112 protein-coding genes, 1 tRNA gene, 1 rRNA gene and 1 riboswitch (1 of these 115 running past the window's edge) are annotated in these 108,605 nt (G+C 73.1%); of the genes, 50 read left to right on the top strand and 64 right to left on the bottom strand.

Features of this window, described 5'->3' with window-relative positions; genetic code table 11:
• Window positions 1-126, bottom strand: partial view of a PQQ-binding-like beta-propeller repeat protein gene (locus tag AB0953_RS06460; RefSeq protein WP_366858287.1) — the 5' end (the start) only. The gene continues 1,269 nt to the left of window position 1, outside the view; 126 of the gene's 1,395 nt are visible here — the first part of the coding sequence; it begins with the start codon at window positions 124-126; its stop codon lies beyond the left edge, outside the window.
• Window positions 127-224: 98 nt separating this feature from the next.
• Here AB0953_RS06460 and cpt point away from each other — a divergent pair, with 98 nt between their 5' ends.
• Window positions 225-761 carry a chloramphenicol phosphotransferase CPT gene (gene cpt / locus AB0953_RS06455; RefSeq protein WP_366858286.1) on the top strand — a complete coding sequence of 179 codons (537 nt, stop codon included), beginning with the start codon at window positions 225-227 and terminating at the stop codon, window positions 759-761.
• Window positions 762-794: 33 nt separating this feature from the next.
• On the opposite strand, the gene AB0953_RS06450 is transcribed toward cpt, so the two are convergent.
• Window positions 795-1,394 (bottom strand): phosphoribosylanthranilate isomerase, encoded by a 600-nt coding sequence (locus tag AB0953_RS06450; RefSeq protein WP_366858285.1) that lies wholly within the window; start codon window positions 1,392-1,394, stop codon window positions 795-797.
• Between AB0953_RS06450 and AB0953_RS06445 the strand changes: the two genes are divergently transcribed.
• A complete protein-coding gene (locus AB0953_RS06445) occupies window positions 1,350-1,829 on the top strand; it encodes a Uma2 family endonuclease (protein WP_366858284.1) in 480 nt (159 codons plus the stop codon). The genes AB0953_RS06450 and AB0953_RS06445 overlap by 45 nt on opposite strands.
• A gap of 103 nt (window positions 1,830-1,932) precedes the next feature.
• On the opposite strand, the gene groL is transcribed toward AB0953_RS06445, so the two are convergent.
• From groL to thrC, 4 genes are all read right to left on the bottom strand, one after another.
• Window positions 1,933-3,552, bottom strand: a complete 1,620-nt coding sequence (gene groL / locus AB0953_RS06440; protein WP_362176449.1) for a chaperonin GroEL — start codon at window positions 3,550-3,552, stop codon at window positions 1,933-1,935.
• Window positions 3,553-3,957: 405 nt separating this feature from the next.
• A complete protein-coding gene (locus AB0953_RS06435) occupies window positions 3,958-4,161 on the bottom strand; it encodes a cold-shock protein (RefSeq protein ID WP_005315736.1) in 204 nt (67 codons plus the stop codon).
• 396 nt (window positions 4,162-4,557) lie between these two features.
• Window positions 4,558-4,836, bottom strand: a complete 279-nt coding sequence (locus tag AB0953_RS06430; RefSeq protein ID WP_366858283.1) for a MoaD/ThiS family protein — start codon at window positions 4,834-4,836, stop codon at window positions 4,558-4,560.
• A 36-nt stretch (window positions 4,837-4,872) separates the two neighbouring features.
• Window positions 4,873-6,189: a threonine synthase gene (thrC, locus tag AB0953_RS06425; protein WP_366858282.1), complete on the bottom strand. Its 1,317-nt coding sequence runs from the start codon at window positions 6,187-6,189 to the stop codon at window positions 4,873-4,875.
• Between the two features lie 17 nt (window positions 6,190-6,206).
• Window positions 6,207-6,360: riboswitch (SAM riboswitch) on the bottom strand.
• 197 nt (window positions 6,361-6,557) lie between these two features.
• Between thrC and AB0953_RS06420 the strand changes: the two genes are divergently transcribed.
• Entirely contained in the window at window positions 6,558-7,535 is a 978-nt protein-coding gene (locus tag AB0953_RS06420; protein ID WP_366858600.1) for a glucosyl-3-phosphoglycerate synthase, read from the top strand.
• 103 nt (window positions 7,536-7,638) lie between these two features.
• Window positions 7,639-9,162, top strand: a complete 1,524-nt coding sequence (locus AB0953_RS06415) for a trehalose-6-phosphate synthase (RefSeq protein ID WP_366858281.1) — start codon at window positions 7,639-7,641, stop codon at window positions 9,160-9,162.
• Window positions 9,163-9,468: 306 nt separating this feature from the next.
• Here the strand turns inward: AB0953_RS06415 and otsB are convergent, their stop codons facing one another.
• From otsB to AB0953_RS06400, 3 genes are all read right to left on the bottom strand, one after another.
• Window positions 9,469-10,317, bottom strand: coding sequence for a trehalose-phosphatase (gene otsB, locus AB0953_RS06410; RefSeq protein WP_366858280.1), 849 nt, complete (start codon window positions 10,315-10,317; stop codon window positions 9,469-9,471).
• A 76-nt stretch (window positions 10,318-10,393) separates the two neighbouring features.
• Window positions 10,394-10,654, bottom strand: a complete 261-nt coding sequence (locus tag AB0953_RS06405) for a DUF3263 domain-containing protein (protein WP_366858279.1) — start codon at window positions 10,652-10,654, stop codon at window positions 10,394-10,396.
• A gap of 61 nt (window positions 10,655-10,715) precedes the next feature.
• Window positions 10,716-12,008, bottom strand: a complete 1,293-nt coding sequence (locus tag AB0953_RS06400) for an extracellular solute-binding protein (protein WP_366858278.1) — start codon at window positions 12,006-12,008, stop codon at window positions 10,716-10,718.
• A gap of 188 nt (window positions 12,009-12,196) precedes the next feature.
• Here AB0953_RS06400 and AB0953_RS06395 point away from each other — a divergent pair, with 188 nt between their 5' ends.
• From AB0953_RS06395 to AB0953_RS06385, 3 genes are all read left to right on the top strand, one after another.
• The gene (locus tag AB0953_RS06395) at window positions 12,197-13,129 is read left to right on the top strand and encodes an ROK family protein (RefSeq protein WP_366858599.1); all 933 of its coding nucleotides are present in this window, start codon (window positions 12,197-12,199) and stop codon (window positions 13,127-13,129) included.
• Complete coding sequence (gene nagA / locus AB0953_RS06390; RefSeq protein WP_366858277.1) at window positions 13,129-14,280, top strand: N-acetylglucosamine-6-phosphate deacetylase; 1,152 nt, start codon at window positions 13,129-13,131, stop codon at window positions 14,278-14,280. Before AB0953_RS06395 ends, nagA begins: the two co-directional genes overlap by 1 nt.
• 162 nt (window positions 14,281-14,442) lie before the next feature.
• Entirely contained in the window at window positions 14,443-15,363 is a 921-nt protein-coding gene (locus AB0953_RS06385) for a 1-phosphofructokinase family hexose kinase (protein WP_366858276.1), read from the top strand.
• A gap of 74 nt (window positions 15,364-15,437) precedes the next feature.
• Here the strand turns inward: AB0953_RS06385 and AB0953_RS06380 are convergent, their stop codons facing one another.
• A complete protein-coding gene (locus AB0953_RS06380) occupies window positions 15,438-16,478 on the bottom strand; it encodes a carbohydrate-binding protein (RefSeq protein WP_366858275.1) in 1,041 nt (346 codons plus the stop codon).
• Between the two features lie 68 nt (window positions 16,479-16,546).
• Window positions 16,547-18,256: a diguanylate cyclase CdgB gene (gene cdgB / locus AB0953_RS06375; protein WP_366858274.1), complete on the bottom strand. Its 1,710-nt coding sequence runs from the start codon at window positions 18,254-18,256 to the stop codon at window positions 16,547-16,549.
• Window positions 18,257-18,523: 267 nt separating this feature from the next.
• Here cdgB and AB0953_RS06370 point away from each other — a divergent pair, with 267 nt between their 5' ends.
• Window positions 18,524-19,129, top strand: a complete 606-nt coding sequence (locus AB0953_RS06370; protein WP_366858273.1) for a flavin reductase family protein — start codon at window positions 18,524-18,526, stop codon at window positions 19,127-19,129.
• 93 nt (window positions 19,130-19,222) lie between these two features.
• Here the strand turns inward: AB0953_RS06370 and arfB are convergent, their stop codons facing one another.
• Entirely contained in the window at window positions 19,223-19,648 is a 426-nt protein-coding gene (gene arfB / locus AB0953_RS06365; protein WP_366858272.1) for an alternative ribosome rescue aminoacyl-tRNA hydrolase ArfB, read from the bottom strand.
• A 151-nt stretch (window positions 19,649-19,799) separates the two neighbouring features.
• On the opposite strand from arfB, the gene AB0953_RS06360 reads away from it, so the two are divergent.
• A complete protein-coding gene (locus tag AB0953_RS06360) occupies window positions 19,800-20,375 on the top strand; it encodes a TerD family protein (protein WP_366858271.1) in 576 nt (191 codons plus the stop codon).
• Window positions 20,376-20,607: 232 nt separating this feature from the next.
• On the opposite strand, the gene AB0953_RS06355 is transcribed toward AB0953_RS06360, so the two are convergent.
• On the bottom strand, window positions 20,608-22,101 hold the full coding sequence (locus AB0953_RS06355) for a M1 family metallopeptidase (protein WP_366858270.1): 1,494 nt from the start codon (window positions 22,099-22,101) through the stop codon (window positions 20,608-20,610).
• Between the two features lie 131 nt (window positions 22,102-22,232).
• On the bottom strand, window positions 22,233-22,790 hold the full coding sequence (locus AB0953_RS06350; RefSeq protein ID WP_366858269.1) for a heme-binding protein: 558 nt from the start codon (window positions 22,788-22,790) through the stop codon (window positions 22,233-22,235).
• A gap of 293 nt (window positions 22,791-23,083) precedes the next feature.
• Here AB0953_RS06350 and AB0953_RS06345 point away from each other — a divergent pair, with 293 nt between their 5' ends.
• From AB0953_RS06345 to AB0953_RS06335, 3 genes are all read left to right on the top strand, one after another.
• On the top strand, window positions 23,084-24,217 hold the full coding sequence (locus tag AB0953_RS06345) for a sensor histidine kinase (protein ID WP_366858598.1): 1,134 nt from the start codon (window positions 23,084-23,086) through the stop codon (window positions 24,215-24,217).
• Window positions 24,214-24,834, top strand: coding sequence for a response regulator transcription factor (locus AB0953_RS06340; RefSeq protein ID WP_366858268.1), 621 nt, complete (start codon window positions 24,214-24,216; stop codon window positions 24,832-24,834). The genes AB0953_RS06345 and AB0953_RS06340 overlap by 4 nt, the downstream gene beginning before the upstream one ends.
• Before the next feature lie 153 nt (window positions 24,835-24,987).
• On the top strand, window positions 24,988-25,491 hold the full coding sequence (locus tag AB0953_RS06335; RefSeq protein ID WP_366858267.1) for a hypothetical protein: 504 nt from the start codon (window positions 24,988-24,990) through the stop codon (window positions 25,489-25,491).
• Window positions 25,492-26,007: 516 nt separating this feature from the next.
• On the opposite strand, the gene AB0953_RS06330 is transcribed toward AB0953_RS06335, so the two are convergent.
• Both AB0953_RS06330 and AB0953_RS06325 read right to left on the bottom strand, forming a co-directional pair.
• Entirely contained in the window at window positions 26,008-26,697 is a 690-nt protein-coding gene (locus AB0953_RS06330) for a pentapeptide repeat-containing protein (RefSeq protein ID WP_366858266.1), read from the bottom strand.
• A 57-nt stretch (window positions 26,698-26,754) separates the two neighbouring features.
• A complete protein-coding gene (locus AB0953_RS06325) occupies window positions 26,755-27,228 on the bottom strand; it encodes a GNAT family N-acetyltransferase (protein ID WP_366858265.1) in 474 nt (157 codons plus the stop codon).
• 165 nt (window positions 27,229-27,393) lie between these two features.
• Between AB0953_RS06325 and AB0953_RS06320 the strand changes: the two genes are divergently transcribed.
• Window positions 27,394-28,776 (top strand): FAD-binding oxidoreductase, encoded by a 1,383-nt coding sequence (locus AB0953_RS06320; protein ID WP_366858264.1) that lies wholly within the window; start codon window positions 27,394-27,396, stop codon window positions 28,774-28,776.
• A 105-nt stretch (window positions 28,777-28,881) separates the two neighbouring features.
• Here AB0953_RS06320 and AB0953_RS06315 read toward each other — a convergent pair.
• Window positions 28,882-28,955: transfer RNA gene (locus AB0953_RS06315), tRNA-Thr, on the bottom strand.
• 225 nt (window positions 28,956-29,180) lie between these two features.
• Between AB0953_RS06315 and ugpC the strand changes: the two genes are divergently transcribed.
• The 3 genes from ugpC (at window position 29,181) to AB0953_RS06300 (ending at window position 31,742) form a co-directional block, all read left to right on the top strand.
• Window positions 29,181-30,269: a sn-glycerol-3-phosphate ABC transporter ATP-binding protein UgpC gene (gene ugpC, locus AB0953_RS06310; protein ID WP_366858263.1), complete on the top strand. Its 1,089-nt coding sequence runs from the start codon at window positions 29,181-29,183 to the stop codon at window positions 30,267-30,269.
• Between the two features lie 229 nt (window positions 30,270-30,498).
• Entirely contained in the window at window positions 30,499-30,912 is a 414-nt protein-coding gene (locus AB0953_RS06305; protein WP_366858262.1) for a hypothetical protein, read from the top strand.
• Window positions 30,913-31,022: 110 nt separating this feature from the next.
• The gene (locus tag AB0953_RS06300) at window positions 31,023-31,742 is read left to right on the top strand and encodes a nucleotidyltransferase family protein (protein ID WP_366858597.1); all 720 of its coding nucleotides are present in this window, start codon (window positions 31,023-31,025) and stop codon (window positions 31,740-31,742) included.
• A 115-nt stretch (window positions 31,743-31,857) separates the two neighbouring features.
• On the opposite strand, the gene AB0953_RS06295 is transcribed toward AB0953_RS06300, so the two are convergent.
• From AB0953_RS06295 to AB0953_RS06270, 6 genes are all read right to left on the bottom strand, one after another.
• Entirely contained in the window at window positions 31,858-33,465 is a 1,608-nt protein-coding gene (locus AB0953_RS06295; protein ID WP_366858261.1) for a DoxX family membrane protein, read from the bottom strand.
• A 161-nt stretch (window positions 33,466-33,626) separates the two neighbouring features.
• Window positions 33,627-34,583 carry a 23S rRNA (guanosine(2251)-2'-O)-methyltransferase RlmB gene (gene rlmB / locus AB0953_RS06290; RefSeq protein WP_366858260.1) on the bottom strand — a complete coding sequence of 319 codons (957 nt, stop codon included), beginning with the start codon at window positions 34,581-34,583 and terminating at the stop codon, window positions 33,627-33,629.
• Window positions 34,584-34,684: 101 nt separating this feature from the next.
• Entirely contained in the window at window positions 34,685-36,085 is a 1,401-nt protein-coding gene (gene cysS / locus AB0953_RS06285) for a cysteine--tRNA ligase (RefSeq protein WP_366858259.1), read from the bottom strand.
• Between the two features lie 104 nt (window positions 36,086-36,189).
• Window positions 36,190-36,738, bottom strand: coding sequence for a 2-C-methyl-D-erythritol 2,4-cyclodiphosphate synthase (ispF, locus tag AB0953_RS06280; RefSeq protein WP_366858258.1), 549 nt, complete (start codon window positions 36,736-36,738; stop codon window positions 36,190-36,192).
• Window positions 36,728-37,474, bottom strand: coding sequence for a 2-C-methyl-D-erythritol 4-phosphate cytidylyltransferase (ispD, locus tag AB0953_RS06275; protein ID WP_366858257.1), 747 nt, complete (start codon window positions 37,472-37,474; stop codon window positions 36,728-36,730). Before ispD ends, ispF begins: the two co-directional genes overlap by 11 nt.
• 289 nt (window positions 37,475-37,763) lie before the next feature.
• Window positions 37,764-38,246: a CarD family transcriptional regulator gene (locus AB0953_RS06270; RefSeq protein ID WP_003953493.1), complete on the bottom strand. Its 483-nt coding sequence runs from the start codon at window positions 38,244-38,246 to the stop codon at window positions 37,764-37,766.
• A gap of 602 nt (window positions 38,247-38,848) precedes the next feature.
• On the opposite strand from AB0953_RS06270, the gene AB0953_RS06265 reads away from it, so the two are divergent.
• Window positions 38,849-39,538, top strand: coding sequence for a DUF461 domain-containing protein (locus AB0953_RS06265; RefSeq protein WP_366858256.1), 690 nt, complete (start codon window positions 38,849-38,851; stop codon window positions 39,536-39,538).
• Window positions 39,539-39,650: 112 nt separating this feature from the next.
• Here the strand turns inward: AB0953_RS06265 and AB0953_RS06260 are convergent, their stop codons facing one another.
• Window positions 39,651-40,331: a response regulator transcription factor gene (locus AB0953_RS06260; RefSeq protein WP_366858255.1), complete on the bottom strand. Its 681-nt coding sequence runs from the start codon at window positions 40,329-40,331 to the stop codon at window positions 39,651-39,653.
• Window positions 40,332-40,367: 36 nt separating this feature from the next.
• Window positions 40,368-41,588: an ATP-binding protein gene (locus tag AB0953_RS06255; protein WP_366858254.1), complete on the bottom strand. Its 1,221-nt coding sequence runs from the start codon at window positions 41,586-41,588 to the stop codon at window positions 40,368-40,370.
• Window positions 41,589-41,800: 212 nt separating this feature from the next.
• Between AB0953_RS06255 and phoU the strand changes: the two genes are divergently transcribed.
• Together phoU and AB0953_RS06245 are read left to right on the top strand one after the other, a co-directional pair.
• The gene (phoU, locus tag AB0953_RS06250) at window positions 41,801-42,472 is read left to right on the top strand and encodes a phosphate signaling complex protein PhoU (RefSeq protein ID WP_366858253.1); all 672 of its coding nucleotides are present in this window, start codon (window positions 41,801-41,803) and stop codon (window positions 42,470-42,472) included.
• Window positions 42,473-42,573: 101 nt separating this feature from the next.
• Entirely contained in the window at window positions 42,574-42,723 is a 150-nt protein-coding gene (locus AB0953_RS06245; RefSeq protein WP_361916157.1) for a hypothetical protein, read from the top strand.
• Window positions 42,724-42,802: 79 nt separating this feature from the next.
• On the opposite strand, the gene AB0953_RS06240 is transcribed toward AB0953_RS06245, so the two are convergent.
• Window positions 42,803-43,564 carry a phosphoglyceromutase gene (locus tag AB0953_RS06240; RefSeq protein WP_366858252.1) on the bottom strand — a complete coding sequence of 254 codons (762 nt, stop codon included), beginning with the start codon at window positions 43,562-43,564 and terminating at the stop codon, window positions 42,803-42,805.
• Between the two features lie 153 nt (window positions 43,565-43,717).
• On the opposite strand from AB0953_RS06240, the gene AB0953_RS06235 reads away from it, so the two are divergent.
• Window positions 43,718-45,007, top strand: coding sequence for an MFS transporter (locus AB0953_RS06235; protein ID WP_366858251.1), 1,290 nt, complete (start codon window positions 43,718-43,720; stop codon window positions 45,005-45,007).
• 274 nt (window positions 45,008-45,281) lie between these two features.
• On the opposite strand, the gene AB0953_RS06230 is transcribed toward AB0953_RS06235, so the two are convergent.
• Together AB0953_RS06230 and mshA are read right to left on the bottom strand one after the other, a co-directional pair.
• Window positions 45,282-45,770 carry a YbjN domain-containing protein gene (locus tag AB0953_RS06230; RefSeq protein ID WP_366858250.1) on the bottom strand — a complete coding sequence of 163 codons (489 nt, stop codon included), beginning with the start codon at window positions 45,768-45,770 and terminating at the stop codon, window positions 45,282-45,284.
• Complete coding sequence (gene mshA, locus AB0953_RS06225; RefSeq protein WP_366858596.1) at window positions 45,763-47,061, bottom strand: D-inositol-3-phosphate glycosyltransferase; 1,299 nt, start codon at window positions 47,059-47,061, stop codon at window positions 45,763-45,765. Before mshA ends, AB0953_RS06230 begins: the two co-directional genes overlap by 8 nt.
• Before the next feature lie 420 nt (window positions 47,062-47,481).
• Here mshA and AB0953_RS06220 point away from each other — a divergent pair, with 420 nt between their 5' ends.
• From AB0953_RS06220 to AB0953_RS06210, 3 genes are all read left to right on the top strand, one after another.
• Window positions 47,482-48,207: a class I SAM-dependent methyltransferase gene (locus AB0953_RS06220; protein ID WP_366858595.1), complete on the top strand. Its 726-nt coding sequence runs from the start codon at window positions 47,482-47,484 to the stop codon at window positions 48,205-48,207.
• 194 nt (window positions 48,208-48,401) lie between these two features.
• Entirely contained in the window at window positions 48,402-49,466 is a 1,065-nt protein-coding gene (locus tag AB0953_RS06215) for an NlpC/P60 family protein (protein WP_366858249.1), read from the top strand.
• A gap of 298 nt (window positions 49,467-49,764) precedes the next feature.
• Window positions 49,765-51,075, top strand: coding sequence for a fused response regulator/phosphatase (locus tag AB0953_RS06210; RefSeq protein WP_366858248.1), 1,311 nt, complete (start codon window positions 49,765-49,767; stop codon window positions 51,073-51,075).
• 93 nt (window positions 51,076-51,168) lie between these two features.
• Here the strand turns inward: AB0953_RS06210 and AB0953_RS06205 are convergent, their stop codons facing one another.
• From AB0953_RS06205 to AB0953_RS06195, 3 genes are all read right to left on the bottom strand, one after another.
• Window positions 51,169-51,507, bottom strand: a complete 339-nt coding sequence (locus AB0953_RS06205) for a DUF2516 family protein (RefSeq protein WP_366858247.1) — start codon at window positions 51,505-51,507, stop codon at window positions 51,169-51,171.
• Window positions 51,508-51,646: 139 nt separating this feature from the next.
• The gene (locus AB0953_RS06200; protein WP_366858246.1) at window positions 51,647-52,207 is read right to left on the bottom strand and encodes a hypothetical protein; all 561 of its coding nucleotides are present in this window, start codon (window positions 52,205-52,207) and stop codon (window positions 51,647-51,649) included.
• Between the two features lie 23 nt (window positions 52,208-52,230).
• Complete coding sequence (locus AB0953_RS06195) at window positions 52,231-52,641, bottom strand: helix-turn-helix transcriptional regulator (RefSeq protein WP_366858245.1); 411 nt, start codon at window positions 52,639-52,641, stop codon at window positions 52,231-52,233.
• Window positions 52,642-52,763: 122 nt separating this feature from the next.
• Between AB0953_RS06195 and AB0953_RS06190 the strand changes: the two genes are divergently transcribed.
• Entirely contained in the window at window positions 52,764-53,258 is a 495-nt protein-coding gene (locus AB0953_RS06190) for a hypothetical protein (protein WP_366858244.1), read from the top strand.
• Window positions 53,259-53,269: 11 nt separating this feature from the next.
• Window positions 53,270-53,869 (top strand): hypothetical protein, encoded by a 600-nt coding sequence (locus AB0953_RS06185; RefSeq protein WP_366858243.1) that lies wholly within the window; start codon window positions 53,270-53,272, stop codon window positions 53,867-53,869.
• Here the strand turns inward: AB0953_RS06185 and AB0953_RS06180 are convergent.
• Window positions 53,800-54,540 carry a DUF4386 domain-containing protein gene (locus AB0953_RS06180; RefSeq protein ID WP_366858242.1) on the bottom strand — a complete coding sequence of 247 codons (741 nt, stop codon included), beginning with the start codon at window positions 54,538-54,540 and terminating at the stop codon, window positions 53,800-53,802. The genes AB0953_RS06185 and AB0953_RS06180 overlap by 70 nt on opposite strands.
• Before the next feature lie 102 nt (window positions 54,541-54,642).
• Between AB0953_RS06180 and AB0953_RS06175 the strand changes: the two genes are divergently transcribed.
• Window positions 54,643-55,362 carry a TetR/AcrR family transcriptional regulator C-terminal domain-containing protein gene (locus AB0953_RS06175; RefSeq protein WP_366858241.1) on the top strand — a complete coding sequence of 240 codons (720 nt, stop codon included), beginning with the start codon at window positions 54,643-54,645 and terminating at the stop codon, window positions 55,360-55,362.
• On the opposite strand, the gene AB0953_RS06170 is transcribed toward AB0953_RS06175, so the two are convergent.
• The 4 genes from AB0953_RS06170 to AB0953_RS06155 form a co-directional block, all read right to left on the bottom strand.
• Window positions 55,350-55,841 (bottom strand): hypothetical protein, encoded by a 492-nt coding sequence (locus tag AB0953_RS06170; RefSeq protein ID WP_366858240.1) that lies wholly within the window; start codon window positions 55,839-55,841, stop codon window positions 55,350-55,352. The genes AB0953_RS06175 and AB0953_RS06170 overlap by 13 nt on opposite strands.
• A 287-nt stretch (window positions 55,842-56,128) precedes the next feature.
• The gene (locus AB0953_RS06165; protein ID WP_366858239.1) at window positions 56,129-56,911 is read right to left on the bottom strand and encodes a putative protein N(5)-glutamine methyltransferase; all 783 of its coding nucleotides are present in this window, start codon (window positions 56,909-56,911) and stop codon (window positions 56,129-56,131) included.
• Between the two features lie 26 nt (window positions 56,912-56,937).
• A complete protein-coding gene (locus tag AB0953_RS06160) occupies window positions 56,938-58,182 on the bottom strand; it encodes a GNAT family N-acetyltransferase (protein WP_366858238.1) in 1,245 nt (414 codons plus the stop codon).
• An 88-nt stretch (window positions 58,183-58,270) separates the two neighbouring features.
• Window positions 58,271-58,873, bottom strand: a complete 603-nt coding sequence (locus AB0953_RS06155) for an AmfC protein (protein ID WP_366858237.1) — start codon at window positions 58,871-58,873, stop codon at window positions 58,271-58,273.
• Between the two features lie 160 nt (window positions 58,874-59,033).
• Here AB0953_RS06155 and dtd point away from each other — a divergent pair, with 160 nt between their 5' ends.
• Window positions 59,034-59,459, top strand: coding sequence for a D-aminoacyl-tRNA deacylase (gene dtd / locus AB0953_RS06150; RefSeq protein WP_366858236.1), 426 nt, complete (start codon window positions 59,034-59,036; stop codon window positions 59,457-59,459).
• A 45-nt stretch (window positions 59,460-59,504) separates the two neighbouring features.
• Here the strand turns inward: dtd and AB0953_RS06145 are convergent, their stop codons facing one another.
• From AB0953_RS06145 to AB0953_RS06085, 13 genes are all read right to left on the bottom strand, one after another.
• A complete protein-coding gene (locus AB0953_RS06145) occupies window positions 59,505-60,470 on the bottom strand; it encodes a folate-binding protein (protein ID WP_366858235.1) in 966 nt (321 codons plus the stop codon).
• 21 nt (window positions 60,471-60,491) lie between these two features.
• A complete protein-coding gene (locus tag AB0953_RS06140; protein WP_366858234.1) occupies window positions 60,492-60,956 on the bottom strand; it encodes a transcriptional repressor in 465 nt (154 codons plus the stop codon).
• A gap of 67 nt (window positions 60,957-61,023) precedes the next feature.
• A complete protein-coding gene (locus tag AB0953_RS06135) occupies window positions 61,024-61,596 on the bottom strand; it encodes an FABP family protein (RefSeq protein ID WP_366858233.1) in 573 nt (190 codons plus the stop codon).
• 289 nt (window positions 61,597-61,885) lie between these two features.
• Entirely contained in the window at window positions 61,886-62,737 is an 852-nt protein-coding gene (locus AB0953_RS06130) for a hypothetical protein (RefSeq protein WP_366858232.1), read from the bottom strand.
• Entirely contained in the window at window positions 62,734-63,507 is a 774-nt protein-coding gene (locus AB0953_RS06125) for a hypothetical protein (protein ID WP_366858231.1), read from the bottom strand. The genes AB0953_RS06130 and AB0953_RS06125 overlap by 4 nt, the downstream gene beginning before the upstream one ends.
• Window positions 63,504-64,313, bottom strand: a complete 810-nt coding sequence (locus AB0953_RS06120) for a hypothetical protein (protein ID WP_366858230.1) — start codon at window positions 64,311-64,313, stop codon at window positions 63,504-63,506. The genes AB0953_RS06125 and AB0953_RS06120 overlap by 4 nt, the downstream gene beginning before the upstream one ends.
• Window positions 64,314-64,424: 111 nt before the next feature.
• On the bottom strand, window positions 64,425-64,688 hold the full coding sequence (locus AB0953_RS06115) for a DUF3099 domain-containing protein (protein ID WP_366858229.1): 264 nt from the start codon (window positions 64,686-64,688) through the stop codon (window positions 64,425-64,427).
• A gap of 119 nt (window positions 64,689-64,807) precedes the next feature.
• The gene (locus AB0953_RS06110; RefSeq protein WP_366858228.1) at window positions 64,808-65,098 is read right to left on the bottom strand and encodes a DUF1416 domain-containing protein; all 291 of its coding nucleotides are present in this window, start codon (window positions 65,096-65,098) and stop codon (window positions 64,808-64,810) included.
• Window positions 65,099-65,155: 57 nt separating this feature from the next.
• Window positions 65,156-66,001, bottom strand: a complete 846-nt coding sequence (locus AB0953_RS06105; RefSeq protein ID WP_366858227.1) for a sulfurtransferase — start codon at window positions 65,999-66,001, stop codon at window positions 65,156-65,158.
• Window positions 66,002-66,205: 204 nt separating this feature from the next.
• Window positions 66,206-66,289, bottom strand: coding sequence for a putative leader peptide (locus AB0953_RS06100; RefSeq protein WP_350206375.1), 84 nt, complete (start codon window positions 66,287-66,289; stop codon window positions 66,206-66,208).
• 161 nt (window positions 66,290-66,450) lie between these two features.
• Complete coding sequence (locus AB0953_RS06095; protein WP_366858226.1) at window positions 66,451-67,170, bottom strand: DUF2993 domain-containing protein; 720 nt, start codon at window positions 67,168-67,170, stop codon at window positions 66,451-66,453.
• A gap of 142 nt (window positions 67,171-67,312) precedes the next feature.
• The gene (locus tag AB0953_RS06090) at window positions 67,313-69,034 is read right to left on the bottom strand and encodes a hypothetical protein (protein WP_366858225.1); all 1,722 of its coding nucleotides are present in this window, start codon (window positions 69,032-69,034) and stop codon (window positions 67,313-67,315) included.
• Window positions 69,035-69,044: 10 nt separating this feature from the next.
• Window positions 69,045-69,299: a MoaD/ThiS family protein gene (locus AB0953_RS06085; RefSeq protein WP_366858224.1), complete on the bottom strand. Its 255-nt coding sequence runs from the start codon at window positions 69,297-69,299 to the stop codon at window positions 69,045-69,047.
• A gap of 456 nt (window positions 69,300-69,755) precedes the next feature.
• On the opposite strand from AB0953_RS06085, the gene AB0953_RS06080 reads away from it, so the two are divergent.
• From AB0953_RS06080 to AB0953_RS06060, 5 genes are all read left to right on the top strand, one after another.
• The gene (locus tag AB0953_RS06080; protein WP_366858223.1) at window positions 69,756-70,562 is read left to right on the top strand and encodes a response regulator transcription factor; all 807 of its coding nucleotides are present in this window, start codon (window positions 69,756-69,758) and stop codon (window positions 70,560-70,562) included.
• Window positions 70,563-70,586: 24 nt separating this feature from the next.
• A complete protein-coding gene (locus AB0953_RS06075) occupies window positions 70,587-71,609 on the top strand; it encodes a LacI family DNA-binding transcriptional regulator (protein ID WP_366858222.1) in 1,023 nt (340 codons plus the stop codon).
• A 257-nt stretch (window positions 71,610-71,866) separates the two neighbouring features.
• Window positions 71,867-72,907 carry a trypsin-like peptidase domain-containing protein gene (locus AB0953_RS06070; protein WP_366858221.1) on the top strand — a complete coding sequence of 347 codons (1,041 nt, stop codon included), beginning with the start codon at window positions 71,867-71,869 and terminating at the stop codon, window positions 72,905-72,907.
• An 80-nt stretch (window positions 72,908-72,987) separates the two neighbouring features.
• Window positions 72,988-73,734, top strand: coding sequence for a response regulator transcription factor (locus AB0953_RS06065; RefSeq protein ID WP_366858220.1), 747 nt, complete (start codon window positions 72,988-72,990; stop codon window positions 73,732-73,734).
• Entirely contained in the window at window positions 73,731-75,227 is a 1,497-nt protein-coding gene (locus tag AB0953_RS06060) for a HAMP domain-containing sensor histidine kinase (protein WP_366858219.1), read from the top strand. The genes AB0953_RS06065 and AB0953_RS06060 overlap by 4 nt, the downstream gene beginning before the upstream one ends.
• Here AB0953_RS06060 and AB0953_RS06055 read toward each other — a convergent pair.
• Window positions 75,207-76,103: a phosphatidylinositol-specific phospholipase C gene (locus AB0953_RS06055; RefSeq protein ID WP_366858218.1), complete on the bottom strand. Its 897-nt coding sequence runs from the start codon at window positions 76,101-76,103 to the stop codon at window positions 75,207-75,209. The two genes, AB0953_RS06060 and AB0953_RS06055, sit on opposite strands and share 21 nt — an antisense overlap.
• A 60-nt stretch (window positions 76,104-76,163) precedes the next feature.
• On the bottom strand, window positions 76,164-76,751 hold the full coding sequence (locus AB0953_RS06050; RefSeq protein ID WP_366858217.1) for a TetR/AcrR family transcriptional regulator: 588 nt from the start codon (window positions 76,749-76,751) through the stop codon (window positions 76,164-76,166).
• Between the two features lie 165 nt (window positions 76,752-76,916).
• On the opposite strand from AB0953_RS06050, the gene AB0953_RS06045 reads away from it, so the two are divergent.
• Complete coding sequence (locus tag AB0953_RS06045; protein WP_366858216.1) at window positions 76,917-77,717, top strand: alpha/beta hydrolase; 801 nt, start codon at window positions 76,917-76,919, stop codon at window positions 77,715-77,717.
• Window positions 77,718-77,877: 160 nt separating this feature from the next.
• Here AB0953_RS06045 and AB0953_RS06040 read toward each other — a convergent pair whose 3' ends face one another.
• Window positions 77,878-79,692 (bottom strand): bifunctional metallophosphatase/5'-nucleotidase, encoded by a 1,815-nt coding sequence (locus AB0953_RS06040; protein ID WP_366858215.1) that lies wholly within the window; start codon window positions 79,690-79,692, stop codon window positions 77,878-77,880.
• Between the two features lie 219 nt (window positions 79,693-79,911).
• On the opposite strand from AB0953_RS06040, the gene mshD reads away from it, so the two are divergent.
• From mshD to pstB, 7 genes are all read left to right on the top strand, one after another.
• The gene (gene mshD / locus AB0953_RS06035) at window positions 79,912-80,844 is read left to right on the top strand and encodes a mycothiol synthase (RefSeq protein WP_366858214.1); all 933 of its coding nucleotides are present in this window, start codon (window positions 79,912-79,914) and stop codon (window positions 80,842-80,844) included.
• 238 nt (window positions 80,845-81,082) lie between these two features.
• Window positions 81,083-83,359 carry an RNA degradosome polyphosphate kinase gene (locus AB0953_RS06030; RefSeq protein WP_366858213.1) on the top strand — a complete coding sequence of 759 codons (2,277 nt, stop codon included), beginning with the start codon at window positions 81,083-81,085 and terminating at the stop codon, window positions 83,357-83,359.
• Window positions 83,340-84,326 (top strand): CHAD domain-containing protein, encoded by a 987-nt coding sequence (locus AB0953_RS06025; protein ID WP_366858212.1) that lies wholly within the window; start codon window positions 83,340-83,342, stop codon window positions 84,324-84,326. The genes AB0953_RS06030 and AB0953_RS06025 overlap by 20 nt, the downstream gene beginning before the upstream one ends.
• Window positions 84,327-85,033: 707 nt before the next feature.
• On the top strand, window positions 85,034-86,173 hold the full coding sequence (gene pstS, locus AB0953_RS06020) for a phosphate ABC transporter substrate-binding protein PstS (protein ID WP_366858211.1): 1,140 nt from the start codon (window positions 85,034-85,036) through the stop codon (window positions 86,171-86,173).
• A 131-nt stretch (window positions 86,174-86,304) separates the two neighbouring features.
• The gene (pstC, locus tag AB0953_RS06015) at window positions 86,305-87,297 is read left to right on the top strand and encodes a phosphate ABC transporter permease subunit PstC (protein WP_366858210.1); all 993 of its coding nucleotides are present in this window, start codon (window positions 86,305-86,307) and stop codon (window positions 87,295-87,297) included.
• Window positions 87,297-88,379, top strand: a complete 1,083-nt coding sequence (gene pstA, locus AB0953_RS06010; protein ID WP_366858209.1) for a phosphate ABC transporter permease PstA — start codon at window positions 87,297-87,299, stop codon at window positions 88,377-88,379. The genes pstC and pstA overlap by 1 nt, the downstream gene beginning before the upstream one ends.
• A 28-nt stretch (window positions 88,380-88,407) precedes the next feature.
• Window positions 88,408-89,184 (top strand): phosphate ABC transporter ATP-binding protein PstB, encoded by a 777-nt coding sequence (pstB, locus tag AB0953_RS06005; protein WP_366858208.1) that lies wholly within the window; start codon window positions 88,408-88,410, stop codon window positions 89,182-89,184.
• A 143-nt stretch (window positions 89,185-89,327) separates the two neighbouring features.
• Here the strand turns inward: pstB and AB0953_RS06000 are convergent, their stop codons facing one another.
• Together AB0953_RS06000 and AB0953_RS05995 are read right to left on the bottom strand one after the other, a co-directional pair.
• Window positions 89,328-90,326 carry an inorganic phosphate transporter gene (locus AB0953_RS06000; RefSeq protein ID WP_366858207.1) on the bottom strand — a complete coding sequence of 333 codons (999 nt, stop codon included), beginning with the start codon at window positions 90,324-90,326 and terminating at the stop codon, window positions 89,328-89,330.
• Between the two features lie 5 nt (window positions 90,327-90,331).
• Window positions 90,332-90,952, bottom strand: a complete 621-nt coding sequence (locus AB0953_RS05995) for a DUF47 family protein (protein WP_361916524.1) — start codon at window positions 90,950-90,952, stop codon at window positions 90,332-90,334.
• 205 nt (window positions 90,953-91,157) lie between these two features.
• Here AB0953_RS05995 and AB0953_RS05990 point away from each other — a divergent pair, with 205 nt between their 5' ends.
• The gene (locus AB0953_RS05990; protein WP_366858206.1) at window positions 91,158-91,505 is read left to right on the top strand and encodes a metal-sensitive transcriptional regulator; all 348 of its coding nucleotides are present in this window, start codon (window positions 91,158-91,160) and stop codon (window positions 91,503-91,505) included.
• 51 nt (window positions 91,506-91,556) lie between these two features.
• Here AB0953_RS05990 and AB0953_RS05985 read toward each other — a convergent pair whose 3' ends face one another.
• Window positions 91,557-91,709 carry a hypothetical protein gene (locus AB0953_RS05985; RefSeq protein ID WP_366858205.1) on the bottom strand — a complete coding sequence of 51 codons (153 nt, stop codon included), beginning with the start codon at window positions 91,707-91,709 and terminating at the stop codon, window positions 91,557-91,559.
• A gap of 147 nt (window positions 91,710-91,856) precedes the next feature.
• Entirely contained in the window at window positions 91,857-92,693 is an 837-nt protein-coding gene (locus AB0953_RS05980; RefSeq protein WP_366858204.1) for a hypothetical protein, read from the bottom strand.
• Between the two features lie 183 nt (window positions 92,694-92,876).
• On the opposite strand from AB0953_RS05980, the gene AB0953_RS05975 reads away from it, so the two are divergent.
• Together AB0953_RS05975 and AB0953_RS05970 are read left to right on the top strand one after the other, a co-directional pair.
• Complete coding sequence (locus AB0953_RS05975) at window positions 92,877-93,035, top strand: hypothetical protein (protein WP_366858626.1); 159 nt, start codon at window positions 92,877-92,879, stop codon at window positions 93,033-93,035.
• 90 nt (window positions 93,036-93,125) lie between these two features.
• Complete coding sequence (locus tag AB0953_RS05970; protein WP_366858203.1) at window positions 93,126-93,380, top strand: hypothetical protein; 255 nt, start codon at window positions 93,126-93,128, stop codon at window positions 93,378-93,380.
• 146 nt (window positions 93,381-93,526) lie between these two features.
• Here AB0953_RS05970 and AB0953_RS05965 read toward each other — a convergent pair whose 3' ends face one another.
• The 5 genes from AB0953_RS05965 to AB0953_RS05945 all read right to left on the bottom strand — a co-directional run bounded on the left by AB0953_RS05965 (window position 93,527) and on the right by AB0953_RS05945 (window position 98,793).
• Entirely contained in the window at window positions 93,527-94,243 is a 717-nt protein-coding gene (locus AB0953_RS05965) for a phosphatase PAP2 family protein (RefSeq protein ID WP_366858202.1), read from the bottom strand.
• A 217-nt stretch (window positions 94,244-94,460) separates the two neighbouring features.
• Window positions 94,461-95,477 carry a bifunctional lytic transglycosylase/C40 family peptidase gene (locus AB0953_RS05960; protein ID WP_366858201.1) on the bottom strand — a complete coding sequence of 339 codons (1,017 nt, stop codon included), beginning with the start codon at window positions 95,475-95,477 and terminating at the stop codon, window positions 94,461-94,463.
• Between the two features lie 67 nt (window positions 95,478-95,544).
• The gene (locus AB0953_RS05955; protein ID WP_366858200.1) at window positions 95,545-97,245 is read right to left on the bottom strand and encodes a serine/threonine-protein kinase; all 1,701 of its coding nucleotides are present in this window, start codon (window positions 97,243-97,245) and stop codon (window positions 95,545-95,547) included.
• A gap of 84 nt (window positions 97,246-97,329) precedes the next feature.
• Window positions 97,330-98,121, bottom strand: a complete 792-nt coding sequence (locus AB0953_RS05950) for a thioesterase family protein (protein WP_366858199.1) — start codon at window positions 98,119-98,121, stop codon at window positions 97,330-97,332.
• A 63-nt stretch (window positions 98,122-98,184) separates the two neighbouring features.
• Entirely contained in the window at window positions 98,185-98,793 is a 609-nt protein-coding gene (locus tag AB0953_RS05945) for a LysE family transporter (protein WP_366858198.1), read from the bottom strand.
• Window positions 98,794-98,860: 67 nt separating this feature from the next.
• Here AB0953_RS05945 and AB0953_RS05940 point away from each other — a divergent pair, with 67 nt between their 5' ends.
• A complete protein-coding gene (locus AB0953_RS05940; protein WP_366858197.1) occupies window positions 98,861-99,685 on the top strand; it encodes a pentapeptide repeat-containing protein in 825 nt (274 codons plus the stop codon).
• 76 nt (window positions 99,686-99,761) lie between these two features.
• On the opposite strand, the gene AB0953_RS05935 is transcribed toward AB0953_RS05940, so the two are convergent.
• Complete coding sequence (locus tag AB0953_RS05935) at window positions 99,762-100,199, bottom strand: hypothetical protein (protein WP_366858196.1); 438 nt, start codon at window positions 100,197-100,199, stop codon at window positions 99,762-99,764.
• Window positions 100,200-100,509: 310 nt separating this feature from the next.
• On the opposite strand from AB0953_RS05935, the gene AB0953_RS05930 reads away from it, so the two are divergent.
• From AB0953_RS05930 to AB0953_RS05905, 6 genes are all read left to right on the top strand, one after another.
• Entirely contained in the window at window positions 100,510-100,818 is a 309-nt protein-coding gene (locus tag AB0953_RS05930) for a hypothetical protein (RefSeq protein ID WP_042818271.1), read from the top strand.
• 102 nt (window positions 100,819-100,920) lie between these two features.
• A complete protein-coding gene (locus AB0953_RS05925; RefSeq protein WP_366858195.1) occupies window positions 100,921-101,748 on the top strand; it encodes a hypothetical protein in 828 nt (275 codons plus the stop codon).
• A 4-nt stretch (window positions 101,749-101,752) separates the two neighbouring features.
• Complete coding sequence (locus AB0953_RS05920) at window positions 101,753-103,087, top strand: hypothetical protein (RefSeq protein ID WP_366858594.1); 1,335 nt, start codon at window positions 101,753-101,755, stop codon at window positions 103,085-103,087.
• The gene (locus AB0953_RS05915; RefSeq protein ID WP_366858194.1) at window positions 103,084-104,646 is read left to right on the top strand and encodes an SCO6880 family protein; all 1,563 of its coding nucleotides are present in this window, start codon (window positions 103,084-103,086) and stop codon (window positions 104,644-104,646) included. Before AB0953_RS05920 ends, AB0953_RS05915 begins: the two co-directional genes overlap by 4 nt.
• Before the next feature lie 20 nt (window positions 104,647-104,666).
• The gene (locus AB0953_RS05910; RefSeq protein ID WP_366858193.1) at window positions 104,667-106,088 is read left to right on the top strand and encodes an ATP-binding protein; all 1,422 of its coding nucleotides are present in this window, start codon (window positions 104,667-104,669) and stop codon (window positions 106,086-106,088) included.
• 2 nt (window positions 106,089-106,090) lie between these two features.
• Window positions 106,091-107,698 carry a type VI secretion protein gene (locus AB0953_RS05905; protein ID WP_366858192.1) on the top strand — a complete coding sequence of 536 codons (1,608 nt, stop codon included), beginning with the start codon at window positions 106,091-106,093 and terminating at the stop codon, window positions 107,696-107,698.
• Here the strand turns inward: AB0953_RS05905 and AB0953_RS05900 are convergent.
• Window positions 107,695-108,258 carry a GNAT family N-acetyltransferase gene (locus AB0953_RS05900; protein ID WP_366858191.1) on the bottom strand — a complete coding sequence of 188 codons (564 nt, stop codon included), beginning with the start codon at window positions 108,256-108,258 and terminating at the stop codon, window positions 107,695-107,697. The two genes, AB0953_RS05905 and AB0953_RS05900, sit on opposite strands and share 4 nt — an antisense overlap.
• A 95-nt stretch (window positions 108,259-108,353) precedes the next feature.
• Window positions 108,354-108,470 (bottom strand): 5S ribosomal RNA (gene rrf / locus AB0953_RS05895).
• Window positions 108,471-108,605 lie beyond the last annotated feature (135 nt).

The raw sequence follows: 108,605 nt of genomic DNA, 5'->3' as shown, positions 1-108,605 counted from the left end.
GCCGCCGGCGCTGCACGCAGCCTCGGCGGACACGTCCACGGCGGCCAGCTTCACGCTCAGCACGGCGTACAGCACGGCAACGGCGCTCACCGCGCAGGCAGCGGCCACCTGCAGGTGTCTTCCCATGATCCGGATCCCCTCCCCCGTCGGCCCCGCAGCCTAGCGCCGCCCCGGGGGCGAAAAGGCCTTGCGGGACCCGCCAGGGGGGGTTCTACGGTGGGCCGATGACCACTCGGATGATCATCCTCAACGGCGGATCGAGCGCAGGGAAGTCGGGGATCGCCCGGTGCCTGCAGGCGGTCCTGCCCGACCCGTGGCTCGTCCTCGGCACCGACACCCTCGTCGACGCCATGCCGGCGGCGATGCAGACCTCGGACGGCGGGATCGACTTCGCCGAGGACGGCGTGGTGAGCGTCGGGCCGGAGTTCCGGGAGCTGGAGGCCGCCTGGATCCGCGGGGTCGTCGCGATGGCCCGGGCGGGGGCCCGGATCGTGGTCGACGAGGTCTTCCTCGGCGGCGCGGCATCCCAGCAGCGGTGGCTGGAGGTCCTCGGCGACCTGGACGTCCTGTGGGTCGGCGTCCGCTGCGAGAGCGGGGTCGCGGCCGGGCGGGAGCTCGCCCGCGGGGACCGGATCGCGGGGATGGCCGCGTCCCAGGCGGACCTGGTGCACCAGGGCGTGGCGTACGACCTGGAGGTCGACACCACCCGCGCCGAGGCCCTGGCCTGCGCCCGCGCCATCGCCGCCCGCGTCCGCCGCTGACCGGCAGGGGACGGGGGTCGCGGCGGCGCGCCGCTACCTCCGGGCCGCCTCCACGAAGGCACGGATCAGGGTCGGGGACTTGACGCCGCGTTCGCTCTCGACGCCGCTGGAGACGTCCACGCCCCAGGCGCCGGTGGTCTGCACGGCCTCGCGGACGTTGCCCGGGTTCAGGCCGCCGGCCAGCAGCCAGTGGCCCTCCGGGGCGGTGAACTCCTGCGCGGCCCAGTTCCACGGCTTGCCGGAGCCGGGGTCGGGGGCGTCGATCAGGAGCAGGTCCTCCCCGTACTCCCCGCACCGCTCGACGCGCTGCGCGGTGGCCCGCAGCAGGGTGCGGCCCTCGGCGCGCAGGGCCTCGTAGTACTCCGGGCCCTCGTCCCCGTGCAACTGCACGCCCCGGACGCCGCTCTCCTCGGTCAGCCGCCGGACCTCTTCGACCGTCTGCCCGCGGAACACGCCGACGGTGAGCACCCCGTCCGGCACCCGGGCGGCCAGCTCCCGCGCCGCGGCGGCGCCGACCGTACGGGGGCTGGCGGGCGCGAAGACGAACCCGACGGCATCGGCCCCGGCGGCCACGGCCACGTCGACGTCGTGCGCGGTCTTCAGGCCGCAGATCTTGACGAAAAGGTCGTTCATCCCCCCAGTGAACCAAAGTCACCCGATCGGCGCGGACCCCTTCCGGGGACCGGGCACGGCGGCCGTTCCGCCCCTGACATCGCGCCGTTCCTCTTCCGGTTTCCCCAGGCGGAGCGCGGCTATGGGCCCGACCTCTTCGTGGCGGACGAGAGCGCCTTCGAGGCAGATGGCCGGCACGCGGACGCCGCCGCCCTGTCCCTGGTGGCCGAGTTCACCTCCGTATCCGCCAAGGACGCGGACGGGGAGGAGAAGCTGGAGGTGTACGGCCAGATGGTCCCCGTCTGCCTGGTCGTCGACATGCAGGAGTCGGAGGTCACCTGCTTTTCCGACCCCTCCGAGCACGGCGACCGCTCCCGCAGGACCGTGTCCTTCGGGAAGCCGCTGGAGGTGCCCGAGCCGTTCGGGTTCGAGCTCGACACCGCCGGGCTGGTGTAGCGGCGGCCCTGGCGCCCGGCCCGTACGACGCCCGAGGGCGGCACCCCCGCGATGGGGGTGCCGCCCTCGGTTCGAGAACAGCCGATCAGCCGGAAGGGGCCGATCAGAAGTCCATGTCACCGCCCGGCATGCCGCCCGGAGCGGCCGCGGCCTTCTCCGGCTTGTCGGCGATGACGGCCTCGGTGGTCAGGAACAGGGCCGCGATGGAGGCGGCGTTCTGCAGCGCGGAGCGGGTGACCTTGGCCGGGTCGATGATGCCCTCGGCGAGCATGTCGACGTACTCGCCGGTCGCGGCGTTCAGGCCGTGGCCGACGGGGAGGTTGCGGACCTTCTCCACGACGACGCCGCCCTCGAGACCGCCGTTGACGGCGATCTGCTTCAGCGGGGCCTCCAGGGCCAGCTTGACGGCGTTGGCACCGGTGGCCTCGTCGCCCTCCAGCTCCAGCTTCTCGAAGACGGCGGAGGCCTGCAGCAGGGCCACGCCACCACCGGCGACGATGCCCTCCTCGACGGCGGCCTTCGCGTTGCGGACGGCGTCCTCGATGCGGTGCTTGCGCTCCTTGAGCTCGACCTCGGTCGCGGCACCGGCCTTGATGACCGCCACGCCGCCGGCGAGCTTCGCGAGGCGCTCCTGCAGCTTCTCGCGGTCGTAGTCCGAGTCGGAGTTCTCGATCTCGGCGCGGATCTGGTTGACGCGACCCTGGACCTGGTCGCTGTCACCGGCACCGTCGACGATCGTGGTCTCGTCCTTGGTGATGACGACCTTGCGGGCGCGGCCGAGCAGGTCCAGGCCCGCGTTCTCGAGCTTGAGGCCGACCTCCTCGGAGATGACCGTGCCGCCCGTGAGGATGGCGATGTCGCCGAGCATGGCCTTGCGGCGGTCGCCGAAGCCCGGGGCCTTGACCGCGACGGAGCGGAAGGTGCCGCGGATCTTGTTGACGACCAGGGTCGACAGGGCCTCGCCCTCGACGTCCTCGGCGATGATCAGCAGCGGCTTGCCGGACTGCATGACCTTCTCCAGCAGCGGAAGGAGGTCCTTCACGTTGCTGACCTTGGAGTTGACGATCAGGATGTACGGGTCCTCCAGCGAGGCCTCCATACGCTCCATGTCGGTGGCGAAGTACGCCGAGATGTAGCCCTTGTCGAAGCGCATGCCCTCGGTGAGCTCCAGCTCCAGACCGAAGGTCTGGGACTCCTCGACGGTGATGACGCCTTCCTTGCCGACCTTGTCCATGGCCTCGGCGATGAGCTCGCCGATCTGGGTGTCGGCGGCGGAGATGGAGGCGGTCGAGGCGATCTGCTCCTTGGTCTCGACCTCCTTCGCCTGGTCCAGCAGGGCGCCGGAGACGGCCTCGACGGCCTTCTCGATGCCGCGCTTGAGGGCCATCGGGTTGGCACCGGCAGCCACGTTGCGCAGGCCCTCGCGGACGAGCGCCTGGGCGAGAACGGTGGCGGTGGTCGTACCGTCGCCGGCGACGTCGTCCGTCTTCTTGGCGACTTCCTTGACCAGCTCGGCGCCGATCTTCTCGTACGGGTCCTCGAGCTCGATCTCCTTGGCGATGGAGACACCATCGTTGGTGATCGTGGGGGCGCCCCACTTCTTCTCAAGGACGACGTTGCGACCCTTGGGGCCAAGGGTGACCTTGACGGCGTCGGCGAGCTGGTTCATGCCGCGCTCGAGACCGCGCCGGGCCTCCTCGTCGAACGCAATGATCTTGGCCATCTGAAGTGGTCCTCCAGGACTGGGGTTCCCCCTGCGCCGCAAGGCGCGCGGGGAGGGTGGATTGCTCCGGACCGCGCCTGCGCCCGCGACGGACGGCCTGCGTGCCCGGCGGTTCCTTCCCGCCGGACCCTGCGGGCCTCACCGACCCGGTCCCGTGTAGTAGCACTCTCACTCGGAGAGTGCTAACGCCAATGATTAGCACTCGGCCTCCTCGAGTGCAAGCGGCTTCGCGCCATCACGGACCGGCGGGGCGCACGCCCGGCGTCCGCGGCGCGACCCGGCGCGCTCGTGACGCCCCGTCCGCGACACCTCGCCGCCGTGCCGCGCGGGCACGACGAAGGGCCCGCACCCCTCCTCCGGGATGCGGGCCCTTCGTGTATGCGTCGGTGGTCGACCGCGCCGGGCTTAGACGGCGAGCTTGACCATGTCCGCCTGCGGACCCTTCTGGCCCTGCGAGATCTCGAACTCGACCCGCTGACCCTCTTCAAGGGTGCGGTACCCGTCCATCTGGATGGCGCTGTAGTGGACGAACACATCCGCACCACCGTCGACCGCGATGAAGCCGTAGCCCTTCTCCGCGTTGAACCACTTGACGGTGCCCTGAGCCATGCCTAACTCCCCTATTACTGGCCCTTGCGCAGGACCGCACTTCGCGGTCCCGGGTCAGAACTTGCGCCGGAACGCCTCGACCGCGGCTGAATGTATCTGCACCGGTGCTGTCTGCAACAGGTCAATCCGACGAGAATTCTGGTCACACGGAAATCGCAAAATGAGATGAAAATTTGGCATTTACCCGGGCAACTCGGACCCGGCATATCACGCCAAAGCCCCATACCGCGCGCGCACATTGACTCAATGTCAACCCTCACGCGACCCGTTCATATGCGGCGGGCAAGAACAGCGGAGGGGACTTCCCCAACTCTACCGCGCCCAACCAAGCAGAATTGCCCCCTCCGCTTAATGCCGGAGGGGGCAATTCTGGGGTGCGCACTTCAGGCGCCGACCTCAGCAGCCGCCCGCGACCGCCGGGATGATCGAGACGCCCGCACCGTCCGGCGTCGCCGCCTCCAGGCCGCCTTCGAAGCGCACGTCGTCGTCGTTGACGTAGACGTTCACGAAGCGGCGCAGCTTGCCCTGGTCGTCCAGGACGCGGGCGGCGATGCCCGGGTGGTTCGCCTCCAGCGAGGCGATGACCTCGGCCAGCGTGGCGCCCTCGGCGGGCACCTCGGCCCGGCCGCCGGTGTAGGTGCGCAGGATGGTGGGGATGCGGACGTTGACGCTCATGGCGCTACTGCCTTTCCGGAAGTGCGGGGAGGGTGGTCAGGCCAGGCCGGCGGCGCGGAACGCGTCCAGGCTCGGGCGGATGGTGGCGGTCTGGCCGCTGTCGGCGGCCACCGCCTCCAGGGTCTTCAGGCCGTCGCCGGTGTTGAGGACCACGGTGGTCAGCGACGGGTCGAGGCGGCCGTCCTCGATGAGCTTCTTCGTCACGCCGACGGTCACGCCGCCCGCGGTCTCGGCGAAGATGCCCTCGGTCCGGGCGAGGATCTTGATGGCCTCGACGACCTGCTCGTCGGTCACGTCCTCGACGTAGCCGCCGGTGCGCCGGGCGATGTCCAGCACGTACGGGCCGTCGGCCGGGTTGCCGATCGCGAGGGACTTGGCGATGGTGTTCGGCTTCTGCGGGCGGACCACGTCGTGGCCGGCCTTGAAGGCCGTGGACACCGGGGAGCAGCCCTCGGCCTGGGCGCCGAAGATCTTGTACGGCTTGTCCTCGACCAGACCCAGCTTGATCAGCTCCTGGAGCCCCTTGTCGATCTTCGTGAGCTGGGAGCCGGAGGCGATCGGGATGACGATCTGGTCGGGCAGCTGCCAGCCGAGCTGCTCGCAGATCTCGTACGCCAGCGTCTTGGATCCCTCGCCGTAGTAGGGGCGCAGGTTCACGTTGACGAAGCCCCAGCCCTCGCCCAGCGGGTCGCCGATGAGCTCGGAGCAGAAGCGGTTCACGTCGTCGTAGTTGCCCTCGATGCCGACCAGGTCGCCGCCGTACACGCCGGCCATGACGACCTTGCCCTGCTCCAGGTCGTGCGGGATGAACACGCAGGAGCGGAATCCGGCCCGGGCGGCCGCGGCGCCGACGGCGCCGGCCAGGTTGCCGGTGGAGGAGCAGGACAGGGTGGTGAAGCCGAAGGCGCGGGCGGCCTCGACGGCGATCGCGACGACGCGGTCCTTGAAGGAGTGCGTCGGGTTGCCGGAGTCGTCCTTGACGTACAGCTTGCCGGTGACGCCGAGCTCCTTGGCGAGGTTCTCGGCGTCGACGAGCTTGGTGAAGCCGGGGTTCAGGCTCGGCTTGGCGGCCACGTCCGCGGGGACCGGCAGCAGCGGGGCGTAGCGCCAGATGTTGTTCGGGCCGGCCTCGATCGCGGCGCGCAGGGCCTCGACGTCCGCGGCGGAGCCGGTGGCGGGCAGCTCGTACGCGACCTCCAGCGGGCCGAAGCACTCGACGCAGGCGAAGACGGGGCCGAGCTCGAAACGGGTACCGCACTCCCGACAGGACAGGGCCGAGGCGGGTCCGAGATCGACGGCCGGCGCAGCAGCGGAGGTTCCGGCGGCAGGGGTGGCAACGGTCTGTGCAGCCATGATGGCGAGGCCCTTTCTCCTCATCTTCCCCATGGCGCATTTCGCCATGAGACGGAATTGGCACCTTCCCTAGCCGGGGACCTCGCTGCTGCTGCACGCAGTCGCGGGAAACCGACTGGAGGGTTGCCGGGGCTTCAACGGGCCGTGTCCCTCTGCCCCTCTGGATGAGCGGTATGGCGCCGGGCCGCGCGCTGTGCGGCGCGCCCGGGCATTTGTCGGCGGGACCCCCGGCATGCGGCGGTCCTTCGCGTTGTTCAAGACTGTAACCGAAGGCTCGGACGGTTGAGACAGCTGTCCGAAGCGCGAGATGGATCACTTTTCGGCCAAAACGGCCGGGGGACGGGCCGAAGGAAGCAGGAGTGCCGAAGGTGCTGGAAGAGGTGGAGCGCTGGCTGGCGGACCGCTCCTGGTCCGTGGCCGACCGGCCGCTCGACCGGCTGCTCGCCGTGAAGCGGGCGACGGGGACGACGGTCAGCGTCGTGCTGCCCGCGCTCGACGAGGAGGCCACCGTCGGCGCCATCGTCGAGGTCATCCGGCGCGATCTGATCGACGGGCGCGCCGCGCCGCTCGTGGACGAGCTGGTCGTGGTGGACTCCGGCTCCACCGACCGGACCGCCGAGGTCGCCGCCGCGGCCGGCGCCCGCGTGGTGCACCGCGACGAGATCCTGCCGCGGATCCCGGCGGTTCCCGGCAAGGGCGAGGTGCTGTGGCGCTCGCTGCTGGCCACCACCGGCGACATCGTCTGCTTCGTCGACGCCGACCTGCGGGACTTCTCCTCCGCCTTCGTCACCGGGATCGTCGGCCCGCTGCTGACCGAGCCGGACGTGCAGTTCGTCAAGGCCATGTACGACCGCCCGCTCGGGGACGCCCCCGGCCAGGGCGGCCGGGTCACCGAGCTCGTCGCGCGCCCGCTGCTCAACCTGCACTGGCCGCAGCTGGCCGGGTTCGTGCAGCCGCTGGGCGGGGAGTACGCGGTCCGCCGCTCCCTGCTGGAGCGCCTGCCCTTCCCCGTCGGCTACGGCGTGGAGCTCGGCCTGCTGGTCGACGCGCTGCACGCGGTGGGGCTCGACGCGCTCGCGCAGGTGGACGTCGGCGTACGGCTCCACCGCCATCAGGACGGGCAGGCGCTGGGCCGGATGGCCGCCGCGATCTACCGCACGGCGCAACAGCGGCTCTCCCGCGGCCACTCCCCCGGCCACCGCTGGGGGTACCCCCCGGTGCGGCCGGCGCTGACGCAGTTCGAGCGCGGGCCGGACGGGTTCGTACCGCGCACGCACGCCGTGGACACCGAGGAGCGGCCGCCCATGCTGGAGGTCAAGGAGTACACGGGCCGACGGGTCGCCTGACGCGGTCCCACGCCCGCTCACGGCTCGCGCACGGCCCCGTACGGGTCCCGTAAGGGGAGGGAACGGACGTTTGAGCGGGGGCGGGCCGGGCTAGGTTCGCCGCATGGCTTCCGAGGCTTCCCAGACGTCCCACGCCCTGCACACCTCCCAGGTACTCGTCGCAGCCAACCGCGGCCCGCTGTCGTACGCCCACGGCCCCGACGGCGCCCTGACCGCCCGGCGCGGCGGCGGCGGGCTGGTCTCCGGCCTCTCGGCCGCGCTGGACGGCCAGCCGGACGCGGTGTGGATCTGCGCCGCGCTCTCGGAAGGGGACCGGGAGGCGGTGCGGCGGGGCGTGGCCGAGCCGGGCGTGCGGATGCTGGACATCGACCCGTCGGTGTACGACGCCGCGTACAACGGCATCGCGAACTCGGTGCTGTGGCTCACCCACCACCACCTGTACGACATCCCGCGCACCCCCGTCTTCGACGCCGGGTTCCGGCGCCGGTGGGAGGGCTACACCGCCTACAACCGGGCCTTCGCCGAAGCACTGGCCGAGGAGGCCGCCGAGGGCGCCTGCGTCCTGGTGCAGGACTACCACCTCGCGCTGGTGCCCGGGCAGCTGCGCGCACTGCGGCCGGACCTGCGGATCGCCCACTTCACCCACACGCCGTGGGCGTCCCGCGACTTCCTGGACATGCTGCCGGACGACATCCGCAGCGAGCTGCTGTGGGGCATGCTCGGCGCGGACGTCGTGGGCTTCCACACCCGGGCGTGGGCGGACGCGTTCCTGCTGGGGGCGCACCTCGACGACGAGCGGGGGACCGCGGAGCCGCGGATGCCGGCGGGGGCGGACGGCGAGCGGTACGTCGCCACGGTGCCGCGGGGCGCGGGGGCGGGGCCCGGTGCCGCGGGGCCCCGGCGCACCGAGGTGGCGGTGTACCCGCTGGGCGTCGACGGCGACGAACTGCGCCGCCTCGCGCACCGGCCCGAGGTCGACGACCGGCTGGCGGCGCTGCGGGCGGAGGTCGGCGACCTCAGGACGATCGTCCGGGTGGACCGCACCGAGCTGTCGAAGAACATCGTGCGGGGGCTCCTGGCCTACCGGGAGCTGCTGACCGTGCGGCCCGAGTGGCGGGGGCGCGTGGTGCACCTGGCCTCCGCGTATCCGTCCCGGCAGGACCTGGAGGCGTACCGGGCGTACACGGCGGCGGTGCGGGAGCTGGCGCAGGAGATCAACGAGGAGTTCGGGACGGAGGGCTGGCAGCCGGTGCTGCTGTCGGTGCAGGACGACTTCGCGCGGTCGCTGGCCGCCTACCGGATGGCCGACGTGGCGCTGGTCAACCCCGTCCGGGACGGGATGAACCTGGTGGCGAAGGAGATCCCGGTGGTGTCGGAGGCCGGCTGTGCGCTGGTGCTGTCGACGGGGGCGGGGGCGTACGGGGAGCTGCGGGAGGACGCGCTGACGGTGAATCCGTACGACGTCACGGCCACGGCGGAGGCGCTGCACGAGGCGCTGTCGATGCCTGCGGGGGAGCGGCTGGAGCGCACCAAGCGTCTGGCCACGGCCGCCACGTCCCTCCCCCCGTCCCGCTGGTTCGAGGCCCAGCTGACCGCCCTCCGCGCGATCCCGCCGACCCCGGCCTGACCATGCGCCCCGCCGGCCTCCCACCCTCGCCGCTGCGCGGAGCCTCAAACGCCGGCGGGGCTGAAAGACCCGGGCGCTCCGCGCCCGGTGCGCTCAAACGCCGCGCGGGCCGGATGGTGCCGCTGGGCGCCCATTCCGGCCCCGCCGGGCGGAAATCCAGCCCCGCCGGCGTTTGAGGCGCGGGGTCCGGGGCGGAGCCCCGATCTTTGAGCCGCGCCAGCGCCGCAGGGCCCGCCACGCGGCGGAGCCGCAGGTCCGGCACAGCGGGAAGGGGCGGGGAGGGGACGGGCTCCGCGCAGCGGCGGGTCAGGCCGGGAGGTGGGCGGCCAAGGCGGTCAGGTAGGACGTGATGGCGGCCGGGCCCGGCAGGACCAGGTCGGCCCGGGCGGCCAGCTCCTGGACCTCCTCCGAGCCGCTGCACAGCAAGAGCCCGGGCAGCCCCTCCGCCCGCCGCTTCTCCACCGCCGCATAGGCCGCGAGGTCACCGAGGTCGTCCCCGGCGTACACCACCGTCTCCGCGTCGGTTTCCGCCAGGTACTCGGTCAGGGCCACGCCCTTGTCCATGCCCGGCGGCCGCAGCTCCAGCACCGCCCGCCCCGGCTCCACGATCAGCCCGTGCCGCGCGGCCAGCTCGTCCAGCGGCTCCCGCAGCGCGGCGAACGCGGCGGCCGGGTCCGCGGCCCGCCGGGTGTGCACGGCGAGGGCGCGGCCCTTCTCCTCGATCCAGGTGCCCTGCCAGGCCCCGATGGAGTCCAGGAATCCCGGCAGCTCGGCCCGGACCGCCGCCACTCCCGGGTGCTCGGCGGGTGCGTGGACGATGCCGGTGACGGCGTCCCACCGCTCGGCCCCGTAGTGGCCGAGCACGACCAGGCGCTCCAGCCCCGCCACTCCGGCGAAGCCCCCGAGCCGTACGGCGACCCCGGCCGGCCGGCCGGTGATCACGGCGACGGAGGCGACGCGCGGCGCGAGGGCGGCGAGCGCCGGGAGGGCGGCCGGATGGGCGCGTGCCTGGTCGGGGTCCGGCACGATCTCGGCGAGGGTGCCGTCGAAGTCGAGGGCGACGACGGCGTCGCGCGGTGCGCGGAGCAGGGCTGCGAGCCCCTCGCGGCCGGCAGCGGTGACGGGCATCGGCAGGTCGTGCGGATGGCTCCCCATACCGATGACCCTAACGGCCCAGCGGTGTCACGGCTACGGCGCGCGCCCCGGCGTGCCGCGCCGGGCCGCCCCGGGGTCAGCGCCGGGCGCGCTGCGCCTCGCGGATCCGGCGCAGCCGGTTGACGGTGCCGGGGGCGTGGGCGAGGGCCCGCGGGTCGTCCATGAGGGCGTTGAGCAGCTGGTAGTAGCGGACGGGGGTCATCCCGAGGCCCTCGCGTATCGCGCGCTCCTTGGCGCCGGGGCCGGGCCAGGTGCGCCCCTCGTAGGCGAGCACGGCGGCCTCGGCGGACGTCAGCCGCCCGCCCCGCTGTTCACCGCCCTGCCCGTCGTCCGTCATACCGCCAGATTAACGCCGCTCACCGACACCCCCGTGGGCCCCGCCCCCCGCGCGGGGTCCGTCAGCGGGCGTCCGCCGTGCGGGCCGCCGTCGCGATGCCCTCCAGGACCTTGGCGGGCTGGCCGCCGGGCTGCACGGCCTTGCCGATGTTCTGCTTGACGTCCTCGCTCACGCCGGCCCAGGATTTCTTGCCGACGGGGTAGAGCCGGGCGTTGGGCAGGGCCTGCAGGAAGGTCCTCAGCCGGTCCGCCGAGCCCCCGGTGGCGGACTCCATCGCCCGGTAGCCGCTGGTGGTGACCGGCAGCAGGTCGTACTTGGCGGTGAAGGCGGTCACGTTCTTCGTCTCGTAGAGGTAGTCGAGGAACTTGCCGGACTGCACGCGGTGACCGTTCTTGAAGGCCATGATCCAGTCGGCGACGCCCATGGTGGAGTGGTCGGTGCCGTCGGCGGTGGGCAGCGGCACCATGCCGAACTTCACGCCCTTCTCGGCGGCCTGCTTGATCAGGGTCGGGTGCCCGTTGAGCATGCCGACCTCGCCGCGCGTGAAGGCGTCGAAGGCGGCCTGCCGGTCGGTCTTCCCCGGCTCGTTCGGACCGGTCAGCCCCTGGCCCACGAGCTTGTCGCGCAGGAACTCGAAGGTCTTGACGTTCTCCGCGGAGTCGATCGCGTACGCCTCCTCGTTGTCGGTGTAGCCGCCGCCGCCCGCGAGCATCCACTGCATCGTCTCGGCCTGGGCCTCCTCGCGGCCGAGCGGCAGCGCGAAGGGCGTGGCCACGCCCGCGGCCTTGAGCTTCTTGGCGGCGGCCTCGAGGTCGGCCCAGCTCTTGGGCTGCCAGCCGGCCCTGGAGTCCTTGGGGACGACCCCGGCGTCGCCGAGCAGCTTCTCGTTGTAGAAGAGCAGGCGGGTGCTGGCCACGAAGGGCATGCCGTACTGGACGCGGCGGATCTTGCCGGCGTCGGCGAGCGGTGCGAGGAAGTCGGCCTCGGTCTTGACGGAGAGCAGCTCCTCGGCGGTGTAGAGCTTGCCGGCGGCCGCGTAGTCGGCGTAGGCGCCGATCTGGGCGATGTCGGGGGCCTTGCCGGCCTTGACCATCGCGGCGACCTTGGCGTCGACCTCGGACCAGTTGTAGACGCTGACCTCGACCTTGGTGCCGGGGTGGGTCTTCTCGAAGCCGGCGGCGAGGTCCTTCCAGTAGCCGGCGGAGGAGTTCTGCGGATTGTCCCCGTAGTCGGCCGCCACGACCCGCAGGGTCACCTCGTTGTCCCCGGTGACGCTTGCGCAGCCGGTCAGTGTCGCCGCGGTCAGGCAGAGTGCGGCGCCGGCGGCGGCCAGGCTCAGGTAACGGCCCTTCACAGTTCTCGATCCACTCCAGGTTGTACGTACGATCCACGTAAGGTCTACACCACTTTGGCGGCTCTTCCACATCCGGCCCCGGGCCCGCCCCCGACGGGGCGGCGGCGTTTGTATGGCGGCTCAACAATCCCTCCCAATGGACTAGACCTTTCCCCGGCGAACACGCGAGACTGTCACCTGTGAAACCCGTGAAACACGTCATCGCCCTCGATGTGGGCGGCACCGGGATCAAGGCCGCCCTCATCGCCGATGACGGCACCCTGCTCCACGAGGCGCGCCGCGCCACCGGCCGCGACCGGGGCCCCGACGCCGTCGTCGGGACGATCCTGGACTTCGCCGCCGAGCTCCACTCGCTCGGCCGCGAACGCTTCGGCGCGCCCGCCCGCGCGGCCGGCGTGGCCGTGCCCGGCATCGTCGACGCGGACAGCGGCACCGCCGTCTACGCGGCGAACCTCGGCTGGCACGACGTGCCGCTGCGCGCGCTGGTCAGCAGCCGCCTCGGCTCGCTCCCCGTGGCCCTCGGCCACGACGTGCGCACGGGCGGACTCGCCGAAGGCCGCATCGGGGCCGGCCGCGGCGCCGACCGCTTCCTCTTCGTCCCGCTCGGCACCGGCATCGCCGGCGCCATCGGCATCGCCGGCCGCATCGAGGCCGGCGCCCACGGGTACGCGGGCGAGATCGGCCACATCGTGGTCCGGCCCGGCGGCCCCGCCTGCGGCTGCGGCCAGCGCGGCTGCCTGGAGACCCTCGCCTCCGCCTCCGCCGTCAGCCGCGCCTGGGCCGCCGCCAGCGGCGACCCCGCCGCGGACGCCGCGGACTGCGCCGTGGCGGTCGCCTCCGGCGACGAGCGGGCCCGGCAGGTGTGGGCGACCGCCGTCGGCGCGCTCGCCGACGGCCTGGTCACCGCGCTCACCCTGCTCGACCCCCGCACCCTGATCATCGGCGGCGGGCTCGCCGAGGCCGGGGACACCCTCTTCACCCCGCTGCGGGCGGCCGTCGAGGAGCGCGTGACGTTCCAGCGGCTGCCGCACATCGTCCCGGCGGCCCTCGGGGACACCGCCGGATGCCTGGGCGCAGGGCTGCTCGCCTGGGACCTACTCGCCACGGAGGTACCTGCCTGATGGCCGGAAGCGCACACAGCACCGTTCTCTCCGGCGCCCGGGTCGTCCTGCCGACCGGCATCGTGGCGGGCGGCCGCGTCATCGTCGAGGGCGACCGCATCGCCGGCAGCGCCCGCGAGGACGCGGCCGTGGTCGACCTGTCCGGGCACTGGCTCGTCCCCGGCTTCGTCGACATGCACAACCACGGCGGGGGCGGCGCCTCCTTCACCTCCGGCACCGCCGAGGAGGTCCTCCAGGGCGTACGGACCCACCGCGAACACGGCACCACCACCCTGGTCGCCTCCACCGTCACCGGGGACCTCGACGAGCTCGCCCGCCGCGCCGGCCTGCTCGCCGAGCTCACCCAGCAGGGCGAGATCGCCGGCATCCACTTCGAGGGCCCGTTCATCAACCCCTGCCGCAAGGGCGCGCACAAGGAGGAGCTGCTGCGCGACCCCGACCCGGCCGAGGTCCGCAAGCTCGTCGACGCCGCGCACGGCGCCGCCCGCATGTTCACCCTCGCCACCGAGCTGCCGGGCGGCCTGGACTCCGTACGGCTGCTCGCCGAGCACGGGGTCATCGCCGCGATCGGGCACACCGACTCCACGTACGACCAGACCCGCCAGGCCATCGCCGCGGGCGCCACGGTGGCCACCCACCTGTACAACGCCATGCCGGCCATGGAGCACCGCGCCCCGGGCCCGATCGCCGCGCTGCTGGAGGACGAGCGGGTCACCGTCGAGCTGATCAACGACGGCACCCACCTGCACCCGGCCATGCTGGAACTGGCCTTCCACCACGCCGGCGCCCACCGCGTCGCCCTCATCACCGACGCCATGGACGCGGCCGGCTTCGGCGACGGGACCTACCACCTCGGGCCGCTGGAGGTGGAGGTGAAGCACGGCGTGGCCCGCCTCGTCGAGGGCGGCTCGATCGCCGGCTCCACGCTGACCCTGGACACCGCCTTCAAGCGGTCGGTGACCCTGGACCGGCTGCCCGTGGAGTCCGTGGTCCAGGCGATCTCCGCCAATCCGGCCAAACTCCTCGGCCTGTACGACGAGGTCGGCTCCCTCGAGCCCGGCAAGTACGCGGACCTCGTCGTCCTCGACGACGGGTTCGACCTCAAGGGCGTCATGCGGCGCGGCGAATGGATCGTCGCACCGCAGGGCTGAACGGACATCAGGACCGGTGGCACCCGGCGCCGTTACGGGGGCCGCGCGGCCGATCGGCCGTACCCGGCCGCACGTGCGGAGGCGGCCCGGCCCCCGGGGCTGGGCCGCCCGCGGTGGTCTTTGACATGATCCCGGCACACACCGAGACCGGGGCCTGCCACCATGATCCTGACCGTGACGCTCAACACCGCACTCGACGTCACCCACCGCGTACCGCGGCTGATTCCGCACACCTCGCACCGGGCCGCCGCCGTGGCCGAGCGGCCCGGCGGCAAGGGCCTGAACGTCGCCCGCGTCCTGGCCGCGCTCGGCCACCCCGTCACCGCCACCGGCTTCGCGGGCGGGCGCACGGGCGCGGCCGTACGCGAACTGCTCGCCGCCGACGCGCCCGGCGTGACCGACGCCCTGGTCCCCTGCGCGGGCCCCACGCGCCGCACCCTGGCCGTGGTCGACGAAACCTCCGGCGACACCACCCAGTTCAACGAGCCGGGCCCGGCGATCGGTTCCGCGGAGTGGGCGCAGTTCCTCGACCGCTACCGGGAGCTCGTCGTCGGAGCCGACGCGGTGGCCCTGTGCGGCAGCCTCCCGCCGGGCGTGCCCGTCGGCGCGTACGCCGTCCTGGTGCGCACCGCCCGCGCGGCCGGCGCGCCCGTGCTCCTCGACACCAGCGGCGAGGCCCTGCGACGCGGCATCGCCGCCCGCCCCGAGCTGGTCAAGCCGAACGCCGCCGAACTCGCCGAGCTGACCGGCTCGCGCGAACCCCTCCAGGCCACCCGCGGCGCCCGTCGCCGCGGCGCCCACGCCGTCGTCGCCTCCCTCGGCCCGGACGGGCTGCTCGCGGCCACCGCCGAGGGCGCCTGGCAGGCCGCCCCGCCCGAGGCCCTGGCGGGCAACCCCACCGGGGCCGGCGACTCCGCCGTCGCGGGCCTGCTGTCGGGCCTGGTCGAGGGCCTGGGCTGGCCGGACCGCCTGGTCCGCGCGGTCGCCCTGTCCGCGGCCACGGTCTGCTCTCCGGCAGCGGGAGAGTTCGACCCCCGCACCTACGAACGGGTGCGGGGGTCGGTGAAGGTGACGCAGCGTTAGCGGGTCAGGGGCTCAGGAGGTCAGCGGGTCGATGCCCGCGGCCGGGCCGCCGCCGCAGGGCCGCGGCGGTCCGGTCAGCCCCGCTCCAGCCACAGCTGGTCGAGGTTGACCTCGCACTGGTTGCCGGCCTCGCACGACATCTTGACGGTGTTCGTGCCCTGCTTGAGCTGCACGAGCGACCAGGTGTAGGTCCAGCCCTTGTCCCACTCGCCCGGCTTGGCCTGGCTGAAGTTCTTCATGTTGATGGCCCGTTCCTGCTTCTCGCCGTTGACGGTCAGCGTCATGCTGGCGTCCTTGCCGGGCACGCCGTAGACCACCTTCAGCTTGTACTGGCCGGCCTTGGCCACGTCCACGGTCCACGTGGCAGCCGCGCCGGGCGTGTTCAGGCCGCCGACGTACTGGCCGCCCGCGCTCTTCGCGCCCGGCACCGTGTTCTGCAGCATCGCACCGCCCGTCAGGGCCATGCCGGCGCCCGAGGCGTCCGCCTTGGGCAGCGGGGCGTCCGCCGAGGCGGAGGGGCTCGGGGCGTCCGCCGAGGGCGAGTTCTGCGGCTGCGCGGACTGGTTCTGCGCCTGCCCGTCCTTGCCGGCGTTCTTCTTGTCCGCGTCCTTGTCGCCGAAGGCCAGGGCCGCGCCGATGCCGATCACGACCGCACCGAGCACCGCGACCGCCGCGATCAGCATGCCGCGGCGGCTGGAGCCGGAGCCGGAGCCGCCGCGGGCGCCGCTGCGGCCGCCGGAGCCGTTGCCGGGCACCTGCATCGACGTGGTGGGGTGCGGCTGCTGGGCCGGAACGCCGTAGCCGCCGGCCTGGAGCGCTTCGGGGGCCTGGTACTGCGCCTGGTAGCCCGGCTGCTGCTGCTGCGGTACGGCGCCGCGCTGGCCGCCGTAGGTCCGCTCGCCGACCGTGCGCACCTGGTTGTACGAGGTGCGGGGGACACCGCGCTGCGCGCCGGGCTGCCCGCCGACCGTGGGTCCGGGGTAGGCGTAACCGCCGCCCGGCGGGGGCGGGGTGGCTCCGGCAGCCTGGCCGTCCGCGTAGAGGTAGCCGAACGGGTCGTCGTCCTCGGGCTTGTTCGCCCCACCGTTCGGGCCGTTGTTCGCGGGCGTCGTCATCGCAGGTCACTCCTTTCGACCCCCGGGAGCCTACCCCGAACACGTGCACCCACGGGCGGCCGACGGACTCAGCCCGCCCGGCGGTGGGCCTTGGAACGGGACCTCTTCTCCATGTACATGCGCTGGTCGGCGGAGCGCAGCACCTCGTCCGCCGACATCCCGCAGCTGGCCCAGCCGATGCCGAAACTGGCCCCGACCCGCACGGCGCGGCCGTCCACGCGGATCGGCGGGATGATGGCGTTCCGCAGACGTACCGCCAGGTCGGCGGCATCGGCCGCGCCGAGGCCGTCGGCGAGGACGACGAATTCGTCGCCGCCGAGCCGGGCCACGGTGTCGCCGTCGCGGACGCCCGTCGTCAGGCGGCGGGCCACCTCGATGAGGACCGCGTCGCCGGTGTGGTGCCCGAACCGGTCGTTGATCGACTTGAAGCCGTCGAGGTCGCAGAAGAGCACCGCGAGCCCCTTCGTCCCGTCGTCCACGTCGGACGCGGGCGCCACCGTGTGCACGTGGTGGTCGTACGGGCCCGTGCCGGGGCCGCCGGACAGCTCGAACGGCTCGGGGAAGCCGTCGGGCCGGTGGTCGGGCCGGAAGCCGTGCTCGGCGCCCCCGGCGCCGGCCCCGCCCCCGCCCGCGCCCGGGAGGCCGCCCTGCCCCTCGTACGCGGCGTCCAGCGCCTCCACGGCCCCGGCCCGCACCGCCTGCGGCAGCCGGCACAGCCGGGCGGAGAGGCGGGCGCGCAGCTCGGCGCTGTTGGGCAGGCCGGTCAGGGAGTCGTGGCTGGCCCGGTGGGCGAGCTGGAGCTCGTGGCGCTTGCGCTCCTCGATGTCCTCGACGTGGGTGAGCAGGAATCGCGGCCCGTCGGCGGCGTCCGCGACGACGGAGTTGCGCAGCGACACCCACACGTAGGTGCCGTCGCGGCGGCCCAGGCGCAGCTCGGCGCGGCCGCCCTCGGCGGAGGTGCGCAGCAGGGTGCCGATGTCCTCGGGGTGGACCAGGTCGGAGAAGGAGTACCGGCGCAGGACCGAGGCCGGGCGGCCGAGCAGCCGGCACAGGGCGTCGTTGGTGCGCAGGAGCCGGCCGTGCTGGTCCCCGCCCATCTCGGCGATGGCCATGCCGCTGGGCGCGTACTCGAAGGCCTGCCGGAAGGACTCCTCGCTGGCGCGCAGCGCCTGCTGCTCGCGCTCCAGGCGGACCAGGGCCCGCTGCATGTTCGCGCGCAGCCGGGCGTTGCTGATCGCAATGGCCGCCTGGAAGGCGTACATCTGGAGCGCCTCGCGCCCCCACGCGCCGGGGTGGCGCCCGTTGCGCGGTCTGTCCACCGAAATGACACCCAGGAGTTCCCCGCCGGACGCGTACATGGGGGCGTAGAGCCGGTCCTCGGGGTGCCACTCGTCCTCGAACCGCGGATCGGGGCCGTCGGTGTGCCACTGCGGCACGTCGTCCTCGAGCAGGACCCAGCCCTCGGTGTGCGGGATGAAGCGCAGGCCGTCCCAGTCCTCGCCCATGGCCAGGCGGCGCTCCCAGGAGGTGCGGGAGCCGACGCGGCCGGTGATGAGGGCTTCGGCGGCGGGGTCGCCGGCGAACGCGGCGACGACGAGGTCGCCGTCAGGGCGTACGAGGTTGACGCAGGCGAGTTCGTAGCCGAGGCCCGTGACGATGCCGTCCACGACGGTCTGCAGAGTGTCCGCCAGGCTCCTGGCCGTGTTGAGCTCGGCCACCACCCGGTGCAGCTGCCGCAGGGTCGCAAGACGGACGTACGGCTCCGACTCGGTCTCCATTGCTCGCTCTCCCCGAGACCTCGACAGCAACTCCAGGTTTGTCATCGGCGTTTCGTTGCGGTGTCCCGTCCACTGAATCACAGTGAGCTGTGCGGCAGGTACACAGGGTCAACAAATCTTGCCCTCTGTGACTCAAGTCACATGAGATGAATAAAGGTGTGGGGAAAAGGGCCACGGCGCCCGGCAGTACACCCGCCTTCCCGGCAGCAAACGATACGCCCGCGGGCCTAGGCCAAGGGTCCGGGACGCGGCTCCGCCCCGGGCCCGATGTGCACCGCGGAGGGCGAGACTAGCGTTCCCGGCGTGCCGAAGACGATTTCCGAACCCCTGCCGAGCGCCCCCACCGTCCATCCTGAGGGGGTGAGCCACGACGAGTTCCGCGCCGCCATGTCCCGCCTGGCCTCGGGGGTGTGCCTGATCACCGCGCACGAGCCCCCGCTGGCCCCGGACGGCCCGCACGGCGAGGACGTCGGGATGACCGCCACCGCCTTCATGTCCGTCTCCCTCGACCCGCCCCTGGTCCTGGTCAGCGTGCGCGAGGGATCCCGGATGGACGACCTGCTCGCCGAGCAGCCGCTGTGGGCGGTCTCCGTCCTCGCCGACCACCAGCTGCAGGTCGCGAGCCGCTTCTCGATGAAGGGCCGCATCAGCGACCGGCTCCTCTTCGCCGACCTGCCGTACGTGCGCGGCGCGGCCTCGGGGGCGCCGCTGCTGAGCGGCGCCCTGGCCACCCTGGAGTGCCGCACCGAGAGCCGCGTCCCGGCCGGTGACCACACCCTGGTCATCGGCCGCGTCCTCGCCTCGGCCGTGCCCTCCGCCGACAGCGCACCGCTCACCTACTTCCGGGGCCGCTACCGCCACCTGGCGCCGTAGTGCCGGGGCGCGCGCCCGCAGGCCGGGCGGGGGCGGCCGCGGGGGCCGCCGCGGGGCGAGGCCGCGGACGCCGCCGGGGGCGCCGCCGCGGTGCTACCAGTCGCGGCCCGAGCGGCCGCGCTTGGTCTCGCCGCGGGCCTTCTTCTCCCGCAACCGCCGCTCGTTGATCCCCCGCGGGATCTTCGTCGCGCGCCGCGGCCGCGGCGGCGGGGCGGTCGCCTCCGCCAGCAGCGCCGCCATCCTCACCAGCGCCATCTCCCGGTTGCGCAGCTGCGAGCGGTGCTCCGAGGCGCGTACGGTCAGCACCCCGTCCACCAGGCGCGACGCGAGCCGCTCCAGCGCCCGCTCCTTCCACTGCGGCGGCAGCGCCTTCGTGGCGGCCAGGTCGAACAGCAGCTCCACCCGCGAGTCGGACGTGTTCACGTGCTGCCCGCCCGGCCCGGAGGAACGCGAGAACCGCCAGGAGAGCTCCGCCTCGGGGAGCTCCACCGCACCGCGGATGACATGGGGACCGGACATGCCCCCCATGATCCCGCCCCCGCCGCACGGCGTCACCCGCATTTCCCGCCGCCGCGCTGGAACCCGGCGACCCTCTCCCCGCGTTATGAAGGTCAGCGGTACCGTGGCCGCATCTCGCGGTCAGGCCACGACGAAGGGACACCAGTTCACCATGGCAGTAAGCCTCTCCAAGGGCGGCAACGTCTCGCTCACGAAGGAGGCCCCCGGCCTCAGCGCCGTCACGGTCGGCCTCGGCTGGGACGTGCGCACGACGACCGGTGTCGACTTCGACCTGGACGCCTCGGCCATCGCCGTCAACTCGATGGGCAAGGTCGTCTCCGACGGCCACTTCGTCTTCTTCAACAACAAGTCGACCCCGGACCAGAGCATCGTCCACACCGGTGACAACCGCACCGGCGAGGGCTCCGGCGACGACGAGTCCATCAAGGTCAACCTGGCCGCCCTCACCCCCGACGTCGACAAGATCGTCTTCCCGGTCTCCATCTACGACGCCGACTCCCGCAGCCAGAACTTCGGCCAGGTCCGCAACGCGTACATCCGCGTCGTGAACCAGGCCAACGGCGCCGAGATCGCCCGCTACGACCTCTCCGAGGACGCGGCCACCGAGACCGCCATGGTCTTCGGCGAGCTCTACCGCAACGGCGCCGAGTGGAAGTTCCGCGCCGTGGGCCAGGGTTACGCCTCCGGCCTGGTCGGCATCGCCCAGGACTTCGGCGTCAACGTCTGAGTCCGGCCGCTGCCGCCGCCCTGACCGGCGCCCGCGCCCGCGGTGCGCCCCGTCAGCAGCGCCAGCCCCCTCCCGGCCGTCCGGGGAGGGGGCTTCGCCATGCCAGGCGTGCGCGCACCACCATCCCCGCGCAAGGAACCCCTCCGACCCGAGTGAGCCCGGCCGGAGTCCACCCGGCCGTGGGCGGGGGCCCGGGCCGGGCGGCCGGGCCCGGCGGGACCTCAGGGGGCCGTCAGTGCGGCCGGTCCTTGCCGTACAGCCAGACGTCCCACACCTTCTTCAGGTCCAGCCCCGTCTTCTGCTCGGCGTACGCGGTGAAGTCCTTGGTGCTCGCGTTGCCGTGCCGGTGGTCGGCCACCCAGCCGCGCAGCAGCGCGAAGAACCGCTCGTCCCCGGCCTCCTGCCGGATCCGGTGCAGCACCATCGCCCCGCGGTAGTACACCGGGTCCTCGGAGATGTTGCTCGCCGCCGGCGGGGCGCCCGGCGGGAACGCCGCCCAGTCCGTGCCCGCCGCCTCGTCGACCGAGGTGTCGCCGGCCAGGAACGCCTCGAAGCGGCGCTGCGCGCTCACCCCGCCGTGCTCCTCGTCCCACAGCCACTCCGCGTACGTCGCGAAGCCCTCGTTGAGCCACATGTCCTTCCAGGACTTCGGCGAGACCGAGTTCCCGAACCACTGGTGCGCCAGCTCGTGCAGGACCAGGTCCTGGTCCTTCGGCGCGCCCGAGAACACCGGCCGGGTCTGCGTCTCCAGCGCGTACGTCAGCGTGCCGGCCGGCACCACGATCGCCCCCGCCGTGGAGAAGGGGTAGGGGCCGAAGCGGGCACTGCCCCAGTCCACCATCTCCGGCAGCCGTGCCAGCGCCGGCCCGGCCGCCGCCGCCTCGCCGGGCGCCACGGCCGTGTACAGCGGCACCCCCGCCGGGGTCCGCCCGTCCGACACCCGGAACGCGGCCACCGCCGCCGTCACCAGGTAGCTCGCCACCGGCTCCGGGCTGTGCCACACGAACTGCGTCCGGCCGCCGCCGGCGTCGGTGCGCGAGCGCAGCTCGCCGTTGGAGACCGCCTCGTACCCGTGCGGGACGGTGAGGGTGATGTCGTACGAGGCCTTGTCGCTGGGGTGGTGGTTGCCGGGGAACCAGGCCATCGACCCGACCGGCTCGCCGACGGCGACGACGCCTCCGCCGTCCCGCCCCTCGCCCCGGCTCTTGTCACCGTCCTCGTCCTCGCCCCCGCCCCCGCCCGCGAAGGGGATCCAGCCCTCCTTCGAGCCGTCCGGGTCCGACAGGGTCCGCGGCCGGCCGCTGTAGTCGACCTCCGCACGGAAGACCTCGCCCGCCGTCAGGTCCTCGGCCGGACGCACCGTCAACTCGTTGCCGGTGCGGTTGAAGCGGGCCTCCTCGCCCTGCACGCTGACCCCCTCGACCTTCAGGCCGGCGAGGTCGAGGTTGAAGGAGCTCAGGCCCTGCTCCGCGCGCGCGGTGATCACGGCCGTGCCGTGCAGGACCCCGTCCGCGGGGTCGTAGTCCAGGTCCAGCGCGTAATGGTCGACCTGGTAGCCGCCGTTGCCCGCCTTGGGGAAGTACGGGTCGCGCAGGCCCGACGCGCCCGGCCGCCCGTGCACGGAGCTGCCCGTGCACCCCGCGACGAGGGCCAGCAGGACCGCGGCGGCGGGGACGGCCACGCGACGGGAGGGGCGGGAGGGGCGGACGGGCGCGCGGGTTTCCACAGGGCCGATCCTATGGGGTGTCTTGTCGCACTACGGCCGGATTCGGCCTCGGGGGGCGAGGCCGAATCCGCATCGCGGACGGACCGCGGACCGGACCGGGGCCCGGAAGCGGGGGCCCGGAAGCGGGGGGACTACTTCTCCAGCGCCTCGACGCCCGCCTTGGCGTACTTCTCGTCCAGGTCCCCGCTCGGCGCGCCCGCCACACCGATGCCCGCCACCGGCGCGCCGCCCGCCTGCACCGGCGTGCCGCCGGCGAGGAACAGCGTGCCCGGGATGTCCTTCAGGTTCGGGGCCTGGGCCAGCCGGCCCGCCAGGACCGAGGTCGGGGCGTTCCACGACACGGCCGTGAAGGCCTTGCGCTGCGCCGACTCGTACGACTGCGGACCCGCACCGTCGCCACGCAGGGTGACGATGGTGTTGCCGTTGCGGTCCACGACCGCGACGGTCACCTTCTGGTTCTCCTTGCGGGCCGCCTCCAGTGACGCCTGCGCCGCACGCGTCGCCGCGTCCACGGTGAGGTGCGTGGTCGTGGTGAAGTTCTTGTCGTTCACCTCGCCGTCCTTCTTCGCGACGGCGGCCGCCGGAGCCGACTCGGGCTGCGCGGCACTGGCGCTGACCGCGCCGAAGGTCCCGGCGCCGAGCGCGACGGCGAGGGCGGTACCGGTCAGAACGCGGGTGCGGGTCTTCATCTCTGCTGCTCCTGCTGGTGCGGGGACATCGGTCCTGGTGCTGCATCCAGCCTCGGCCCCGAACCGCCGCCCGCCCGTCCCCGGACCGGCTCGCACCCGCTGCCCCACCGGTCGACCCCCGTATCGTCCGATCGGCTGATGCGCACCCGCCGGCCACCCCGCTTGGCTGGACGGCGCCCTCGCCCGCCACCGGGCACGATGGAGCAAGAGACCGACCCGGGAGCCCCGCCGTGACAGACGTGCCCCACGTGACCCACGTGACCCGAGCGCCGTCGCGGAAGGCCGACACCCGCATGCTGGCCGCCGTCATGCACACGGCGTTCTTCCTGCTGCTCGGCGCCTCCGTCGCCCGGTTCCTGCTGCGCCACCCCGGCTCCCCGAACACCCCGTGGATCATCGCCCTCAGCGCCGCACTCGCCCTGCTGTACGTCCTCGGACCCGCCCTCGGCGCCGCCCCCACCCTGCGCCGGCTGATCTGGCTCGGCCTGGTCGTCGCCGCCTGGGTGGTCCTGGTCGTCCTCGCCCCCAGCTTCGCCTGGTGCGCCGTCCCCCTCTTCTACACCGCCCTGCGCACCCTGCCGCCGCGCGCCGCCATCGTCCTGGTCGCCCTGCTCACCGTCTTCGTCGTCGCCGCCCAGCTCAAGCTGTCGCACGGCTTCGACCCCAACCTCCTCCTCGCCCCGCCCGCGATCGCCGCCCTGGCCACCGCCGTCTTCGTCCACATGGAGCGCCAGGCCCAGGCCCAGCGCGACCTGATCGACGACCTCATCCGCACCCGCCGCGAACTCGCCGCCACCGAACGCCGCGAAGGCACCCTCGCCGAACGCCAGCGCCTGTCCATGGAGATCCACGACACCCTCGCCCAGCACCTCTCCAGCCAGCAGATGCTGCTCCAGGCCGCCGACCGCGTCTGGGACGGCGACCCCGCCACGGCCCGCGCCCACGTCCGCACCGCCACCGGCATCGCCGCCCGCGGCCTCGCCGAAGCCCGCCGGCTCGTCCACGACCTCGCCCCGCCCGAGCTCGCCGGCGGCGCCGGGCTCGCCGATGCGCTGCGCGCCCTCGACGCCGGCCCCGACATCGACGTCCGCTTCCACCTCGAAGGCACCCCGGCGCCGCTGCCCGAACGCGTCCAGTCCGCCCTGCTGCGCGTGGCGCAGGGCGCGCTCGCCAACGTCCGCGAGCACGCCCACGCCCGGACCGCGGCCCTCACCCTCAGCTTCCTCGGCGACCAGGTCGTCCTCGACGTCGCCGACGACGGCGACGGCTTCACCGAACCCCGCGCCCCGCGGGGCGGCGACCGCGGACACGGACTGCCCGCCATGCGGGCCCGGGTCGGCCAGCTCGGCGGCACCCTCACCATCGAGTCCACCGCCGGCGAAGGCACCGTCCTGTCCGCAGCCATCCCCCTGGAGCACCGCCCATGACGACCCTCCTGCTCTGCGACGACCACGCGGTCGTCCGCGCCGGCCTGCTGGCCCTGCTCGGCAGCGCCCCGGACATCGAGGTCCTCGGCGAGGCGGGCAGCGGCGAGGAAGCCGTCGCCCTCGCGGCGCGGCTGCGGCCCGACGTCGTCCTGATGGACCTCCAGCTCGGCGACGGCATCGACGGGGTCGAGGCCACCCGCCGCATCACCGCCGCCGGCAACCCGCCGCACGTCCTGGTCCTGACCACGTACGACACCGACGCCGACATCACCCGCGCCATCGGAGCCGGCGCCACCGGCTACCTCCTCAAGGCGGAACGGCCCGAGGAGCTCTTCGCCGCCATCCACGCCGCCGCGGCCGGCCGCACCACCCTCTCCGCGCCCGTCGCCAGCCGGGTCATGGCCGCCATGCGGGGCTCCCGGCCCACGCTGACCGACCGCGAGCTCGACATCCTGGGCCAGCTCGCGCGCGGCCTCGGCAACCGGGACATCGCCCGGGCCCTGTTCATCAGCGAAGCCACCGTCAAAACCCACCTGGGCCGCATCTACGACAAACTCGGCGTCGACACGCGGGCGGGCGCGGTGGCGGTGGCCAAGGAACAGCGCCTCCTCCCGTAGGCCCCCGCGGCCCTGATCCGGCAACCGCGGGGCCCCGGCCCGGCCACGGCCCGGCCCCGGCCCCGGGCCCGGCGGAGCCTGCCGCCCGGTCCGGACGGCCGGCCCGACCGGCCCCCGCCCTCCCCCGCGCTCACCCATGACACCATCGGGTACGTGCTCGACATCGGCTACTCCCTCTCCCGGCGCTTCCCGGACCCCCCGCAGACCGACTACCGCTCGGCGGACGTCCACTCCCTGCGCCACGACCTCTTCTGCGGGGACGTCTACCTCGCCGACACCGTCTCCGACCGGGAAGTGTCCACAGCCTGGGGATGGGTACCCGTACTCGACTTCGCCTGGGCCCTGTGCGACATCGTCGAGCAGCTCGACGAAGACCCGCGGGGCAGCCGCTCCGCCGACCGGCGCTTCGCCGAGCTCGACTTCACCGAGTCGACGGACCGGATGCTCTTCGAGCGGCGCTTCGGGTGGGTGGACATCGAGGCGGACTGGATGCCGGCCGAGGAAGAGCCGCTGACCTTCAGCCACAAGCTGCTGCGGCGCGAGGCCCGCGACTTCCTCCACGACCTGATCGCCGACCTGATCGACATGCACGAGTCCCTGGCCGACAACCCGGTCATCTGGACCCTCCAGTCCCGCTTCCCCCGCGTCCCGGCCTGACGGCCCCTGCCCGCCGCCATACGGCCACCACCGACCCCGGCCCGGCCCGCCCGGCCGGTACCCGCCCGGCTCCGCCCGGCTGGCGTCACGGGCACTACCCGGCAGGACCCCTGCCTCGGGCTCGGCCGCCGCTACGGGCACGGCGCAGCACGGACCCGGCTCGGCCCCGGCCACGGCCCCGGCCGCCTACGCTGGGCTACCGCCGGCGCCTCAAGCGCCGCGGCGAGGCTGAAAAACCCGGGCGCTGCGCGCCCGGTGCGCTCAAACGCCGCGCGGGCTGGATGGTGCCGCTCCACGGCACTTCCAGCCTGGCCCGGCACACCCACCCCGCCCGGCGGAAAGCCACCCCCGCCCCGCGGAAACCCAGCCCCGCCGGCAATTGAGGCGCGGGGTCTGGGGCGGAGCCCCGGGCGGCCCGCCGGCTACGGCTTCGGCCGGGATGACGGGGTCCGGCCCAGCCGCCCCCGCCCCGCGGAGGGGCGCAGGGCCGGGTCTGAGGCTTCGGAAGCGGCGGGGCTACGGGAGGACGCGCAGGCCCAGTTGGGCGGCCAGGGCCGGGGCCAGGTCGAGGAGCTGGGCCGGGGTGACCACCGCGCCGGCCAACGAGTCGACGCCCCGCGCCACCTCCAGCTCCACCGCCTCCCGCACGTCCACGTCCACCATCCGGGCCCCCGTCACATCGGCCCCCCGCACCACGCACCCCCGGAACTCCACCCGCTCCAGCACCGCCCCCGCGAGATCCGGCTCCACGAGCACGCACCCGTCGAACACCACGTCCCGCAGCCGCGCCTGCCGCAGGTTCAGGTAGTCGATCTTCCCGCCCCGGACCACCACCCGCTCCAGCACCGCCCCGGACAGCCGGACCCCGCCCAGCCGCGCGTCCACCAGCTCCACGTCCCGCAGCGAGGCCCCGGACAGGTCCGTCCCCACGCCGCGGATCCCCTCCCACACCGAGTCCAGCACGCGCGCCTTGGCCAGCCCGGTCCCGTCCAGCACGCACCCGCGCAGCGCGCAGTCCATGAACCGCGCCCCGACCCCCTCCTGCCCGGTCAGGTCCGCGGCCGCGAACTCCACCGCGTCGTAGTCACCCTCCGGCTCCAGGACGCCGCCGGCCGGCCACCCGCTGAGCTCCGGCAGCCGCACCTCCGGCCGCCGTGCCCTCTTCACCGTCTGCTGCCCGTTCCGCTGCTGCCCGTTCCGCGCCATGCGCCCATCGTGCCCGCCGCCACCGACAACGCCCCCGACGGTGCCGTACCGCTTCCCTCAGGCGGAGCCCAGCCGCCGCAGCGCCTCGTCCGCCAGCCGGTACACCGTCCACTCCTCCTGCGGCCGCGCCCCCAGGGCCTCGTAGAACGCGATCGTCGGCTCGTTCCACCTCAGCACCGACCACTCCAGCCGGCCGTACCCCCGCTCGACGCACAGCCGCGCCAGCTCCCCCAGCAGCGCCTTCCCGTACCCGCCCCCGCGCGCACCGGGACGCACGTACAGGTCCTCCAGGTAGATCCCGTGCACCCCCCGCCACGTCGAGAAGTTCAGGAACCACAGCGCGAACCCGACCGGCTCGCCCTCCTCCGTGACCGCCATGTGCGCGAACGCCGCCGGCCGCTCCCCGAACAGCGCCTGCCGCAGCTGTTCCTGCGTGGCCCGCGCCTCGTGCGGCACCCTCTCGTACTCCGCGAGCTCGCGGATCATGGCATGGATGGCGGGAACGTCCCCGACCTCGGCGTTACGGATCATGCCCGCAGCCTAGGCCCGCCGCCGCGGGCCCCGCCCTGCCCCTGGCCCCGTCCCGGCCCCGGCCCCGCCCCCTCCCCACACCCGTCACACCGCCAGGTCCCCGGCCCGAAAACCCGACACCCCGACCCTGGACACCCCTGCGGAACCCCGTGTACCAACTCCCCCATGACGATCAACGGCGGCATCTCCTTCTGGTACGCAACGGACGCCACCACCCGCACCCGCCCGCCCCGCGCCCCCCTCACCGGCGACACCACGGCCGACGTCGTCATCGTCGGCGGCGGCTACACCGGCCTGTGGACCGCCTACTACCTCAAGACCTCCGCCCCCGACCTCCGCGTCACCGTCCTCGAGCAGAAGTTCTGCGGCTACGGGGCCTCCGGCCGCAACGGCGGCTGGCTCTACAACGGCATCGCCGGCCGCGACCGCTACGCCCGCCTCCACGGCCGCGCCGCCGCCCAGCGCCTCCAGCAGGCCATGAACGCCACCGTCACCGAGGTCATCGACACCGCCGCCAAGGAAGGCATCGACGCCGACGTGCACCACGGCGGCGTCCTCGAAGTCGCCCGCACCCCCGCCCAGCTCACCCGCCTCAAGGCCTTCCACGCCGCCGAGGTCGCCTTCGGCGAGACCGACCGCGAGTTCCACGACGCCACCGCCACCCGGGCGCGCATCGACATCGCCGACGCCGTCGGCTCCAGCTGGACCCCCCACGGCGCCCGCATCCACCCCCTCAAGCTGGTCAACGGGCTCGCCGAAGCCTGCGAACGCCTCGGCGTCACCCTCCACGAGTCCACCCCCGTCACCGACATCGCCCCGGGCCGCGCCACCACCCCGTACGGCACCGTCCGCGCCCCCTTCGTCCTGCGCTGCACCGAAGGCTTCACCGCAGGCCTCAAGGGCCACAAGCGCGCCTGGCTCCCCATGAACTCCTCGATGATCGTGACGGCCCCGCTCCCCGACTCCACCTGGGACCGCATCGGCTGGACCGGCGCCGAAACCCTCGGCGACATGGCCCACGCCTACATGTACGCCCAGCGCACCGCCGACAACCGCATCGCGATCGGCGGCCGCGGCGTCCCGTACCGCTACGGCTCCCGCACGGACAACGACGGCACCACCCAGCCCTCCACCATCACCGCGCTCACCCGCCTCCTGACCGCCTTCTTCCCGGTCCTCGCGGGCGTGGAGATCACCCATGCCTGGTCGGGCGTCCTCGGCGTGCCCCGCGACTGGTGCGCCACCGTCTCCCTGGACCGCGCCACGGGCCTCGGCTGGGCCGGCGGCTACGTCGGCTCGGGCGTCGCCACCTCGAACCTCGCCGCCCGCACCCTGCGCGACCTGGTCCTGAACGACACCACGGAGCTGACCTCCCTGCCGTGGGTGGACCACCGCGTCCGCCGCTGGGAGCCGGAGCCCTTCCGCTGGCTCGGCGTCCAGGCCCTGTACGCCGCCTACCGCGAGGCCGACCGCCGCGAGGCCGCCACCCACACCCCGACGACGGCCCCGCTGGCCCGCCTGGCGGACCGCATCTCGGGCCGCCACTGACCCGCGCCGCGCCGCCCGTACGCGCAGAAGGCCCCGGAGCAGAACTCCGGGGCCTTCCACTTCTGTTCGCATTCCTCGGCCGGAATGACCTCCGGCCTGGAACGGAGCCCCCTGTCGGATTCGAACCGACGACCTACGCTTTACAAGAGCGGTGCTCTGGCCAGCTGAGCTAAGGAGGCCTGTGGCGCCGGGCGCACAGAATCGCCTTCACTTTACACAGCCGACGGGCCCGCCCGCGCGGGTCTTTCGCCTCCCGCACCGCCGCACGTCACCCGCGGCCGGTACTGACAGAACGCCCCCCGCCAGGTAGCGTCGGGCGGAAGTCCACCGCGGTGGACCGGACCACCACTTCCTTCCACTCGGATCGTCCGGCACGTTCCTGCCGGTAGAAGGGATGCATCAGCATGGCTTCCGTCACCTTCGACAAGGCGACCCGGCTCTACCCCGGCGGCGACAAGCCCGCCGTCGACGAGCTCGACCTCCACATCGAGGACGGCGAGTTCCTCGTCCTCGTCGGCCCCTCCGGCTGCGGCAAGTCCACCTCCCTGCGCATGCTCGCGGGCCTGGAGGACGTCAACGGGGGCGCCATCCGCATCGGCGAGCGCGACGTCACGCACCTGCCGCCCAAGGACCGGGACATCGCGATGGTGTTCCAGAACTACGCGCTGTACCCCCACATGACCGTCGCCGACAACATGGGCTTCGCCCTGAAGATCGCCGGCGAGGACAAGGCCACCATCCGCCGCAAGGTCGAGGACGCGGCGAAGATGCTGGACCTCACCCAGTACCTGGACCGCAAGCCGAAGGCGCTCTCCGGCGGCCAGCGCCAGCGCGTCGCGATGGGCCGCGCGATCGTCCGCAAGCCGCAGGTCTTCCTGATGGACGAGCCGCTGTCGAACCTCGACGCCAAGCTGCGCGTCTCCACCCGTACGCAGATCGCCGCGCTCCAGCGCGACCTGGGCATCACCACGGTGTACGTCACGCACGACCAGGTCGAGGCCATGACCATGGGCGACCGGGTGGCGGTGCTCAAGGACGGCCTGCTCCAGCAGGTGGACACCCCGCGGAACATGTACGACCGCCCGGCGAACCTGTTCGTCGCCGGGTTCATCGGCTCGCCGGCCATGAACCTGGTCGAGGTCCCGATCACCGACGGCGGCGTGAAGTTCGGCGAGAGCGTCGTGCCCGTGTCGCGCGAGGCGCTCGCGGCGGCCGCGGACGCGGGCGACCGGACGGTGACGGTCGGCGTGCGCCCCGAGCACTTCGACATCGGCACCGAGGGCGGCCTGACCATCACGGTCAACGTGGTCGAGGAGCTGGGCGCGGACGGGTACGTGTACGGCAGCACCTCCAAGGCCGACGGCGGTCAGGACATCGTGGTGCGCGTCGGCGGCCGCCAGGTGCCGGAGAAGGGCTCCAGCCTGCACGTGGTGCCGCGGCCCGGCGAGATGCACGTGTTCTCGACCTCCTCCGGGCAGCGGCTGTCCGACTGATCGCGCGCAGGCGCCAGACACACGGACGCGCAGACGCGCAGACACACAGACGCGCAGATGCACTCGAAGGGGCGCTCCCGCAGGGGGTGCCCCTTCGGGCATGCTGTTCCGGGCAGACCGGGCATTCACCCCCGGCCGTCAACACGGGATTCGAAAAGCCACGTCGAACCATCCCCCGACCGGGTGACCGACTGTCGCCACGCCTTCACCGAGCGCTACTCTCGCCCTCGTGACCCACACTGCCCGCCGAATCGGCCGTTCCCTCGCCCTGGTCCTGCCCGTCGTCCTGGTCCTGTCCGGGACCCTCGCGGTCACCATGGTTCCCTGGGCGGACAATTCTTCGTCCCGGATCCTGACCGCCTCCGCCGAGGACGTCTCCGTCCCCGCGAAGCCGCGCGCGCCGCAGGACGTGCTGCGCGACAAGCTGCTGGGGGAGCTCCGGCAGGGCGAGATGCCGGGTGACGTCCTGACGCACCTGCAGCAGGAGGTGGACCGGCGGCCGTCGCTGGCCGGCCACTGCATGGGGATCGCGCGGGCGCTGGGGCGGGCCGCCGTGGAGGCGTACGGGCCGACGAAGGCGCAGTCGTACGCGCGGCCCGTGTGCGACACCTCGTACGCGACCGGTGTGGCCTCGATGGGCTGAGGGTCCGTGTGCGGGGGCGGGGCTCTACGCTGGCGCCCATGACCGACGTACCTCCCGCTCCCCGTTCCGACTCCGCATCCGATGCGTCCGCGGCCGCGATCCCGGCCGCCCTGTCCCAGGCACCCGCGCAGGCGGTGGTCCTGGCGGGCGGCCAGGGGTCGCGGCTGCGGCCGTATACGGACGACCGGCCGAAGCCGATGGTGGAGATTCCGGGCACCGGGGTGCCGATCATCGGGCACCAGCTGGCGTGGCTGGCGGCGGAGGGCGTCACCGACGCGGTGGTCTCGTGCGGGCACTTGGCCGAGGTGCTGCAGGAGTGGCTGGCCACGGCCGATCTGCCGTTGCGGGTGACGACGGTGGTGGAGGAGGAGCCGCTGGGGCGCGGCGGCGGCCTGAAGTACGCCGCGCGGCACCTGCCGCACCCGGACCGGCCGTGGTACGCGACGAACGGGGACATCTGGACGCGGTTCTCGCTGCGGGAGATGGCGGCGTTCCACGCGGAGCGCGGGGCGACGGCGACGCTGGCGTTGGCGCGGCCGCGCATTCCGTGGGGTGCGGTGGAGACGAACGAGTTCGGGCAGGTGCTGGACTTCATCGAGGCTCCGCCGTCGCCGTACCTGATCAATGCGGGGGTCTACGTGTTCGCTCCGGAGTTCACGGCGCTGCTGCCGGATCTGGGGGACCACGAGCGGACGACGTTCCCGCGGTTGGCGCGTGAGCGGCGGCTGGCGGGTTTCCCGCTGCCCCAGGGGGCGTACTGGCGGGCGATCGACACGGCGAAGGATCTGACGGAGGCGGCGCGGGAGTTGGCCGGCCGGGGCGGCTCCTGAGGCCCTCGCGGCCCCCGTACGCCCCTGGGGCCTTCCCAGCCCCCCCGTATACGTCAAGGGCCGGGGCTCGGAGCGCTGTTGGCGCTCCGGGCCCCGGCCCTTGACGGTGCGGGGGTCAGCCGAGGAGGCCTCCGACGAGGCCGGGCTTCCTGGAGGGGGCGTCGCCCCCGGAGGTGCTTCGGCTGCCGCTGCTGGAGGACGTGGGGGCCTTCGGGGCGCTCTGCTTGGAGGTGGTGCCGCTGGTCTGGCTGCCGCCGGCGCCGCGGCTGGCGGTGGGTGACTGGGAGCCGGTGCCCGTGGCTTCGCGGGTGGTGGTGCCGGTGCGTCCGGGCTTCGCGGAGGGGGCGGTGGGGCTGGGGGTGGGGTCGGCGGACTTGGTGGGCTGCTGGCTGGGCGGCTGCTGCTGGTGCTTGCTGGGCGCCTGGGGCAGCGGGGAGCCGGGCAGGTAGTTGCTGGGCTCCTGGCCGGGCCCGGGGACGGTGACGACGGTGCTGGAGCGGACGGCGCCGCCGAGGAGGGAGCCGACGAGGAGGGTGAGTCCGCAGACGACGGTGGCCATGACGGCTCCGCGGCGCAGGACGCGGCGGCGCAGGTCCCAGAGGTCGGAGCGGGGCCCGAGGGTGCGCCAGGCCTCGCCGGCGAGGCGCCCGTCGAGGGAGTAGACGGGGGCGCCGGCGATGATCAGCGGGCTCCAGGCGGCGAGGTAGATGATGTCGGGGGCGTCGTAGGCGGGGACGGTCTTCCAGCTGACGGTCATCAGCAGGGCGGCGGACAGCAGTGCGCCGAAGCAGGCGGCGAAGCGCTGCCACAGGCCGAGGACGGTGAGGACGCCGACGATGACCTGGAGGAAGGCGACGGTGAGGCCGGCGCCGACGGGGTGGGCCAGGGCGAAGTCGCGCAGGGGTTCGGCGAGGGCCCAGGGGTGGAGGGTGCGCAGCCAGGTGACCATGGATCCGCGTTCGCCGCCGTCGAAGTAGACGGGGTCGCAGAGTTTGCCCATGCCGGCGTAGATGGAGATGAAGCCGAGGAAGACGCGCAGCGGGAGGAGGACGACGCCGAGGTTCATGCGGCGGCCGGGGTAGTAGGAGGCGTGGCCGCGGCTGTCGGCGTGGCTGCGGCGGTTGGCGTCCTGGCCCGGGCCGTCTTCGTACGGGTGCTGGTCGTACGGGTCGGGGTCGTAGGGGTCGTGGCCGTACGGGGTGTGGCTGCCGGGGCCCGCGGGGTGGGCGGGGCGGGGCAGGTCCCGTACGGGTGCGAGGGGGCGGGTCTCGTCCGCTTCGCGGTCGCGGTAGGAGCGCTGTCCGATGACGGTGGGGGTGGGGACGGTGTCGCCGGCGAGGTCGTGGGCGAGGTCGACCCGGGGGATGACCTGGGTGGCGCCGTCGTCGTAGTCGTCGTGGCCGCGGCCGTGTTCGCGGACGGCCTGGAGGAGTCCGCCCATGGCCGCGGTGTCGCCGGGGGCTGATTTGCCGCTCCACACGACGGGGGCGCGGCGGCGGGCGGCCGCTGCGCCGGCGGCGGCGCCGGCCGCGGCGAGGGCGCCGCTGCGGGCGGGGATCCGGCCGGGTGCGGTCGCGGGCTTGGAACGCGCGCTCGGGCTCGGTGCGAGCCGCACGCGGAAGCTGGCGTGGTTGACGATGACCTGTGCGGGGTCGCACGGCACCTTGACCATGCTCAGCGCGGGCTGGTCGTCGAACCCTGACGTTCTGGTGTCCACACTCATCTAACCGAGTGATCAGTGTTTAGGACACTGCCTTGACAGCAGGGATGTGTCCGAGGCCCGTCAAGATCAAGCCACCCCGCCCGAAACGGGCGGGGTGGCACGCTCACGGGTCACGCCGGGTGAGCCAAGTGGCAGAGCGGCGGGCCGTTGCCGCGGCCGGTTCAGGCGCGGCGGCGGGCCGCCTCGTAGAGGACGACGCCCGCGGCGACACCGGCGTTGAGGGACTCGGCGCCGCCGGGCATCGGGATGCGGACGAGGTAGTCGCAGTTCTCGCCGACGAGGCGGCCGAGGCCCTTGCCCTCGGAGCCGACCACGATGACGACGGGGCCCGCGAGGGCGTCGAGGTCGGCGACGGAGTGCTCGCCCTCCGCGGCGAGGCCGACGACGGTCAGGCCGGCCTTCTTGTACTCCTGCAGGGCGCGGGTGAGGTTGGTGACGCGGGAGACCGGGGTCCGGGCGGCGGTGCCGGCGGAGGTCTTCCAGGCGCCCGCGGTCATGCCGGCGGCGCGCCGCTCGGGGATGACGACGCCGTGGCCGCCGAAGGCGGAGACGGAGCGGACGATGGCGCCGAGGTTGCGCGGGTCGGTGACGCCGTCGAGGGCGACGATCAGCGGGTCCTCGCCGTTGTCGTAGGCCTCGGCGGTGAGGTCCTCGGGGTGCGCGTACTCGTAGGGCGGGACCTGGAGGACCAGGCCCTGGTGGTTGAGGCCGCCGGTCATGCGGTCCAGCTCGGGGCGGGGGGCCTCCATCAGGTTGACGTTGCCGCGCTCGCCGGCCAGCTTGAGCGCCTCGCGGACGCGCTCGTCGTTGTCGATGAACTGCTGGACGTACAGGGTGGTGGCGGGTACGCCGTCGCGCAGCGCCTCGAAGACGGGGTTGCGGCCGACGACCATCTCGCTGGCGCCCTTGGGGCCGCCGCGGCGAGGTGCGGGGCGGCGCTTGGCGGCCTGCCTGGCGATGGCGTTGGAGATGCGGTACGCCTTGTGGCCCTTGCGGTCCTCGGCCTTGGGCGTGGGGCCCTTGCCCTCCAGGCCCCTGCGCCGCTGACCACCGCTGCCGACCGTGGCGCCCTTCTTGTTGGACGTGCGGCGGTTCCTGCGCTGGCTGTTCCCGGCCATGACCTCTACCTGTTTTCGTTGGTGCTGCGGTACGTACGTATGAAGAGTGTGCCGCCCGGAGGGCCGGGCGGCACAACAGAGCTGGTCCGGGCGGTGTCGCCTCAGCGGGGGCCGAGGGTCCAGCGGGGACCGGAGGGGCTGTCCTCGATGACGAGCCCGGACTGCTGGAGCTGGTCGCGGATGGCGTCGGCGGTGGCCCAGTCCTTGCGGGCGCGAGCGGACTCGCGCTGCTCCAGGACGAGCCGTACGAGGGTGTCGACGGCGCCGTGCAGGTCCTCGCCGCGGTCGGTCTCCTCGGACCAGTGCGGGTCGAGCGGGTCGAGGCCGAGGACGCCGAGCATGGCGCGCACCTCGGAGAGGCGGGCGATCGCGGCGTCCTTGTCGTCGGCGGCGAGTGCGCTGTTGCCCTGGCGGACGGTGGTGTGGACGATGGCGAGCGCCTGCGGGACGCCCAGGTCGTCGTCCATGGCCTCGGCGAAGGCCGGCGGGACCTCGGCGGCCGGTTCGACGGCCTTGCCGGCCTTCTCCACGACCCGCTGGCAGAAGCCCTCGATGCGGGCGAAGGCGGACTCGGCCTCGCGCAGGGCCTCCTCGCTGTACTCGATCATCGAGCGGTAGTGCGGGGTGCCGAGGTAGTAGCGCAGGACGATGGGGCGCCAGTTCTTGACCATCTCGGAGACGAGCACCGAGTTGCCGAGGGACTTGGACATCTTCTCGCCGGACATGGTGACCCACGCGTTGTGGACCCAGTACTGCGCGAACCCGTCGCCGAAGGCCTTGGCCTGGGCGATCTCGTTCTCGTGGTGCGGGAAGATCAGGTCCAGGCCGCCGCCGTGGATGTCGAAGGCCTCGCCGAGGTACTTGTGGGCCATGGCCGAGCACTCCAGGTGCCAGCCGGGGCGGCCGCGGCCCCACGGCGTCTCCCAGGAGGGCTCGCCGGGCTTGGCGGCCTTCCACATGGCGAAGTCGCGGGGGTCGCGCTTGCCGGTCTCCCCCTCGCCGGAGGGCTGGAGCAGGTTGTCGAGCTCCTGGTTGGACAGGCCCAGGTAGCCGGGGAAGGACCGCACGTCGAAGTAGACGTTTCCGTCCGCCTCGTAGGCGTGGCCGCGCTCGATGAGGCCGCGCATCATCTCGATCATCTCGGGGACGTGCCCGGTGGCGCGCGGCTCGTAGGTCGGGCGCAGGCAGCCGAGGGCGTCGTAGCCGTGGTTGAACGCGAGTTCGTTGGCGTAGCCGATGGACCACCAGGGGCGGCCCTGCTCCGCCGACTTGGCGATGATCTTGTCGTCGATGTCCGTGACGTTGCGGATGAAGGTCACGTCGTAGCCGCGGTAGGCGAACCAGCGGCGCATGATGTCGAAGTTCAGCCCCGAGCGGATGTGCCCGATGTGCGGGGCCGCCTGCACGGTGGCACCACAGAGGTAGATCGAGACGCAGCCCGGCACGAGCGGGGTGAAGTCGCGGATCTGCCGGGCGCTGGTGTCGTACAGGCGAATAGTCACGGGATCCAGGGTAGTGGGCCGGTGGCAGTGCCCCGCGACCCTTGGGGGGCGCGGGGCGGTCTGTCGTTGCGGTCGTGGCGCGCGGGGCCGTCCGGTACGGGCGTTCAGGCCTGGTTTGCCCGGTAGACCAGCGCGGTGGCGATGGCGGCGAGGCCTTCGGCGCGGCCGGTCAGGCCCAGGCCGTCGGTGGTGGTGCCGGAGACCGAGACGGGGGCGCCCGCGGCGGCGGCGAGCGCCTTCTGCGCTTCCTCGCGCCGCCTGCCGATCTTCGGGCGGACCCCGATCACCTGGATGGCGATGTTGCCGATCTCGAAGCCCTCGGCGCGCACGATGCGGGCGGCTTCGGCCAGGAGGGTGACGCCCGCGGCGCCGGACCACTCGGGGCGGGAGGTGCCGAAGTGGGCGCCGAGGTCGCCGACGCCGGCGGCGGAGAAGAGGGCGTCGCAGGCGGCATGGGCGGCGACGTCGCCGTCGGAGTGGCCGGCGAGGCCGTCCTCGCCCTCCCAGAGCAGGCCCGCGCACCACAGGTCGCGGCCGGTCTCGAAGGCGTGGACGTCGGTGCCGATGCCGACGAGCGGGATCAGGGGCGCGGGCGCGGCCGGGGCCGGGGCCGGGGCCGGGGACTCTCCGGGGCGTTCGGGGCTAGTAGGCATCGGTGGCCCTCCTGCGGGCGAGTACGGCCTCGGCGAGGACCAGGTCGAGCGGACGGGTGACCTTGAAGGCCTCTTCGTGGCCGGGGACCACCATGACGGTCGTGCCGAGCCGCTCCACCATCCCGGCGTCGTCGGTGGCGCCCTCGCCGTTGACGGCGATGGCCTCGTGCGCGCGCACGAGGGTGGCGAGGTCGAAGCCCTGCGGGGTCTGGACGGCGCGCAGTCGGGCGCGCTCGGGCGTGGCGACGACCGGTTCGGGCTCGCCGGGCCCGGCGGGCTCGACCTCCTTGACGGTGTCGGCCAGCGGCAGCGCGGGCACGACGGCCGGGGCGCCGTCGCGGACGGCCTCGACCACCGCGTCGACGGTGTCGACGGGGACCAGCGGGCGGGCCGCGTCGTGGATGAGGACGGAGGTGACGTCCGCGGGGAGCGCGGCGAGGCCGGCGCGCACCGACTCCTGGCGGGTGTCGCCGCCGGGGACGACGAGGACCTCGGTCCTCTCGGGCAGCGGGTGCTCGTCCAGGAGGTGGCGCACCTCGGCGGCGCCGTCGGACGGGGCCACGACGACGACCAGGGACACGGCCCGGGAGCGGGCCATCGCGCGGACGGCGTGGATGAGCATGGGGGTGCCGCCGAGGGCCCGCAGGGCCTTGGGGGCGCCGGGACCGAGGCGTACCCCGCGGCCGGCGGCCGGGATCACGGCAGCCGTGCGGTGGGGACGCGGTGCGTCAGACATCAGTAGCTCCGAGCCAGGTTTGTGACTTCGGCCGACGTGGGTATGGCCTTGGGGAGTGCCGGGTGCGACGCCCTCGCCCCCTTCCGTGACGACCGGTCGAGCCGGCTGCCCGGACCCGGTGCACGGTGCACGGCCCCCTGGGTCAGTACGGAACGGCGGTGCGGGCGGTAAAGAGGCGGTGCGGGCGGGCGGCGGAGACAGACATGCCGCAGCGCCCGGCAACAGCCCTCCCGTAAAAGAGAGGGCTTGTCATCGGGCACCGCGGCACGACTGTGTACAGGTTCGTCCGTCAGGACGCGAGAACCTCGTCGAGGAGGGCCTCGGCCTTGTCCTCGTTGGTGTTCTCGGCGAGCGCGAGCTCGCTGACCAGAATCTGGCGCGCCTTCGCGAGCATGCGCTTCTCACCCGCGGAGAGCCCGCGCTCGCGCTCGCGGCGCCACAGGTCGCGCACCACTTCGGCGACCTTGATGACGTCGCCAGAAGCGAGCTTCTCCAGATTTGCCTTGTAGCGACGGGACCAGTTCGTGGGCTCCTCGGCGTACGGTGCACGCAGCACCTCGAAGACCCGGTCCAGCCCGTCCTGGCCGACTACGTCGCGAACGCCGACGAACTCCGCATTGTCCGCAGGCACACGAACCGTCAGGTCGCCCTGGGCGACCTTGAGCACCAAGTAGGTCTTGTCCACGCCTTTGATCTGGCGAGTTTCGATGGCCTCGATCAGCGCGGCCCCGTGATGGGGATAGACCACGGTGTCGCCAACCTTGAACGTCATGTGACAGGTACCCCTTCCGTGGCTATCCAGGGTAACACGAGAACTGACTGTTATGAATGGCGTTTTCGCAGGTCAGGGCACATCTCGGGGCTTGACAACAGCGGCGGGAACGTGCTGCGGAGGGCTTCCGGAAGGGGGTATTCGCAGGTCGGAGGCGCTGTGCGGACCAGGCGAAACGGCCACGTTACACCCGGGCGGGTACCCCACCAGTGTGACGTACGTCCCGTTTTGCCGGGTTCGAAGCCGGGAAACCGAACTACTCCGTTCGACTGGGGGCCACCCGTACGGAGCGGTTCCGGCCCAATCCTGGAATTGATCACGGAGAGCCGTTCGAAGGAATCCCGGAATTGATCACAGGCCGCCCGGAGCGTGATATGCGGACGGCATGTGAACGCGGCACGAAGAGCGGGCGCGGGCGGGAGCCGGAATGGGAGATCGCGGGGGCGGCGCAGGGCCGCCCGTGCGCTGCGGAGGGTCGGGTGCGGGGGCGGGGCGGCGGCTCGGTAACCTAAGCCCGCTGACACACCCTTAGGGCGGCTTTACCTCGGTCGCCCCGAGGCCGCCATCCTTCCGTTCCGTACGTCCAAGGAGTTGCCGCCGCCGTGAGCCGCAGCCTTCGACGCGGCGCCCTCGCCGCCACCGCCGTCGTGTTCTCGATCGCCTCGCTGGCCGCGTGCGGTGCGGGCAACGACGCCCAGACGCTCCAGATCAAGCCGGACAACGCCGCCGTCACCAAGGGCGACATCAAGGTCCAGAACGCGCTGGTGATCACCCAGGGCGGCAAGGACAAGAAGGGCGGCCCCGCGGTCGTCTCGGCGACGGTCTTCAACCAGGGCGACAAGCCTCAGACCCTCGACGCGATCACCCTGCCGGGCGGCAAGGCCAAGGTCACGCTCAAGGGCCCCGAGGGCGCTGCGGGCAAGGTCGTCGTGCCGGCCGGCGGCTCCGTGGTCATCGGCGGCAAGGGCAACGCGTCCGCCGTGATCGAGGGCGGCAACGAGGCCGTGAAGAACGGCGACGCCCAGAAGGTCGTCTTCCAGCTGAGCAACGCCGGCGACGTCGAGCTCGACGCGTTCGTCGTCCCGGGCACCGGCCTGTACGCCGGCTTCGGCCCGACCGAGGCCCCGGCCGCCGGCCCCTCCGCCTCGGGCAGCCCCGCCGCCGCGCCGTCGGGCTCCCCGGCCGCGTCCCCGTCCGCCGGTGCGAGCCCCGCCGCGTCGGGCTCCCCCGCCGCGGGCGCCACCCCGGCGGGCTCCCCGTCGGCCTCCGCCTCGCACGCCGCCGGTCACTGAGGCCGCGCGGGCAGCGCAAGCAGTAGACGAGTAGACAAGGCAAGGGCCCCGTCCGCTTCAGCGGACGGGGCCCTTCCCCGTGCTGCGGGCCGCTGCGCGGGCCCCGGCCGGCTTACGGCTCGAACTTGTAGCCGAGGCCGCGGACCGTGACCAGGTAGCGCGGAGCACCCGGGTCCGGCTCGATCTTGGCGCGCAGGCGCTTGACGTGTACGTCGAGGGTCTTGGTGTCGCCCACGTAGTCCGCACCCCACACCCGGTCGATCAGCTGCATGCGGGTCAGCACGCGGCCCGCGTTGCGCAGCAGCATCTCCAGCAGGTCGAACTCCTTGAGCGGGAGGTCCACCTTTGCTCCGGCGACGGTGACCACGTGCCGGTCGACGTCCATGCGCACCGGTCCCGCCTCCAGGGCGGCCGGGGTGACCTCCTCCGGCTCGCCGCGGCGGCGCAGGACCGCGCGGATGCGCGCGACCAGCTCGCGCGAGGAGAAGGGCTTCGTGACGTAGTCGTCGGCTCCTATCTCCAGCCCGACCACCTTGTCGATCTCGCTGTCCTTGGCCGTCACCATGATCACGGGGACGTTGGAGCGGCCGCGCAGCTGCCGGCAGACCTCCGTGCCGGGCAGGCCCGGCAGCATCAGGTCGAGGAGGACGAGGTCGGCGCCGTTGCGCTCGAACTCCTCGAGCCCGTCGGGGCCGGTCGCGGCGATCGCGACCTCGAAGCCCTCCTTGCGGAGCATGTAGGACAGGGCGTCGCTGAAGGATTCCTCATCCTCGACGACGAGCACTCGGGTCACGGAAGGACCTCCGGGGCAGGGATGGCTGGTTCTGGTTCAGGCTGGGGTCGGGTGGCTGGGTGCGGGGGCCTGTTCCGCGGAGGGGGCGGCCCGGTCCGAGGGGGCGGCCGATTCCGGCAGCCTCAGGGTGAAGGTGGAGCCCTGACCCTCGGAGCTCCACACGGACACCTCCCCGCCGTGGGAGGCCGCGACATGCTTCACGATCGCAAGGCCCAGTCCGGTTCCGCCGGTGGCGCGGGAGCGGGCCGGGTCGACGCGGTAGAAGCGCTCGAAGATGCGCTCGCGGTCCTTCTCGGGGATACCGATGCCCTGGTCGGTCACGGCGAGCTCGATCAGGTCGCCGCCCGGGGCGGTGACCCGGCGGGCGGCGATCCCGACGCGGGTGCGGGCGGGGCTGTAGTTGACGGCGTTCTCGACGAGGTTGCCGAGGGCGGCGGCGAGCTGGCCGCGGTTGCCCCAGACGAACAGGTCGGAGGTGCCTCCGGAGGCCATGGTGATCTGCTTGGACGAGGCGGTGTGGCGGCACCGGTCGATGGCCTCGGCGACGAGCGTGTCCACCCTGACGGGCTCGGCGTCCTCCAGCGGGTCGTCGTTCTGGACCCGGGAGAGGTCGATGAGCTCCTGGACGAGGTTGATCAGGCGGGTGGCCTCGATCTGCATGCGGCCGGCGAAGCGGCTGACCGCCTCGGGATCGTCGGCGGCGTCCATGACGGCCTCGGACAGCAGGGAGATCGCGCCGACCGGCGTCTTCAGCTCGTGCGAGACGTTCGCGACGAAGTCGCGCCGTACGGCTTCGATGCGGCGGGCCTCGGTGAGGTCCTCCACCAGCAGCAGCACGAGCCGGGAGCCGAGCGGGGCGACGCGCGCCGAGACCGCCAGGGCCTCGCCGCGGCCGGTGCCGCGCCGGGGCAGGTCGAGCTCGACCTGGCGTATCTCGCCGTCGCGGCGGGTGTCGCGGGCCATGTGGAGCATGGGCTCCACGGCGAGCTTGCCGCCGCGGACGAGCCCGAGGGCGTACGCGGCGGAGCTGGCCTTGACGACGGCGTCGCCCTCGTCGAGGACGACGGCGGAGGAGCGGAGCACGGACAGGACGGTGTCGACGCCGGGCGGGAGCACCGCGTTGATGTCGGGGCGCATGGAGCTCCGGGTGGGGCGGGCCTGGTCGCGCTCGCTCCAGCGGAACGCCAGCATCGCGATGACGCCGGTGCAGACACCGGCGATCGCTGCAGCTGCGGCGACCGCCGCGTTCACGTCCATGTGTCCAGGTTAAGCAGGCCCAAGAGCACTTCCACAGCCGTTCGGGTGGCACCTCGAACAGTCGTCGCCCAGAGTTCACCGTGACGACGGAGTTGATTCACTTGGGGTGCCGGAGGCCGACGCGTTCGCCTCCCACCGTGGCACCGTGGGGCATGAGGCCGCACCGGCCCGGGCCCCGGGCACCAGCGCAGTAGGTCGAGAGAGGGACACCCATGCGTGACGCGTACCACGAGGAACTGGACTCGATCGGGGAGGGCCTGGTCGAGATGGCCCGGCTGGTCGGCTCCGCGATCGGGCGGGCCACGACGTCCATGCTCGACGCCGACCTGAAGCTCGCCGAGAGCGTCATCGCGGCCGACCAGAAGATCGACGACCTCCAGCACGACCTGGAGGCGCGCGCCATCGCGCTGCTGGCCCGCCAGCAGCCGGTCGCCACCGACCTGCGCATCGTCGTCACCTCGCTGCGCATGAGCGCCGACCTGGAGCGCTCGGGCGACCTGGCCCAGCACGTGGCCAAGCTGGCCCGGCTGCGCTTCCCGGACACCGCCGTCCCGCGGGACCTGCACGCGACCATCCTGGAGATGGGGCAGCTGGCGCAGCGGCTGATGGCGAAGGCGGCCGAGGTGATCATCACCAAGGACGTGGACCTGGCGCTGCAGCTGGAGACGGACGACGACGAGATGGACCAGCTGCACCGCACGCTGTTCCAGCACCTGATGGACGACCGCTGGAAGCACGGCATCGAGACGGCCGTGGACGTGACCCTGCTGGGCCGCTACTACGAGCGTTTCGCCGACCACGCGGTGTCGGTGGCCAAGCGCGTGGTGTACCTGGTGACGGGCGAGCACGCGGACGATCTGCAGCAGCCGACCGAGCCGGTCTGAGCCCCAGTGCGCCGTTGACGCGCCGGTGCGGCTGGGCATGAATGAGGGCGAGGCAGTGCAGTACGTACGCCTACCCCGTACACCGCCTGCGAGGAGGATCCATGCCCGAATCCCCCGTCCCCGTCACCCCGGAGCACGAGCAGCCGCCGAAGCCGGAGCCGCTGCGCCTGCCGCTGCTCGCGGCCTGCGGCTGCGGCTCGGGGTGCGGCTGCGGCTGCCAGTCCGGCGCCCCCTGCCAGTGCGGCGGGTGACGGACGGCACCGCCACCCGTGCCAACGTCCGGGGCCCCTGTCGGCGCATCACCGCCGGCAGGGGCCCCGTCCGCAGTCGCTACTTCTTCTTGCCCTGGTTCTTGACGGCCTCGATGGCGGCCGCGGCGGCCTCCGGGTCGAGGTAGGTGCCGCCCGGGTTGAGGGGCTTGAAGTCGGCGTCGAGCTCGTAGGAGAGCGGGATGCCGGTGGGGATGTTCAGGCCCGCGATGTCGGCGTCGGAGATGCCGTCGAGGTGCTTGACCAGGGCGCGCAGGGAGTTGCCGTGCGCGGCGACCAGGACGGTGCGGCCGGCCAGCAGGTCCGGGACGATGCCGTCGTACCAGTACGGGAGCATGCGGACGACGACGTCCTTCAGGCACTCCGTCCTCGGGCGCAGCTCCGGCGGGATGGAGGAGTAGCGCGGGTCCTCGGACTGGGAGAACTCGGTGCCGTCCTCGAGGGCCGGCGGCGGCGTGTCGTACGAGCGGCGCCACAGCATGAACTGCTCCTCGCCGAACTCGGCGAGCGTCTGGGCCTTGTCCTTGCCCTGGAGGGCGCCGTAGTGGCGCTCGTTCAGGCGCCAGGAGCGGTGGACCGGGATCCAGTGGCGGTCGGCGGCCTCCAGGGCCAGCTGCGCGGTGCGGATGGCGCGCTTCTGGAGGGAGGTGTGCACGACGTCGGGGAGCAGGCCGGCGTCCTTGAGCAGCTCACCGCCGCGGACCGCCTCCTTCTCGCCCTTCTCGTTGAGGTTGACGTCCACCCAGCCGGTGAACAGGTTCTTGGCGTTCCACTCGCTCTCGCCGTGGCGGAGGAGGATCAGCTTGTACGGTGCGTCGGCCATGCGTCCGAGCCTAATGGACGCGCCCGGGCCGCTGCGCCGGTGCCCCGGGCCCCGGTGGATTGACGCCGGGCGTCAATCCGGTGGCTTGCGGTGGCCGGTGATCGTAGGGTGCCGGGGGCAGCAGGGCCACTTACATCGCCGGGGGGATTCCGTATGTCCGTGGGAAGTCTGAGACGCGCGTTGCGCGAGAGCGTGGCGGGGCTGCCGCGGGAGTTCTGGTGGCTGTGGACGAGCACGCTGGTCAACCGGCTCGGGGCCTTCGTCGCCACCTTCATGGCCCTGTACCTGACGCTGGAGCGGGGCTACTCGGCCTCGTACGCGGGACTCGTCGCGGCCCTGCACGGGCTGGGCGGCGTGGTCTCGGCGCTGGTGGCGGGGGTGATGACCGACCGGCTGGGGCGGCGCCCGACGCTGGTCGCGGCGAACGTCTCGACCGCGTTCTCGGTGGCGCTGCTGGGGTTCATGGAGCATCCGGCGGCGATCGCGGCGGTGGCGCTGCTGGTGGGCATGGCCTCGAACGCCTCGCGTCCGGCGGTGTCGGCGATGATGGCCGACATCGTCCGGCCCGAGGACCGGGTGCGGGCCTTCGCGCTGAACTACTGGGCGATCAACCTGGGCTTCGCGATCAGCTCGACGGCGGCGGGGCTGGTCGCCGAGTACAGCTACCTCGCCGGGTTCCTGGGCGAGGCGGCGCTGACGCTGCTGTGTGCGGTGCTGGTGTACGCGAAGCTGCCGGAGTCCCGGCCCGAACCGGTGGGCGCCGCGGGGGGCGGGGCCTTGCGCCCCGAGCCGGCGGTCGGGCTGGGGAGCGTGCTGCGCGACGGGCGGTTCATGGGCGTGGTCGGGCTGTCGTTCCTGATCTCGCTGATCTTCACGCAGGGCTCGGTCGGGCTGCCGGTCGCGATGGGCGCCGCGGGGTTCTCGCCGGGGGACTACGGGCTGGCGATCGCCGTGAACGGCCTGCTGATCGTGGCCCTGCAGATCCCGGTGACCCGGTTCATCGAGCACCGGGACCCGCAGGTGCTGCTGGTGGTCTCGGCGCTGCTGGCGGGGTACGGGTTCGCGCTGACGGCCTTCGCCGGGTCGCTGTGGGCGTACGCGCTGACGGTGTGCGTGTGGACGCTGGCGGAGATCGTGAACTCGCCGACGCAGATGGGGCTGGTCGTGCGGTTGTCGCCGGTGCGGGGGCGGGGGCGCTACCAGGGGGTGTACACCATGTCCTGGTCGGTGGCGTCGCTGATCGCACCGCTGATGGCGGGGTACGTGATCGACCGGTACGGGGCGGGGTGGCTGTGGGGCGCCACCGGTGTCCTGGGCACGGTGACGGCGGTGGGCTACTGGCTCTTGATGCGGCGCCTCCCGCCCGAGCCGAGCCCGCTGTCCGCCTCGGGCGGCACCACCCCGGCCGCCGCCCCGGCCCCGGCTCCGGCCGCCCAGCCGTAGCCCCGCGGGCCCGCCGCCAACCCTTCGCGCAGTTCCCCGCACCCCTGACGGGGCGCCTCCAGGGCACCACCCCAGGGGCGCGGGGAACTGCGCGAACAGCCACGGCCGGTCCGCAGGCGACAGACCACCGCCAGCCCCCCAGGGGCGCGGGGAACTGCGCGAACAGCCAGCCACGGTCCGCAGGGCGGGAGGCCGCCGCCGGGCCCCCGGCGCGCGGGGGCTGCGCGAGTGGCCACGGCCGGTCCGCAGGCGGCGGGTCGGCGCCGGGGCGCTGTCAGGGGGTCGGCTGGGTGAGGTGGCGGAAGGCGTCCAGGTTGCGGGTGGACTCGCCGCGGGCGGTCCGCCACTCGTACTCCCGGCGGATGGCGCTCGCGAAGCCCAGCTCCAGGAGGGTGTTGAAGGCGCCGTCGGCGGCTTCGAGGACCGTGCCCAGCAGCTGGTCCAGGTCCGCCGGGGTGACCACCGCCAGCGGAAGGCGGGCCGTGAGGTAGATGTCGCCGAGGCGGTCCACGGCGTAGGCCATCCCGTACAGCTTGAGGTTGCGTTCCAGCAGCCACCGGTGGACGCCGGCCTCGTTCTCGTCGGGATGGCGGATCACGAAGGCGTTGACGGACAGCGAGTGCCGGCCGACCTTGAGCGAGCAGGTCGTGGACAGCTTGCGGGTGCCGGGCAGCTGGACGACGTACGTGCCCGGCTCGGGGCTCTCCCAGCTCAGTTCCGCGCCGTTGAGCGCGCTCTCGATGATCGCGGCGGTGTCAGCCATGGTGGGAGCGTACGCGACGGCGGTGATCATGCATCGCCGCGGTGTACACGTCCGCCGTGCCTCCGGCGGCGGTGTCCCAGCCGAAGAACCCGGCGTGCCGTGCGGCCTCCCCGCCCATGCGGGCGCTGAGCCCGGGGTCGTCGACGAAGCGGCGCAGCTCGCGGGCGTAGTCGACCGGGTCGTGGCCGGGGACGAGGATGCCGGTGACGCCGTCGTTGACGGCCACGGGCAGTCCGCCGACCTCGGCGGCCAGTACGGGGGTGCCGGTGGCCTGGGCCTCGATCGCGACGAGCCCGAAGGACTCGCTGTAGGACGGCATGACCAGGACGGACGCCGCGCGGAACCAGTCGGCCAGGCGGTCCTGGGCGACCGGCGGGTGGAAGTGCACGAGGTCGGCGATGCCGAGCCGGGCGGCGAGCTTCTGCAGGCCCTCGGGCTTGGCGAGGCCGCTGCCGCTGGGGCCGCCGACGACGGGGACGAAGAGGCGGCGGCGCAGGTCGGGGTCCTGGTCGACGAGCGCGGCGACGGCGCGCAGCAGGACGTCGGGGGCCTTGAGCGGCTGGATGCGGCCGGCGAAGAGGGGTATGACGGCGTCCTGCGGCAGGCCGAGGCGGGCGCGGGCGGCGGCGCGGCCGTCGCCGACGGTGAAGCGGTCGAGGTTCACGCCGGGGTGGACGACGGCGACCTTGGCGGGGTCGGCGTCGTAGTGCCGGACCAGCTCCTCGGCCTCCTCGGTGGTGTTGGCGATGAGCCGGTCGGCGGCGGCGACGATCTGGGTCTCGCCGATGACGCGGGCGGGCGGCTCGGGGGTGTCCCCCTCGGCGAGGGCGGCGTTCTTGACCTTGGCCATGGTGTGCATGGCGTGGACGAGGGGGACGCCCCAGCGCTGGGCGGCGAGCCAGCCGACGTGTCCGGAGAGCCAGTAGTGGGAGTGGACGAGGTCGTAGTGGCCGGGGCGGTGGCCGGCCCAGGCCTGCATCACGCCGTGGGTGAAGGCGCACAGCTGGGCGGGGAGCTCTTCCTTGGCCAGGCCTTCGTAGGGGCCGGCGTCGATGTGCCGGACGAGGACGCCGGGGGCGAGCTCGACGGCGGGCGGCAGGCCTCCCTCGGAGGCGCGGGTGAAGATCTCGACCTCGATGTTGATGGCGGCGAGGCGCTTGGCCAGTTCCACGATGTACACGTTCATCCCGCCGGCGTCGCCGGTCCCGGGCTGGTGCAGCGGCGAGGTGTGCACGCTGAGCATGGCGACGCGGCGCGGCCTGCGGTGGTGGCCGACGGACGGGATGCGCAGGCGGGGGGCGTCGTGGCGGGTGCCGCGGACGGCGGCGATCCGGCCGCCGAGGCTGCCGCCGATGCGGGACACGTACTGGCTCAAGGGAGCAGTTCCTCTCGCTCGGATCTCGCTCGGACGACAGCTGGTGCGGGGGACGGCAGGCGCAGGGCATGCCGACGGGGGCGCACCGGGCGCCCTTCTAGGAGTGCAACCCGGACGGCCGCCCCCTGCATTCCGGGCGTGGCGGATTTTTCCTTCGCGATCTGCCCGGTTTTCCTGCGGCGGGCGCCCTCCGCTTACGCTCGGCGCATGTCCCGGCACTCCACTCCGCCCCCCTCCCGCACCGGCGGCACGGGCCGCAGCGGCCGCGGCGGCGAGCCTGGCCGCCCGGTGGGGACGGTGACGCGCGGTACGACGAACCCGAACCGGCTGCGCCGCATGGACCGCTGGATCGCGGCGGTGCACGGGCCGGCGCTGCGGCGGGCCGGGGCGCCGGTGGCGGTGGACCTGGGCTACGGGGCGGCGCCGTGGACGGCGGTGGAGCTGCTGGCGCGGCTGCGGGAGGCGGCGCCGCGGGTGCGGGTGGTCGGCATCGAGATCGAGCCGGCGCGGGTCGCGGCGGCGAAGCCGTACGAGCGCGAGGGGCTCGCCTTCCGGCACGGCGGGTTCGAGGTGCCGCTGGAGGGCGGGGCGCGGCCGGCGCTGATCCGGGCGGCGAACGTGCTGCGCCAGTACGACGAGGAGCAGGTGGCCGCGGTCTGGGAACGGCTGTGCGCCCGGCTGGCCCCGGAGGGGCTGCTGGTGGAGGGCACCTGTGACGAGATCGGGCGGCGGCACGTGTGGGTCGCGTTGGGGCCCGAGGGGGCGCGCACGGTGACGTTCGCGACCCGGCTGGGGTCCCTGGAGCGCCCGTCGGACCTGGCGGAGCGGCTGCCGAAGGCGCTGATCCACCGCAACGTGCCGGGCGAGCCGGTGCACGCGTTCCTGCGGGACTTCGACCGGGCCTGGGCGGCGGCCGCGCCGTACGCCTCGTACGGGGCACGGCAGCGCTGGATCCGCACGGCACGGGCGCTGGCCGCGGACTGGCCGCTGACGGACGGTCCGAAGCGGTGGCGGCAGGGGGAGCTGACGGTGCGTTGGGAGGCGCTGCGCCCGGCGGGGTGAATGTCGGCGGACGGGGAACGGGTGGCCGGGGCGGACCGTTGAGCTGTCCGGGCCGGGGGTTGGGGGACCGGCCGGGGCGGGGCCGAAGATCCGGAGGGCGTCCGTGAGGGTGTTGGATTTCTCCGAGTCGTGGCACCATCCCGAGGGCAGCGAAAGTTACTGATGAATAGTCAGATTCGCATCTTGGGGGGACCATGGGGACCGTGGAGCCGAGGCGGCGGCGCAGGAACGCCTCCGCCCTGACGCTGCTGTGCGCGACGGCGCTGCTCGCGGTGACGGCTCTGACCGGGACGGCGCAGGCCGCGCCGCTTCCCGAACCGGGCGCCACCTCCCTGGAGCAGGTCCGCAAGGAGATCGAGGACCTCTACCGCCAGGCGGGCACGGCCACCGACGCCTACAACCAGGCCGAGAGCGAGGCCAAGGCACAGTCCGACAAGATCGTCGAGATCGCCAAGCAGGTCGTCGCCGGCCAGGACCGCATCAGCTCCCTGAAGAACCGCGCCGGGGCCGCCGCCCGCGCCCAGTACCGCTCCAACGGGCTGCCGCCGCAGGCCCGGCTGGCGCTGAGCGGCAGCCCGAGCCAGTTCCTGGACGGGGCGGACCGCATCCGCCAGGGCGAGAAGGCCACCACCGACCTGCTGTCGGAGATGAACCGGACGCAGACCGCGCTGCAGCAGTACGCCAAGGACGCCAACGCCGAATGGCAGAAGCTCGAGGCGAACCGGGTCAAGAAGGAGGCCTCGAAGAAGGAGATCGAGGCCAAGATCAAGGCGGCGGAGGAGCTGGAGAACAAGCTGGCGGCCGAGGAGAAGGCCCGGCTGCTCCAACTGGAGCAGGACGCCCAGTACCGGGCGCAGACGGCCTGGCTCTCGACCGGCGTGCTGAAGGAGATCAACAGCTCGGCCTCGGAGGCGGGCAGGAAGGCGGTGCAGTTCGCCACCGCCCAGATCGGCAAGCCGTACGTCTGGGGCGCCGTCGGACCGGCCTCGTACGACTGCTCGGGGCTGACCTCGCAGGCCTGGAAGGCGGCGGGCCGGGGCATCCCGCGCACCTCGCAGGAGCAGCTGCGGCTGCTGCCGAAGGTCGCCCTCAAGGACATGCGCCCCGGCGACCTGATCATCTACTTCGACGACGCGAGCCACGTCGGGATGTACGTGGGCGACGGCGCGATCGTCCACGCGCCGCGCCCCGGCCGCAACGTCACCCTGGCCGGCGCCGGCTCCATGCCGATCAAGGCGGTCGTCCGCCCGGACGCGTGACGGGCGTGCGCCCGGACGGCTGACGGGCGTGCACCGGGCGCGCCCGGCCCCCCGGCGGCCGGGCCGCCCGACGGCCGGGCGCGCCCGGTGCAACCGTGCAGGTGTGGGCAACGTCTCGCTGGGCGGGACGAGGACGTCCCCCGCCGTGACGTTGGTCATTCGGCGAGGAGGATTTTCCCCCGCAACAACGGCATATGCCGCTGTCCTCGGCCCGGAGCGCCATTCCGCTCGGCCGCCGCGGACCGCTAGGGTCGGCCGGACGAGCGCACCCTCGGGGGGAGGGAAGGAACCGGAGACGATGTCCGTACCCGTACCGCGGCAGAGGGAGACCCCCGCCACGGGGAGCGGTCAGGCGGTCCTGCCCCAGGCATCCCTGACGCTGCTGGTGATCGAGGACGATCCCGCCGGCGGGCTCACCGTCCCCGAGATCCTCGACGCCGACCGGCACCGCATCCGGCTGCGCACCGCCCGCAACCTCACCGAGGCCGCACGGCTGCTCACCCCGGACGTCCACTGCATCCTGCTGGACCTGGCGCTCCCGGAACCGGGGACCGCCTCCCGCGCCCAGGCCTCCGCCGCCCCCTCGGCCGCCCACGGCGCCGGCGCCGCGGACACCGTGCAGGCCGCGGCCACGGACCAGCTCGACACCCTCCGCCGGGTCCTGGCCCTCGCCCCGCGCCACGCCGTCCTCGTCCTGACCGGCGAGGCCGACGCCGAGCGCGCCGCCGAGGCCGTGCGCGTCGGCGCGCAGGACTTCCTCTTCCGCGACGAGCTGGACGGCCGGCTGCTGAGCCGCGCCATCCGCTACGCGGTGGAGAGAAAGCGGGCCGACATCGCCCAGTACAAGCTTGCAGAATCGAAACTGCGGGCCCAGGAGAACGCCCGCCTCGAACGCGGTCTGCTCCCCACTCCGCTCCTGGAGGGCTCCGACCTCCGCTTCGCCGCCCGCTACCGCCCCGGCCGCAGCCGCGCCCTGCTCGGCGGCGACTTCTACGACACCGTCCGCACCCCCGACGGCACCGTCCACGCCATGATCGGCGACGTGTGCGGCCACGGCCCCGACGAGGCCGCCCTCGGCGTCGAGCTGCGCATCGCCTGGCGCGCCCTGACGCTCGCGGGCCTGTGCGGCGACGACCTGCTGGCCACGCTCCAGGAGGTGCTGGAGGTCGAGCGCCCCTGCGAGGAGATCTTCGCGACCCTGTGCACGGTGGACATCTCCCCCGACGGCCGCCGCGCCGGCCTGTGCCTGGCCGGCCACCCGGCACCGCTGGTGTCGCGGCCGGGCCGGCCGGCGCGGCTGCTCCCGTACGAGAACAGCGGCCCGGCCCTCGGCCTGCTGCCCAAGGCGCGCTGGCCGCGCCGCCAGGTCGAGCTGGGCGGCACCTGGAGCCTGATGCTGTACACCGACGGCCTGATCGAGGGCCGCATCGGGGAGGGCAAGGAGCGGCTCGGCCAGGACGGGATGGTCGAGATGATCAACCGGCACCTGGCGCGCGGCCTGAGCGGGGAGGGCCTGCTGGAGGCGTCCGTCACCGAGGCCCGGCGTCTGAACGGCGGCGAACTCACCGACGACGTCGCCGTCGTCCTGCTCTCGCGCAACGAGGCCTGACCGCGGGGCCGGGAGCCAGGACCGGGGCCGGGGCGTGGGGCCTGGGGCCGGGGCGTGGGGCCGGAACGCCCGGGAGCGGCTGCGGCCCGGCGGCTACCGGCCGCCGTTGTAGGGACCGTACGGGCCGTCGCTGCTGCTGCCGCCCCGGCGCGGGCCGCCGCCCGAGACCTGCTTGAGCGCCGGCCGGACGTCGACGAGGAACACGATGGTCGCCACCAGACCGGCGATCTGCAGGAAGAGCATCCCCAGGAAGAAGTCCACCAGCACGGTGACCCCGAGGATGACCAGCCAGAACGTCTTGGTCTGCTTGTCGGCGGCGCGGTACGCGTCCTGCCGGGCCAGCAGCGCGAGGACGAAGGCCACCACGGCGAGCGCCAGCATGGCGAACCCGAGCAACGGGAGAACCCCGTTATCGAACCCGTTCATCAACATCGACCCGACCGCCTTCTCCTGCGTGGCACGTCTGGTGCCCTCTGCCTCCACGCTACCGGCAGAGGGGTCCTCACCACGGACAACGGGCCGGACACCGTGCAGGTGCCCGGCCCGTGGCCCCGCTGTGCGCGGCCGCCGCTCAGGCCCCGTCGCCCGCCAGCTTCTTGGCGGGGGTCTTGCGGGTGGTGGTGCGGCGCGCGGCCGGCCTGTCCCCGTCGCCCTCGGCCTCGGCCTCGGCCGAGGAGTCGGCGGGGGCCGCGGCCGGCTCCGGCTCGACGGCGACCGCGATGTCGACGATCTCCTCCGAGACACCGCCGCGCCAGGTCCGCACGGCCTGCTCCCCGCGCTCGGCGACCCGGTCGTAGGTCTCCTTGGCGCGCACCGCGTACTCGGCGGCCACGCCGACCCCGCGCAGCGCCAGGTCCTGGGCCGTCTCGCCGATCTTCTTCGCGTCGATCGCGCCGATCACCTCGGCGACCTTGGCGGTGACGGCCTCCTGGGCCTCCCGGGCCTTCTGCTGAACGATCTTCGGGTCGGTGTTCTTCACCGCCTCGATGCGCGCGGGCGCCTCGGCGCGCAGCTGCTCGATGAGGCCGGGCACCTTCTTGGCCTGCTCCACCGCGATGTCGGCGGTGCCGGCGGCGAAGTAGAGCGGGGTCGGGTCGGCGAGGGTCTTCTTCAGGTCATCGGCGATGGCCATGTGGCTGGTCCTCCCGGATCAGTTCAGTTCGTGGAGTGCTTCTCTTCGCCCGCGGCGGCCGGCTCGGCTTCGGCCCCGGTGTCGGTCTCGGCCGCGTTCTCCTTGCGGAACGACTCGTAGATCTGGAGCAGCACCTGCTTCTGCCGCTCGTTGATGGACGGATCGGCGAGTATGGCGGCCCGCGTCTCCACCTCGTCCCGGTCCCGCTCGTCGAGGATGCCGGCCTGCACGTACAGCGTCTCCGCGGAGATGCGCAGCGCCCTGGCGAGCTGCTGGAGGATGTCCGCGCTCGGCTTGCGCAGCCCGCGCTCGATCTGGCTCAGGTACGGATTCGACACCCCCGCCGCATCGGCCAGCTGCCGCAGCGAGAGCTGGGCGTGCCGCCGCTGCTCGCGGAGGTACTCGCCGAGATTTCCGACGTTGAGCGATGCCATGCGTGGATACTGCCGCACCCCGCTAACTATTGCAAGCGCCTGCTTGCAAAAGCACCCACCCGTGCGCGGCGGCCCGCCGTCTGATCTACTCCTGCGGACGGACCGCCGGAGGGGGAGAAGCGATGGGCGTTCTGAGCGACTACTTCCGCGCGCCGGATGCCGCCTCGGTCGTGCGGGCGCTGGAGCAGGCGGACGGCGGGTCCCCCCTCTTCGCGGAGCCGCCTGCGTTCGACGGGGTCGAGGCCAAGCGCGTGGACCCCACCGTCGTGCTCGCGCAGCTGGTCGCCGCCATCCGCCAGGTCGAGTGGCGGGTGGACCTGGTGGAGGAGACGACCGTGTGGCCGACGTCCCCGGCTCCCGGCCCGGACGGCCCGGTGGACGAGGACGACCCCTGGATGACGGGGCCGTGGGTGTCGGAACTCCACCTCCCGGCACGGGACACCCTGGCCGGGGTGCGCGACCTCGACATACCGGCCGCCGTCGCCCGATGGGTGCGGGCCGAGGAGCTGCAGGGAGCACGCTCCGAAGACATGCAGCCCCTGGCCGAAGAGCTCGTCCTCCTGGCGAGGCGGGCCCGGAGCGCCGACGAGCGGCTCTACTGCTGGATGTCGCTGTAGGGCGTCGGCCGATGTTCGAGCTGTTGCCCGGGGTCGGGGTGCGGTTGCCCGGCGGGGCCGGGGTGCTGGGGTTCGGGGCGGGGACGGACGAGGTGCGGGAGGTGCTCGGCCGGCTCGGGGCGGTGCGGGCCGCCGCCGGCGGGGCGTGGGCGTACCGGGTGCGGTGGGGCGGGGTCGAGGTGACCGCCCGGCCGGGCGGCGGGGCGGGGCTGGAGGCCGTGACGCTGGCCGCGAGGGACGCGCCCGTCGCGCCCGTCGCGCTCGGCGACCTCGATCTGTTCGGCTACCCGGCCGCCGAGGTGGTCGAGGCGCTCGGGGAGGGCCCGTACCCCGGGCTCCGGCTCGGGAGCGCCGACCCGGCCCGTCCGCTGCCCTCGGTCACGCTGCGCGCGCAGCCGCCGGCCACCGGGGCGCCGGAGGCCGACGTCGAGGCGTACGCCGCCCTGTGGACCACCGAGCGGGACGCGTGGCGGCTGGAGGACACCGGCAGCGGGTACCTGATCGTACGGAAGGGGGACCCGGAGATGGACCTGGTGGTCTGTCACCCCGGGCTGGCCGAGGAGCTCGTCGCGCGGATGCTCGCGGCCGGCGTCGAGGTCGTCACGGTCTGAGGGGCCGGGGGCGGCGTGAAGCCCTTGGCGAGGAGGCGGACGGCCAGGGCCAGTTCCCAGGCGAAGACCGGCAGGGCGGCCAGGGAGCCCCAGGCCGAGAGCTGCGCGTAGGCGCCGAACAGGACCGCGGCCGCCGAGGCGAAGATCAGCGGGCCGCCGACCAGGCCGAGGACGGCGACGGGGCGCGGCACCAGCCGCGAGCGGTACATCAGATACGCCACCAGCGTCGTGTTGGCGCCCAGGACGAAGTTCGGGCCGAGCAGGAACGTCCAGTCGTGGACCGCCACCAGGGCCCGGCCGGCCACCAGGAGCGCATCCGGAGCCTGCGGCGGGCCGCCGCGCAGGGTCGTGACCGCGAGGAGGGCGACGATGCCGACGCAGATGACCGCGGCCTCGAGGGTGCGCAGGCCGAGGTAGCCCACCGCGGCGCCTTCGCCGTACCGGCGGGCCACGGGGTACAGGGCGAGGGCCGTGCCGACGACCGCCAGGGCGAGGACCACCTCGCACAGGGCGCCCAGCAGGACGCGGGTGTCCGGGCCGGCCCCGGTGACGTAGGCCGCGTCGTGCAGGACGGGGCCGTACAGGGCGAGGCCGCCGATCGAGGCGACGTGGGTGAGCAGGAAGCACAGGCCCGCGGCGGTCGCGAGCCTTCTCGTGGGCGGGGCCGTCATGGTCGCTCCTTCGCCGGGACATGAGGTGTACGGCGTACACCTGCGGCGGCCACGGTAGGGTGTACGGCGTACACTCGTCAAGGAGCGGGAGGCACGGGGGACATGGCCGGGCAGAGCAGCGCCAGCGGCGGCGGCGGGCGCCGTACGCCCCTCAGCAGGGACCGGGTCCTGCGGGCCGCCGTGGCGTTCGCCGACCGGTCCGGGATCGATGCGCTGAGCATGCGCAGCCTCGCTCAGGAGCTCGGCGTCGTGCCGATGGCGCTGTACAAGCACGTGGCCAACAAGGAGGAGCTCCTCGACGGCATGCTCGACGCGGTCCTCGCGGAGATCGGCCCGACGCCGGGCGGTGCCGCGTGGAAGGACGCGGTACGGGGGCGGCTGCTGTCGGCCCGGGAGGTCCTGCTGCGCCACCCGTGGGCTCCGCAGGTCATCGGGTCGCGGAGCGGGCCGACGCCCGGGGCGCTCGCCCATGTGGACGGCGTCATCGGGCTGTTCCTCGCCGGGGGGCTCAGCGCCGACCTCACGCACCACGCGATGCATGCGCTGGGCAGCCGGGTGTGGGGGTTCACGCAGGAGCTGCTGCCCGCCGGTGCCGAAGCCGAGCAGCAGGAGCGGCAGGAGGAGCTGGAGGAGCAGGCGGCCCTGCTCGCCGCCCGGTATCCGCACATCGCCGGGATCGTGGCCTCCCGGACGCACGACGCCGGGTCGGTCGTGGCCGGCCAGGGCTGCGACGACCGCTTCGAGTTCGAGTTCGCCCTCGACCTCCTCCTCGACGGGGTCGAACGCCTCCACGACCGGGGCTGGAGCTCTCAGGCTCCGTGACGGCGGTGGTACGAGACCGTCACCGCGGCCAGGAGCGGGGCCCAGGCGACCAGGGGCAGGTAGAGGAATCCGACGACGGTGGCGCCGAGCGGGGTCATGTCCGGGTGCGGCAGCGTCCCATACAGGGCGAACGGCGTCCAGGCGACGGCCAGGGCGGCGGCCGCCGCGCCCGCCACGGCCGTGACGGCCCGGGGTGAGACCGGTCGGCCGCGCCACCGCCGTCCCCGCGGCCGCACCAGGACGAGGGTGAGCAGGGCCAGCAGCTCGGTGCCGATGCTGAGGCAGGCGACGTGGAGCCGGCCCCAGCCGGGTATGCCGGCGGCGGCGTAGCCGGCCTCGGTGTACCCGGCCAGGAACCCGGCCGCGAGCAGCAGCCGCCAGATCCCGGACGGCAGCGTCACGAGGGCCACGGCATGCGCGGCCCCCACGGCCCAGCGGGGTGCGGGCGGGGCGGGGTGGTTTGCCTGAGGCTGTGTCATGCGGTCCAGCCTGCCGTCGGCTTCGCGGCTCGGCGTCGGCCGTGCGGACGGGACGCGGGGATGCCGCGGAAGGACCCCCGAAACCGCCCCTCCCCCGTTCGGGTGACCCCGAGCTCCGCCCTGTTCGGGTGCCCCCGGGCTCCGCCCGGCCCCGCGCCTCAATCGCCGGCGGGGCTGAATCTGCCGCCCCCGCCCCGTGCGTCGGCGAAGCCGGCCTTCGAAGCCGAGGGCCGGCAACTCCAGCCCCGCCGGCGATTGAGGCGGGGGTGGGGCAGCGCCCCGAGGCGTCAGGACGGGCGGGTGGCGATGGCTACCGTGGCCCAGTGGTCCTCCGACGTGGCCGTGCGGGACCGGAGGCCGGCGGCAGCAAGGGCTTCGGCCGTGCGGGCGGCCTGGTGGGCGCTCGTCTCGATCAGCAGATGGCCGCCCGGCGCAAGCCACGGCAGGGCGCCCGCCGCGACCCGGCGGTGGACGTCCAGCCCGTCCTGCCCGCCGTCCAGCGAGACGAGCGGCTCGTGGTCGCGGGCCTCCCCCGGCAGCAGCGGGATCTCCCCCGTCGGCACGTACGGCGCGTTGACCACCAGCACGTCCACCCGCCCCCGCAGCCCCTCCGGCAACGCCTCGTACAGGTCGCCCTCGTGGACCCGGCCCCCGTACGGGGCCACGTTCAGCCGCGCGTACGCCAGCGCCGCCGGGTCGATGTCCGCCACGTGCAGCTCCACTCCGGCACCCAGCTGCGCCGCGACGGCCGCGCCGAGGGCGCCCACCCCGCAGCACAGGTCCAGCACCACCGCACCCGGCCGTCCGGCCGCCAGCGCCACCGCCTCGCGCACCAGGAACTCGGTGCGCCGGCGCGGTACGAACGCCCCCGCCCCCACCCGCACCCGCAGCCCGCAGAACTCCGCCCAGCCGACGACGTGTTCCAGCGGTTCGCCGCCGGCCCGGCGGGCCACCAGGGCCGCCAGGTGGGCGTCGTCCTCCGCGGCCGCGGCCAGCAGCTCCGCCTCCTCCTCCGCGAAGACGCAGCCCGCCGCGCGCAGCGCGTCCACCACCGATGTCATCGAAGCCATCCTCACGTGCTTTATGTTCGCGCAGGTCAGAACACGTCTGGGCACCAGGGGCGCCGGGCGGTCCGGAACACCGCGTCCGCCAGCTCCAGCGCGCCCGGCCGCTCCTCGGCCACCTCCCCGAGCGCGCCGAGCCGCACGGCGGACTCGTCGCCCAGGTAGAGGGAGCCGAGCGCGGAGGCGCCGAGGGTGAGGTCCGCGGGCTCGTCGGTGCGGGTGCAGGTGCCCTTGCCCGCGTCGAGCCGGTAGCGGCCGGCGGCCGGCCCGCCCGGGTCGGCGACGTCGAGGACGAGCGTGGCGGGCACCGCGTACGTCCGCGCGCCCAGCGCCCGTACGACGTCCAGCACCCGCACCCACAGGAAGTCCGCGGCCGTCACCAGGCGGGCCGCACGCGGGTCGGGCAGCAGCCGGGGCACCAGGTCGTCGGGGGCGCGGTAGCCGGTGCGCACCTTCAGCACCCAGTCGATGGAGCACAGGAAGTGCCACAGGGCGCGCTCGGCGGCCGGCGTGGCCGCGAGCAGCTCCTTGACCTGGAGCGTGTTCAGCGGGACCTTGGCGTCCGTCCAGTGGCCGTCGGCCGCGTACGCGACCAGTCCCTGCACCGCGCCGTCCGCCGACCGGTACACGGCCTGCATCGTGGGCCGGTACGGGCGGTACGAGGTCTCCTCCAGGCCCGTGGCCAGGTTCCACCAGCGCTGGTCGCGGCTGACCATGCCGTGGCGGACGGACCGCATCCGCTCGTGCAGCGCGGGGCCCACCCGGCGCGCCTCCGCGACGTCCACGAGGTCGATGCGGCCGCCGTCCCCGGGACCCGACCAGCGCGGGTCGAGTCCGGTGCGCGGGACGTCGATCTCCCATTCCGAGACGGATGCCGCGGGCCCGTACCCGTACCGCCCGTAGATCGGGTACTCGGCGGCTATCAGCGTGGACAGCACGTCGCCGCGGGCGGTGGAGGCGGCCAGTTCCGCGGCCATCATCCGGGTCAGCAGGCCCTGGCGGCGGTGCGTGGGCAGGACGGTGACGTTGGTCAGGGCGCTGGAGGGGACCGCGGCCCCGCCGGGCACCGTGACCTCCTGCCGGAAGGAGCGCAGGGTGGCCACGCAGGCGCCGGTGTCGGGGTCGAAGGCGCCGTGGGCGCGGGTGAGGTCGCTGTACCGGGCCCGCTGGGCGACGTCGGAGTCCGTCGGCGGAGCGGCGGTGAGGAAACCGGTGTTCACGGTCCCCAGCCAGGCGGGCAGTTCGGATTCGGCGATCGGCCGGACGACAGCGCTCATGGCCGGTCACGCTAACCGGCCCGCCCGCGCCGCGTCGCCGCATTTTCCCCCGCCTGCGCCCCGGGGCGGCACCGGGACCGGGCCCCGCTCACGCCAGCAGGTCGTCCACCTGGGCCTCGCCGTCCCGGTAGCGCCGGGTGATCTCCGCGGTGCAGTCGTCCACCGTGCGCTGCAGCTGCTGCCGGCGCCGCGAGACCTGCTGCTCGTACCCCACCAGGGCGGCCATCGCGTCGTGCAGTTCGCCGTCCGTGCGGGCGTCGAGGTCCGACAGCTCGACGTCGGACAGCATCTGCGCCGCCAACAGCCGGTACTCCTCGCTGTGCGGGGTGCCCAGCGTGACGTGCCGGGCGGAGGCGCTGCGGCTGCTCGGGGCGTCGGCGAGGATCTCCGAGAGCCGGTCCACCACCGGCGGTTCGGGAGCCGCCGGGGCCTCCGGGTCGCTGCGCCGGGCCAGTTCGGCCCGCAGGATGTCGATGCGGCCCTGCAGGAGTCTGCGGACGTAGCTCAGGTCGGCTTCGTCGCGCTGTGCGTCGCGGCGCAGCGCGCGCAGCTCCGGCAGCCCCAGGGCGGTGGCGGGCGTGGTCGGCGCCTGCTCGTCCGGGGTGCGCTGCGCGGGCGGGGCCGGCGCAGGTGGTGCAGCGGGTGCTGCCGGTGCGGGTGATACAGGTGCGGAGGTACCAGAAGGATGCATGTGACGTGTCCGTCCCCTCGACCGGTGCATGGGGTCTCTCCCGGCCCGTGGGGCCGGGGGGAAGCACCGCCTTCGTGCATCGTGCCACTCCCCGTGGCGCCGGGGCGCCCGGTGCCACCCGATCGGCCCTGGACACGTGCGCGCCTGGTACACAGGTGGTATGCGAGCAGTGGTGCAGAGGGTGGACGGCGCGCGCGTCGTCGTGGCCGGCGAGACCGTGGGCGAGATCGTCGGCGAGGGGCTGTGCGTCCTGGTGGGGGTGACCCACGACGACACACCGGAGAAGGCGGCGCAGCTGGCGCGCAAGCTGTGGTCGGTGCGGATCCTGGAGGCGGAGAAGTCGTGCAGCGACGTGAACGCGCCGCTGGTGGTGATCTCCCAGTTCACGCTGTACGGGGACGCCCGCAAGGGCCGCCGCCCCACCTGGAACGCGGCGGCGCCCGGCCCGGTCGCGGAGCCGCTGGTCGACGAGGTCGTCGCGCAGCTGCGGGCGCTCGGGGCGACGGTGGAGACGGGCCGGTTCGGGGCGGACATGCGCGTCTCGCTCACCAACCACGGCCCGTTCACCGTCATCGTCGAGGTCTAGCCCGTCACCGTGCGGCCGCGGGCCCGCCGCTCGGCCGCCGCGCCGCTAGGGCGCGACGACGACCTCCTGCGCGGCGGCCGTCGTCCCCGCCAGCAGCGGCGCGTCGACCGGGACGTTGCGCTTGACCAGCGCGAGGGCGATCGGGCCCAGCTCGTGGTGGCGGACCGCGGTGGTCACGAAGCCGAGCTGGCGGCCCTCCTCCCCGTCGGCGGCCAGCCGGACGGGCGCACCGTGCGGCGGCAGGTGCACCTCGGAGCCGTCCAGGTGCAGGAAGACCAGGCGGCGCGGCGGCTTCCCCAGGTTGTGGACGCGGGCCACCGTCTCCTGGCCGCGGTAGCAGCCCTTCTGCAGGTGCACGGCGGTGCCGATCCAGCCGAGCTCGTGCGGGATGGTGCGGTGGTCGGTCTCCAGGCCGAGCCGCGGCCGGTGCGCCTCGACGCGCAGGGCCTCGTACGCGAGGAGGCCGGCGGCCGGTCCGTGCGCGGCGGCGAAGGCCTCGAGCCCGGTGCGCGGCAGGAACACGTCGCGGCCGTGCGCGGTCTCCCGTACGACGTACTCCTCGGGCAGCTCGGCGATGGAGCCGGCCGGCAGGTGGACGACGGCGAAGTCGGCGGTGCGGTCGGCCACTTCCACGCGGTAGAAGAACTTCATCGACTCCAGGTAGGCGATCAGCGCCTCCTGGGTGCCGGGCTCGACGTGCGCCCAGACGGTCTCGCCGTCGTCGACGAGGTAGAGGGCGTGCTCGATGTGGCCGTTCGCGGAGAGGATCAGCGCCTCGGTGGCCTGCCCGGCCGGCAGTTCGGTCACGTGCTGGGTGATCAGCAGGTGCAGCCAGCTCAGCCGCTCCGGTCCGGTGACGGTGATGACCCCGCGGTGGGACAGGTCGACGAAGCCGCGGCCGTCGGCGAGGGCGCGCTGTTCGCCGTAGAGCTCTCCGTAGTGGGCGGCGACGCCCTCGTCACGGCCTTCGGCCTGCACGGCGCCGGGGAGGTTCAGCAAAGGGCTGGTCATGGGACCAAGCCTACGACCCGGCTATGCGGGGGCGTCACGGTGCTTGGCGGCGTCCTTGCGGCAGAGCCCGAAGATCGCGAAGTGCTTCATGTCGGTCTCGAAGCCGAAGGTGGCGCGGAGCTTCTCGGTGAACTCGGCGGCGATGTCCACGTCCGCCTCGATCACCTCCTGGCAGTCCCGGCAGACCAGGTGGATGTGGTGGTGCCGGTCGGCGAGGTGGTAGGTGGGGGCGCCGTGCCCGAGGTGGGCGTGCGAGACCAGCTTGAGCTCCTCCAGGAGCTCAAGCGTGCGGTAGACCGTGGAGATGTTGACCCCGGAGGCGGTCTTGCGGACGTGGGCGAGGATCTCGTCCGGCGTCGCGTGCTCCAGGGTGTCGACCGCTTCCAGCACGAGCTGGCGCTGCGGGGTCAGCCGGTATCCGCGCTGCCGCAGGTCGCTCTTCCAGTCGGCGCTCTCGGCGCTCTCGGGGCTCTGGGGGCTCACCACCCGGCCAGTGTATGCGGGCGGAGGGGACCCCGGGCCGGCCCGAGGTCCCCTTTCGACCGGATCCCGATCAGCGGAAGAAGGCGATGCCGTCGTCCGGCATGTCCGGGAGGTTGCGCGCCATCTCGGCGACCTCCTCGGGCGTGACGACCTTCTTCAGCTGGGCCGACATGTACGGGCGCAGCTCGACCTCCGGCGTGGCCTTCTCGCCGACCCACATCAGGTCGCTCTTGACGTAGCCGTACAGGCGCTTGCCGCCGCTGTACGGGCCGGAGGCGGCCGTGCGGGCGACGGCGTCGGTGGCCAGGTCGATCTGCGGCTTCTGGTCGGCGAGCTCGCCGTACCAGACCTCGATGACGCCCTGGTCGCGGACCATCACGACCTCGACCTTGCGGTCCTTGTCGATGCGCCAGTAGCCGGACTCGGACTCCAGCGGCCGCACCTTGTTGCCCTCGCTGTCGAGGACCCAGGTGCGGGAGGTGTACTCCAGGAAGTCCCGGCCGTCGTGGCTGAAGACGACTTCCTGGCCGAAGTTGCACTTCTCGTCACCGGGGAAGTCGAAGACGCCCGCGCCCTCCCAGGTGCCGAGGAGGAACGCGAGGGGGACGAGACCGGGGTTCAGGTCGGACGGGATCTGGATCATGAATGGCTGCTCAGGCGATCTGTGGGAGGGGGCTTGCGGGTCCGGGGGCGGCCGATCGGGGGATCAGCGCTGGCCCTGGTACAGCTTCTTCACGGCGAGGCCGGTGAAGGCGAGGACGCCGACGCAGACCAGGACCAGCAGGGAGGTGAAGACTGCCTCAAGCACGGGGTGCTCCTCGGAGGGTTTCGGTTGGCGGGTACGGCCGGTCCCCAAGCCTACTGGCCTGGGGGCCGCCGCACTCCGTGAGGTAGGCCGCACCCCGTCACGTCCCCCCGCCGCCCCCGCCCGCTCAGCCCAGCAGCTGGCTCTGCAGGATCGCCGTCTGGTGGAACGCGGTCACGGCCGCACCGCCCTCGCGGGCCTGGACGATCACGGCCTGCACATCCCCCGTCTGCAGGCAGCCGAGCCTGGTCCGCGCTACGCCGCCGACGGGCTTGGCCTCCTGGTACAGGCTGATGGTGCTGCTGCTCGGCGTGCCGCTGCCGGCGATGCCCTGCGGGGTTCCGGTGGGCGGCTGCTTGAGCTTGACCGCGCTCCAGGCCGGGTCCAGCTCCACGGCCGGGACACCACCCAGCCGTGTCGTCGCGTTGCAGCCGCCGAAGGTGTCCACGAAGCCCGAGGAATGGAATCTCAGCAGGTAGATGTGGGTGCGGGTGCCGTCCGGCATGATCCAACCGCGGCCGGCGATCTGCCGCAGCCCGTCCCACTCGAGGCTCTGCTTCATCGCCTCCCGAACGTCCGGCGCGTACTCGTCCAGGAAAGCCTCGGGAGTCACCCCTGCCGCTTTGTCCGCCTTGAACGCCGCATCCGGCCGGGCTCCGGCGGGGGCGGGCAGCAGAAGCTCTGCCAGCGCCTCGTAGTGCCGCAGCTCGCGGTTCACCGGGTCGGTGCCCACGGGCGCGCCGGCGGGCACTGCGGGCTTGGCCAGCTTCGGGTACGCCCAGCGGCCGTCGTTCCTGGTCGCGAGACCGGGCAGGTCCGTGCGGTCGGCTCGGGTGAGCCCGTAGGCAGTGGCGGCGCCGGCCGCGGCGAAGACGAGGACGGCAGCGGTCCAACGGAGGGCGGCGCGCAGCACACGGCGGTCCTCGGGGGCCGCCTGCTCGACGCCGGACACGGGGACGTCGATGTCCTGCGCGCTCATGCGGACTCCCCCGCGGACTTCAGGCGATTCAGTTGCCGCTCAAACAAGGTTGCCGCCTCCGTCGCCGAGAACTCCTTCGATCCGTACATCCTGAAGTTCACCAGGACGTCTCCCTGTACGGCCGCGCACTCGATGGAATCGATCTTCCCCCTCCGCTCGTCGCCCTCGGACCGCAGCACGCACTTGGCCTGCGGAAAACCGTCGATCTTCGGTGCTCCCCGGTCGTCGCCCATGAGATCCAGCAGCTTCTTGCCGAACTCGGCGAACGTCCCGGGCGCCTGGGGATCGGCCTGCACGAGATGGATCTCGGCAGCGACGGCGTCGAACCCGGGCCCGGTTCCCGACGCGTACCCCCGCCCGGCCGCAGCCTTGAGCTTCACGCCCGCCAGCGCCTTGTCCCGCTCCTCCCGCTCGGCTGCGGACAGACCGGTGCGGACCTCCTTGAAGCTCTGCACCGCTCGCTCCCCGACGACGGCGAAATCGTTGCCCTCGGAACCGAGGTCCGGGCCGAGCCTGTACCGCTCGGGCAGCGGCAGCAGCCTGCCCATGAGCGCATCGGTCTGCGCCGGACCGGGGGCCGGCTGGGGCGAGCCGGCGGGAGCGGGACCGGCGGCCACCCAGTACCGCGTTTCGGCGGTGCGGTCGGCGGCCTCCAGCCTGGCCGATGCCCAGAAGCCGGCACCTGCCAGCACGGCGAGAGCCCCTATGACCGCGACCGGGGCCACGGGCTTGCGCTTCACTTCGGCGATGACGTCCTGCTGCTCGTTCACAGCCGCTCCAGCTGCCGCTTGGCCAGGTCCACGACCTTGCTCTCGTCGATGTCGCCCCGGGTGTCGGCCCACGTGATGTCCACGACGATGTCGCCGCGGCGGACAAGGACACGGGCTTCCTTGACCGGGTGGTAGCCGGGTACCTCATGGGCTGCGGAGTCGACCCAGAGATGACCGAAGGCGGACGGGACGCCGGGCAGGTCCTTGCCGGGGTTGCCGGCCCGTTCCTTGCCGGACAGGTGGTCGTGGGAGTTCTGGAATCTCACGGCCCCGGCGCGTTCGTGGAACTGCAGCAACCGGATCTCCACGACATCGCGGTCTGCCTCGGACCAGCGCACGGTGGCTGTCCTGCGGACACCGTCGCGGATGCTGAGGCCCACGCCCCACTGCGGCTTCTCGTAGTAGTCCGCGGCGAAGCCGTCCACCGGCTGCGAGCCGTTGAAGTCCACCTTCGCGCCGGCGGGTGCCGTCAGGAGCAGCTTCGGCAGGTCCTCGTCCGCCTTGTGCCAGCGGTACGCATTGACGGACCGCAGGTTCGTCGATTCGTCCGCCGGTGGCTGCGCTGGGCGGCCGAGCGTCTGCTGGGCCAGTGGCGGAAGGGGTGTCGGCTTGCGGCCGTACTGGATCGCGTAGCCGGTGGCGGTGCCGGCGAGGACGCCGAGGGCGGCTCCGGCCGCGATCACGGCGAGGGTGCGGCGGCCCGGGCGGCGGCGGGCGGCCGGCTGCGGCGGATCCGGGTCCGGGGCGTGGGCCGGGGCCGGGCCCGCGTCTTCCCGCAGGCCGGCGGTGGTCTGTTCGTGTTCCAAGAAAGGTCCCCCCACAGGGCTGCGGGCACGGATGATCACCGTGCACAGCCTTGACCTCTACCGGAGGGGAGCGGTTGTGCGGAACCGTATGACGTTTCGGTACGGCCGGTATCAGTCCTCGCGGCGGCGTTTGCCGTCGAGCTCTTCCCACCACTCGTCGGACTTCGGGTCGCCCGTCGGATCGTCCCACCAGCGGTCGTCCGGGCCGCGGCGGTTCGCGACCATCGCGGCGACCGGCGGGATGACCATGGCGACGACGCACAGGGCCACGGCCGCCTCGACCGAGAACAGCCGCACGAAGGCCCAGGCGGACACGAACAGGAACAGGCATCCGCCCATGAGGACGAAGTAGGCGCGGCGCCGCCGGGCGTACATGCCTCCAGGGTAGGGCCGCGGGCGGACGGCGCGAAGGGCCGCACCCCGTTCCAGTGGCGTCCAACCCCCGGGGGTGCGGCCCTTCGGCCGGTTCGCGGTGCGCGGTGCGCGCGGTCGGCTCAGACCGCGATCGCCACGTCCGTCACGCCGCCGGCCTCGGCGACGACCACGGCGCGGTCGGCCTGGCCGCCCGGGACGAGCGCCCGCAGCGTCCACGAGCCGGTCGCGGCGTAGAAGCGGAACTGACCGGTCGCCGAGGTCGGGACCTCGGCGGTGAACTCGCCGGTCGAGTCGAGCAGCCGCACGTAGCCGCTGACGGGCTCGCCGTCACGGGTCACCTGGCCCTGGATGGCCGTCTCACCGGGCTTGAGCGTCGAGAGGTCGGGCCCGCCGATCTGTGCTCCACACATGTTCTCTGTCCTGTCCTAGAGGTCGTACTCGTCCTACGGGGCGTCGCGTGCCCGGGATTACTTGTTGGCGCCCAGCTCGATCGGCACGCCGACCAGGGAGCCGTACTCGGTCCAGGAGCCGTCGTAGTTCTTGACGTTCTCCTGGCCCAGCAGCTCGTGGAGCACGAACCACGTCAGCGCGGAGCGCTCGCCGATGCGGCAGTAGGCGATCGTGTCCTTCGCCAGGTCGACCTGCTCGTCCTCGTAGAGGGCCTTGAGCTCCTCGTCGGACTTGAAGGTGCCGTCGTCGTTGGCGTTCTTCGACCACGGGATGTTGCGGGCGCTGGGCACGTGGCCGGGGCGCTGCGACTGCTCCTGCGGCAGGTGGGCCGGGGCGAGGAGCTTGCCCGAGAACTCGTCGGGCGAGCGGACGTCGACCAGGTTCTGGGCGCCGATGGCGGCCACGACGTCGTCGCGGAAGGCGCGGATCGAGGTGTCCTGCGGCTTGGCCTTGTACTGGGTGGCCGGGCGGTTGGGGACCTCGGAGCCGTCGACCAGGTCGCGGGAGTCGAGCTCCCACTTCTTGCGGCCGCCGTCGAGGAGGCGGACGTCCTGGTGGCCGTAGAGCTTGAAGTACCAGTAGGCGTAGGACGCGAACCAGTTGTTGTTGCCTCCGTAGAGGACGACGGTGTCGTCGTTGGAGATGCCCTTGGCGGACAGGAGCTTCTCGAAGCCCTCCTGGTCGACGAAGTCGCGGCGCACCGGGTCCTGGAGGTCCTTCTTCCAGTCGATCCGGACGGCGTTCGCGATGTGGTTCTTGTCGTACGCGGCCGTGTCCTCGTCGACCTCGACGATGACGACGTTGGCGTCGTTCAGGTGGGCCTCGACCCAGTCGGCGTCAACGAGGACGTCGCTGCGGCTCATGGTTTTCTCCTCCGGGGCAGTGTGCGGCGGGGCGGTGCGGGCGCTCGCGGGAGTCGCCTGCGGGTGCTGCTGGTGCGTGCCGCGGGGCCGGCGCGCTCCCGGACGCACTGCGCGGGGAGGCGTCAGTGGGCAGGGGGGAGCGGCGGTGCTGCGGTCACGCGGGAAGGACGGTCGTCCGGCGGGTGGAGCGGATGCGCTCTCAGGTCACATGGATCGACAGAGCATGGCGGCGACGCGACACAGGTCTACTGCCCGTCGCTTCGTGAGGTCCGCCTGCTGATGCTTCATAGCCATGGATCGTAGGGACGAACCGCCCGCCCTGTCACCGGTGTGTCATATTCCGAGACAGGATCGTCCGGATTCTGGGATCGAAGGACTCCCGGGCGGCCGCCGCACGGCCCGCGGAGCCCGGCGTGCGGCATCCCTTCTGCGGATCGGACCGCGGCGTCTCACGATCCGGCCAGCGCCAGGTCCGTACCGCTCAGCTTCAGGTGGATGCCGGACTCGTCCGCGGTCAGTCCGGTCAGCTGGAGCCCGACCGGCAGGCCGTCGTCGAGCCGGCGGTCGAAGTCGGTCTTCTTGCGGACCGCGCCCTCGATCCCGGGGATGCCCTCGCCCGGCACCGCGTCCGCCCGCACGCGCACGATCTTGCCGCGGCCGCCCTTGCCCGCGGCGCCGCCCTGGCCCTCCCCCGCGTCCACGAGGGTGACGGTGGAGACCACGCTGCGCGTGAAGGTCTGCCCCAGCAGGTTCACCGAGGCGGTGACCTTCACCTTGTCCGGCGCCCCGCCGTAGGTCAGCTTCGCCCCGCTCTGCGAGGCCTCGGTCAGGTCCGGGTACGTGATGAGCGCGGAGCCCTCGGCGCGCTCGGCCGTGCCGCCGCTGTAGTCCCCGTTCAGCTTCACCCCGCGGAAGGTGGCGTCGAGCTGCGTCAGCCGCGTCTTGCGGCCGTCCGCGACGACGTCCACGCCCTTGAGCTTCAGGTCGACCCGGTCGAGGTCGTGGCTGAGCGCCTGGGTCAGGAACGGGAACCCGTGGATGTCGACCTCCGCGGAACCCGCCAGCCCCTGCCGGGCGCGTATTCGGTCGGCCAGCCGGTCCTCCGCGTACCCGACGGCGAAGCGGTCGGCCGCCACGAACAGACCGCCCAGCACCACTGCGATGATCACGACAGCGCGCAGGAAACGCACGTGCCTCTCCCCCCTGATAGACGGAACGTGCGTCCTAGTGGACCATGGTCCGCCGCCGCAGGGCGGGAGCCGGGGCCGCGAACCGGGCCGCCCGCGGGGGCCCTTGGCCCCCCGGCGGCCGTCAGCCCACCACCCGGCCGATCAGGTACACGGCAGGAGCGGCGGCCGCCAGCGGCAGCGCCACACCGGCGGTCATGTGCACGAACTTCGACGGATAGTCGTACGCCGCCACGCGCAGCCCGATCAGTGCGCACACACCGGCGGCCAGGCCGAGCAGCGCCCCGCCCATCCCGACGGAGGTCAGCCCGCCGACCGCGACGCCCGCTCCGGCGGCCGCGGCCAGCGAGACGCCGACCGACGCCGCGGGCGGCAGCGGGACGGCGCGCACGAACGCGGCGACCGCGACGGCGGCCGCTCCGACGGTGACGGCTGCGGAGTCCGCGGCGAGGTAGCCGGCGCAGGCGATGGCGAGGGCGGCGGAGGCCACGGAGGCCATCAGGCCGTACATCCGCTCGTCCGGGTCGGCCTGGCTGCGCAGCTGCAGCACCAGCGTGAGCAGCACCCACACGCCGAGGGTGCCGATGATCGCGCCGGGGCCGTACGGCTCGTCCACCGCGAACACGGCGGCGTCGGCGACGAGCGCGCCGAGGAAGGCGAGGGCGATGCCCTGGCGGGCGGGCCACATGCCGTTGAGCCGGAACCAGCCGGCCGCGGTGAGGCCCTGCAGGACGACCAGCGGCGCCAGCAGCGCGAGGTCGGCGACGGCCGCGGCGCCGGCGAGCAGCAGGCCGAGGACGGCGGTGAGTATGGCCGACTGCGGGCCCGGGTCGATGATCGGCGAGCGGCCCTCGGCGCGGGCCTGGGCCGGGTCGACGGCGCGCATGGTGTTCCCGCCGAGGGTGGGCGGCGAGTACTCGGGCGCCTCCTCGCGGACCGGCTGCGCGGCGGGGTCGGGGGAGGCGGCGGCCCGGTGGGCGTGCGGGGCGTGCGGGGTCTGCACGGGGTGCGGGACTTCCTCGGGAGCGGCCTGCGGCGGCAGGTAGGCGGTGGCCTGGGCCCAGTCGGGCGCGGGGGCGGCGGGAGCCGGAGCGGGGGCGGCCGGTGCCTCGTCGCGGAACCAGCCGTCGGGGGCCGCGCCGGGGCCGCCGGGGCCGGCCGGCGGGACCGGCGGCAGATAGGCGGTCTCGGCTGCGTCGAGGGGGCTCTCCTGCACGGGCGGGAGGTAGGCGGTCTCGGCGGTGCTCGAGGGCGCCTGCTGCACGGGCGGGAGGTACGCGGTCTCGGCGGCGCCCAGCGGGCCGCCGTCGTGCACCGGCGGGAGGTACGCCGTCTGCGCGGCCCAGTCCTGGACCGGGGCGGCCGCCGGAGCCGGGGCCGCCGGGGCCTCGTCGCGGAACCAGCCCTCGGGGGCGGCGGGGGCGGCGGGCGCCGGGAACTGCTGCGGGGGCCGGTGCAGCTGCTGCTGGTGCTGCGGCTGCGCGTCGGCGGGCCCGGGGTACGGCGGCAGGTAGGCGGTCTCGGCCCACTCCGCAGCCGCGGCCGGCCCGCGGCCAGGAGCCGGGGCTGGCGCCGGGGCCTCGTCCCGGAACCACCCCTCGGGCGCCGCGGACAGGCCGGACACCGCGCCGGGCGGCTGCTGGACCGGCTGCTGGACCGGCTGCTGGACCGGCTGGTGGACCGGCTGGTGGACCGGCTGGTAGCCGGTGTCCCAGGTGTCCGCCTGCCAGGTCTGCGTCCCGTACGGATCGGGATCCTGCGGCCCGTACCGCCGGGGCTGCTGTTCCTCGGGCATGCCGGGAGTGCCGGGAGTGCCGGGGCTGCCGGGAGTGCTGGGAGTGCTCACGGTGCTCCGCTCACCCGCCCGCGAACGGCGGGAGCACCTCGACGGTGCCCCCCTCGGTCAGCAGGACGGCATCGTGCGGGCGCTTGCCCACGGGCTCGTCGTTCACGAGGAAGGAGCAGCGCAGCAGGACCCGGCTCAGCTCCCCGGGGTGGCGTTCCCGCACGGCGTCGAGCGCCTCGGCCAGTGTCCGCGCCGAGTACGGCTCCTCCGCCGTGTGGGCCGCGGCCTTGGCCGCCGCCCAGTAGCGGATGGTTCCGGTTGCCACTGCAGCTCCTATCGTCGGCTCTCTACCGTCGGCCTCCATGATGACCCCTCCCGGCCGCGGGCCGTGTGCGCCTCCACGCGCCCCGTATGCGCCCGGGCATCCCTGCCCGGGTCCGCCGAACCGGTGAAACCGGGGCATACGCTGGGTACAGGGGTGGCGTGAACCACAGAAGAGGTGGAGGTGGAAGCCTCGGCCTGCCGGCGGCAGGTGGGCTATTCTGCTGGCGAGAGGATCCGGGCAACGTTGCCCCCGGGTCCTTTTGTGCTTTCAGCACGTTGAACGGACCGAGAACAACGGCAGCCGCCGGCCCCCAGGGCGCGGGGACCGGACGACCGCCGCGCACTGCGCACCACGTACGAAGCAGTACCGCGAAAGTCCTCGACGGGACCGAGGAGGAACCGACGTGACGGACCAGCGAACCGTGCACCACCGACCGACCCGGGCAGGTGGTCGGGCATGAGCTCTCTCCTGCTGCTGACCAACGCCCTCCAGCCGTCCACCGAAGTGCTGCCGGCCCTCGGCCTGCTGCTGCACAACGTACGGGTGGCCCCGGCCGAGGGCCCGGCCCTCGTCGAGACCCCGGGCGCGGACGTGATCCTCGTCGACGGCCGCCGGGACCTGCCGCAGGTGCGCTCGCTGTGCCAGCTGCTGCGCTCCACCGGGCCCGGCTGCCCGCTGATCCTCGTCGTCACCGAGGGCGGCCTCGCGGCCGTCACCGCGGACTGGGGCATCGACGACGTCCTCCTCGACACCGCCGGCCCGGCCGAGGTCGAGGCCCGGCTGCGGCTGGCCACCGGCCGCCAGCAGCTCGGCTCCGACGACTCCCCCATGGAGATCCGCAACGGCGACCTCTCGGTCGACGAGGCCACGTACTCGGCGAAGCTGAAGGGGCGGGTGCTCGACCTCACCTTCAAGGAGTTCGAGCTCCTGAAGTACCTCGCCCAGCACCCGGGCCGGGTCTTCACCCGCGCCCAGCTCCTGCAGGAGGTGTGGGGCTACGACTACTTCGGCGGCACCCGGACCGTGGACGTGCACGTCCGGCGGCTGCGCGCCAAGCTCGGGCCCGAGCACGAGTCGCTGATCGGTACGGTGCGCAACGTCGGCTACCGCTTCGTCACCCCGGAGAAGGTCGAGCGGGCCGCCGCGGAGGCCGCGGCGCAGGAAGCACCGGAGGGTGCTTCCGGGGGCGCCGCGGGGGCCGTCGCCCACATGGAGCAGGAGCGTGTGACGGTCCACTCCGCAGGACGCCCTGCCCAGAGGTAGGTCACCCCGCGTAGACTCCGCAGCGTGGCCAAGGTGACGCGGGATGACGTGGCGCGACTTGCGGGTACTTCAACCGCCGTCGTGAGCTACGTCATCAACAACGGACCCCGGCCGGTTGCCCCGGCCACGCGCGAGCGTGTCCTCGCAGCGATCAAGGAGCTGGGCTACCGCCCGGACCGGGTCGCCCAGGCGATGGCGTCGCGGCGTACCGACCTCATAGGCATGATCGTCCCGGACGCGCGCCAGCCGTTCTTCGCGGAGATGGCGCACGCGGTCGAGCAGGCCGCCGCCGAGCGCGGAAAGATGGTGCTCGTCGGGAACTCCGACTACCGGGACGAGCGCGAGGTCCACTACCTGCGCGCCTTCCTCGGCATGCGCGTGTCCGGGCTGATCCTGGTCAGCCAGGGCATGAGCGAGCGGGCCGCCTCCGAGATCGAGGCGTGGGACGCGCGGGTGGTGCTGTTGCACGAGCGGCCGGAGGCGATCGACGACGTCGCGGTCGTCACGGACGACATCGGCGGCGCCCAGCTGGCCACCCGGCACCTGCTGGAGCACGGGCACGAGTACGTCGCCTGCATCGGCGGCATCGAGAACACGCCGTCCGTCGGCGACCCGGTCGCCGACCACGTCGAGGGCTGGCGCCGGGCCATGCTGGAGTCGGGGCGCTCGGTGGAGGGCCGCCTCTTCGAGGCCCCGTACAACCGCTACGACGCGTACCGGGTGGCCCTGGAGGTGCTGGCGGGGCCGGACCGGCCGCCGGCGATCTTCTGCGCGACGGACGACCAGGCGATCGGCGTCCTGCGCGCCGCCCGCGAGCTCCGCATCGACGTGCCGGGGGACCTGGCGGTCGCGGGCTTCGACGACGTGAAGGAGGCCGCGCTGACGGACCCGCCGCTGACGACGGTCGCCTCGGACCGGCCGGCGATGGCCCGCGCGGCGGTGGACCTCGTGCTGGACGACGGGCTCCGGGTGGCGGGCTCCCGCCGCGAACGCCTGAAGCAGTTCCCGTCGGCCCTGGTGATCCGCCGCTCCTGCGGCTGCACCTGACCGGGCCCGGCCGCCCCGCCCCGCCGGGGCCGCCGGCCTGCCGCCGCGCTGCCGCTTGCCGCTTGCCCTGCCGCTGCGCGGAGCCTCTCCCCGCCCCGCCCTTTCGCCGTTTCCCGGGGCTCCGCCCCGGCCCCGTGCGCTCAAACGCCGCGCGGGCTTGATCTCAGGTGCGGGCTCATTTCGGGCATACGCGGTTCTGTCGGGGTTTTCAGGTCGTCCTCACGAAGCTCTCATCAACCGGGGACACAGTGAGCGGCATGACAGACCGCTTCCGCCTCGACGGCGACCACGACCCGCAGGAGAACGACCCGTCTGGTTATCCGCCGGCCTACGCGTCGGCCTACCCCCCGCCCCCGGCCCACCCGCCGCAGGCCCCGGCCGGGCCCGCTCACGCCGCCCGCACCCGCCGCCCCGTCGGCCTGCTCGCGGCCGTCGCGCTCGCCGCCGCGCTCGTCGGCGGCGGAACCGCCGCAGCGCTCCAGCAGCTGCTGGCCGACCCGGCCGCCGGCCCGGCCGGCATCAGCGGCACCAACGTCTCCCGGTCCACCTCCGGCACGGTCGCCGGCGTGGCCGAACAGGTCAGCCCCTCCGTCGTCCGCATCGACACCCGCACCGGCTCCGGCCAGGGCACCGGCTCGGGCGTCGTCATCACCGCCGACGGCGAGATCGTCACCAACAACCACGTCGTCAGCGGCGCCTCCGAGATCCAGGTGACGATGAGCGACGGGAAGAAGTACGGCGCCAAGACCGTCGGCACCGACCCCGACAAGGACCTCGCGCTCATCAAGCTCCAGGGCGCGAGCGGCCTCAAGCCCGCCGTCCTCGGCAACTCCGACGGGCTGAAGGTCGGCGACCAGGTGGTCGCCATCGGCTCCCCCGACCGCCTCACCGGCACCGTCACCAGCGGCATCGTCTCGGCCCTGAACCGCGAGGTGAACGTCCCCAAGTCCGAGCAGCAGTCCCCGCAGCGCCAGCGCAGCGGCGGCGGCTGGCCGTTCTCGTACGACGGCCGCCAGTTCAACGGGACCACCGGCTCGGACACCACCTCGTACAAGGCCATCCAGACGGACGCCTCCCTCAACCCGGGCAACTCCGGCGGCGCACTGGTCGACATGAACGGCGAGATCGTCGGCATGCCGTCCGCCATCTACTCCCCCGCCGGCGACAGCGGCTCCGCCGGCAGCGTCGGCCTCGGCTTCGCCATCCCGGTCAACACCGTCAAGGCCGACCTGCCCTCCCTGCGCAAGGGCGGCAGCGGCAGCGACGGCGGCGACAGCGGGTTCGGGAACCGGTTCTGACGACGCCCCCGCTCCCCTCCCCATCTGCGACGCTGGGAGGCACCCACGAGCAGCCGACCACCACCCTGGGGGACCAGCCCATGAATCCCGCCGAAGGCGACCCGCAGCGCATCCTCGTCGTCGACGACGAGCCGGCCGTGCGGGAGGCCCTGCGCCGCAGCCTCGCCTTCGAGGGGTACGCCGCCCAGACCGCGGTCGACGGGCTCGACGCCCTCGACAAGACGGCCTCGTACGGCCCGGACCTGATCATCCTGGACATCCAGATGCCCCGCATGGACGGCCTGACGGCGGCCCGCCGGCTGCGCGCCGCCGGCAGCACCACTCCGATCCTGATGCTCACCGCCCGCGACACCGTCGGAGACCGCGTCACCGGCCTCGACGCCGGCGCCGACGACTACCTGGTCAAGCCGTTCGAGCTCGACGAGCTCTTCGCCCGCGTCCGGGCGCTGCTGCGCCGCAGCGCGTACGCCGCCCCGGCGCCCGGGGCGCTGCCCTCCGGGGACGCGCTCGTCTTCGGCGACCTGCGCATGGACCTGGCCACCCGCGAGGTGACCCGGGCCGGCCGGCCCGTGGAGCTGACCCGGACCGAGTTCACGCTGCTGGAGATGTTCCTGTCCCACCCGCGCCAGGTGCTGACCCGCGAGCAGATCCTGAAGACGGTGTGGGGCTTCGACTTCGAGCCGAGCTCCAACTCCCTGGACGTGTACGTGATGTACCTGCGCCGCAAGACCGAGGCCGGCGGCGAGCCGCGCCTGGTGCACACCGTGCGCGGGGTCGGCTACGTGCTGCGCGCCGCCGGGGCCGGGGACTCCGGGGGGCCGGAATGAGTCCCGCCGCCCGATTCCGCGGCCTGCCGCTGCGCTCCCGGCTCGCCCTGCTGGTCGCGGTGGCGGTGGCGGTGGCCGTCGCGGCGGTCGCGGCCGTGTGCTGGGTGATGGTGCGCAGGCAGCTCAGCGAGCAGCTGGACCGCTCGCTGATGGCGACGAACCCGTCCGCGGAGGTCGTGCGCAGGCTGCGCGAGGGCTGCACCACCGCTCCCGGGCGGCCGGTGCAGGAGATCGCCGGCAACCTGACGCCGACCGTCCAGATCGTCACCGCCGACGGCAGCCACTGCTGGGTGAGCGGGCTGCCGGACCTGCCCGTCACCGTCGCCGACCGCCAGGTCGCGGCCGGGCAGCGGACCAGCTCCGTGCACGACGCCCGCACCCCCGGCGGCACCGCGATGCGCGTCTACACCTTCACCGCGCAGGCCCAGCCCGGCTCCCCGGTGTTCGGGATCTCGGTCGCCAAGCCGCTGGCCGACATCGACGAGCCGCTGTCGACGCTGGCCTGGGTCCTGCTGCTGGTGTCCGGGATCGGCGCCGTCGGCGCCGGGGCGGCCGGCCTGTGGGTGGCCCGTACCGGGCTGCGGCCGGTCGACGAGCTGACCGGCGCCGTGGAGCACATCGCGCGCACCGAGGACCTCACCGTGCGGATCCCCGACGACGGCGACGACGAGATCGCCCGGCTGTCGCGCTCGTTCAACTCCATGACGGCGGCGCTGGCCTCCTCCCGCGAGCGCCAGTCCCAGCTCATCGCGGACGCCGGCCACGAGCTGCGCACCCCCCTGACCTCGCTGCGCACCAACATCGAGCTGCTCGCGCGCAGCGAGGAGACCGGCCGGGCCATCCCCGCGCAGGACCGCCGCGAGCTGCTGGCCTCGGTGAAGGCGCAGATGACGGAGCTGGCCGCGCTGATCGGGGACCTGCAGGAGCTGTCGCGGCCCGACGCGGGCCCGCCCGCCCGGCTGGAGGTGGTGGCCCTGCACGACACCGTGCGCAGCGCCCTGTCGCGGGCGCGGCTGCGCGGCCCGGAGCTGGTCTTCGACGCCGAGGTGGAGCCCTGGTACGTACGGGGCGAGGCGGCGGCGCTGGAGCGGGCGGTGGTCAACCTGCTGGACAACGCGGTGAAGTTCAGCCCGCCGGGGGGTGTCGTGGCGGTCTCGCTGCGGGCGGGCGAGCTCACCGTACGCGATCACGGTCCGGGCATCCCGGCGGAAGACCTCCCGCACGTCTTCGAGCGGTTCTGGCGGTCGGAGTCGGCGCGGTCCCTGCCCGGCAGCGGGCTCGGCCTGTCCATCGTGGCGCGCACGGCGGAGCGCTCGGGCGGCAGCGCCCGGCTGCGGGCGCCGGCGGACGGCGGCCCGGGCACGGAGGCGGTGCTGCGCATCCCCGGTGCGCCGACGCCGCCGCCCGCGGCCGCGGAGGCCGCCGCGGCCGGCGGCGGGGCCGGTGGCGCGGCGGCGGCCGCCGAGGGACCGTCAGTTGTGCCGGATCAGTGAGGCGACCAGGCCGGAGCGGGTGTTCGGGAAGTCCATGGGGACGATCCCGAGCCCGGTCCGCCCGGCCAGCTCCGCTCCGTCGACGAAGGCGTGGACCTGCGGGTTGAGGCGGTCGGAGTTCCAGCGCGGCGGCATGTAGGCCGAGGTGCTGGTGTAGTTGACGAAGAGCTTGCCGGGCTGCTGCACGGCCCGCCGGAACTGGTCCTCGATCCTGCCGCGCTTGGCGAACGGCTCGGCGTTCCAGTCGTCCTGGATGTCGAAGACGCCTCCGTCGCCGTAGCGCAGGCCGGGCAGGCCGCCGTTGTCGGCGAGGAGGACCACCTTGCCGCGGGCCTGGCCGAGGGCGGGCAGGGTGTGGGCGATCCTGAACAGCGGCCGCCAGCCGCGGTGGTCGAGGTAGTCGTCGAAGACGGCGCGGAAGACCTGGTCGCTCTCCGCGGAGTACTCCTGCTTGAGGCGCATCAGGACGGTCTCGCCCGGGTGGGCGGCCAGGAAGTTCGCACAGGCGACGAGCACGTCGCCGAACATCAGGCCCTGGTAGAAGGAGCCGTGGTGGATGGCGAACGAGCCGCCGGTCACCCGGCAGCGGACGTCGAGGAAGCGGATGCCGGAGTCGAGCTGCTCGGCGATGGAGGTGTTCTGGCAGGCGACGTAGAGCCCGCCCTGTCTGGCGCCGGAGTCGTGGGTGCCGGGGATCGTCATCCGCTGCAGGGGGGTGGAGTCGGCAAGTGCGGACATCCAGTCCTGCGTGCCGAGGGTCCGGGCGTGCGTGCCGGGGGTCCGGGCGGCCGCCGGAACCGCCGCGCCCCACGAGAGGGCCGTGCCCGCGCCCGCCGCCATCGCCGCGACCAGGAATGCCCGCCGTTCCAGTGCCATGCCCGCCCCTTTGCCGGTCCAGTGGTTGGACCGGAGTATGGCGTGCGGGCCGTGCGCTGACTACCCGTCGGTAGGCACGGGCTTGTCGAGCAACTCGGCCATGGCGCGCAGGCCTTGGGTGAGTTCACGCCCCGTCGGCGCCGTCGCGGGGTCGGTCAGCGCCTGCACCATGACCCCGCTGAGCAGCGCGATGTGCAGCGATCCCAGGGACCGTACGTCCTCCTCGGAGACCTCCTCCACCGGGACCCCGCGCAGCGCCGCGGCCACCATCCGCCGGTTGCGGCGCTGGCCCTCGGCCAGGACGGCGAGCAGCTCGGGCCGGGACTGGGCGTGGACGAAGGCCTCGACGGAGGCGGTCCACAGCCAGCGCATCTCGCCGAAGTCCCGGATCTTGCGGTCCCAGGTGTCGGCGTAGCGCTCCTCGGTGCTGTCGCCCTGTCCGGCGAGCCGCCCGGAGCCGGCCGACCACTCCTCCATGGCGGCGAACAGCGCCTGGTTGAGGAGGGCTTCGCGCGAGCCGAAGTGGTAGCCGATGGCGGCCATGCTCACGTGCGCGGCGGAGGCGATGTCGCGCACGGTGGTGCGCAGGTAGCCCTTCTCCTCCAGGCAGCGGCGGGCTCCGGCCAGCAGGTCCTCGCGATTTCCCATGCCGGGATCGTATCCGCGCACCCGTCCTTGGGCGGACGCCCAAGACGAGCGTATTGCGCGCCTGCGCAAACGCTGGCAGAGTGAAGCACGCGGACGGGCCCCGGCAGAGCGCCGAAGACCGGCCCGCCGACGCAGCCGAGGACGCACACGAGGGGGAGCCGCGCCATGCGCCACGCACTGAAGATCGACGACCGCACCCTGTCCTACCTGGACTTCGGCGGCCCCGGCCGCCCGCTGCTCGCCCTGCACGGCGGACTGTCCGAGGGCATGGCCTTCGCCGGGCTCGCCCGGGCGCTCGGCGACGACTGGCGGGTCATCGCCCCCGACCAGCGCGGACACGGCGACTCCGACCGCGCCGAGCACTACCGCACCGAGGGGTACGTCGCCGACGCCGTAGCCCTCCTCGACCACCTCGGCCTCGACTCCCCGGTCGTCGTGCTCGGCTTCTCGCTCGGCGCCGTCACCGCGGTCCACCTCGCCGCCGAGCACCCCGGCCGCGTCGCCGCCCTCATCAACACCGACTCCACCGTGGAGGTGCCGCGCTCGGCCGCCGCCACGCCCTCGGTGCCCGCGGGCTTCGAGTTCCTGACCGGCATGCGCTACACCGCGGCCACCCGCGAGGAGCTCCTCGAAGCCGCCGGGCCGATCGGCTCGCAGTTCGTCGCCCCGGCCCTGCGCCCGCTGGCCGACCACTCCGGCTGGCGGCTCCCCTTCCACCCGCAGGACATGCTCGACTCCATCGCCGCCGCCGGCGGCGACCACTGGGAGGCCTGGCTGGCCGGCACCTGCCCCGCCCTGCTGATCCGCGCCACCGCCAGCACCGCCCTGCCGCAGGCCACGGCCGACGCGATGGTGGCGCGCCGGCCGGGGACCTCGTACACGGCCCTCGAAGGCGACCACTTCGTGCCCTTCACCCACCCTGATGACTTCCACGCGGCCGTCGGGAAGTACCTCGCCGGCCTCTGACCTCCCGGGGGGGGATCCCGCCCCACGGGGATCCCGGGCCACGGGGGTGCGCGGGAGAGCGGAAGAAGAGGGGAAAGGCCCGAGGGGGCGGCGGGCCGTCGGGCCTGCCGCCCCCTCGGGGGTACAGCGGTGTCGAGCGCGGTGGCGGTCGAGCGCGGTGTTACTTGACGACCGTGATCCGGTCCGCCGCCGGCGGGGCGATCGGGGCCGCCGCGGAGGACTTCGCCAGGTAGGCGTTGAAGGCCTCCAGGTCGGGCACGCCGACCAGCTTGTTCTTGTGCTCCTTCAGGACGGTGAAGCCGTCGCCGCCGCCCGCGAGGAACTCGTTCATCGCGACCCGGTAGGTCTTGGCCGGGTCGATCGCCTGGCCGTTCAGCTTCACCGAGTCCACGACGATGCGGTCAGCGCCCGCCTTGGTCATGTCCAGGGTGTACGTGAAGCCCTTCGACACCTGCAGGATCTTCGGGTTCGCACCGTTGACCGGGCCGCTGACCTGCTGCTGGAGCGCCGTGATCAGCTGCGCGCCGGTCAGGTCCACGATGTTCATCAGGTTGTTGAACGGCTGGACCGTGTAGGACTCGCCGTACGTGACGACGCCGTCGCCCTCACCGCCCGCGGCCTTGTACGCCAGGTCGGCGCGGATGCCGCCCGGGTTCATGAGGGCCAGCTGGGCGCCGCCCTTGTCGGCCGGGGCCGTGGCCTCCAGCTGGGCGTCCGCGATCAGGTCGCCGAGGGGCTTCTCCGGCGCCTCCGAGCCGCGGCCCGGGATGTCGGCGGAGATGTAGCCCATCGGGCGGTTCGCGACCGGGGCCGCCAGGGTCTTCCAGCGGTCGATCAGCTCCGTCATGTCCGGGGCCTTGGGCAGGTCACGGGAGACGATCTTGTTGACCGGCTTCGGCGCGAGCGCGGCGGTGCGGACGATGTCCTTGGTCTTGCGGTCGTACGTCAGCGTGGTGTCGGTGAACAGGCGGCCGTAGGAGGCGGCCGAGGTCACCATGCGCGGGTTGCCCGCCGGGTCGGGGATGTTGCAGGCGTACGCCTGGTGCGTGTGGCCGGTGACCAGGGCGTCGACCTTCGGGTCCACGTTCTTGGCGATGTCCACGATGGCGCCGGAGATGCCGGCGCCCGCACCCGGGGTGTTGCAGTCGTAGTTGTACGCGCCGCTGGCGGGCAGGCCGCCCTCGTGGATCAGCGCGACGATCGACTTCACGCCCTGCTTGTTCAGCTCCTCGGCGTACTTGTTGATCGTCTCGACCTCGTCGCCGAACTTCAGGCCCTTGACGCCGTCGGCCGTCACGACGTCCGGGGTGCCCTCCAGGGTGACGCCGATGAAGCCGATCTTCACGTCCCCCTTCTTCCAGATGAAGGTGGGCGACATCAGCGGACGCTTGGTCTTCTCGTCGGTGACGTTCGCCGCGAGGTACTTGAACTCGGAGCCGGTGAACTCCTTGCCCATCTCGAAGCAGCCGTCCACCGGGTGGCAGCCGCCGTACGCCATGCGGCGCAGCTCGGTCTTGCCCTCGTCGAACTCGTGGTTGCCGACGCTGGTGACGTCCAGCTTCAGCTTGTTCAGCGCCTCGACGGTCGGCTCGTCGTGGAAGAGGCCGGACAGCATCGGGCTGCCGCCGATCATGTCGCCCGCCGCGGCGGTGACGGAGTACTCGTGGCCCTTGCGGGCCTCGCGCAGGCTGGTCGCCAGGTACTCGACACCGCCGGCCGGTATGGCCTTCGTGGTGCCGTCCGCCTGACGCTCGGTCACGTTGCCCGAGGAGCCCTGCGGCGGCTCCAGGGTGCCGTGGAAGTCGTTGAACGACAGCAGCTGCACGTCGACGGTGCGGCCCGCGGCCGCACCGGCTCCACTCGCGGCACCGGCCGGCAGGGCGGCGGTGAACACCGCGCCGGTCCCGGCCGTGACGGCGAGGGCGGTGACGAACAACCGGCGGGTGCGGCGGTGCCGTTGTGGCGTCGCTGACATTTGTTCCCCTTATGAACAGCGGTAGATCTCGGGAGGTCCGCCGCAGCCTAGTGTCAACGCGCGTAGCACGACAGGGGTCGCGGGTATCGCCCTGATCACGTGCAGGCGACGGGCGGAAGAACGGATCGCGCCACGCCCCCGCCGCGATCCCGCCACGCTCCCGGGCGGACCCAGCCCGCGCACCACCGCCCCCGCCCCCCACCGCCGTAGTCTCGGAGCATGACTGACGACGCAGTGACGGCCCTGGAGCCCGGACGCCAGATCCAGACCCTCGACGAACTGACGGCGGAGCAGGCCGCCGCCGTGCTCGACCTGATCGAGGACGCGGCCCGCACCGACGGCACCACCGCCGTGTCCGAGCAGGGCCGGCTCCAGCTGCGCGGCGGACCCCGCGAGGGCATCCGGCACTTCCTGCTCACCGAGAAGGGGCGGCTCGCCGCCTACGGCCAACTGGAGGAGACCGACCCGGTGGAGGCGCCCGCCGCCGAGCTCGTCGTCCACCCCGCGCTGCGCGGCCGCGGCCACGGCCGGGCCCTCGGACAGGCGCTGCTCGGCGCCTCCGGCAAGCGGATCCGGGTCTGGGCGCACGGCGGCAAGTCGGCCGCCCGCCACCTCGCGCAGGTCCTCGGCCTGACCCTGTTCCGCGAGCTGCGCCAGCTGCGCCGGCCGCTCGGGCCCGACGCCCCGCCGCTGCCCGAGCCCGTCCTGCCCGCCGGGGTGAGCGTGCGCACCTTCGTGCCCGGCCAGGACGACGAGGCCTGGCTCGCGGCGAACGCGGCCGCCTTCGCCCACCACCCCGAGCAGGGCTCGCTGACCCTGCGCGACCTGAACGACCGCATCGCACAGCCGTGGTTCGACCCCAAGGGCTTCTTCCTCGCCGAGCGCGAGGGCCGGCTCGTCGGCTTCCACTGGACGAAGGTCCACGCCGAGGAGCAGCTCGGCGAGGTGTACGTCCTCGGCGTCCTGCCCGGCGCGCAGGGCGGCGGCCTCGGCAAGGCCCTCACCGCCGTCGGCCTGCAGCACCTCCAGGCCTCCGGCCTGCCCACCGCGATGCTCTACGTCGACGCCGACAACCCGGCGGCCCTCGCCGTGTACGAGGGCCTCGGCTTCTCCACCCACGAGGTCGACCTCATGTACCGCACCGAGAGCTGACCGCGGCCCGCGGCCGCGACCGCCCCGTACGGGTCCACCGGGCGCACCGGGGGCCCGTACGGGTGCATTCCGGGCGCCGCAGCGACGTACTCGTGCACCATCGGGACCCTGGATGCCATGCGCCATTCACCGACCCTTAAGACGCGCTTGCCAGGCTCCCCGCATGAGGCCCCGACTCCGACTGACGGCGAACGCTTCCGACGCGCCTGTCCTGCCCCGCGCGCGGAACAATGGAGTCATGAGCCACCAGCCCAGCGCAGGCCCCACCGAGGTCCCCGCCCAGCACCCGTCGCACCCGTCCGCCGCGGCCTCCGCCGGCTCGCCGACCAGCGCCTCCGCGCGGCTCGGGTCGATCGCCGCGCACCGCCCGCACGCCGGACTCGAACCGGGCCTCGCCCCCGACCTCGACTCCGACCTCGACGCCTACGAGGACAAGGACGGCGGGGAACTGCCCCCCGGCCGGTTCCTCGACCGCGAGCGCAGCTGGCTGGCCTTCAACGAGCGCGTCCTGGAACTGGCCGAGGACCCCACCACCCCGCTGCTGGAGCGCGCGAACTTCCTGGCCATCTTCGCCAGCAACCTCGACGAGTTCTTCATGGTCCGCGTCGCCGGCCTCAAGCGCCGCATCGCGACCGGCGTCGCCACCCGCTCGGCCTCCGGCCTGCAGCCCCGCGAGGTCCTCGACCTGATCTGGACCCGCTCGCGCGAGCTCATGGCCCGCCACGCCGCCTGCTACCAGCAGGACATCGCCCCGCAGCTCGCCGAGGAGGGCATCCACCTCATCCGCTGGCCCGACCTCACGGAGAAGGAGCAGGCGCGCCTCTTCACCCTGTTCCGCAACCAGATCTTCCCGGTGCTGACCCCGCTGGCCGTGGACCCCGCGCACCCCTTCCCGTACATCTCCGGCCTGTCGCTGAACCTGGCCGTCGTCGTGCGCAACCCCGTCAGCGGCCACCGGCACTTCGCCCGCGTCAAGGTGCCGCCGCTGCTCTCCCGCTTCCTGGAGGCCTCCCCGCAGCGCTACGTCCCGCTGGAGGACGTCATCGCCGCACACCTGGAGGAGCTCTTCCCCGGCATGGAGGTGCTCGCGCACCACATGTTCCGCGTGACCCGCAACGAGGACCTCGAAGTCGAGGAGGACGACGCCGAGAACCTGCTCCAGGCCCTGGAGAAGGAGCTCATGCGGCGCCGCTTCGGCCCGCCGGTGCGCCTGGAGGTGGAGGAGTCCATCGACCCCGGCGTCCTGGACCTGCTGGTGCAGGAGCTGAAGATCTCCGCCGCCGAGGTCTACCCGCTGCCCGGCCCGCTGGACCTCACCGGCCTGTTCGGCATCGCCTCCCTGGACCGGCCCGAGCTGAAGTACCCCAAGTTCGTCGCCGGCACCCACCGCGACCTCGCCGAGGTCGAGTCCGCCTCCGCGCCCGACATCTTCGCCGCGCTGCGCGAGCGCGACGTCCTGCTGCACCACCCGTACGACTCCTTCTCCACCTCCGTGCAGGCCTTCCTGGAGCAGGCCGCCGCCGACCCGGACGTCCTCGCGATCAAGCAGACGCTGTACCGCACCTCCGGCGACTCCCCGATCGTCGACGCCCTGATCGACGCCGCCGAATCCGGCAAGCAGGTCCTGGTCCTGGTCGAGATCAAGGCCCGCTTCGACGAGCAGGCCAACATCAAGTGGGCCCGCAAGCTGGAGGAGTCCGGCTGCCACGTCGTCTACGGCCTGGTGGGCCTCAAGACCCACTGCAAGCTGTCGCTGGTCGTCCGCCAGGAGGGCGACACCCTGCGCCGCTACAGCCACGTCGGCACCGGCAACTACCACCCCAAGACCGCCCGCCTGTACGAGGACCTCGGCCTGCTCACCGCCGACCCGCAGGTCGGCGCGGACCTCTCCGACCTCTTCAACCGGCTCTCGGGCTACTCCCGCCGCGAGACCTACCGCCGGCTGATCGTCGCCCCGCGCTCGCTGCGCGACGGCCTCATCGCCCGGATCGACAAGGAGGCCGCCCACCACCGCGCGGGCCGCCCCGCGTACGTACGGCTCAAGATGAACTCCATCGTCGACGAGGCCCTCATCGACGCCCTCTACCGGGCCTCCCGGGCCGGCGTCCCGGTCGACATCTGGGTCCGCGGCATCTGCGCCGTGCGCCCCGGGGTCCCCGGACTCTCGGAGAACATCCGGGTCCGCTCCATCCTCGGCCGCTTCCTGGAGCACTCCCGGGTCTTCGCCTTCGGCAACGGCGGCGAGCCCGAGGTGTGGATCGGCAGCGCCGACATGATGCACCGCAACCTCGACCGCCGCATCGAGGCACTGGTCAGGGTCGCCGACCCGGCCCACCGCGCGGCACTCGACCGGATGCTGGAGACCGGCATGTCCGACTCCACGTCCTCCTGGCACCTGGGCCCGGACGGGGAATGGACCCGGCACAGCACCGACCACGAAGGCCAGCCGCTGCGGCACGTTCAGGAGATGTTCATAGACGCCCGGAGGCGCCGGCGTGGCTCTGCCAAACCATGACCCGACAACGACCGGCGAGGGCTCCGCGGGGGACGTGCTCGGCGCGTACCTGCGGGACCAGGCCACCGCTTTCCTGCGCGGGCTGCGCCTGCACGAGGAGTGGGGGTCCCCCCGGACGGAGTCTGGGGGAGGGGCCGACGCCCTCGACGGCGCCGGTGCGGCGCGCAGCCTGCGGGGGGCTGCGCGCCGCATCGGCGGGGCCCTGGCCACCTTCCGCGGGGTCACCGACCCGTCCTGGGCCGACGGGCTGCGCACCGAGCTGGCCTGGCTGTCCTCGACCCTGGCCGACGAGCACGCGTACGCCGCCCGGCTGGCCCGGCTGCTCGAGGCACTGCACCGGCTCTCCGGCGCGCCCGAGGTCCCCGGGCCGCGCGGGGCGAGCGGCGCGCTGACGGTGGGCTCGGCGCGGGCCGCCGCGCTGCTGGACCGGCAGCTGACCCTGGCCCGGACCCGCGCCCACTCCGCCACCCTGCAGGCGCTGGGCTCCTCCCGGTTCCACGCGGTCGCCGACGCGGTGGCCGTGCTGGCCTCCGAGGTGCCGCTGGACGTGATCGCCGCGCGGGGCCGGGTCGACGACGTGCTCGTCCCGCTCGCCGAGGTGGCGCGGACCCGGCTGGCGGCGGCCGTCTCGGCGCTGCCGCCCGTCACCGAGGCGCACCCGTACGACACCGAGCACGACGGCTCCTGGCACGAGGTGCGCCGGCTGCTGCGCGTCCACCGCTACGCCCGGGAGGCCCTCGGCGAGGACGTGGCCCGGCTGCGCGCCGCGAACGAGGCCCTGGACCGCCACCGGGACGCCGCCGAGGCGGCCGCGGCCTCGGCCGCCGCCGCCCGCACCCCGCGGATCGCCCCGGCGACGGCGTACGCCCTCGGCGTGCTCCACGCCGACCAGCGCCACGAGGTCGAGGCGGCCCGCCTCGCCTTCCAGGGCCTGTGGGAACCGGTGGGCGCGGCCGCGCCGCGCTAGAACCGACCTGCCGGGACCCCGGCCGACCGGCCGCGCCCGCGCCGGGGAGACCCCGGCGTGGGTGCGGAACGGAACGTTTTCGGCCACGCTGGGTGCGTAGCCCGGCAGCGCCCGGGCCGGCCCCCGTGACCCCCGTGCCGGACGCCGCCGCGCAACCGCCCCACCCGCCCCTGCCGTACATGTCTTCCACTCCGCCGAGGCCCTGCCGGATCGACCGAGATGTCCAGCGCGCACCCTGACCGCCGACGCCCTTCCGGGGCCGCGGCACCCTTCCGTTCCGCGCGGGGTGCGCGCGTCGCAAAACCGCTGCGCCCCGGACCGCCCTACGCATGTCTCCGCAGGTGGACAGGGGTATCCGGGGCCGTTCCCGGCATCTGCGGGCGGCCTGCGGGCCACCCCTCGCACGGGCTTCCGCTCCCGTCCCGCCCCGCGCGCGGGCCCGCTTCCCGCCCGGCCCGCGCAGCCCGGTCACGCACTGCTGCGGGCCCCGCCGAGCGGCGCGCCGGTACGTACGCGGCCGTCCGTCGAGGTTCACCTCCCGTTCACCTCGCCCCGTCGATCGCTTCACCTGTTCTGCCTAATTTCGGTGGTGCGCCGAGCGTGCCGCTGGCTTGATCCAGCAGCCGCCCCGGTGACCGACGTAGTCCTCTTCGCACGCCGCCCCGATACCGAAAGCGGCCGGCGGCTTCTGGAAGGAACACCCGAAAGTGAAGCTTCAGCGCAAGAACATGCTTCGTGCCTCCGCCCTCGGCGCGCTTGTCGTGTCCAGCGCCCTGGTCCTCACGGCGTGCGGCTCGGACGACAACACCAACACCGGCGGCAACGCCAGCGGCAAGCCCTCCGCGGCCGCCGCCGGCGACGTCAAGTGCGACGACGCCAAGGGCAAGCTGCTGGCCTCGGGCTCCTCCGCCCAGAAGAACGCGGTGGACCTGTGGGTGAAGAACTACATGGCCGCCTGCTCCGGCGTCGAGGTGAACTACAAGTCCTCTTCCTCCGGTGAGGGCATCGTCGCGTTCAACCAGGGCACCGTCGGCTTCGCCGGCTCGGACTCGGCGCTGAAGCCCGAGCAGGTCGAGGACTCCAAGAAGGTCTGCACCGGCGGCCAGGGCATCAACCTGCCGATGGTCGGCGGCCCGATCGCCATCGGCTTCAACGTCGCCGGCGTGGACAAGCTCACCCTCGACGCCCCCACCCTCGCGAACATCTTCAACGACAAGATCAAGAAGTGGGACGACGAGGCCATCAAGAAGCTGAACCCGGGCGTCAACCTGCCCGGCACGGCGATCCAGGCCTTCCACCGCTCCGAGGACTCCGGCACCACCGAGAACCTGGGCAAGTACCTCAAGGCCGCCGCCCCCGACGCGTGGACGTACGAGCCCGCCAAGAAGTGGCCGGCCCCCGGCGGCCAGGGCGCCTCCGGCTCCGCCGGCGTCGCCTCCCAGGTGAAGGCCGTCGACGGCGCCATCGGCTACTTCGAGCTCTCCTACGCCTCCGCGCAGAACATCAAGACCGTCGACATCAACACCGGCGCGGCCGCCCCGGTCAAGGCCTCCGCCGACAGCGCCTCCAAGGCCATCGCCGCCGCCAAGATCGCCGGCACCGGCTCGGACCTGGCGCTGAAGCTCGACTACACCACCAAGGCCGAGGGCGCCTACCCGATCGTCCTGGTCACCTACGAGGTCGTCTGCGACAAGGGCAACAAGGCCGAGACGCTCCCGACCGTGAAGTCCTTCCTCGGCTACACCGCCTCGGACGCCGGCCAGAAGGTCCTGTCCGACAACGGCTACGCCCCGATCCCGGCCGAGATCAACACCAAGGTCCGCGAGGTCATCAAGTCGCTGTCCTGAACCCCTGAGCCCCGGAGCGCCGGGCCGATCCCGTCCGATCGGCCCGGCCCCGGGGCCCCTCCCCGGCAACGCCGGGGACATCCGGTGCACCGCCGCCAGGGGGCTCGTCCCCCCACCAGACCGGAAAGACCATGGCTTCCACCACACCCACCCGCATAGGCAGCACGCCTCCGCCCGCCTCCACGAGCGGAACGTCCACCGGCCGCGCCGGTGACAAGATCTTCTCGGGGCTCTCCAAGGGCTCCGGCATCCTGCTCCTGGTGATCATGGCGTCGATCGCCGTGTTCCTCACCTACCGGGCCTCCATCGCGCTGTCGAAGAACGAGGGCGACTTCCTCACCACCTTCGACTGGAACGCCTCGGCCAACCCGCCCGTCTTCGGCATCGCCGTCCTTCTCTTCGGCACCGTCGTCAGCTCGATCATCGCGATGGCCATCGCGGTTCCGATCGCCGTCGGCATCGCCCTGTTCATCTCGCACTACGCGCCGCGCAAGCTGGCCGCCCCCCTCGCCTACGTGGTCGACCTGCTGGCCGCCGTGCCGTCGATCATCTACGGCATCTGGGGCGCCCTCTTCCTGGTCCCGCAGCTGGGCGGCCTGAACCTCTGGCTCGACGAGTACTTCGGCTGGACCTACGTCTTCGACAAGTCCCAGCCCGGCGTCGCCCGCTCCCTGTTCACCGTCGGCATCCTGCTCGCGATCATGATCCTGCCGATCGTGACCAGCGTCAGCCGCGAGGTCTTCCTCCAGGTCCCGCGCATGAACGAGGAGGCCGCCCTGGCCCTCGGCGCGACCCGCTGGGAGGTCATCCGCATGTCGGTGCTGCCCTTCGGCCGCTCCGGCGTCATCTCCGCCTCCATGCTCGGCCTCGGCCGCGCCCTCGGCGAGACCATGGCCGTCGCCACCGTCCTCTCGCCGAGCTTCCTGATCTCCGGCCACCTGCTGGACCCGGGCGGCGGCACGTTCGCCCAGAACATCGCCGCGAAGTTCGACGAGGCCAACGAGTTCGGCCGGGACGCGCTGATCGCCTCCGGTCTCGTCCTCTTCCTGCTCACCCTGCTGGTCAACGGCGCCGCCCGCATGATCATCGCGCGCCGCAAGGAGTACTCGGGGGCGAACGCCTGATGAGCCACGCAATCCAGGACCAGCGCCCCGTCCGGCCGTCCGGGTCCGCCGCCCCCTCCGGCCTCACCCGCGGCGGCCTGCCCCGCTGGGCCCCCGCCGGCATCGGCGCCGTCTCCGTCGCCCTCGGCATCGTCATCGGCCTCGTCTTCGACCTGCAGAGCAAGGTCCAGTGGGGTCTGATCGCCGCCCTGCTCTTCATCGCGATCACCTACACCGCCAGCGCGGTCGTCGAGAACCGCCGCCAGGCCAAGGACCGCGTCGCGACCTCCCTGATCTGGGTCTGCTTCCTCCTCGCGGTCGTCCCGCTCCTGTCGCTGATCTGGACCACCGTCAGCCGCGGCCTGAAGGCCCTCGACGCGGACTTCCTCACCCACTCGATGAACGGCGTCACCAGCTTCGAGCAGGGCGGCGGCGTCTACCACGCGCTGCTCGGCACCATCGAGCAGGTCGCCCTCGCCACCGTCATCGCCGCCCCGATCGGCCTGCTGACCGCCGTCTACCTGGTCGAGTACGGCAAGGGCCGCCTCGCCAAGGCCGTCACCTTCTTCGTCGACGTCATGACCGGCATCCCCTCCATCGTCGCGGGCCTGTTCATCCTGACGACCTGGAACCTGATGCTCGGCTTCGGCCCGTCCGGCTTCGCCGGCGCCATGGCCCTGTCGATCCTGATGATGCCCGTGGTGGTCCGCTCCACCGAGGAGATGCTCAAGCTCGTCCCGAACGAGCTGCGCGAGGCCTCCCTCGCCCTCGGCGTGCCGAAGTGGCGCACGATCCTCAAGGTGGTCCTCCCCACCGCCGTCGGCGGCATCGCCACCGGCCTGATGCTGGCCGTCGCCCGCATCGCCGGCGAGACCGCCCCGATCATGCTGCTGGTCTTCGGCTCCCAGCTGATCAACGGCAACCCCTTCGAAGGTGCTCAGTCCTCGCTCCCCCTGTACATCTGGGAGCAGTACAAGGTCGGCAGTGACGCCTCCTACGACCGGGCATGGGCCGCAGCGCTCGTCCTGATCGCCTTCGTCATGATCCTCAACCTGGTGGCCCGCGGCATCGCCCGCTGGAAGGCCCCGAAGACCGGTCGCTGACGCGACCCACGAAAGCGAAGTGACCCTCATGGCCAAGCGAATCGACGTCAGCGGCCTCTCTGCCTTCTACGGCAACCACAAGGCCATCGACGACATCTCGATGACCGTGGAGCCGCGCTCCGTGACCGCCTTCATCGGCCCGTCCGGCTGCGGCAAGTCCACCTTCCTGCGCACCCTGAACCGCATGCACGAGGTCACCCCCGGCGGCCGCGTCGAGGGCAAGGTGCTCCTGGACGACGAGAACCTCTACGGCCCCGGCGTGGACCCGGTCGCGGTCCGCCGCACGGTCGGCATGGTCTTCCAGCGCCCCAACCCCTTCCCCACCATGTCGATCTTCGACAACGTGGCGGCTGGCCTGCGCCTGAACGGCAGCCACCGCAAGGCCGACCTCGCGGACACCGTCGAGCGCTCCCTCAAGGGCGCCAACCTCTGGAACGAGGTCAAGGACCGCCTGAACAAGCCGGGCTCCGGCCTCTCCGGCGGCCAGCAGCAGCGCCTGTGCATCGCCCGCGCCATCGCGGTCGAGCCGCAGGTCCTGCTGATGGACGAGCCCTGCTCCGCCCTGGACCCGATCTCCACCCTCGCCATCGAGGACCTGATCGGCGAGCTGAAGGAGCGCTTCACGATCGTCATCGTGACGCACAACATGCAGCAGGCCGCCCGCGTCTCGGACCGCACCGCGTTCTTCAACCTCGCGGCGGTCGGCCAGCCCGGCAAGCTGATCGAGATCGACGACACGGACCGGATCTTCTCCAACCCGTCCGTCCAGGCGACCGAGGACTACATCTCGGGCCGCTTCGGCTGACCCAAGGATCATGCGGCCGCCGCCGCGTGGACGTCCTGCGGTGCTGCATGGCGGTGCCACCGCAAGGCGAAGGGCCGGCTCCCCCTGGGTGGGGGGAGCCGGCCCGATTTCGTTCCCGCACGCTGCGGTGCGCGCCCGTACGGCTATCCGACGGCCAGGTTCACGAGCCAGAAGCACAGCGCGGCGACCAGGCCCGCGGCCGGCATGGTGATGAACCAGCCCAGGATGATGTTCTTCGCGACGCCCCAGCGGACCGCGTTGACCCGCTTGGTCGCCCCCACGCCCATGATCGCCGAGGTGATCACGTGGGTGGTGGAGATCGGCGCCTTGAAGATGAAGGCGGTGACGAACATGATCGACGCGCCGGTCGTCTCGGCCGCGAAGCCCTGCGGCGGGTCCAGCTCGATGATCTTGCGGCCCAGGGTGCGCATGATGCGCCAGCCGCCCGCGTACGTACCGAGCGAGAGCATCACGGCGCACGCCAGCTTGACCCACACCGGGATGGGGGCGCCGGACTCCTGGACGTCGGCGATGACCAGGGCCATCACCACGACGCCCATCGTCTTCTGGGCGTCCTGGAGGCCGTGGCCGAGGGCCATGCCGGCCGCCGAGACCGTCTGCGCGATGCGGAAGCCGCGCTTGGCCTTGTGCGGGTTGGCCCGCCGGAAGATCCACATGATCGCGACCATCACCAGGTAGCCGGCCACCAGGCCGACGACCGGCGACAGGAACATCGGGATGACGACCTTGTCCACGACGCCCGACCAGATCACCCCGATCCCGCCGGCCAGCGCCGCACCCACCATGCCGCCGAAGAGGGCGTGCGAGGAGGACGACGGCAGGCCGAAGTACCAGGTGATCAGGTTCCAGACGATCGCCCCGACGAGCGCGGCGAACAGGACCCACATCCCCGTCGAGCCCGTCGGCGTCTCGATCAGGCCCTTGCTGACCGTCTTGGCCACGCCGCTGCCCAGGAAGGCGCCGGCGAGGTTCATCACCGCGGCCATCGCGAGGGCGGCGCGCGGGGTCAGCGCCCGGGTCGAGACCGAGGTCGCGATCGCGTTCGCCGAGTCGTGGAAACCGTTGGTGTACGTGAAGCCGAGCGCGACACCGATGGTCACGATCAGAGCGAAGGTGTCCACGAGGTTCAGGACTCCTTGACCGCGATGGTCTCCACCGTGTTCGCGACGTGCTCGAACGCGTCCGCGGCCTCCTCGAGCACATCGACGATCTGCTTGAGCTTGAGCACCTCGATGGCGTCGTACTTGCCGTTGAAGAGGTGGGCGAGCAGCTTGCGGTGGATCTGGTCGGCCTGGTTCTCGAGGCGGTTGACCTCGATCCAGTACTCGGTCAGGTTGTCCATCGTCCGCAGGTGCGGCATGGCCTCGGCGGTCAGCTCGGCCGCCCGCGCCAGGACCTCGATCTGCTGCTCGACGCCCTTGGGGAGCTCTTCGATGTTGTAGAGGACGACCAGGTCGACGGCCTCCTCCATGAAGTCCATGATGTCGTCGAGCGACGAGGCCAGGGAGTAGATGTCCTCGCGGTCGAACGGCGTGATGAACGAGGAGTTCAGCTGGTGGAAGATCGCGTGGGTGGCATCGTCCCCCGCGTGCTCGGCCGCACGCATCCGCTCCGCGATCTCGGCCCGGGCGGAGGGATCCGCTCCGAGCAGTTCCATCAGGAGCTTGGAGCCCGTGACGATGTTGTCCGCGGATGCGGCGAACATGTCGTAGAAGCTCGTCTCCCTGGGGGTCAGACGAAATCGCACGTGTGGTCCTCGGGGTGCATCGGATTCGGTCAGGCTGATGCTAGGCGCATCGCCCGGCCACGGCTAACCGGCGGTCCCACGGTGTCCTCCATCAGGCACAGTGACCCTGCGGACCCCCGCCGCCGCGGCCGGGGCCCGGTAACCTATACCCATGAGGGGTATGCACTGGAAGGCACCCCCTCGTCCGGACCACGGGAGGACCCCCATGACGGCCATCGAGGCGGAAGGCTCCGGAGCCGCTGTCGCCACCGGTGCAGCCCCTGAAACGCCGGTGCACGGGTATCACCACCAGAAGGACGAGCACCTCAAGCGGCTGCGCCGGATCGAGGGGCAGATCCGCGGCCTGCAGCGGCTCGTCGACGAGGACGTGTACTGCATCGACATACTCACCCAGGTCTCGGCGAGCACGAAGGCGCTGCAGTCCTTCGCGCTCCAGCTCCTGGAGGAGCACCTGAGGCACTGCGTCGCCGACGCGGCCGTCAAGGGCGGCACCGAGATCGACGCCAAGGTGGAGGAGGCCACGAAGGCCATCGCCCGGCTGCTGCGGACCTGAGGTCCGGGGCAGTCCGGGGCGGTCCGGGGGACAGGGCGCGGGCGGCGGGGACTACAGCCGGAGGCCCATCAGGACCTCGTCGATCCGGTCCTGGCTGAGCCGCTCCTCGTCCGCCGCGGAGGCCGCGATGATCAGCTCGCCGCACAGCTCGATCTCGGCGAGAGCCACGTGGTCCTGCACCGTCGTACCGCCAGCGGGAGTCACGCGTGTCACCTCAATCTGCCGCCATCGGACATGGGCGTACGGCTTCCCAGCCTAGGGAGGGCCGGGCGCGGTGCGCATGACACGGATGGACCATTTCCGGCTACCCGGCCATGGTCCGATCGCGCCGCCCCGGTACCGCCCGACCGGCTAGGGGGCGATCTTCCCGGCGTAAATGTCCTTGCTTGCGGGCAATACGACGCTCACCGGCGTCCCGAACCCGTACAGCAGCGTCGTGGAGGAGACATCGATCACGCCATTGTTGACATACGTGAACCGGTGCCGGACCTTCCGCAGCCGCCCCTCCTGGTCGAGGTAGGCGTCGAAGGGGACGGTGTCCTTGGCGAACCCTTTCGCCGCGGCCTCCAGTGCCCCCTTGACCGCCGGGGAGGCGCTTCGCGCGGCCCGCCCGATGTCCGTGGTCCCCTGGTAGTGCCGCACCTTGGTGCCCGCCAGATCGGTCTCGCCGAGGTAGCGGACCTCCTGCGCGCCGCGCAGCAGCTCGGCGGCGGCCAGCGGGTCGGTCGCCCCGCCGGTCACCAGGTTCCCGTCCGCCAGGGTCGTGGTGTCCACGCGGACCCACTTGTCGGCGGGGACGCCCGCGCCCCGGTTCTTCATGTACAGGGCGCCGGGGACGAGCAGTTCGGTGATGGGCCGGTGCTCCTCCTTGCCGGCCGCGTCGGCGGGCAGCATGACCAGGAGCTGGCCCATCCGGTTCTTGAAGTCGACCCCGCCCTCGCCGCGGATGGTGACCCTGGTCCCGCCGGTGGCCATCTCCATCGCCGTACGGGCGCGGGCGCTGCCGGCGCCGGTCAGCGCGTCCGCGGCCGCCCGGACCGCCGCCGCGGGATCGGCGGGGGGCCGGTCGTCGCCGGCCGAGGCGGAGCCGCCGCACCCGCTCATCGCTGCGATGGCCGCGGCCACGCCGACGGCGAGCACCGCCTCGCCCGCACGCCCGCGCCGCTGCCTGTGCTGGTGCACCACCATCGCCTGCCAACCCCCAACGCATGACCGCTGCTTGCCCGAGGCCCCCACCCGCTCCGGTTAACGAGGTCCGCGGTTTCCCGTCACGGGCCGCCGACCTCACGGACCGGCCGCGGCCCCCGGTACCGTGGTGGGGTGGATCCGTATCCGAAGGCATCGCCCGCACCTCCGCTTGCCTCTCTGCCGTTGCCCCGTCCCACGGAGCAGCCCGTCCCCGGACACACCACCAGCACCACCGAGCGCGGCTCGTTCTGTCTGGCCGTCTGCACCTGCGGCTGGAAGGGCCCGGCGCGCCGCTCCCGCGATCTGGCCCGCCAGGACGCCGCCCGGCACGCCGCCGGGTAGGGCGCCGGGTAGGGCGGGCACGGCCTGCGCCGTCGCCCGTTCGGACGCTCCCGGCTGGCCGGGCCGACCGCGAGCGGATGCGCTGGGTCCATGCCAGGATCCGCACCCCGCGTCGCCGCCCTGCTCTGGGCCCTGCTCATCGCGCTGACCCCCGCCGCCGCGGCCTCGGCCCGGCCCACGGGCTCGGCGGACGGCCCGGCCGATGTGGCCCTGGCCATCGGGCTGACCACCGCGGCGGCCGTGGTCACCGGCCTGTGGCTGCGCTCCCGCTACCGCCGCGACGCCGAGGCCCGGTCAGCGGATGCGGAGAAGGCGACCCGGCGGGCCGAGGGCGGCGGCCGGTGACACCGCGGCCCCGCCCGGCGGCGGTGCGGCTGTGCTTCGGGGCGGCGGGGCTGTGCCTGCTGGCGGCGCTGCTGATGAGCGTCTGGGATGCGTACGGGCCCACCTGACGGGGCGTCCGCACCCGGCGCGCGCCCGTCCCCGGCCCCTCAGGCGGCGAGGTCGCTGTCCTGCGTACGGGAGCCGCCCGCCGCGGTCCGGTCCTGGGCGAGGTCCACCGGGCAGGGCCGCAGCAGGTGCCGGGCCCGTACCAGCCGGGCGGCGCGCGGGGAGCGGGCCGCGGCGCGCACCACCGGCGTCAGCAGCGCCATGGCGAGCGGGGCGAGGACGAGGACGACTGCGGTGCCGAGGGCGAAGCCGCCGATGACGTCGGTCGGGTAGTGCAGGCCGAGGTAGAGGCGGCTGAGGCCTTCGAGCAGGGCGAGGCCGATGCCGAGGAGGCCGAGCCTGCGGTGGGCGAGGAACAACCCGACCGCCAGGGCCATCGCGAGGGTGGCGTGGTCGCTGACGAAGGAGAAGTGGCCGTGGGCCGGGCCGCCTTGGAGGACGTCGAGCCCGTCGTGCTGGAGGTAGGGGCGCGGGCGGGCGACCAGCCGGCGCAGCGGGACGTTCACCACCAGCGCGAGGGCGGCGGCGAGCGGCGCCCACACCAGGGCCGCGAACGACTCGGCGGCCGCGGCCTCCTCCTGCCGGCGCGCGCCGCGCCAGCACCACAGGACGAGGAGGACCAGGAGCAGGGGGATGCCGTAGGAACTGACCAGGGCGACGGCCCGGTCCACACCGGCCGGGGCGTGGCGGGCCAGCGCATTGACGTCGTACAGCAGGCTGACGTCCACGTTCGGACCACCGGTTGTGAGTGCAACCATGGCGATGCGGCCCCTTGCCCTTGCTCGGTCCCCAGTGGGCGCACCGGTGTGTACGCCCCGCGAACCCCCCCTTGCGATCCCTCCCCGTGACCATGGAACGCCCGTTCTGACGGGGCGGTTCCACTCTCCACGGAATGATCACCGCAACGTTATCCAAGAGTGATGGCCCACCGCAGCTCAGGGCCTGCACCTGACGGAGCGTGACCAGGCCCTCCGGTCAAGGGGTCTTGGCGCCGGCCGCACGGTCCGGAAGCGCCTCGGCGCCATCCTTGGTGACCCGGGTGGCGCCGAAGTAGTCCGGCGCGTCGATCTTGTCGAAGCGGATCACCGCACCGGTGTACGGGGCGTTGATCATGTAGCCGCCGCCCACGTAGAGCCCGACGTGGTGGATCTCCCGGGAATTGTTCAGATCATTGGAGAAGAACACCAGGTCGCCGGGGAGCAGTTCGCTGCGCGCCGGGTGCGGGCCGGCGTTGTACTGGTCGTTGGCCACGCGCGGCAGCTCGATCCCGACCGACTCGTACGCGGCCTTGGTCAGCCCCGAGCAGTCGAACCGGTAATCCTGGTCGGCCGTACCGTTTCCGCCCCACAGGTACGGGGTGCCCAGCTGCTTCTGCGCGAAGTAGATGGCCCCGGCCGCCTGCTGCGAGGGCGCGACCCGCCCGACGGGCTTCTCGAAGCTCTTGGCCAGGGTCGTGATCGCCTTCACGTATCCCTGGGTTTCGCGGAACGGGGGCACGCCGCGGTACTGGAGGACGGCCCCGGGACCCGCGTTGTACGCCGCGAGCATGTTGCCGACCGCGTCGCCGGGGACGTTCCTGACGTCCTTGGCCAGCTCGCAGTCGTACGAAGCGGCCGACGGGATGGCGTCGTTGGGGTCCCAGATGTCGCGGTCGCCGTCGCCGTCGCCGTCGATGCCGTGCACGGCCCACGTCCCGGGGATGAACTGCGCGATGCCGCGCGCGTCGGCCGGGCTGACGATCGTCGGGTTCCAGCCGCTCTCCGAGTACAGCTGCGCCGCCAGGACCGCCGGGGTCAGCGTGGGGCACAGCACGCCCCACTTCTGCACCAGCGCCTGGTACTTCGCCGGCACCGCCCCCTTGGCCAGCCCCACGGCACGGCCGCCGCCGCTCGCGATGCCTGCGGCCGCGGAGTACGTACCCACGAGGAGCAGGCCCACGAAGCACAGACATGCCGCGAAGCCGACCCCGCTGATCACCCAGAACCTGCGCACCCGTCAACCCTCCCCCATCGAGCATGCATTCACAGGGATTCACCGGTTCGTGTCGGAATCATCCCTTTTATGCCACAGCATCGAAACCGAGGCACCACACGCTCTTGTGCTGCACGTCGGAGACGGCATGCCGGTACACCACCGTCCATCCCCCCGGATCCTGCGCCAGCGGAGGCGCCTTGACCCTCTTTCCGTCCAACTCCATCGAAAAATCATCGGGATATACGACGTACTTCCACTGGAGCTCGTCGCCCTCGTAGACGTCCCGGGCCTTTGCGACGAAACCGAGCTGCCGGTTGGCGGCCACCTGCGTCGACCGGCCGTTCGCGTCGACCTCGTGCTGCGGCTTGACGACCACGGCCACGTAGTACGGCGGGGCGTCCGGCAGCTCGGCCTTCATCCGATAACCGATCCGGACCTGGCCCGGCTTGAGCTCGTGCAGGTAGTCCTCGGAGGCCTGCGTCACCGAGCCCTGGAAGTCGCCGAGCGGGGCCTCCTCCGGGACGGGGTCGTGGCACTGGTGCTGGAGCGGGTTGTAGTCGTCCAGATTCGGCGCCGTCTGTTTGATGAACGTCGGCGGGCCCACCGGAGAGCCGGCGGCCGGTGACGGGGCGGCCGGGCTCTGTCCGCCGGCGGCCGGGCCGGCCGGGCTCTGGGCCGTGGCCCCGCCGCCCCGGCCGCCGTCCGCGTCGCGGCCGCCGCCACCGGGGGCCAGCTGCCACACCGCCACGGCGCCCACCACCGCCAGGGCCGCCCCGGCCGCCACCCAGGCCGCGGTCCCGCCCCGGCGCGGCGGCCGGCCCGGCAGCGGCGCGGGCCCCGTCGGGCCCGCGTGCCCCGTGGGCGTGTATCCCGTCGGCGTGTACCCCGGGGCCGCGAGGCCCGGTCCCTGCGTCCGCATCTCGTGCACCGGCACCGCCTCGCCCAGCGCACCCAGCCCCCGGTAGACCGGATCGTCGACGAGCGCACCGCTCACCCCGCACCGCGCGATCACCTCCCGCAGGCCCGGCCGCTCCTGCGGGTCCTTGGCCGTGCAGGCCTCGATCAGGGCCGCGAGCCCCGGATCCACCCCGGCCACGTCCACCGGCTCGTGGACCGCCCGGTACCCCACCGTCGCCGCCACGCCCGTCCCGAACGGCGGCCGTCCCGTCGCCGCGTACGCCAGCGTCGCCCCCAGCGCGAACACGTCCGCCGCGGCCCCGGCCCCGCCGCCCAGCAGCACCTCCGGCGCCGTGTAGCCCGGCGTGCCCGGCGCCTGCCCGTCCTGGGTCAGCGCCGTCTCGCCCACGCCGCGCGCGATGCCGAAGTCGATGAGCTGCGGGCCCTGCGCGCCCAGGATCACGTTCTGCGGCTTGAGGTCCCGGTGCGTCACCCCGGACGCGTGCACGCTCGCGAGCCCCTCCGCGAGTGCCGCGAACAGCCCGCGGCAGGTGTCCGCCGGCAGAGCGCCGCGCCGCGCCACGGCATGGGCGAGCGTCGGCCCCGCCACGTACTCGGTCGCCAGCCAGAACGGGGGCGCCGCCAGCGAGGCGTCGATCAGGTTCGCCGTGTACGCCGACCGCACCGCCCGCACCGTCTCGGCCTCGCGCCGGAACCGGGCGAGCGCCTCCGGATGGCCGGTGATCTCCTCGCGGATCACCTTCACCGCCACCAGCCGCCCGCCGGGCGAGCGCGCGAGGTAGACCTGCCCCATGCCGCCGGCGCCGAGCCTGGCCAGCAGCGCATGCGCTCCGATGTGGGCGGGATCGACGTCTCTCAGCGGCTCCATTGACCCGAGCCTGCCACACCGATTCGCGTCCCTGGCAAGCGGGTTGACCAGGAAAGCGGCCAGGACGCGCGGCCGCGGGCGCGGTTACGGCCGCGGCGCCACGAACAGGCTCTGAGCGCTGCGCCCGATGGGGCCCTTCTCGTCGTGCAGGACGGCGTCCGCGAGGCCGATCCCGGCCGCGTCCACGCTCGTCCGCGCCTGGACGCACGCCCATTCGCCCACCGGGTGGCGGTGCAGGTGGACCGTCAGGTCGCTGTTGACGAAGACGTACCGGGCGAAGTCCATCACCGCACTGATCCCGTTGCCCGAATCGGCGGCGACCAGCACCCGGTCCAGCGGCCTGGCCTCCTCCCCGGCGATCAGCGGCACCTTCATCCGCATCCAGCAGGTGCCCGGCCCCGGCTCGAGGAACGCGCCCTCGGCGAACCGGGTCTCCATCGCCGTGTGGTAGCCGGTCTCCCACGGCACCGGGAAGAACGGCGTCACCCCGACCTCACCGGGCGGCGGCAGCTGCGGGCCCGGCGCCACCGCCGGAACCGCGTCCGCACCCCCGGCCACCCGGATCCGCAGCGCCCGCGCCAGCATCGCCGGCGCCGCCGCCCCCAGCGGTACGAGCTCGGCCTCCACGACCTCGGTGCTGCGCCCGGCCCGCAGCACCCTCGTGGTGATCTGCACCGGGCCGATCGGCACCGGGCGCAGGATCTCGTACGTGATCCGGGCGGTCCGCATGTCGGCGCGCGCCCCTGGCCGCTCCTCGACCGCCCGCCCGAGCAGGGCGGCCGGCGGCCCGGCGTGCTGGGCGCCCGCGTCCCAGGGCCCGCGGGTGTACTCGGTGGCCAGGAACCGCTGCGCACTGATCCGCTCGTAGAACGCCATGCCCCAGACGCTACCCGCCGGTAACCCGCCCCGCCAGAGCCTTGCGCCCGCCGGACCGGCGGCTCAGCGGGCGAGGCCCAGACCCACCCCCAGCCCCACCAGCACCGACCCGATCGCCCGGTTCAGTGCCTTCTGCGCCTTGAGCATCCGCTCGCGCAGCCGCGCGTTCGAGAAGAACAGCGCCACCGCACCGAACCAGCCCAGGTGCGCCGCCGACATGAACAACCCGTACCCGGCCTGCTGCCACACCGGCGTCTCGGGCCCCACCACCTGCGTGAAGGTGGACACCACGAACAGCGTGGTCTTCGGGTTGAGCACGTTCGTCAGGAACCCCGACCGCAGCGCCCCGACCCGCGTCAGCTGCGGCTTCGACTCCAGGTCCACCGTCAGCTCGGCCCGCGCCCGGAACGTACGGACCCCCACCCACACCAGGTACGCCGCACCCGCCAGCTTGATGGCGGTGAACAGCGCCGTCGAGGACGCGATCAGCAGACCGACCCCGAGCATCGTGTACGAGACGTGCACCAGCACCCCCGCCGCGACGCCGGCCGCGGCGAACAGACCGGTGGGCCGCCCGTACAGGTAGCTGTTGCGGACGACCATGGCGAAATCGGCGCCGGGACTGATCACGGCGAGGACGGTGATGACGGCGACTGCGATCACTTCTGTCATGTACGGATGCTCACCGCCCCCGAACTCCCGATCAAGACCCCGTGGCCCCTGCCGTCACAATGGAGGGGTGTCCACCACCCCTGACCCGTCCGGGCCGCCGCACCTGCACGCCGACTGCGCGAACTGCTTCGCCCTGTGCTGCGTGGCCCTGCCCTTCGCCAAGTCCAACGACTTCGCCGTGAACAAGGCCGCCGGCACGCCCTGCGGCAATCTCCGCCAGGACTTCCGCTGCGGCATCCACACCCGGCTGCGCGACAAGGGCTTCCAGGGGTGCACCACCTTCGACTGCTTCGGCGCCGGCCAGCAGGTCTCCCAGGTCACCTTCGGCGGCCGGGACTGGCGCACCCACCCCGGCACCGCCCCGGCGATGTTCGAGGCCTTCGCCGTCATGCGCCAGCTCCACGAGCTGCTCTTCTACGTCACCGACGCCCTCACCCGCCCCGCCGCCCGCCCCGCCCACGCCGGCCTGCGCGAGGCCCTGGAGGAGACCTCCCGCTGGGCCGCGGCCGACGCCGAAGCCCTGACCGGCCTGGACGTCGGCGCCCTGCGCCAGAAGATCAACACGCTGCTCCTGGAAACCAGCGAGCTCGTCCGCGCCCAGGCCCCCGGCCGCAGGAAGAACCACCGCGGCGCCGACCTCATGGGCGCCCGCCTGGCCCGCGCCGACCTGCGCGGCGCCAACCTCCGCGGCGCGTACCTGATCGCCGCGAACCTCAGCGGCGCCGACCTGCGCCTGGCCGACCTGATCGGCGCGGACTTCCGCGACGCCGACCTGCGCGGCGCCGACCTGCGCGACGCCCTCTTCCTCACCCAGGCCCAGCTGGGCGCCGCCCGCGGCGACACCGCCACCAGGATCCCGACCACCCTGACCCGCCCGGCCCACTGGGCCTAGCGGGCGGGCTCACACCGCCACCGGCGCCGGGCCCGGGGCCCCAGCCGGAGCCAGGGCCGGGACCCGAGCCGGGCCCTCAGTCCCCGGAGCCCGCCCCTCCACCCGGGGCCAGGGGGCGGCCCAGCCGGTCCCCGACCCGCCGGCGCAGCAGCTGGTACTCCTCCCACCGCCGCGGCAGCCGCCCCGGCGGCCGCGGACCCACCGGCCGCCCCTCGGCCACCACCTGCCCCCGCCGGAACTGCTCCCGCGTCAGGTCCACCTCGATCCCGCCGGGCAGCACGTTCCACGTATGGAAGCCGTGCTGCTCCCCGTCCAGCCACACCTCCCCCACCAGCAGCCCGCCGCCCATCAGGTCCTGCACCACCAGCGCCGTGATGTCGCAGTGGCCCCAGGCCGGGTTCTCGGGCGTCCAGGGCTCCCGTTCCACGTCGTCGGGCGAGCAGGTCTCGGCCGACCAGCCGGCCCGAATGGCCTCCTGCAGCTCCGACAGCGTCCACACCGTTGCAGTCGTCATCCGTCCATGGTGGCGGCGGGCACCGACACCGGGCCGCCGGTGCACGGACCACACAACTGACCGGCCCGATGAAACGACTGACTGAATGTCGGACAAATCTCACCAGGCGGGACGCACGACACACCCGCCCCTCCACCCGAACGGCGGCCCCCGTCCAGGTCAGAGCCGCCAAGCGGGCCACGTACCGGGATATCGGGTAAAGAGAGCCGTCAAGTCGACATACGACGGCGGTTTCATCAGCGAAGATAGTGCGTGACCCCTGCCACCGGCACGGGCTACCGGAACTACCCGTACAGGGGCGGTGAGTTACATGATCCTGGCAGCCGAAAAGGGCGACATCACCACCATCATCGGCGGAATCGCCCCCAACTGGGGGCCGTTCGGCAGTCTCGGCAACGAAGCGAAGGTCATGATCGAAGTGATCATGGCCGTCGCCATCCTCCTCTGCCTCGGCATCGCCATCTGGGGCGCCGCCAAACAGCGCATCGGCGCCACCGCCCTGCGCGACACGTTCAGCGCCGAACAGGGCAAGGGCCTGATCGTGGCCGGACTCACCGGGGTCTTCATCATCGGCTCCCTCGGCACGCTGTTCACGATCGTCTACGGAATGGCCGTATAGCCGGGACCGCCCGCCGGATCCCGACCTGAGGACGACTCACCACACCGCATCCACGCGGGAACCAGCGCTACCGTCGTACGACGCGGAGGGGGCGGACACGAAATGAGCAACGACGACCAGTACGGCGGCGGGGCCGTCGGCGGCACGGGCCAGACCCGTACCCGCCTGCCGGAATCCGACTCCGACCCGTACGGCGCCCCCCGCCGCACCCCGCGCGCCTCGCGGAGCCTGATCACCGTCGTCGGCGTGGTCGTCCTGCTGATCGCCGCCATCGCGTTCGCGAACCAGTCGGGCAACACCGACACCCCCGCAGCCACCGGCACCGACACCCCGCCGGCCACCACCGCCACAGCCGCCACGGGCACCCGCCCGGTCGACGGCAAGAACGGCGGCATCCCGTCCGGGTTCGCCCAAGACCAGCAGGGCGCCCAGTCGGCGGCCTCGAACTACGCCGCGGCACTGGGATCCGACGGCATGTTCAACACGACCCGCAGACACGCCATCGTGGACACCGTCGCGGACGAGGGTTCCCGCGCCAAACTCCAGGCCGGATTCGACGCCGACTACTCGGCAGGCCTGCTCGCCCAGATCGGTCTGACCAAGGACGGCCTCGCCCCGGCGGGCGCGACCTTCGTGAACCGGACCGTCCCGGTCGGAGCGAAGGTCAACAGCCTGGCCGGCACCACCGCCTCGGTCGACGTCTGGTGCATCGGCGTGTTCGGACTGACCGGCGAGAAGTCCACCCGTCCCGTGACCAGCAACTGGTTCACCATCTCCATGACCCTCAGGTGGAACGGGTCCGACTGGAAGGTCGTCGAGACGGCCCAAAAGGGCGGTCCCACCCCGGTGACCGGCGACAACCCGGTGTCCACCTCCGACGAGATCGGCAAGGCCGTCACCGAATTCGGAGGGTTCACCTATGCCCGCTAACCGCATGCTTCCACTCGGCCGCATCGGCGCCGCGGCGGCCGCCGCCCAAGTCGCGGTCGTCCTCCTGGCCGCCCGTGCCACCGCCGCCCCCACCCCGCCCGCCGGCACACCCACGGCACCGGCGCCCTCACCGTCGCCGAGCGCCAGCAACGACCCCTGCGCACTGATCGCCGGACCTGCCCGGGACTACTGCGAACGCGGCCAAGGCGCAGCCACCGGCGGAACCCCCCGGACCGGTCTCGCACCCAGCGACCCCACCGAGGCCCTCAACCCCCTCGCCTCCCTCGCCCGCGGCTGCGCCGACGCCGCCGCCTGGATCGTCACCGAGCTCAGCAAGGCCATCAACGGCACCGCCAACGTCGACTTCACCAACGGCGCCTTCCTCAAGCAGTACGCCATCGTCTTCGCGGCGTCCACCATCCTCACGCTCGTCCTGTGGCTCCTCGCCGTCGCCAAGCGCGCCATCCGCGGCGTGCCGCTGGCCACCGCCCTCTCCGAGGCCGTCGGCTTCCTCTGGCTGACCGTCCTCGCCTCCGCCTTCACCCCCCTGATCCTCTACACCGTGGTCTCCGCCACCGACGGCGTCACCCAGGTCATCGCCTCCGCGAGCGGCGGCCAGACCGACGTGTTCTTCGGCTCCTTCATCGAAGCCCTCAAGAAGGGCGACTCCATCGGCGGCGGCCCGATCATGCTGATCGTCGTCTCGCTGGTCACCGTCCTCGCCGCCGGCGTGCTGTTCCTGGAGCTGTTCATCCGGGCCGCCCTGCTCTACGTCGGCGCCCTCCTCGGCGTCGTCGTCTACGCCGGCCTCGTCGACCGCAACCTCTGGGGCCACGTCCGCCGCTGGGCCGGCATCATGATCGCCGTCATCCTCGTGAAGCCGGTCATCGTCATCGTCCTCGGCCTCGCCGGAGCCCTCGCCGGCGAAAAGGGGCCCAACGCCTTCTCCGCCGTCGTCTCCGGCCTCGCCATCATCCTCCTGGCGATCTTCGCCTCCGCGATGATCTACCGCTTCGTCCCCGGCTTCGGCGACGAGATCGCCTCCGCCCGCGCCGGCCGCAGCAAGGCCACCGACGGCGCGCAGGCCGCCGCCGTCATCAGCTCCCCGGCCTCCCTCGTCTCCCAGGGCATCAAGACCCACAGCAGCCGCGGCGCCCACCGCGCCGGCGGCGACAGCGGCAGCAGCGCCCCCCGCCCCGCCAACCCGATTTCCGGAGGCGTGGCCGCCCACAGCAGCCGCCCCTCCGGCGGCGGGAACGGCGGCGGAGCCGTCCCCTCCGCCGCACCCCCGCCCCGTACGAGCTCGAGCACGAGGAACACAGGAGGTGACGGGCGTTGACGACCCAGTCCCACCAGCTGCACCCGGTCGCACCCCGCCGCACGTATCTCATCGGCCGCGCCCGGCCGAACGCGATCGTCGGCAAGAACCGCGAGAGCGGAGAGATCGCCCTGATCATCGCCGGCGCGTTCCTCGGCATGATGAGCGGGCTCCTCGTCCCCGACCTCACCCTGCGCATCGTCACGCTCGCCGGCTTCCCCATGCTCGCGCTCGCCGCCGTGTACGTCCCCTACCGCGGCCGCACCTTCTACAAGTGGTTCGAGATCAACCGCAGCTACAAGCGCACCCTGCGCCGCGGCACCACGTACCGCTCCGGCGCCATGGAAGCCGGCACCCGCGCCGCCGACGGCCGAGAGGTCGAGATCGGCCCGCCCCCCGGCATCGGCCGCATCAGCTGGCTCTCCGCCCCCTTCGGCCCCGACGAGATCGCCGTCCTCCTGCACGCCGACCGCAGGACCGTCACTGCTGCCATCGAGATCGAGGGCCCCGGCGTCGGCCTGCGCGACAGCGAGGACCAGGAAGCCCTCGTCGACCGCTTCGGCACCCTCCTCAAGCACGTCGCCAACGGCGACGGCTTCGTCACCCGCCTGCAGATGCTCGCCCGCACCCTGCCCGCCGACCCCGACGCCCACGCCAAGGACGTCGCCCAGCGCGGCGACCCCACCTCCCCCACCTGGCTGCGCGACTCCTACGACCAGCTCCAGTCGATGGTGTCCACCTCCTCCGAGCAGCACCGCGCCTACCTGGTCGCCTGCATGCACTACTCGCGCGAACTCGCCGCCGAGGCCCACACCATCGCCCGCGCCGGCAGCAGCCGCCAGGGCCGCAAACTCGACCGCGACGCCGGCCTCGCCATCGTCATGGCCCGCGAACTCACCGACATCTGCGCCCGCCTCGCCGAAGCCGACATCCGCGTCAGCCAGCCCCTCGGCCAAAGCCGCCTGTCCTCCCTCGTGCACTCCATGTACGACCCGGACCACCCCATCGACCACATCCAGGCCATGACCAAGCGCAACGCCTGGCCCGCCGAACTCGACGCGGTCGAACCCACCTACCTCCAGGCCAAGACCCGCGAGTCCTCCACCCGCGCCCCCTGGTGCCACGCCACCGCCTGGATCAAGGAGTGGCCGATGACCCCCGTCGGCGTGAACTTCCTCGCCCCCCTCCTCGTCCACACCCCCGACGTCATCCGCACCGTCGCCGTCACCATGGACCTCGAACCCACCGAGGTCGCCATCGAGCGCATGCTCACCGAGAAGACCAACGACGAGGCCGACGCCTCCCGCGCCGCCAAGATGAACCGCACCGTCGACCCCCGCGACGTCGCCGCACACGGCCGGCTCGACCAAAGAGGTGAAGATCTCGCCAGCGGTGCCGCGGGAGTCAACCTGGTCGGGTACATCACCGTGTCCTCCCGTTCACCCGAAGCCCTCGCCCGCGACAAACGCACCATCCGCGCCTCGGCCGGCAAGTCCTACCTGAAACTCGAATGGTGCGACCGGGAGCACCACCGCGCCTTCGTCAACACCCTGCCGTTCGCCACCGGCATCCGACGCTAGCTGGAGGGAAAGGCCGCCCCATGCGAGATCCGCTGTCCGCTCTGACGGACGCCTTCACCAGCTTCCTGTTCGGCAAGGTCGAGACCACCCGCCTGCCCGTCCGCACCTCCACCGGGCAGGCCCAGGCCGTCTACCTGCCCACCGCCGCCCCCGGACTCGGCGACTCCGGCGTCATCATCGGCCGCGAGGTCTACAGCGGCAAGGGCTACATCTACGACCCCTTCCAGCTCTACGGACAACAGCTCCCCGCGCCCCACTGGCTCGTCCTCGGCGAGTCCGGCAACGGCAAGTCCGCCCTGGAGAAAACCTACGTCCTGCGCCAGCTCCGCTTCCGCGACCGCCAGGTCGTCGTCCTCGACGCCCAGGGCGAGGACGGCGTCGGCGAATGGAACCTGATCGCGCAACAGCTGGGGATAACCCCCATCCGCCTGGACCCCATCGCCGCCAACGACTCCGGGATCCGCCTCAACCCCCTCGACCCGGCCATCACCACGACCGGGCAGCTCGCCCTGCTGCGCACCATCATCGAAGTCGCGATGGGCCACGGCCTCGACGAACGCTCCGGCTTCGCCCTGAAGGTCGCCCACGCCTACGTCGTCGACGCCATCCGCGACCGCCAGCCCGTCCTCACCGACATCGTCGAGCAGCTGCGCCACCCCGAAGCCGCCTCCGCCGAAGCCATGAACGTCGACATAGACGACGTACGGGCCTGGGGCCTCGACGTGGCCCTCGTCCTCGACCGCCTCGTCGACGGCGACCTGCGCGGCATGTTCGACGGCCCGACGACCGTCGGCATCGACCTCGACGCCCCGCTGATCGTCTTCGACCTCTCCCACATCGACCGCAACTCCATCGCCATGCCGATCCTGATGGCGATCGTCGGCGTATGGCTGGAACACACCTGGATCCGCCCCGACCGCAAGAAGCGCATCTTCCTCGTCGAAGAGGCCTGGCACATCATCAACAGCCCCTTCGTCGCCCAGCTCTTCCAGCGCCTGCTGAAGTTCGGCCGCCGCCTCGGCCTGTCCTTCGTCGCCGTCGTCCACCACCTCTCCGACGTCGTCGACGGCGCGGCCGCCCGCGAGGCCGCGGCCATCCTCAAAATGGCCTCCACCCGCACCATCTACGCCCAGAAGGCCGACGAGGCACGCGCCACCGGCCGCGTCCTCGGCCTGCCCCGGTGGGCGGTGGAGATCATCCCGACCCTCACCCCCGGCATCGCCGTCTGGGACGTCAACGGCAACGTCCAGGTGGTCAAACACCTCATCACCGAAGCCGAACGCCCCCTCGTCTACACCGACCGCGCCATGACGGAGTCCTCCACCCCGCACCACCCCCTCCCCGACGACATGCTGGCGGCCGAACTGGAGGCGGAGCAGCGCGCCCTGCTCATGGAACGCCACCAGGGCGGCGGCCCGGGATCCGCGACCACGGTGGCCTAGCCATGCACGAGAACGACACGAGACGCACGGGCGCCGCCGCCCCGGGCCCCGGCGCCGCCCGCGGCGGCATCCCCGACGGCGTCCTGGTCGGCCTGCTGGCCTTCCTCCTCGGCCTGGCGGCGCTGGTGTGGTCCTCCACCGGCCTCGCCGCGCTCGCCGCCCACGGCTCGTGGCCCGCCACCGTGACGTTCTCCCGCACCCCCGGGGCCGTGCGCGGGCTGATAACGCAACCGCACGACATCCCGGGGGCCTGGCCCGACACCGACCCGGCAGCCCTGTCCGGCTGGGGGCTGTTCTGGGGCCTCTTCGTCGGACAGCTCCTCGTCCTCTTCGTCCTGACCGTCTTCACGATCGGCGTCATCGCCCGTACGAAGGCCCGCAGGGCCCTCGCCAAGGCCGAGGCCAAAGCCGGTGGGGGGCCAGGGGCCCGAGCTGGCGCCGGAGCCGCAGCCGGACACGGAGGCGGCGGAATCCAGCAGCCGAGCGCGGAGCACCACCCGCCCCTCCCACAGCAGCCCGCCCCACCCCGGCAGGCCCCCGCTCCGCCGCCCGCCTCCACGCCCCCCGCGCCAGCCGTGCCCCCGCCTCTCCCGCGGCAGGACGACGCCGCCTCCCGCTACGGCTACGGCGACGACCCGCGGGCCGTCGCCACCCCGCCCCCGTCGGCCGCCCCGCACAGCCGCCTGGCGTACGGAAGCCCCCAGGAGCGCCGCCTCCTGGCAGCCCGGGAGCTCGCCGCCGCGGAGGGCGCCGCCCTCGTCGTCACCTCCTCCCCGGCCCTGTGGGCGGAGACCAAGGACGCCCGCGCCAAGCTGGGGCCGGTCCTGCTCTACGACCCGCAGCACCTGTGCGACACCCCGGCCCGCATGCACTGGAACCCCGCCGAGGCCTGCACCGACCGCGACACCGCGGCCGCCCGCGCCGCCGCCCTGCTGGCCCCCGTACGGCCGCAGGCCCGCATGGACGCCGCCGTGGCCGACACGGCCGAAACGCTCCTGCGCAGCTGGCTCCAGGCGGCCGCGCTCGACGGACGCCCGTTCAAGCAGCTGCACCGCTGGGCCCAGGGCGCGGGCGCCCAGGACCCGGTCCGCATCCTGCGCACCCACCCCCAGGCGGCCCCCGGCGCGGCCGGCGAGCTCGAAAGCGCCCTCACCGCCCACCCGGACCTCCGCGAGCAGGCCCACCACCTCACGGCCCGGGCCCTTTGCTCCCTGACCTCGGTCCACATCCGCGAGGCCTGCAACCCGAACCGAACAGATGCACTCGCACTGGCATCGTTCACGAGCGAAGGGGGCACCCTCTACGTGGTGGGTGAGCCCTTGGAGGACCCCCGCACCCACCCGGGTGCGATGCCGTTGCTGACCGCACTCGCCTCCAGCGTGGTCGAGCACGGCCGCCGCATGGCCGCACGGTCATCCCACGGCCGGCTCGACCCACCACTGACGGTGGTCCTGGAGGACGTGGCGGCCGTCGCCCCGATCCCCCAGCTGCCCACCCTGGTCCAGGAAGGCCCGCTCCCCCTGCTGGCCCTGTGCCGCAGCCGGGAACAGGCGCGGGCCCGCTGGCCGGAGTGGGACGCGCAGACGGCCCCGTACGAGCGGAGCAGCTAGGCAGCGGCGGGCCGCGGGTAGAGGTACTCCAGCTCCTTCGCGGACGCATCCCCCGGCTTGGGGACGACCAACCCGCTCGCCCGGAACCCGAACCGCCGGTAGAAGCCGCCGGCCCGCTCGTTGCCCTCGTGCACGAAGAGCCGCGCCCGCGACAGCACCGGCTCCTCGAGCGACCACATCCACTGCAGCGCGGCCTCGAACAGCGCATCCGTGAGCCCGCTGCCCCGCTGCCCGGGCCGCACGAACACACCGACGACATGCCCCTGGTTCTCCGGGATCACCCGCCCGAAGAAATCGGCATCCCCCTGGGCCTCGACGAACACGCTCACGGAGCCGTCCCACCGCCCGCCGGCGTCCTCGGCCACGAACTGCTTGACCTGCACCCCCTCAGCGGCCCTGCGCGCCCGCTCCTGCCAGAACGAGTCCGGCTGCGCGGAGGCCTGCTCCAAGGTCTCGAGAAACGCCATGGGCGCCACCGGATCCCGCAACGCGTCCAGCCGGAATTCCTTGACCTTCTGCCATTCCTCAGCCCGCACCGGCCGAATCACATGCTGCTCCATGCCCCGGAATCCAACCACCGATGTGGGTCTTCCGCACGCGCATTAAACGCAGAAAAGCCCCGCACCAGAAGGTGCGGGGCTTTCCCACAATGATTGTTCGGCGGCGTCCTACTCTCCCACAGGGTCCCCCCTGCAGTACCATCGGCGCTGAAAGGCTTAGCTTCCGGGTTCGGAATGTAACCGGGCGTTTCCCTAACGCTATGACCACCGAAACACTATGAAGTTACGAACCGCCGCACCCCGCAGGGGGCGTGTTCGTTGCTTCAGAACTAACACAGTGGACGCGAGCAACTGAGGACAAGCCCTCGGCCTATTAGTACCAGTCAGCTCCACCCGTTACCGGGCTT

Origin of the sequence: Streptomyces sp. NPDC046866 (assembly GCF_040704625.1) — a bacterium.
In the GTDB taxonomy this organism is placed as follows: Bacteria; Actinomycetota; Actinomycetes; order Streptomycetales; family Streptomycetaceae; genus Streptomyces.
Note: the sequence above shows the minus strand (reverse complement) of the source record. Positions and strands in the feature narration are given on the sequence as shown.

Excerpts from the sequence above, each read along its gene's own strand:
- AB0953_RS06055 (WP_366858218.1), bottom strand. The coding sequence starts at position 76,103 with ATGGCACTGGAACGGCGGGCATTCCTGGTCGCGGCGATGGCGGCGGGC.
- AB0953_RS06220 (WP_366858595.1), top strand. The coding sequence starts at position 47,482 with ATGGACCGCTGGATCGCGGCGGTGCACGGGCCGGCGCTGCGGCGGGCC.
- dtd (WP_366858236.1), top strand. The coding sequence starts at position 59,034 with ATGCGAGCAGTGGTGCAGAGGGTGGACGGCGCGCGCGTCGTCGTGGCC.
- AB0953_RS06380 (WP_366858275.1), bottom strand. The coding sequence starts at position 16,478 with ATGACGACGCCCGCGAACAACGGCCCGAACGGTGGGGCGAACAAGCCC.
- AB0953_RS06135 (WP_366858233.1), bottom strand. The coding sequence starts at position 61,596 with ATGATCCAGATCCCGTCCGACCTGAACCCCGGTCTCGTCCCCCTCGCG.
- AB0953_RS06435 (WP_005315736.1), bottom strand. The coding sequence starts at position 4,161 with ATGGCTCAGGGCACCGTCAAGTGGTTCAACGCGGAGAAGGGCTACGGC.
- AB0953_RS06205 (WP_366858247.1), bottom strand. The coding sequence starts at position 51,507 with ATGTTGATGAACGGGTTCGATAACGGGGTTCTCCCGTTGCTCGGGTTC.
- AB0953_RS06155 (WP_366858237.1), bottom strand. The coding sequence starts at position 58,873 with ATGCATCCTTCTGGTACCTCCGCACCTGTATCACCCGCACCGGCAGCA.
- AB0953_RS05980 (WP_366858204.1), bottom strand. The coding sequence starts at position 92,693 with ATGGTGGTGCACCAGCACAGGCAGCGGCGCGGGCGTGCGGGCGAGGCG.
- AB0953_RS06270 (WP_003953493.1), bottom strand. The coding sequence starts at position 38,246 with ATGACGTTCAAGGTTGGCGACACCGTGGTCTATCCCCATCACGGGGCC.
- AB0953_RS05930 (WP_042818271.1), top strand. The coding sequence starts at position 100,510 with ATGATCCTGGCAGCCGAAAAGGGCGACATCACCACCATCATCGGCGGA.
- AB0953_RS06195 (WP_366858245.1), bottom strand. The coding sequence starts at position 52,641 with ATGGCATCGCTCAACGTCGGAAATCTCGGCGAGTACCTCCGCGAGCAG.
- AB0953_RS06325 (WP_366858265.1), bottom strand. The coding sequence starts at position 27,228 with ATGATCCGTAACGCCGAGGTCGGGGACGTTCCCGCCATCCATGCCATG.
- AB0953_RS05900 (WP_366858191.1), bottom strand. The coding sequence starts at position 108,258 with ATGGAGCAGCATGTGATTCGGCCGGTGCGGGCTGAGGAATGGCAGAAG.
- AB0953_RS06340 (WP_366858268.1), top strand. The coding sequence starts at position 24,214 with ATGACGACCCTCCTGCTCTGCGACGACCACGCGGTCGTCCGCGCCGGC.
- AB0953_RS06295 (WP_366858261.1), bottom strand. The coding sequence starts at position 33,465 with ATGAGTGTGGACACCAGAACGTCAGGGTTCGACGACCAGCCCGCGCTG.
- AB0953_RS06330 (WP_366858266.1), bottom strand. The coding sequence starts at position 26,697 with ATGGCGCGGAACGGGCAGCAGCGGAACGGGCAGCAGACGGTGAAGAGG.
- AB0953_RS06145 (WP_366858235.1), bottom strand. The coding sequence starts at position 60,470 with ATGACCAGCCCTTTGCTGAACCTCCCCGGCGCCGTGCAGGCCGAAGGC.
- AB0953_RS05965 (WP_366858202.1), bottom strand. The coding sequence starts at position 94,243 with ATGGTTGCACTCACAACCGGTGGTCCGAACGTGGACGTCAGCCTGCTG.
- AB0953_RS05970 (WP_366858203.1), top strand. The coding sequence starts at position 93,126 with ATGCCAGGATCCGCACCCCGCGTCGCCGCCCTGCTCTGGGCCCTGCTC.
- AB0953_RS06115 (WP_366858229.1), bottom strand. The coding sequence starts at position 64,688 with ATGTACGCCCGGCGGCGCCGCGCCTACTTCGTCCTCATGGGCGGATGC.
- ispD (WP_366858257.1), bottom strand. The coding sequence starts at position 37,474 with ATGTCTGACGCACCGCGTCCCCACCGCACGGCTGCCGTGATCCCGGCC.
- AB0953_RS06385 (WP_366858276.1), top strand. The coding sequence starts at position 14,443 with ATGATCCTGACCGTGACGCTCAACACCGCACTCGACGTCACCCACCGC.
- AB0953_RS06245 (WP_361916157.1), top strand. The coding sequence starts at position 42,574 with ATGCCCGAATCCCCCGTCCCCGTCACCCCGGAGCACGAGCAGCCGCCG.
- AB0953_RS06060 (WP_366858219.1), top strand. The coding sequence starts at position 73,731 with ATGAGTCCCGCCGCCCGATTCCGCGGCCTGCCGCTGCGCTCCCGGCTC.
- AB0953_RS06415 (WP_366858281.1), top strand. The coding sequence starts at position 7,639 with ATGGCTTCCGAGGCTTCCCAGACGTCCCACGCCCTGCACACCTCCCAG.
- AB0953_RS06240 (WP_366858252.1), bottom strand. The coding sequence starts at position 43,564 with ATGGCCGACGCACCGTACAAGCTGATCCTCCTCCGCCACGGCGAGAGC.
- AB0953_RS05920 (WP_366858594.1), top strand. The coding sequence starts at position 101,753 with ATGCTTCCACTCGGCCGCATCGGCGCCGCGGCGGCCGCCGCCCAAGTC.
- AB0953_RS06185 (WP_366858243.1), top strand. The coding sequence starts at position 53,270 with ATGTTCGAGCTGTTGCCCGGGGTCGGGGTGCGGTTGCCCGGCGGGGCC.
- AB0953_RS06175 (WP_366858241.1), top strand. The coding sequence starts at position 54,643 with ATGGCCGGGCAGAGCAGCGCCAGCGGCGGCGGCGGGCGCCGTACGCCC.
- AB0953_RS06165 (WP_366858239.1), bottom strand. The coding sequence starts at position 56,911 with ATGGCTTCGATGACATCGGTGGTGGACGCGCTGCGCGCGGCGGGCTGC.
- cdgB (WP_366858274.1), bottom strand. The coding sequence starts at position 18,256 with ATGGAGACCGAGTCGGAGCCGTACGTCCGTCTTGCGACCCTGCGGCAG.
- AB0953_RS06230 (WP_366858250.1), bottom strand. The coding sequence starts at position 45,770 with ATGGCTGACACCGCCGCGATCATCGAGAGCGCGCTCAACGGCGCGGAA.
- thrC (WP_366858282.1), bottom strand. The coding sequence starts at position 6,189 with ATGGCTGCACAGACCGTTGCCACCCCTGCCGCCGGAACCTCCGCTGCT.
- AB0953_RS06215 (WP_366858249.1), top strand. The coding sequence starts at position 48,402 with ATGGGGACCGTGGAGCCGAGGCGGCGGCGCAGGAACGCCTCCGCCCTG.
- AB0953_RS06235 (WP_366858251.1), top strand. The coding sequence starts at position 43,718 with ATGTCCGTGGGAAGTCTGAGACGCGCGTTGCGCGAGAGCGTGGCGGGG.
- AB0953_RS05990 (WP_366858206.1), top strand. The coding sequence starts at position 91,158 with ATGACGGCCATCGAGGCGGAAGGCTCCGGAGCCGCTGTCGCCACCGGT.
- AB0953_RS05955 (WP_366858200.1), bottom strand. The coding sequence starts at position 97,245 with ATGGAGCCGCTGAGAGACGTCGATCCCGCCCACATCGGAGCGCATGCG.
- AB0953_RS06100 (WP_350206375.1), bottom strand. The coding sequence starts at position 66,289 with ATGAAGCATCAGCAGGCGGACCTCACGAAGCGACGGGCAGTAGACCTG.
- rlmB (WP_366858260.1), bottom strand. The coding sequence starts at position 34,583 with ATGGCCGGGAACAGCCAGCGCAGGAACCGCCGCACGTCCAACAAGAAG.
- AB0953_RS06450 (WP_366858285.1), bottom strand. The coding sequence starts at position 1,394 with ATGAACGACCTTTTCGTCAAGATCTGCGGCCTGAAGACCGCGCACGAC.
- AB0953_RS06080 (WP_366858223.1), top strand. The coding sequence starts at position 69,756 with ATGAGCTCTCTCCTGCTGCTGACCAACGCCCTCCAGCCGTCCACCGAA.
- AB0953_RS05935 (WP_366858196.1), bottom strand. The coding sequence starts at position 100,199 with ATGACGACTGCAACGGTGTGGACGCTGTCGGAGCTGCAGGAGGCCATT.
- AB0953_RS06360 (WP_366858271.1), top strand. The coding sequence starts at position 19,800 with ATGGCAGTAAGCCTCTCCAAGGGCGGCAACGTCTCGCTCACGAAGGAG.
- AB0953_RS06070 (WP_366858221.1), top strand. The coding sequence starts at position 71,867 with ATGACAGACCGCTTCCGCCTCGACGGCGACCACGACCCGCAGGAGAAC.
- ispF (WP_366858258.1), bottom strand. The coding sequence starts at position 36,738 with ATGCCTACTAGCCCCGAACGCCCCGGAGAGTCCCCGGCCCCGGCCCCG.
- AB0953_RS06430 (WP_366858283.1), bottom strand. The coding sequence starts at position 4,836 with ATGAGCGTCAACGTCCGCATCCCCACCATCCTGCGCACCTACACCGGC.
- AB0953_RS06255 (WP_366858254.1), bottom strand. The coding sequence starts at position 41,588 with ATGGACGTGAACGCGGCGGTCGCCGCAGCTGCAGCGATCGCCGGTGTC.
- arfB (WP_366858272.1), bottom strand. The coding sequence starts at position 19,648 with ATGTCCGGTCCCCATGTCATCCGCGGTGCGGTGGAGCTCCCCGAGGCG.
- AB0953_RS05950 (WP_366858199.1), bottom strand. The coding sequence starts at position 98,121 with ATGGCGTTCTACGAGCGGATCAGTGCGCAGCGGTTCCTGGCCACCGAG.
- ugpC (WP_366858263.1), top strand. The coding sequence starts at position 29,181 with ATGGCTTCCGTCACCTTCGACAAGGCGACCCGGCTCTACCCCGGCGGC.
- AB0953_RS06040 (WP_366858215.1), bottom strand. The coding sequence starts at position 79,692 with ATGTCAGCGACGCCACAACGGCACCGCCGCACCCGCCGGTTGTTCGTC.
- phoU (WP_366858253.1), top strand. The coding sequence starts at position 41,801 with ATGCGTGACGCGTACCACGAGGAACTGGACTCGATCGGGGAGGGCCTG.
- mshD (WP_366858214.1), top strand. The coding sequence starts at position 79,912 with ATGACTGACGACGCAGTGACGGCCCTGGAGCCCGGACGCCAGATCCAG.
- AB0953_RS06130 (WP_366858232.1), bottom strand. The coding sequence starts at position 62,737 with ATGAGCGCGCAGGACATCGACGTCCCCGTGTCCGGCGTCGAGCAGGCG.
- pstC (WP_366858210.1), top strand. The coding sequence starts at position 86,305 with ATGGCTTCCACCACACCCACCCGCATAGGCAGCACGCCTCCGCCCGCC.
- AB0953_RS06210 (WP_366858248.1), top strand. The coding sequence starts at position 49,765 with ATGTCCGTACCCGTACCGCGGCAGAGGGAGACCCCCGCCACGGGGAGC.
- pstA (WP_366858209.1), top strand. The coding sequence starts at position 87,297 with ATGAGCCACGCAATCCAGGACCAGCGCCCCGTCCGGCCGTCCGGGTCC.
- AB0953_RS05905 (WP_366858192.1), top strand. The coding sequence starts at position 106,091 with ATGCACGAGAACGACACGAGACGCACGGGCGCCGCCGCCCCGGGCCCC.
- AB0953_RS06050 (WP_366858217.1), bottom strand. The coding sequence starts at position 76,751 with ATGGGAAATCGCGAGGACCTGCTGGCCGGAGCCCGCCGCTGCCTGGAG.
- cpt (WP_366858286.1), top strand. The coding sequence starts at position 225 with ATGACCACTCGGATGATCATCCTCAACGGCGGATCGAGCGCAGGGAAG.
- AB0953_RS06345 (WP_366858598.1), top strand. The coding sequence starts at position 23,084 with ATGCTGGCCGCCGTCATGCACACGGCGTTCTTCCTGCTGCTCGGCGCC.
- AB0953_RS06030 (WP_366858213.1), top strand. The coding sequence starts at position 81,083 with ATGAGCCACCAGCCCAGCGCAGGCCCCACCGAGGTCCCCGCCCAGCAC.
- AB0953_RS06190 (WP_366858244.1), top strand. The coding sequence starts at position 52,764 with ATGGGCGTTCTGAGCGACTACTTCCGCGCGCCGGATGCCGCCTCGGTC.
- AB0953_RS05945 (WP_366858198.1), bottom strand. The coding sequence starts at position 98,793 with ATGACAGAAGTGATCGCAGTCGCCGTCATCACCGTCCTCGCCGTGATC.
- AB0953_RS06405 (WP_366858279.1), bottom strand. The coding sequence starts at position 10,654 with ATGACGGACGACGGGCAGGGCGGTGAACAGCGGGGCGGGCGGCTGACG.
- AB0953_RS06105 (WP_366858227.1), bottom strand. The coding sequence starts at position 66,001 with ATGAGCCGCAGCGACGTCCTCGTTGACGCCGACTGGGTCGAGGCCCAC.
- AB0953_RS05925 (WP_366858195.1), top strand. The coding sequence starts at position 100,921 with ATGAGCAACGACGACCAGTACGGCGGCGGGGCCGTCGGCGGCACGGGC.
- AB0953_RS06200 (WP_366858246.1), bottom strand. The coding sequence starts at position 52,207 with ATGGCCATCGCCGATGACCTGAAGAAGACCCTCGCCGACCCGACCCCG.
- AB0953_RS06160 (WP_366858238.1), bottom strand. The coding sequence starts at position 58,182 with ATGAGCGCTGTCGTCCGGCCGATCGCCGAATCCGAACTGCCCGCCTGG.
- AB0953_RS06065 (WP_366858220.1), top strand. The coding sequence starts at position 72,988 with ATGAATCCCGCCGAAGGCGACCCGCAGCGCATCCTCGTCGTCGACGAC.
- AB0953_RS05910 (WP_366858193.1), top strand. The coding sequence starts at position 104,667 with ATGCGAGATCCGCTGTCCGCTCTGACGGACGCCTTCACCAGCTTCCTG.
- AB0953_RS06180 (WP_366858242.1), bottom strand. The coding sequence starts at position 54,540 with ATGACGGCCCCGCCCACGAGAAGGCTCGCGACCGCCGCGGGCCTGTGC.
- groL (WP_362176449.1), bottom strand. The coding sequence starts at position 3,552 with ATGGCCAAGATCATTGCGTTCGACGAGGAGGCCCGGCGCGGTCTCGAG.
- AB0953_RS06045 (WP_366858216.1), top strand. The coding sequence starts at position 76,917 with ATGCGCCACGCACTGAAGATCGACGACCGCACCCTGTCCTACCTGGAC.
- AB0953_RS06110 (WP_366858228.1), bottom strand. The coding sequence starts at position 65,098 with ATGTGTGGAGCACAGATCGGCGGGCCCGACCTCTCGACGCTCAAGCCC.
- AB0953_RS06370 (WP_366858273.1), top strand. The coding sequence starts at position 18,524 with ATGTGCACCGCGGAGGGCGAGACTAGCGTTCCCGGCGTGCCGAAGACG.
- AB0953_RS06320 (WP_366858264.1), top strand. The coding sequence starts at position 27,394 with ATGACGATCAACGGCGGCATCTCCTTCTGGTACGCAACGGACGCCACC.
- AB0953_RS06350 (WP_366858269.1), bottom strand. The coding sequence starts at position 22,790 with ATGAAGACCCGCACCCGCGTTCTGACCGGTACCGCCCTCGCCGTCGCG.
- pstB (WP_366858208.1), top strand. The coding sequence starts at position 88,408 with ATGGCCAAGCGAATCGACGTCAGCGGCCTCTCTGCCTTCTACGGCAAC.
- otsB (WP_366858280.1), bottom strand. The coding sequence starts at position 10,317 with ATGGGGAGCCATCCGCACGACCTGCCGATGCCCGTCACCGCTGCCGGC.
- nagA (WP_366858277.1), top strand. The coding sequence starts at position 13,129 with ATGGCCGGAAGCGCACACAGCACCGTTCTCTCCGGCGCCCGGGTCGTC.
- AB0953_RS06170 (WP_366858240.1), bottom strand. The coding sequence starts at position 55,841 with ATGACACAGCCTCAGGCAAACCACCCCGCCCCGCCCGCACCCCGCTGG.